The 84,139-nt window shown below is 43.7% G+C and carries 64 protein-coding genes, 2 tRNA genes and 2 pseudogenes; 40 read left to right on the plus strand and 28 right to left on the minus strand.

The features are described 5' to 3' along the window. Positions 1-92: 92 nt before the first annotated feature. Positions 93-809, minus strand: a complete 717-nt coding sequence (locus tag MmiAt1_RS00470) for a uracil-DNA glycosylase (protein WP_318784951.1) — start codon at positions 807-809, stop codon at positions 93-95. Positions 810-1,098: 289 nt separating this feature from the next. Between MmiAt1_RS00470 and trkA the strand changes: the two genes are divergently transcribed. Further along, positions 1,099-2,439: a Trk system potassium transporter TrkA gene (gene trkA / locus MmiAt1_RS00475; protein WP_318784952.1), complete on the plus strand. Its 1,341-nt coding sequence runs from the start codon at positions 1,099-1,101 to the stop codon at positions 2,437-2,439. A 24-nt stretch (positions 2,440-2,463) separates the two neighbouring features. Next, positions 2,464-3,912 carry a TrkH family potassium uptake protein gene (locus MmiAt1_RS00480; RefSeq protein ID WP_318784953.1) on the plus strand — a complete coding sequence of 483 codons (1,449 nt, stop codon included), beginning with the start codon at positions 2,464-2,466 and terminating at the stop codon, positions 3,910-3,912. A gap of 131 nt (positions 3,913-4,043) precedes the next feature. On the opposite strand, the gene MmiAt1_RS00485 is transcribed toward MmiAt1_RS00480, so the two are convergent. The 8 genes from MmiAt1_RS00485 to MmiAt1_RS00520 form a co-directional block, all read right to left on the minus strand. Beyond that, positions 4,044-4,424: a hypothetical protein gene (locus MmiAt1_RS00485; protein ID WP_318784954.1), complete on the minus strand. Its 381-nt coding sequence runs from the start codon at positions 4,422-4,424 to the stop codon at positions 4,044-4,046. Between the two features lie 432 nt (positions 4,425-4,856). After that, complete coding sequence (locus MmiAt1_RS00490) at positions 4,857-5,504, minus strand: hypothetical protein (protein ID WP_318784955.1); 648 nt, start codon at positions 5,502-5,504, stop codon at positions 4,857-4,859. A gap of 112 nt (positions 5,505-5,616) precedes the next feature. Further along, positions 5,617-6,987, minus strand: a complete 1,371-nt coding sequence (locus MmiAt1_RS00495) for an FAD-dependent monooxygenase (RefSeq protein WP_318784956.1) — start codon at positions 6,985-6,987, stop codon at positions 5,617-5,619. Positions 6,988-7,097: 110 nt separating this feature from the next. Continuing rightward, on the minus strand, positions 7,098-8,291 hold the full coding sequence (locus MmiAt1_RS00500) for an NAD(P)/FAD-dependent oxidoreductase (protein WP_318784957.1): 1,194 nt from the start codon (positions 8,289-8,291) through the stop codon (positions 7,098-7,100). Further along, on the minus strand, positions 8,288-8,464 hold the full coding sequence (locus MmiAt1_RS00505) for an indolepyruvate ferredoxin oxidoreductase subunit alpha (protein ID WP_318784958.1): 177 nt from the start codon (positions 8,462-8,464) through the stop codon (positions 8,288-8,290). Before MmiAt1_RS00505 ends, MmiAt1_RS00500 begins: the two co-directional genes overlap by 4 nt. 594 nt (positions 8,465-9,058) lie before the next feature. After that, entirely contained in the window at positions 9,059-9,535 is a 477-nt protein-coding gene (locus MmiAt1_RS00510; protein WP_318784959.1) for a glycosyltransferase family protein, read from the minus strand. A 69-nt stretch (positions 9,536-9,604) separates the two neighbouring features. Then, positions 9,605-9,847: a glycosyltransferase family protein gene (locus tag MmiAt1_RS00515; RefSeq protein ID WP_318784960.1), complete on the minus strand. Its 243-nt coding sequence runs from the start codon at positions 9,845-9,847 to the stop codon at positions 9,605-9,607. A gap of 464 nt (positions 9,848-10,311) precedes the next feature. Next, positions 10,312-10,776 carry a metal-dependent transcriptional regulator gene (locus MmiAt1_RS00520; RefSeq protein ID WP_318784961.1) on the minus strand — a complete coding sequence of 155 codons (465 nt, stop codon included), beginning with the start codon at positions 10,774-10,776 and terminating at the stop codon, positions 10,312-10,314. 320 nt (positions 10,777-11,096) lie between these two features. On the opposite strand from MmiAt1_RS00520, the gene cfbA reads away from it, so the two are divergent. Then, a complete protein-coding gene (gene cfbA, locus MmiAt1_RS00525; RefSeq protein ID WP_318784962.1) occupies positions 11,097-11,618 on the plus strand; it encodes a sirohydrochlorin nickelochelatase in 522 nt (173 codons plus the stop codon). 16 nt (positions 11,619-11,634) lie between these two features. On the opposite strand, the gene MmiAt1_RS00530 is transcribed toward cfbA, so the two are convergent. Then, entirely contained in the window at positions 11,635-11,784 is a 150-nt protein-coding gene (locus MmiAt1_RS00530) for a hypothetical protein (protein WP_318784963.1), read from the minus strand. A gap of 264 nt (positions 11,785-12,048) precedes the next feature. Here MmiAt1_RS00530 and MmiAt1_RS00535 point away from each other — a divergent pair, with 264 nt between their 5' ends. The 11 genes from MmiAt1_RS00535 (at position 12,049) to MmiAt1_RS00585 (ending at position 22,873) form a co-directional block, all read left to right on the plus strand. Next, positions 12,049-13,575 carry a DUF4261 domain-containing protein gene (locus MmiAt1_RS00535; protein WP_318784964.1) on the plus strand — a complete coding sequence of 509 codons (1,527 nt, stop codon included), beginning with the start codon at positions 12,049-12,051 and terminating at the stop codon, positions 13,573-13,575. Between the two features lie 189 nt (positions 13,576-13,764). Continuing rightward, the gene (locus MmiAt1_RS00540; protein ID WP_318784965.1) at positions 13,765-14,295 is read left to right on the plus strand and encodes a hypothetical protein; all 531 of its coding nucleotides are present in this window, start codon (positions 13,765-13,767) and stop codon (positions 14,293-14,295) included. Positions 14,296-14,297: 2 nt separating this feature from the next. Further along, positions 14,298-15,878, plus strand: a complete 1,581-nt coding sequence (locus MmiAt1_RS00545; protein WP_318784966.1) for an ankyrin repeat domain-containing protein — start codon at positions 14,298-14,300, stop codon at positions 15,876-15,878. Between the two features lie 26 nt (positions 15,879-15,904). Continuing rightward, positions 15,905-17,491 carry an ankyrin repeat domain-containing protein gene (locus MmiAt1_RS00550; protein WP_318784967.1) on the plus strand — a complete coding sequence of 529 codons (1,587 nt, stop codon included), beginning with the start codon at positions 15,905-15,907 and terminating at the stop codon, positions 17,489-17,491. A gap of 159 nt (positions 17,492-17,650) precedes the next feature. After that, positions 17,651-18,034, plus strand: a complete 384-nt coding sequence (locus MmiAt1_RS00555; RefSeq protein WP_318784968.1) for a hypothetical protein — start codon at positions 17,651-17,653, stop codon at positions 18,032-18,034. Between the two features lie 165 nt (positions 18,035-18,199). Next, complete coding sequence (locus tag MmiAt1_RS00560; protein WP_318784969.1) at positions 18,200-19,192, plus strand: ankyrin repeat domain-containing protein; 993 nt, start codon at positions 18,200-18,202, stop codon at positions 19,190-19,192. Positions 19,193-19,668: 476 nt separating this feature from the next. Continuing rightward, the gene (locus MmiAt1_RS00565) at positions 19,669-19,896 is read left to right on the plus strand and encodes a helix-turn-helix transcriptional regulator (protein ID WP_318784970.1); all 228 of its coding nucleotides are present in this window, start codon (positions 19,669-19,671) and stop codon (positions 19,894-19,896) included. Beyond that, positions 19,893-20,213 (plus strand): HipA N-terminal domain-containing protein, encoded by a 321-nt coding sequence (locus MmiAt1_RS00570; protein ID WP_318784971.1) that lies wholly within the window; start codon positions 19,893-19,895, stop codon positions 20,211-20,213. Before MmiAt1_RS00565 ends, MmiAt1_RS00570 begins: the two co-directional genes overlap by 4 nt. Before the next feature lie 23 nt (positions 20,214-20,236). Next, on the plus strand, positions 20,237-21,196 hold the full coding sequence (locus MmiAt1_RS00575; RefSeq protein WP_318784972.1) for a HipA domain-containing protein: 960 nt from the start codon (positions 20,237-20,239) through the stop codon (positions 21,194-21,196). Between the two features lie 236 nt (positions 21,197-21,432). After that, complete coding sequence (locus MmiAt1_RS00580; protein WP_318784973.1) at positions 21,433-22,368, plus strand: hypothetical protein; 936 nt, start codon at positions 21,433-21,435, stop codon at positions 22,366-22,368. 103 nt (positions 22,369-22,471) lie between these two features. Next, positions 22,472-22,873 (plus strand): hypothetical protein, encoded by a 402-nt coding sequence (locus tag MmiAt1_RS00585; protein WP_318784974.1) that lies wholly within the window; start codon positions 22,472-22,474, stop codon positions 22,871-22,873. 20 nt (positions 22,874-22,893) lie between these two features. Here MmiAt1_RS00585 and purF read toward each other — a convergent pair whose 3' ends face one another. Further along, positions 22,894-24,339 carry an amidophosphoribosyltransferase gene (purF, locus tag MmiAt1_RS00590; RefSeq protein ID WP_318784975.1) on the minus strand — a complete coding sequence of 482 codons (1,446 nt, stop codon included), beginning with the start codon at positions 24,337-24,339 and terminating at the stop codon, positions 22,894-22,896. 131 nt (positions 24,340-24,470) lie between these two features. Between purF and MmiAt1_RS00595 the strand changes: the two genes are divergently transcribed. Further along, complete coding sequence (locus tag MmiAt1_RS00595) at positions 24,471-24,725, plus strand: hypothetical protein (protein WP_318784976.1); 255 nt, start codon at positions 24,471-24,473, stop codon at positions 24,723-24,725. Positions 24,726-25,273: 548 nt separating this feature from the next. On the opposite strand, the gene MmiAt1_RS00600 is transcribed toward MmiAt1_RS00595, so the two are convergent. Both MmiAt1_RS00600 and MmiAt1_RS00605 read right to left on the minus strand, forming a co-directional pair. Beyond that, complete coding sequence (locus MmiAt1_RS00600) at positions 25,274-25,453, minus strand: 50S ribosomal protein L37e (RefSeq protein WP_318784977.1); 180 nt, start codon at positions 25,451-25,453, stop codon at positions 25,274-25,276. Between the two features lie 201 nt (positions 25,454-25,654). Then, complete coding sequence (locus MmiAt1_RS00605; protein WP_316560135.1) at positions 25,655-25,873, minus strand: LSm family protein; 219 nt, start codon at positions 25,871-25,873, stop codon at positions 25,655-25,657. A gap of 256 nt (positions 25,874-26,129) precedes the next feature. Between MmiAt1_RS00605 and thiD the strand changes: the two genes are divergently transcribed. Next, on the plus strand, positions 26,130-27,779 hold the full coding sequence (thiD, locus tag MmiAt1_RS00610) for a bifunctional hydroxymethylpyrimidine kinase/phosphomethylpyrimidine kinase (protein ID WP_318784978.1): 1,650 nt from the start codon (positions 26,130-26,132) through the stop codon (positions 27,777-27,779). Between the two features lie 189 nt (positions 27,780-27,968). On the opposite strand, the gene MmiAt1_RS00615 is transcribed toward thiD, so the two are convergent. Both MmiAt1_RS00615 and MmiAt1_RS00620 read right to left on the minus strand, forming a co-directional pair. Continuing rightward, a complete protein-coding gene (locus tag MmiAt1_RS00615) occupies positions 27,969-28,094 on the minus strand; it encodes a hypothetical protein (protein WP_318784979.1) in 126 nt (41 codons plus the stop codon). Between the two features lie 95 nt (positions 28,095-28,189). Continuing rightward, positions 28,190-29,905, minus strand: coding sequence for a tRNA uridine(34) 5-carboxymethylaminomethyl modification radical SAM/GNAT enzyme Elp3 (locus MmiAt1_RS00620; protein ID WP_318784980.1), 1,716 nt, complete (start codon positions 29,903-29,905; stop codon positions 28,190-28,192). Positions 29,906-30,172: 267 nt separating this feature from the next. On the opposite strand from MmiAt1_RS00620, the gene mer reads away from it, so the two are divergent. From mer to MmiAt1_RS00635, 3 genes are all read left to right on the plus strand, one after another. After that, entirely contained in the window at positions 30,173-31,186 is a 1,014-nt protein-coding gene (gene mer / locus MmiAt1_RS00625) for a 5,10-methylenetetrahydromethanopterin reductase (protein WP_318784981.1), read from the plus strand. Positions 31,187-31,265: 79 nt separating this feature from the next. After that, positions 31,266-31,781, plus strand: a complete 516-nt coding sequence (locus MmiAt1_RS00630; RefSeq protein ID WP_318784982.1) for a nicotinamide-nucleotide adenylyltransferase — start codon at positions 31,266-31,268, stop codon at positions 31,779-31,781. A 243-nt stretch (positions 31,782-32,024) separates the two neighbouring features. After that, a complete protein-coding gene (locus MmiAt1_RS00635) occupies positions 32,025-32,366 on the plus strand; it encodes a hypothetical protein (RefSeq protein ID WP_318784983.1) in 342 nt (113 codons plus the stop codon). 199 nt (positions 32,367-32,565) lie between these two features. Here MmiAt1_RS00635 and MmiAt1_RS00640 read toward each other — a convergent pair whose 3' ends face one another. The 5 genes and pseudogenes from MmiAt1_RS00640 to MmiAt1_RS00660 all read right to left on the minus strand — a co-directional run bounded on the left by MmiAt1_RS00640 (position 32,566) and on the right by MmiAt1_RS00660 (position 41,579). Continuing rightward, positions 32,566-33,381 (minus strand): adenylate kinase family protein, encoded by an 816-nt coding sequence (locus tag MmiAt1_RS00640; protein WP_318784984.1) that lies wholly within the window; start codon positions 33,379-33,381, stop codon positions 32,566-32,568. Between the two features lie 482 nt (positions 33,382-33,863). Beyond that, on the minus strand, positions 33,864-36,779 hold the full coding sequence (locus tag MmiAt1_RS00645) for a M1 family metallopeptidase (protein WP_318784985.1): 2,916 nt from the start codon (positions 36,777-36,779) through the stop codon (positions 33,864-33,866). 89 nt (positions 36,780-36,868) lie between these two features. Beyond that, complete coding sequence (locus MmiAt1_RS00650) at positions 36,869-37,456, minus strand: hypothetical protein (protein WP_318784986.1); 588 nt, start codon at positions 37,454-37,456, stop codon at positions 36,869-36,871. A 455-nt stretch (positions 37,457-37,911) separates the two neighbouring features. After that, positions 37,912-38,664: pseudogene (locus tag MmiAt1_RS00655) on the minus strand (4-phosphopantoate--beta-alanine ligase); the annotation flags it as partial. 920 nt (positions 38,665-39,584) lie between these two features. Then, positions 39,585-41,579: a hydantoinase/oxoprolinase family protein gene (locus MmiAt1_RS00660; RefSeq protein WP_318784987.1), complete on the minus strand. Its 1,995-nt coding sequence runs from the start codon at positions 41,577-41,579 to the stop codon at positions 39,585-39,587. A 462-nt stretch (positions 41,580-42,041) separates the two neighbouring features. Between MmiAt1_RS00660 and MmiAt1_RS00665 the strand changes: the two genes are divergently transcribed. From MmiAt1_RS00665 to cofG, 5 genes are all read left to right on the plus strand, one after another. Then, positions 42,042-43,217: a nucleotidyltransferase family protein gene (locus MmiAt1_RS00665; RefSeq protein ID WP_318784988.1), complete on the plus strand. Its 1,176-nt coding sequence runs from the start codon at positions 42,042-42,044 to the stop codon at positions 43,215-43,217. Positions 43,218-43,557: 340 nt separating this feature from the next. Beyond that, the gene (locus tag MmiAt1_RS00670; RefSeq protein ID WP_318784989.1) at positions 43,558-44,643 is read left to right on the plus strand and encodes a lysylphosphatidylglycerol synthase transmembrane domain-containing protein; all 1,086 of its coding nucleotides are present in this window, start codon (positions 43,558-43,560) and stop codon (positions 44,641-44,643) included. Between the two features lie 265 nt (positions 44,644-44,908). Then, positions 44,909-45,076, plus strand: a complete 168-nt coding sequence (locus MmiAt1_RS00675) for a 4Fe-4S binding protein (protein WP_318784990.1) — start codon at positions 44,909-44,911, stop codon at positions 45,074-45,076. Position 45,077: 1 nt separating this feature from the next. Continuing rightward, a complete protein-coding gene (locus tag MmiAt1_RS00680) occupies positions 45,078-46,484 on the plus strand; it encodes a phytoene desaturase family protein (protein WP_318784991.1) in 1,407 nt (468 codons plus the stop codon). A gap of 101 nt (positions 46,485-46,585) precedes the next feature. Continuing rightward, a complete protein-coding gene (cofG, locus tag MmiAt1_RS00685; RefSeq protein ID WP_318784992.1) occupies positions 46,586-47,599 on the plus strand; it encodes a 7,8-didemethyl-8-hydroxy-5-deazariboflavin synthase subunit CofG in 1,014 nt (337 codons plus the stop codon). A gap of 250 nt (positions 47,600-47,849) precedes the next feature. On the opposite strand, the gene MmiAt1_RS00690 is transcribed toward cofG, so the two are convergent. Then, complete coding sequence (locus MmiAt1_RS00690) at positions 47,850-48,227, minus strand: DUF488 domain-containing protein (RefSeq protein ID WP_318784993.1); 378 nt, start codon at positions 48,225-48,227, stop codon at positions 47,850-47,852. Between the two features lie 165 nt (positions 48,228-48,392). On the opposite strand from MmiAt1_RS00690, the gene MmiAt1_RS00695 reads away from it, so the two are divergent. Then, the gene (locus MmiAt1_RS00695; RefSeq protein ID WP_318784994.1) at positions 48,393-49,787 is read left to right on the plus strand and encodes a DNA recombination protein RmuC; all 1,395 of its coding nucleotides are present in this window, start codon (positions 48,393-48,395) and stop codon (positions 49,785-49,787) included. A 250-nt stretch (positions 49,788-50,037) separates the two neighbouring features. Further along, complete coding sequence (locus MmiAt1_RS00700) at positions 50,038-50,565, plus strand: hypothetical protein (RefSeq protein ID WP_318784995.1); 528 nt, start codon at positions 50,038-50,040, stop codon at positions 50,563-50,565. A gap of 142 nt (positions 50,566-50,707) precedes the next feature. Here MmiAt1_RS00700 and gltA read toward each other — a convergent pair whose 3' ends face one another. Both gltA and MmiAt1_RS00710 read right to left on the minus strand, forming a co-directional pair. Beyond that, positions 50,708-52,171 (minus strand): NADPH-dependent glutamate synthase, encoded by a 1,464-nt coding sequence (gene gltA, locus MmiAt1_RS00705; protein ID WP_318784996.1) that lies wholly within the window; start codon positions 52,169-52,171, stop codon positions 50,708-50,710. Positions 52,172-52,245: 74 nt separating this feature from the next. Continuing rightward, entirely contained in the window at positions 52,246-53,124 is an 879-nt protein-coding gene (locus MmiAt1_RS00710) for a sulfide/dihydroorotate dehydrogenase-like FAD/NAD-binding protein (RefSeq protein WP_318784997.1), read from the minus strand. 523 nt (positions 53,125-53,647) lie between these two features. Here MmiAt1_RS00710 and MmiAt1_RS00715 point away from each other — a divergent pair. The 6 genes and pseudogenes from MmiAt1_RS00715 to rpoA2 form a co-directional block, all read left to right on the plus strand. Continuing rightward, positions 53,648-53,724: transfer RNA gene (locus MmiAt1_RS00715), tRNA-Lys, on the plus strand. A gap of 213 nt (positions 53,725-53,937) precedes the next feature. Next, positions 53,938-54,180, plus strand: coding sequence for a DNA-directed RNA polymerase subunit H (locus tag MmiAt1_RS00720; RefSeq protein ID WP_318784998.1), 243 nt, complete (start codon positions 53,938-53,940; stop codon positions 54,178-54,180). A gap of 583 nt (positions 54,181-54,763) precedes the next feature. Further along, positions 54,764-56,473: a DNA-directed RNA polymerase subunit B'' gene (locus tag MmiAt1_RS00725; RefSeq protein ID WP_318785012.1), complete on the plus strand. Its 1,710-nt coding sequence runs from the start codon at positions 54,764-54,766 to the stop codon at positions 56,471-56,473. Then, positions 56,473-58,308: a DNA-directed RNA polymerase subunit B gene (rpoB, locus tag MmiAt1_RS00730; protein WP_318785013.1), complete on the plus strand. Its 1,836-nt coding sequence runs from the start codon at positions 56,473-56,475 to the stop codon at positions 58,306-58,308. Before MmiAt1_RS00725 ends, rpoB begins: the two co-directional genes overlap by 1 nt. A 2-nt stretch (positions 58,309-58,310) precedes the next feature. Beyond that, on the plus strand, positions 58,311-60,959 hold the full coding sequence (locus MmiAt1_RS00735) for a DNA-directed RNA polymerase subunit A' (RefSeq protein ID WP_318784999.1): 2,649 nt from the start codon (positions 58,311-58,313) through the stop codon (positions 60,957-60,959). Between the two features lie 2 nt (positions 60,960-60,961). Beyond that, positions 60,962-62,143 (plus strand): annotated as a pseudogene (gene rpoA2, locus MmiAt1_RS00740) (DNA-directed RNA polymerase subunit A''); the annotation flags it as partial. A 419-nt stretch (positions 62,144-62,562) separates the two neighbouring features. On the opposite strand, the gene MmiAt1_RS00745 reads toward rpoA2, so the two are convergent. After that, positions 62,563-62,868: a hypothetical protein gene (locus MmiAt1_RS00745; RefSeq protein ID WP_318785000.1), complete on the minus strand. Its 306-nt coding sequence runs from the start codon at positions 62,866-62,868 to the stop codon at positions 62,563-62,565. A gap of 554 nt (positions 62,869-63,422) precedes the next feature. Here MmiAt1_RS00745 and MmiAt1_RS00750 point away from each other — a divergent pair. Next, on the plus strand, positions 63,423-63,809 hold the full coding sequence (locus tag MmiAt1_RS00750; protein WP_318785001.1) for a hypothetical protein: 387 nt from the start codon (positions 63,423-63,425) through the stop codon (positions 63,807-63,809). Positions 63,810-63,928: 119 nt separating this feature from the next. Here the strand turns inward: MmiAt1_RS00750 and MmiAt1_RS00755 are convergent, their stop codons facing one another. Together MmiAt1_RS00755 and MmiAt1_RS00760 are read right to left on the minus strand one after the other, a co-directional pair. Continuing rightward, positions 63,929-64,438 carry a nitroreductase family protein gene (locus MmiAt1_RS00755; RefSeq protein ID WP_318785002.1) on the minus strand — a complete coding sequence of 170 codons (510 nt, stop codon included), beginning with the start codon at positions 64,436-64,438 and terminating at the stop codon, positions 63,929-63,931. A gap of 124 nt (positions 64,439-64,562) precedes the next feature. Then, positions 64,563-64,688 (minus strand): hypothetical protein, encoded by a 126-nt coding sequence (locus MmiAt1_RS00760; protein WP_318785003.1) that lies wholly within the window; start codon positions 64,686-64,688, stop codon positions 64,563-64,565. Between the two features lie 252 nt (positions 64,689-64,940). Here MmiAt1_RS00760 and MmiAt1_RS00765 point away from each other — a divergent pair. Continuing rightward, positions 64,941-65,023 (plus strand) — tRNA-Leu (locus MmiAt1_RS00765). 301 nt (positions 65,024-65,324) lie between these two features. Continuing rightward, positions 65,325-65,843, plus strand: a complete 519-nt coding sequence (locus tag MmiAt1_RS00770) for an HdeD family acid-resistance protein (protein WP_318785004.1) — start codon at positions 65,325-65,327, stop codon at positions 65,841-65,843. 154 nt (positions 65,844-65,997) lie between these two features. On the opposite strand, the gene MmiAt1_RS00775 is transcribed toward MmiAt1_RS00770, so the two are convergent. Together MmiAt1_RS00775 and MmiAt1_RS00780 are read right to left on the minus strand one after the other, a co-directional pair. Continuing rightward, complete coding sequence (locus tag MmiAt1_RS00775; RefSeq protein ID WP_318785005.1) at positions 65,998-67,092, minus strand: mannitol dehydrogenase family protein; 1,095 nt, start codon at positions 67,090-67,092, stop codon at positions 65,998-66,000. A 40-nt stretch (positions 67,093-67,132) separates the two neighbouring features. After that, positions 67,133-67,825, minus strand: coding sequence for a TetR/AcrR family transcriptional regulator (locus MmiAt1_RS00780; protein ID WP_318785006.1), 693 nt, complete (start codon positions 67,823-67,825; stop codon positions 67,133-67,135). 320 nt (positions 67,826-68,145) lie between these two features. Between MmiAt1_RS00780 and MmiAt1_RS00785 the strand changes: the two genes are divergently transcribed. The 5 genes from MmiAt1_RS00785 to MmiAt1_RS00805 all read left to right on the plus strand — a co-directional run bounded on the left by MmiAt1_RS00785 (position 68,146) and on the right by MmiAt1_RS00805 (position 83,728). Beyond that, positions 68,146-68,703: a 5-formyltetrahydrofolate cyclo-ligase gene (locus MmiAt1_RS00785; protein ID WP_318785007.1), complete on the plus strand. Its 558-nt coding sequence runs from the start codon at positions 68,146-68,148 to the stop codon at positions 68,701-68,703. Positions 68,704-69,224: 521 nt separating this feature from the next. Beyond that, a complete protein-coding gene (gene ftsZ / locus MmiAt1_RS00790; RefSeq protein WP_318785008.1) occupies positions 69,225-70,337 on the plus strand; it encodes a cell division protein FtsZ in 1,113 nt (370 codons plus the stop codon). Between the two features lie 188 nt (positions 70,338-70,525). Then, the gene (locus tag MmiAt1_RS00795) at positions 70,526-72,463 is read left to right on the plus strand and encodes a DUF4346 domain-containing protein (protein WP_318785009.1); all 1,938 of its coding nucleotides are present in this window, start codon (positions 70,526-70,528) and stop codon (positions 72,461-72,463) included. A 510-nt stretch (positions 72,464-72,973) separates the two neighbouring features. Continuing rightward, positions 72,974-77,875, plus strand: coding sequence for an SdrD B-like domain-containing protein (locus MmiAt1_RS00800; RefSeq protein WP_318785010.1), 4,902 nt, complete (start codon positions 72,974-72,976; stop codon positions 77,873-77,875). A 951-nt stretch (positions 77,876-78,826) separates the two neighbouring features. Beyond that, complete coding sequence (locus MmiAt1_RS00805) at positions 78,827-83,728, plus strand: SdrD B-like domain-containing protein (protein WP_318785011.1); 4,902 nt, start codon at positions 78,827-78,829, stop codon at positions 83,726-83,728. The last annotated feature ends 411 nt before the right edge of the window (positions 83,729-84,139 follow it).

Consider the following 84,139-nt stretch of genomic DNA (forward strand, 5'->3'; position numbering starts at 1 on the left):
TTTTTTTTTTTTTTTTTTTTTTTTTTTTTTTTTTTTTTTTTTTTTTTTTTTTTTTTTTTTTTTTTTTTTTTTTTGGCTTTTTTTAGCTTTTTTTAGCTTTCTTCTTCCCACAGATAGCGGTATTTGTCCAAATACGCGTATTGTTCCGCTTCCCGCGATCTTTGATAAATCAAAGCGGCCGGATGGAATATTTTGACAATGTGCGTTCCGCTTTCATCTATTTTTGATTCGCCCCACTCCAATTTTTCCCCGTATGCTTTTTCGGCGGTGTTTCCGAGAAGAATGATAATTTTGGGCTTCATCAGCTCAAGCTGTGTTTCCATGAATGGGCGGCATGTTTCAATTTCTTTTTTTGTCGGCGTCCGGTTGGCGGGCGGGCGGCATTTCAGCGTGTTGATGACAGCCCATTCGTCGTCTTTTAATCCCATGTACTCGATGAATTTGTCCAGCAGTTTTCCGGCGCGTCCGCAGAACGGGATGCCTGTCTCATCCTCATTTTTGCCGGGCGCTTCGCCGATGAAAACCACTTTCGGGCTGTTTGATCCTTTTGAAATGACTTTGTTCGTCACGGTCTCGGAAAGCGCGCAGTTTCTGCATTCCCGTATTTTCTGTTCCAAATACGGAAAACCGCCGCGGACAAGATCGGCGGTAATTTCGGAATTCTCACCGATTTTTTTTTCAATCTTTTCCTGATTCTTTTCCTGATTCTTTTCCTGATTCTTTTCCTGATTCTTTTCCTGATTCTTTTCCTGATTCTTTTCCTGATTCTTTTCCGCCTCTTTTTCCGGATTCGATTTTTTGATTTCCACTTTTATCCCTCTCTTTATTTAAAAAATCTCTCTCGATCTTGTTTTTTGAATTTTGTCTGTTTCTCCGTCAGGTTTTGCTTGAAATGACAAAAGGGTTTAAATTATATATATTAACACATTCTTGTTTTATTATTGGTTTATTCAATTATCCGATTTCGTTCTTGAAATCCTTCTCCGTCATCTCGGCAGCGGGAAATGGAATCGATTGTTGGTTCAATTTATAAAATTAGAAGTTTTATTCTAATGCTCATAATTTATTATAAAATTTTAAAATACGGAATGAATTTCCATGAAAGTGGTTGTTATCGGGGCCGGCGAAGTGGGGTACAACATCGCCAAAGTCATGTCGGATAAAAATGATGTCATTGTCATTGACAAAGACACCGACCGCGCTGCCCGCGCCAACGAATTAGACGTTCAGGTCATGGTCGGAAACGGCGCGAATGTCGATCTTTTAAAAGAGCTGCCGGCTTTTGATCTTTTTGTTGCGGTTTCCAGCAACGATGAAGTCAATATTCTGTCCTGTCTTGCGGCAAAGACAATTTCTCAGGGCAAAGTCAAAACAATTGCTCGTGTCAGCAATCCCGATTACATCAAAAAACCCGTTTCTCAAAAACCCGAAGTCGGCGTCGATGTGATGGTTTGTCCCGAATTGTCTTTGGCATCCGAAATTGCCGAACTTCTCTATATCCGCGGGGCCGTCGACGTCGAAGTTTTCGCCGAAGGCAAAGTCGAAATGATTGAGTTTATCATTTCCGAATCCAATCCGCTCATCGGCAAATCCTTTAAAGATCTTCACCTGAATCAAGTGTGTACGGTCGGCGCGATTCTGCGCGGCAGCGACGTCATCATCCCAAACGGCGACAGTTATCTTGTGCCCGACGATCACGTTATTGTTATCATTAAAACAGACGACATTGAGAAAGTCGAAGCGCTTTTTTCGCCCGAAACCGAAACCGCGAAAAAAAGAAAGAAAAGAATTCTGTTAATCGGCTGCGGCGATGTCGGCTTTTATTTGGCCAATCTGATTGATAAAGACCCGCATATTGATCTCAAAATTATCGAACAAAATGAAGAGCGCTGCCTGGAAGTCGTTGACTTGCTGCCGCATTCTTTAATCTTAAAAGGCGATGCGACCGATATTGACCTTCTGAAAGAAGAAGGCGCCGGCAATTCCGATGTGGTTGTTTCCGTGACCGACAGCGATGAAAAAAATCTGCTGTGCGGTTTGATGGCCAAACACTTCGGCGCGAAAAAAATCATCGGCCGGACGACGCATCCCGATTACATTCCTGTCTTTGAAATGGTCGGAATCGACATTGCACTCAGCACAAGAAATGCAACCATCAATGAAGTGCTGCGCCTGACGCTTGCAACCAGCGTTGAGACACTGCGCGCGCTTCCGCAGGCTCAGTCTGAAATCCTGGAATATTTGGTCACGGACAAATCAGGAATCGTCGGAAAGCCCGTCAAAGAATTGCGTTTTCCGGCTGATGCGATTATCAGCATGGTTGTCCGAAACGGCGATCCGATAATCCCAAACGGCAGCCTGGTTATTCTTCCCGGCGACCGCGTGATTGTTTTCTCAAAGCCCGAAGCTTATTCCAAATTGAATAAACTGTTTAAGTAATCGCAGAGATCGGCAGGTTGAGTTATGGCAAGGGGCATCAGTTTAAAAAATATTCTTTCAATTGTCGGCAAAATTCTTTTTTTGCTGGCGCTTGTTCAGATTATTCCTCTGATTCTGGCTTATTATTATCATGAGCCGATGTTGCCGTTTGCGGTTTCGATTCTTGTTTCGGGGGTTTTCGGTCTCATTTTCGGCTATTACACAAAAGACAATGAAAGCGAATGGACCGTTCGCGAAAGTTATGCGATTGTCGCGCTCAGCTGGCTGTTTTCCGCTGTTTTTTGCGCGATTCCGTTTCTGCTTTCCGGTTTGTCGCCGTTTGACGCTTTTTTTGAAGCGATGTCGGGCGTGACGACAACGGGCGCCACCATTTTGACGGAAATCGACATCTGGCCGAAAAGTCTTCTGTTTTGGAGAAGTCTGACACAGTGGCTCGGCGGTCTCGGAGTCGTGGCTCTTTTCCTGGCCGTCATCCCGAAAGTCAACATGAGAGGGCGCCAGCTTTACAAAATGGAATTTTCGGGGCCGACGGAAGGCAAAATCAGTCCCAAAATCAGCAGCACGGCCAAAATTCTCTGGTATTTCTATATCGGGGCAACCATTTTGCTGGCCGTCATTTTGTTTGTCTTCGAGTTTCCCGTTTACGACGCCGCCATTTTTGCTTTGTCGACCATGTCCAGCGGCGGATTTGCGCCTTATGATACAAGCATTCTGCCGTTCATGAATTTCAAAACCGAAATCATCATTATCATTTTCATGCTGATTGCCGGAACCAATTTCGCGCTGATTTACAAAGCCGCAACGAAAGGCATCCGGTACCTGACAAAAGACGAAGAATTCCGGACATACATTTTCTTCTTTCTGATTGTTTCGGCCGTTTTGACCGTCATCCTGATTCGGGATATGGGCTACGACCCGCTGACATCAATCCGCTACGCTTTTTTCCAAATCAGCAGCATCATGACGACAACCGGCTTTGTCATCGTTGATTACAACTTATGGAGCGACGCCGCCAAAATCATCTTACTTCTCGCGATGTTCTCGGGCGGCTGTTCCGGCTCAACCGCCGGCGGTCCGACATTTGTCCGCTGGATTATTCTGCTGCGCCACGCCCGCCGCGACGTTTTCAAATTCCTGCACCCCAACGCCGTCAAGCCGATCAAATACAACGGCAGAAGCCTGAATGAAGAAGTTGTCAATTCAACCATCTCCTTCATGATTCTGTACCTCCTGGCTTTCGTCATCAGCACCGTTCTTTTAGGAATCCTGGAGTTAGACCTAATCACCGCTGCCACAACTTCAATCGGCACGCTCGGCAACATCGGCCCGATTTTCGGCATGATCAGCCCGTTTGACAGCTTCACCGAGTTCCCCGTACTCGCCCGCGTCATCATGATTGCCAACATGTGGATCGGCAGACTTGAAATTTACACCGTCATTTTGCTCTTCACAAGAGAATTCTGGAAACGGTAACAAAACCACGAAACGTTTTTCCTTTCATTTTTGAAAACCCGAGGGTGGATTTTGTATTTTTTTTGAAAAACGGAGCGGCTCGCGCGAAGGCAGCGGCAGCAGCAAGCAGGCCGGCAAGTCTGCAACTGTATTTACAAATGCAGGCAGCAGTGCAAACGCAAACCCGGGACAGCAACGGCAAACGGAAACCTGAAGGTAGCAGCGCAAACGGAAACAGTAAGGTAGCAGCGCAAACGCAAACAGTAAGGTAGCTGTGCAAACGGAATCGGCAGGGTAGCTGTGCAAACGCAAACAGTAAGGTAGCAGCGCAGACGCAAACAGTAAGGTAGCTGTACAAACGGAATCGGCAGGGTAGCTGTGCAAACGCAAACAGTAAGGTAATCTGTGCCCACGCTCGCGTAGCGAGCGGATGTGCTAAAAATGAGATGATGCATATGGCCAATGCCCGCTGCCGGATACGCCCGCCGCTGCCAGTCCGCTGCCGGATACGCCCGCCACTGCCAACCCGCCACTGTTGGTCTGTTTCTGTTAGTATGTCGCCTGTAGTGCATTCTAATAATTAATGCAACAATTAATGCAATACGCCGGCTTCTGAACTTTCTTTAATTCACGGGAACGAATCTCCAATCATTCCTTTTATTCACAATGCTCGTAAAACTCGCGATTGGAGGCGGTTACTTTGTTTTTTCGTTTATTTTTCTGAAATGAAACATCGTGTTTTTTCATTTTTCAAAAAATTTGAACTCCGTTTTTTGCTTGAGCTTCCTTTCGCCTTTTTGTTTTTTCGGGTTTTATCGGGAGTTCGGGTTTGATAATTTTGAAAAACGGATGTTTGGTTTTAATCAATCTGAAAAAACAAAAATAGAATAAATGAAAAACAAAAACGAAAATGAGAAACAAAAACGAAAATAAATGAGAAATAAAAAGTGAAAAGAAAATCCGGTTCATTTCTTTTCAATTCTTTTCCAATAAAAATAGATAATCAAAACGCTGCCAATCAAAATAATTGCCAGAATTGCAATCGACACCCATGTGCTGCCCGGTAAAAATGCTGCGTTTTCATCACTTGTTTGAATGATTTCTCCTGTATTGATATCGAATGTGTAGCGGATTCCGTCATTTGTTAATATCGACAGCGTACTGTTTTTTTCGTCATAAACGCGTTCATTATACTGTTCCCAATTATAATGACTCACCGAATATTTTCGGGCATCCAAATCTTTCATCAAATCCGTTACTCGAACAGGATTCATTGTTCCGCTGATACAAAAAACAATACCTCTGTCTTCATTTGTTTCCTGCCAGGTCATTGCGGCAAAACTCATCCTGTCCGCTGAGAAGTAAAGCTCCTGATAAAAGTATTCACTGACAGTGTAGATTTTCTCTCCGGTCGATTTCACATACAAGCCGGATTCCTCAGGAATACTTTGATTCCAGTTGTAATTATCTGACGGAACCATCCGAAAAACAAGATCCTGCCCTTCAAAATCAATTTCATAAGGCATCGGCGCAATCATTGAATCGGCGTGAGCCGGAATTGCTGATACGAAGAAAAGCATGACGATTAAAATGAAAGTTTCAATTTTTTTCATGTTTTTTAATAGGCTCAATTTTATTAATAAGTTCGGAATCGGATGAAAACGTTCAATTACAGATTTGTTAAACACGGATTTGCCCAATCGTGAATGACAAATCATGAATTTGTTAAATCACGGATTTCAAAAGATCAAAATAAACGCCTTTCATTTTCCACATTAATTTTTTATCCGATTTCAAAACCGCGATAATCGCTTCTTTCAATTCAAAATCTTCAAGCGGCAAACCCGCAGCCATTTGAGCGATATGATTCATATCCTCATCCGTCCACGAAATATATGCCTCTTTTATTTTGTAATTGCGGCGAATTGTTTTCCCGAGCGTTTGATCCCATTCATCTTGATACTTTTTCAGAAATCTGTCGCTGCAGTCTCCCGCGGCAACGGCGGCCGCAGCTGTTCGGCCCGCCATCTCGCCGGCATATGTCGCATACCTGATGCCTGCGCCCGTAATCGGATCTGTCTGATGCGCGGCATCGCCGGCCAGCATGAGTCCGTCTGCCGTTATCTTTCTCAAGCCGCCGGAAGACGGAATCCCGCCGAAAAATGTTCCGAGAATCTGCGCGTTCGGAAATTTTTCGGCGACAAATTCTTCCAAATAATCAATTGCCTGCCTTTTTCCTTCACTGTTTCCCGCAATTCCGATGCCGACGTTTGCGGTTTTGTTTCCTTTCGGAAAGATCCAAACATAGCCGCCCGGCGCAATTTCTTTTCCGATGAATATTTCGCATTTGGTTTGGTCAAAAGAGTCGTCATAAAGCAAAAACTGAGCGCCTGATTCGATATCTTTTAATTTCAAAGTCGTGTCAATGCCCGCCCGCCTCGCAATTTTTGATTCGATTCCGTCCGCAGCGATAACGATTTTTGAACGAATTCTTTTTTCTTCCCCGAGATGATTGAGAACAACACCGCAAACAGCTCCGTTTGTTTCATCGGTTTTGTTCGTTTCATCGGTTTTGTTTGTTTCATCGGTTTTGTTTGTTTCATCGGTTTTGTTTGTTTCATCGGTTTTGTTTGTTTCATCGGTATTGTTTGTTTCATCGGTTTTGTTTGTTTCATCGGTTTTGTTTGTTTCGACCGTTTCGTTTTCAAAAATCAAATCTGCTGCCGGCGTTTTGACATAAACATCTGCGCCTGCGTCAGCTGCCGATTTTACCAAATGTCTGTCAAAAATCTTCCGGTCCAAAATGATTCCGGCCTCGCCGTCAATGCCCGACATCTTTGTCGTAATCGAAAAGGAAGTGCCGTCGGGCGCGTGAACAACGGCCGTATGCAGTTCGGCGCAGACAAAAGCAGGGTCAATCTCCACAAATTTCATTAATTCGGTTTTGGAAGTTCCTTCGGCACAACGAACCGGAACTCCGATTTCCTGTCGTTTTTCAATTAAAAGAGTGCTGCATCCTTTTTCTGCCGCCGTTTTTGCGGCAACGGATCCGGCAGGACCTGCGCCGATGACAATGACATCGTATTCCGTTTTCATTTTTAACACCGGAATTAAGTGTATTCATAAATTTTTATAATACAATTTGTTTTAATTGTTTTTAAAAAAGAACGAAAATAATAATAAAAAGAAAAGGGAAATCAACCGGCTTATAAGCCGATCTGATTCGCGCCCAATTTCAATAATAATTTTTTGTCGACTTTTGCGAGGATCTTAACAAGCTGGCCGACTTCTAAAACGCCCGTAAAGTCAACGTCTTTTAAAGATTTGACAAGTTCGTTTGCTTCTTCGTCAGACATGTTAATGTAATATTCCTTCAAAATCAAATCGCGGCTCAAGAGTTTTCCGCATTTGTCTTCCCAGTTTTTCTGATATTTTTTAAGGAATTTTTCTGTGAAATCACCGGCTTTAACAGCTTCCGCCGCCACAGTTCCTGCAATCTCTCCCGACCAAAGACCGTGTTTGATGCCGCCGCCTGTAATCGGGTCTGACAATTGTCCTGCATCGCCGACAAGCATAATGCCTGCGCCGTAGATTTTATCAATGCCGCCTGAAACCGGAACACCGCCGTAATCCATTTCAATGATTTTGCCGTTCGGGAACCGTTCTTCAACGAATTTGTTCAGGTAATCCACCGGCCGGCCGCCGTCTTTGATTTTGCTGCCGAGAAGGCCGATGCCGACATTTGCGCGTCCGGGACCTTTGGGGAAAATCCAAACATAACCGCCGGGGGCGAATTGGTTGCCCATGAAGAATTCAACATTATCCTGATCAATTTCAATATTCGCCATTAAATACTGAACGCCGGTTTCAATATCGGACGGTTTCAATGTTGTGTTAATGCCCGCCCATCTGCCGACTTTGGATTCAACGCCGTCGGCGCCGATGACGATATTTGCAGAAATTTCTTTTTCAACACCCAAACGCTTGACTTTAACGCCCGCAACTCTGCCGTCTTTCATAACTAAACCGGTTGCAGATGTTTTTGTATAAACTTCGGCACCTGCTTTTGCGGCTCTTTCGGCAAGCGCGCGGTCAAAGATTTTGCGTTCCAAGATGTAGCCGTAAATTTGGTCTTCGTCTTTAGCACGCATTTTAATGGATGTTCCGTCCGGGACGTAAATGGTTGCGCCTTTAATCGGTGATGCAATCAGCCGTTCTTCAATATCAATAAATTTGTCCAGATCATAAATTCCGACACCTTCCGCACAGCGGATCGGGTCTCCGATTTCCTGGCGTTTTTCAATCAAAAGAACTGATGCGCCGCCTTCCGCGGCATATCTTGCGGCAACCGATCCCGCCGGCCCCGCACCGACGACAATGACATCGTACGCGTCTTTCATTTCTGCACCTCAATTGCGCCGACCGGGCATACTTTTTTGCATGTTGAACAGCTGTTGCAAAGGCTGTCGTCAACATCAATCCAAACTTCCTTGAGATCTAAGGCCATCGTCGGGCAAACTGCCACACACGCGCCGCAATAACCGCATTTGTTTCGATTTACGATAACTGTCACTTTAATGTCACCTGAATGGGGATTGGAAATAGTGTAAAAAGTTTTGTTTTAAAATAATAAACAACGTAGTCAATGACTGTTAAATTAATTCTTTTATAAATGCCTTATCCTGCCGATTCATCCTTCCCGGCATTCGACCGCATCTTTTCATTCATTTTGAAAAATAACGCAGATGTTATTTAATATTTTCGAAAATATATATTCGATTTTACCTTACGTTTTAGCCGACCGGTGTCAGAACGGTGTTATGCCAATTATTTAAAAAGTGATAACTTTCATACTTTTTATAATTTCTCGGCGCATTCGATTCTGTTTTTATCTGCCGTGATGAATCGCATATCTTTTCAATTCTTTTATTTTTTAATGAATATCGTATTTAGATATTTTTTTAATAGACACACGTTCTTTAACAGACATGTGTCTATTAACTACTACATATTGTTTAACTTATATAACATTTCCGTTTTTTATTTTTTAACGGTAATAATCATTTTAAGCGTCAACCATGGAATAAAAGACAATGCCGAATCATAAAAACTCAGAAAGTCATTAAAAATGTATCTTTAAAATTTGATTTATCGGCGGATCTTAAATTCAGTCGACTTGAGTTGTTTTATTCCGATTAAGAATCATACTGATAAATTCATGAATCGGACCATTTTCAAAAATTAAAATGTCTTTCAAATCTTCCGGCTCATCCATGTCCGCCGCCGCAAAAAAAGATTCGTGAATTTCGCAGACCAAATTCTTTTTTTCGGCTTCTTCTTTGTGTTTTTTAAAACTTTCGCCGTAATAATTCACTTCAAAAACATCGGGCGCTCCGATAAACATCATATTTGTGCCGCCGTCTTTTCCCGGCGCAATGCGAATCAATTTTTCGTTTCGGCCTTCATCCGAATTTTCATCTCGGTTTCCATTCAGGCCTTCATTCGTTTTTTCATTCGGATTTTCATTTATTTTTTCATTTGAATTTTCATTCAAATTTCCAGACCTTTTATTTGAATTCACATTTGAAAGCGGCGCCGTCATTGCTTCAATGTCTTCTTTTCTTAAAAGCGCTAAATCCGCCATGACAATCAATACCGGGAGATCGGATCCTTTCAAGTACGCGTTAACAGCGGTGCTTAAATCCCGTTCATCCTATGTCACGGAGACGCAAAAACTTTCGTCCGCCATCGAATCAAAAAGCATTTCATCTTCGGGATTCAGTTCTCCCTTTGATAAAATTTCAATCTGCCGGATGCCGGATTCTTTCAGAACCGATAAAACATTTTCAAGAGACAGCCTGACAAATTGCTTCCGCTCATCTTCTGAAAACACGGAAGACAACCGCGATTTCGGATTGTCGGGTTTAAACGGGATGACGGTTTTTATCGGTTTCATTGTTTTCTGTTAATAAGTGAAACGGATATAACATTATCGGAAAGAATGATTGCTGTATTAAAAATAAATGCGGAAATGAATGAAAAATAAAAGAGAAATTAAAAATGAATGAAAAATAAAAAAAATCAAAAGTGAATGAAAAATAAAGAGAAATCAAAAGCGAATGAAAAATAAAGAGAAATCAAAAATGAATGAAAAATAAAGAGAAATCAAAAATGAATGAAAAATAAAGAGAAATCAAAAATGAATGAAAAATAAAGAGAAATCAAAAATGAATGAAAAATAAAGAGAAATCAAAAATGAATGAAAAATAAAAAGAAATTAAAAGAATAGAAATATGCTCAACAATAGCCTGCGGAAGTGTTTGAATTTCATGACCTGCGCGGTCATGAAATTATGCACTTCTTGATTGAAGATTGGAAATAAATGAAAATTAAACAAAAAATGGAATGTCGAGGCGAAATTTATAATTTTTGAGTTCTGACGGCACCGCATGTGCATTTTTCAACTTCGCCGGTTTCACAGTATTTCTTGAAGTGTTCCATTTGGTTCGTGCCTTTTTCCGTCATTGAAAATTCGCAGAAACGCAGGAAAATGTCGTACGTGTCGGGTGTAATAATGTGTTCCATTTTACAGGCATCGTCTTCGGCAACGTGTTCGGAAACGCCGAGCGCAATCAAGAAATCTTTAATCGTCGTGTATTTCTTTTGCGTGCTGTTGGCGGTTTCTTTGCCTTTCTGCGTTAAAGTGACGCCGCCGTATTTTTCATAATTGATGTATCCGTCATCTGTCAGCTTTTTCAGCATTCCTGTGACGCTTGACGGTCCGACGTCTAATTCGCGGGATATATCTTTTACTTGGGCATATCCTTTCTCGGTAACGATTTTGTCAATTGTTTTCAAATAATCTTCTTTTCGTTCAGATGTCATAGTTTATTCCCTCTTTGCTCGTTTTTAAATCCCTGAGATCGTTTTTTCGAACTGTTGTTCGGGTTTTGTTAATTCGGATTATGTTAAATTAGTATTGTCAAACGAATATTTTTCTCTCTGTAGAAAATTATTTCATAATCTGAGTTCTAATTATTTAAACGTTTTTCATAAATCTGAATCTGCGGTCTATCTGTCATTTATTCATTTTATGGTGTTATTATCCGTTCCGAATTTCATACTTTATGCGAATTCACAATACTTATATAACATAGAAACCTCTTGAGATGCATTCATTCGTTGAAATAAATGGTTGAGTTATCATGACAAAAGAAACTTTATTATTGGTCGGCCACGGCAGCAAACTCCCGTATTCCAAACAATTGGTCCTGGATGTCGCCGAAAAAGTGAAAGCCAGAAATGAATTCGAAAACGTTGAAATCGGTTTGATGGAATTTAACGAACCTTCCATTCCCGACGCGCTGAAGAAAATCATCGAAGGCGGCTCTAAAAGAATTATCGTCGTTCCCGTCTTTTTGGCGCCCGGAACACACACAGAAAAAGACATCCCGAGAATTCTCGGTCTTTTGAAAGAAGACGAAGGCGGCTGTCACGGTCATCACGGCCACGACCACCCCGAACACGGCGGCCATCACCACGACCACCATGAACATGATCACCACGAACATGAGCACGGTCACCACCACGGGCACGGTCATCACCACGGTCACCACCACGGCGACCCCGTTGACATTCCCGACGACGTTGAAATCGTTTACAAAAAGCCGCTCGGCGCCGACGACAGAATTGTCGATATCGTCATGGAGCGCGCTTTAAACCCTTAAATTGAAAGTTTTCCTTTCAATTTTTATTTCTTTTTATTTGTTTTTTGTTGTTGTTTTTTTGTTTTTTGTTTTTTGCTTTTTGTTTGTTTTTGTTTTTTGCTTTTTGTTTGTTTTTTGTTGTTTTTGTTTGTTTTTGTTTTTTGTTTGTTTTTGCTTTCTTCTTCATTTGTTTTTACTTTTTTATTTGCTCTGCTTCTGATTCTGTTTATCCCGCTTTTGTTTTTATTCTGTCAAAACCGGCATGCGTTTTGGTTTGTTTCATATCCGCACCTTTCACGCGCGAAGCGGACCTCGGATAAAATCCGACCTTTTTTATTGAAGGAATTTGATATCTCAATCATTATTTTTTTCAAATGACGGATAGAGTTATGTATCATTTTTAGCATTTATTTTCAATAAGAAATATGCGGAAAATAGAGGATATCGGCAGATGACAGCAGAAATTGAAAAAATATCGGAGCAAATTGAAAATTTGCATGACAATGACGCGCATGATGAAATTATCGAACTGATTCTCAACCTTCCCGAGGAAGAGCGCGGATATGAGATGATCTGCCTTTTGGCGCGCGCTTACAACAACATAGACGAGTATGAAAAAGCGCTGCTCCTTCTTTTATCGGTCAAAGATGAAGGCAAATATGACATCCTGTGGCATTTCCGAATCGGTTTTGCTTATTATTATCTGGATTATCTGGAACCGGCCGAAAAAGCATTTGAGCGTGTTTTGGAATCCGATCCCGGAGACAATAACGCTCAAGAGTTCCTGAAATGGATTCGGGAAGAACTCAAAGAAGCGGCGGAAATCAAACCCGAGCAGGAAAAAGCCGCTTTGGCACAAATGATTGATTGGCTTTCTCATGAAAACAAACTCGGAAAAGAATCGGCTGAAGTTGAACCGGCCGAAATTGAACCGGCTGAAATTAAGCCGGCCGGCGAATTTGACCTTCACGGGTATCATTATTACATTTTCAAATACAAAAAAACAGCCGAAGAGCCGTGGCTGCTCGGAGTCTGCGGCGGTTACCGACGGCGCGATTTGGAACATTGCGGTCATGTTTTCAGCGAATCGGAAGAATATGATCCCGAAACGGCGGAAGAAAAAGCAATTTCGATTGTCGACATGCTTCTTGAAGCCCGGATGAATGAAGCCTTGAAACAGCAGGAAGAGGCCGGATTAAGCACCTCCGGAAGCGCGGAAAATCTGCCGCAGACCGGGCCGTTTGCCGGTTTTGTTCTTTTGAATTCTTTTGATTTTGATGTCGAAGAAATTAAATCTCATCTGAAAAATGACTGGGACATTTTGATTCGGGAAGACTCGGAAGAAAACCCCGACGTTTCCGATGACAAATCTTTGGTTTTCGAGTCCGGCGGAATGACTGTTGCCGTCAGTTTTCTTGAAGGTCCCGTTCCGAAAGGCGAAGCCGAGCATTATGCGGAAACCAATTATCTTTGGCCGAACGCGGCGGAAGTCACAAAAACGCACGTGGCTCAAGTGCTGCTGGCCGTTCTTGACCGCGGACAGCCGGCGGTGGATGCGGGCATATTGTTTACGAAAGTTGCGGCAAGCTGCCTGAAGCTGACAAACGCGGTCGGCATTTATACGTCGGGCACGGTTCTGCAGCCGGAATTTTACATCGATGTGGCCGATCTGATCAATGAAGGCGATTTGCCGATTTTGAATTGGATTTATTTCGGCGTTTACACTTCCGATAAAGGAACCGGCGGCTACACTTACGGCCTTCGGATGTTCGGCAAAGAAGAAATTGAAATTGTCGGCAGCGCGGAAATGCCGGAATCCGTTCATGATTTTTTGATTGACATTTCTTATTATGTTTTGTCCAATGACATCACGCTGCAGGACGGCGAAACCATCGGTTTTACGGATTTCCAAAAACTGAAAATTTCAAAAACCAAAGGGATTGCATTGGAAGGGTACACCTTAAAAATTGATTATTAAAGACTATTAATTAAAAATTGTAAAAATTTTAAAAATTGTTAAAGATTTTAAAAATTGCTAAAGATTTTAAAAATTATTAAAGATTTTAAAAATTGTTAGAGATTTCAAAAATTATTAAAAATTTTTAAGATTATTAAAGATTTTAAAAATTATTAAAAAGAGTTCAGGAGAGCTCGGGGGAGTTAAAAGATGCTCGGAGACAGCAGACCGAATGTCGGAAACACGGAAAATCCGGCCGGCATTTTTGATGCCGGAATGACATTGATGCAAAACGGCGCTTACGCAGATGCTTTTTTGCTCTTTTCAAAATTAACGTCGGATGAAAATCAAATTGCGGCGCAATATAATCTGGCGCTTTGTTTTTATTTTGCCGGCGAGAAGCAGCAGGCGTTTGAAAAACTTGAAAAAGCATCGGCGGCCTTAAAGAAAAAAGCGCCGGTTCCGAAAAACCCGCTGACGGCGCAGAACACGTTTACAATTTTGGCGCAGTCGGAAGCCGGACAAACGGATTATTTGAAACCGATGCCGCAAAAACTGCCCGAACTGCTGCCGGAGTCTGCCAAAAGAAATGTTCTCCGATTGCTGATTGATGTCTGCGCCGCGCTTGAAAATTGGGATGGCGTGATGAATTACGCCGCCGTTTTGCAGCCCGCCGATAAGAATTACGGAAATGTCAAAAAAGCGGTGGGAGAAGCGCAGAAAAACAAAGGCGTGATCTGAGAATGGCGTGCAATGAGATTTTCAATTATTATTTTAACAGGGGCAGCCTGTCCCGCGAAGCGCTGGTCGCATTCTGTCAAACGGCCGACGTTAACGAAAGAGACTCAAGCGGCAACACGCCGCTTCATGTCGCAGTCAGCTTTGCCGATGTCGAACTGATTGAAATCTTTCTTGCAAACGGCGCCGATCCGAATGCGGCAGACCGTTACGGCGGAACGCCTTTAGATTCTCTCGGAAAAACAGCTCGTGTGACACAGCGGCCGCCGCCCGGAAATATGTACAAAGCAACTGTTTTGCTTTTGGATGCCAAGGCGAATCCGCACAAAAAAGATGAGACGGCCAAAACTTGCTACCTGCACGCCGCGCGCGACGGCAATTGGGAATTGGTGCAGGCGTTTTGCGATAAGGGAACGCGTTTGAAAGGAACGGATGACGACGGCGAAAACGGTCTTCACATTGCCGCTTACAGTGCCCGCCGCGCGGTTGATAAAATCAAAACGGCGCAGAAATTTATCGATCAAAAGAAAGCGGAAATTGCCGAATCCAAGAATACAAGCCCGCGAAGCATGGAAGAGCTGGAGCGGGAAATGGAAAACGCGCAGAATTTTTTGGAAGATTTCTTCAAAACCGTTAAAGCATTTATGGACGCCGGTGTTGATCCCGAGGACATCAATAACAACGGCCAAAAGCCGATTGAAATTGCCAAAAGCAGCGGGGCGAATAAAATTGCGGCGCTTTTGGACGGTTCTTACACAGAAGGCGGCGAAGATTCCGGCGATGCCGAGCTGAAAGCCAAAGCCGGCGGTATGTCCCTTCATGAAGCGGTGATTAACAAAGATCTTGAAGCGGTTCGTTCCGTTATTGCGCTCGGCGCGGATGTCAATGAAATCAGCGATGAAGCGCGGTTTAAAGGCATGACGCCGCTTGCGGTTGCCGCGCGCGTGATTCATACGGAATGCATGGAAATTTTGCTGGCGGCAGGCGCGGATCCAAATTTTAAGGACGGCAACGGCATGACGGCGGTGGCTTACATGTTTTCGTACATCACAATGATTAATGTTCATCAGGATGTTTTTATTGAAAATAAAGCGCCGAAAGCCGTTCAAATGCTGGTTGACGCGGGCTGGGACATTAATGATACGGCTGACGATAATCTCAACACGGTTTTAACGGCGGCATGCCTGTCACCGAATCGGTCGCCGGGATACAATCATTTGGTTTTAAGAAATATTTTGGTTGATGAATTGCTTCGCCGCGGCGCTGATGTTAACGCGGCGAACAAAGACGGGCAGACGGCTCTGATGGGTGTCTGTCTTTTAGAATTTAATGAAATCGAACCGGTTTTATTGTCGCTGCTTGAAGCCGGCGCGCGGACGGATGCGGCCGACAGGGGCGGAAACACGCCTCTGATGTATGCTGCCTGCAATTCCAATAAATTGGATGCGAAGCGGATTGCCGACATCCTGTTTGACTTCGGCGGCACGCGGCCGGAGGCGGTAAACAATGACGGCAAAACGGCTTTGGACTACGCAGCCGAAAGGGACAATGAAATGCTGGTCAAATTCCTGCTTTCAAAAATGTAATGTGTTAAAAGCAAAAAGGTGCTCAAATGCAAATATCTGATCTGACTCGACTGTATACAGGAAAAGAATCGATGCGCGAAGAAATTATGAATTTTTACAAATCAGCGGAAGATGTTGATTTTGCGGATGATTACAGCGGCAATTCGCTGCTTCATATCGCGGCGAAGTATTCTGATTTTGAAGCGGTTGATTATTTATTGAAAAGCGGCGCAAAGCCGACTGTTTTCAACCGTTACAATGAAACGCCGCTTCATTTGCTGGCAAAGGGGGACCGCCGCGATTTTCAGCCGGCGCCGGATGCTGTTTATAAGACGGCCGGTCTGCTGCTGGACGGAAAGGTCAGTGTGCTTCGAAAGGATGATAACGGCAATGCCTGCTATCATGCCGCGGGAGAAGCAGGCAATTATGAATTTGTCAGGGCGCTGCATGATAAAGGCGCGAAGCTGACGGGTCTCGGCAAGCACGGGTATACGGGCGTTCATTTTGCGGCTGAACAGGTCCGGCATGAGATTACATCGCTCGGATATGCCAAGCGTGATTATGACCGGAAAGCGGAAAAAGAGAAAGAAAAGCCTTCGGAATCGTATGAGAAGCAGCTTTCGGATTATGAAGCGGATTATTTGAAGCAGAAGCAGGTTGTTGAAAATTATTTCCTGACGGCTGAGGCGTTTTTGGAGGCCGGCGTCGATCCGACGGAAAAGAATGAATACGGCAAAACGGCGCTTGATTTCGCGATTGAAAGCGAGGATAAGAAAATGGCGGCGCTTCTTTCGGGAACGTATTCAAAAGACGCCGGCGATGAAGAGCAGGAACTGATTCTTCAGTCGGGGTCGATGACGCTTCATAAAGCGGTTGAGAAGAAAGATTATGAGGCTGTTCGCGCAATTTTAAAGCTCGGCGCGGATCCGAATGAAATTGCCGGCGATGAAGAGTTTAAGCTTAAAGGGAAAACCGCGCTTGCCGTTGCGGTTGAAAATTTTGACGCGGAAGCGGTTTCCATTTTGCTTGAAGGCGGCGCCGATCCGAATTTCAAGGACACGGAAGAAAGAGCGGCCGTTGCTCATTTCTTTACGACGGATGCGAGTCTCCGAACGAATTTCAAGGTTTTTGAAGAGAAACGTCCGACAAAAATTCTGAAAAGCTTGGTTGACGCGGGTTTTGATATCAACGGCATTGTCACAAACAAAGGGGAAACGCTTTTGAATTTGGCTTCCCGGGCGGCCGCCGGAACCGGCTACAACGGCTTCCGTTTAAAAAGTCACATGATTGACATTGTTATGGATTACAGCCCCGACATCAATTTGCCGAATCTGAACGGCACGACGCCGCTGATGAACATCTGCGCTTCGGATTTCGATGTCATTGAAAATCAGCAGATTGCGCTCCTGGAAGCCGGCGCCGATGTCGGCGCCATTGACAAATTCGGAAAGACGGCGCTCATTTATGCCGCAAACAACCGCAGCACAACGGGTGCAAAACAAATGGCGGAATACATGTTTGACGTCGGCGATCCGCGGCCGGACCACACCGACAACGACGGAAAAACAGCGCTGGATTACGCGACGGAAAAGAACAACGAACCGCTGGTGAAGTTTTTGCTGTCAAAAATGTGAGAATCATTATCAACTAATATCAAAAACGTGTGTCGGTTTTTCAATTCATTTTGAAAAATTGATGCGGCTCGCGCGCGGCGGCAGACGGCAGCAAGCGGCAGCAGCAACAACCGGCGGCAGCAACAACCGGCGGCAGCAACAACCGGTGACAGCAGACAGTTGCAGACGCAGCGGACAGTTGCAGGCAGCAGTGGAACCGGGTCAGCAGGCGGCAACTGTATTAACGAAATCGGTAAGGTAAAGGCGAAACGGAGACCGCCAACAAGTGCCCCCGTTCGCGAAGCGAACGGATGTGATAAAAAAGAGCAGATGCAAGCGGAAATGCAAACTGCAGGCCCGAGTGCAAATGCAAACCGCCCTCCGCTCGGAACGGCAACCGCCCTCCGCTCGGAACGGCAACCGCCCTCCACCCGGAACGGCAACCGCCCTCCACCCGGAACGGCAACCGCCCTCCGCTCGGAACGGCAACCGCCCTCCACCCGGACCGGCAACCGCCCTCCGATCGGAAACGCAAACTGCCGTGCAGGCACAAACGGAAAATAACACAAACAAAAAAATCGGCACCAACCAATTCATTACATGTTTATACTTCCTGATTATAAAGAATTTAAATCAAAATAGATTCAACAAATTAAAGCAAATTAAGCAATGAGCGCAATTAAAACAATCAAAATAAATCAAAATAAATCAAAAATAAAAGGTGAAATAATGGGAACAAATATGGATAATATTTTTTTAAACGCCTGTAAAAACGGGCAGAAAGGCGTTGTTGAAACGTTTGTCAAAAAAGGCGGCATCAATTACAACAAACGCGATGCCAACGGCAACACGCCGCTTTATTACGCCGCGCAGAAAGGCGCGCGCGACATTGTCAAGCTTCTGGTTGAAAACGGCGCCGACACAGGTCTTGCCAACAATCAAAGCGCAACACCGCTTCATGCCGCTTCGAAAACCGGCAATAAAGAAATCATCACAATTTTAACGGAAAACGGCGCGGATGTCAACGCTACCGACACGGACGGAAAAACACCGTTGATCTACGCGGTTGCCGCCGGCAAGTCCGAAATCACGCGCCAGCTGCTTTTGCTCGGCGTCGATAAATCAATTAAAGACAACAACAATCACAACGCTTTGGATTATGCCACATCGGCGGGCCTTCGCGATATCATTGCGCTTTTGGCGGATGATGACGCCGGTCTGTCTCAAAAAGACAATTACGGAAACACGCCGCTTCATCAGGCGGTTGCCGCGGGCCAGAGTGAAGTTGTGATTGCGCTTTTGAGCAAAAGCAAAGACAGCGTCAATGAATTAAATGACAGCGGCGAATCCCCGCTCATTCTTGCCGCGATGAATGCCAACATTCATTTGGTGGATCTGCTTCTTGAAAACGGCGCCGACGCTAATTTAAAACTTCTTGACGGCAGTTCCCCCCTTCATTATGCGGCGGCAATGGGGAACCAATTTATCGGAAAATCTTTAATCAAAGGCGGCGCCAATGTCAATTTCAGAAACGAAAGTTCGGAAACGCCTTTGATTATCGCGGCATCGCGCGGCAACAACGATTTTGTTTCGCTGTTGATTGAGAATGAAGCCGATGTCAATGCGGTTGATAACGCGCAGCAGAGTGCATTGTATTATGCGAGCGAATCCGGATTTACCGAGATTGTGGAAATGCTGATTATGGCAGGGGCTGAGAATTGATTGGGGTTAGAAATAATCTCAATTTTTCTCTTTTTTTCAATTTTCTTTTTTCATTTTTTCATTTTTCTTTTTAATTCAAACCTCTTTTTTAATTACATTGACACCCGGGTGTGTTTTTATTTTTAATGGGTTAATGAATTTAAGTTTTTAACATATTTTTATCCGATTAAATCTCTAAAATTAAATTTAAAACTGAATCGATATTTTATACCCGTTTTGTATTAATTTGATGTAGTCTTTAGAATAACGTCCCTTTGGGGTATAATTTTTATACGAATACTTCTTAAAGGGTATAATCTTTAAACACATAATTCATATCGGGTATAAATTTTAAACAAATAGTTCTTAATGGGTATAATCATTAAACACATAATTCCTAACGGGTATAAATTACTCTATACTATAGAATAAACATCATATCGGGTATAAAATAAAAAATCGAGTCATATATATAGAGGAAAAAAGCAGGTGATTGTATGGAAAATCAGAACATTTCTCTTTCAGCATATTTGAAAGAGGAGAGGCGAAAAACGGGTTTGACACAAGTAGAACTTGCAAAAAAAGCAGGTGTCGGTCTTCGTTTTGTTCGAGAAATGGAACAAGGAAAAAAAACATTGCGTATGGATAAAGTGAATCAAGTTTTGGTTCTGTTCGGCAGTCAACTCGGTGTTGTTCCGATGAATCGTGAGGAATGGTTTGAATGAGACAAGCAAAAATTTACATGAAGGATAAATTTGCCGGCATATTAACTGAAAGCGGAACGGAAAATTATATTTTTCAATATAATGAGGAATACTTAAATCAAAAAGATACTGAAGCCGTCAGTCTGACAATTCCGCTTCAAAAAGCGCCTCATGAAAGCCAAATATTGTTTCCGTTTTTCGATGGTTTGATTCCGGAGGGCTGGCTTTTGGACATCGCCGAAACCAATTGGAAAATTTCAAAAAAAGACCGGATGGGATTGCTTTTAACATGCTGTAAAGATTGTATCGGCGCAGTCAGTGTGCGGCCGATGGAATAAAAAGAAAAATTGAGGCGGAAAAAATGTCAAAGAAATGCCTTTTCTGTTATGAAAAATTCACAGAAAAAGAGATTGAAGAAGGAATCAGAGATTTCCATCCGGTCTGCTCCAAAAAAATCTTCGGGACAAAAACGCAGCCGCTTTTGCCGTATACACAAGATAAAATCGCAGAATTAGCATTAAATGTCATACAGTCACAAACGGCAGTTACAGGCGCACAGCCGAAATTATCTTTAGATCTTGAGAAAGTGAAAAACACACCGAAAAAATTTACAATCGTCGGCCTTTGGGGAAGATATATTTTAAAACCGCAGACGCAGGCATACAAAAATTTACCGGAATTTGAAGATTTGACAATGCATTTAGCGGAATTATCCGGAATCAAAGTGGTCCCGCATTCATTGATTCGGTTTGAAGACGGAAATCTTTGCTACATTACAAAAAGAATAGATCGAGATGAAACCGGAAACAAGATACATATGGAAGATATGTGCCAGCTGACGGGAAGACTGACAGAAGACAAATATAAAGGATCCTATGAACAAATTTCGAAGAAAATTCAGCAGCATTCCAAAATACCCGGGCTTGATTTGATTATTTTTGCAGAACAGTTGATCTTTTGTTTTTTGACAGGAAATTCGGATATGCATTTAAAAAATTTCTCATTGATTAAATACGAAAACGAATACCAATTGTCAGCTGCTTATGATATGCTTCCGACAAATTTAATTTTGCCCGAAGATACAGAGGAAACCGCACTTTTTTTAAACGGATCTAAAAAGAGAATCAGTAAAAGTGACTTCTGCAAATCATTTGAAGTAATGAAAATCAATCCGGTGAGCATAGAGAATATTTTCAAAAATTTCAAAGAAACAGTCCCGCTTTGGTTCGATTTCATCGACAAAAGTTTCCTCCCCGATGAAATGAAAGAAAAATATAAAGCGCTCGTTCATGAAAGAGCCGAGAAATTGGAATTGATGTAATCATCATTAAAATTTGTTCTTGACATTTGCGCGTTGCCCACGCAGCAACAGCGATTTTGTTTCATTGCTGATTGAAAACGGAGGCCGATGTAAACACGGTTGACAACGCTCAGCAGATACACGAGCGAACCCAGATTTACTGAAATTGTTGATATGTTGATTATAGCAGGGGCTGAAAATTAAAGATTAATTGATTGAAATTTTAATTTATATATTATGAAAATAATACCTAATTTATGCGCTTTTATTGTTTACATTACTCAGTAAGAAAAAACAACACATTAGATGATTATTTTGAGATATTTCCAGAAAATCAAATAATATCCAATGAATCATTACAACTTTCACCCCCCGATGATAAAAAACCATCCAAAAAAATAGAAAAAAAAGAAGTTGTAGAACTGGTTGAGAAAATACTCATTGAACATAGAAAATATGTGCCAGATCGAAAAAATGAAAATACACTCCTATTTGGAAATTTAATTATAAATGATGAAACGGGAGAATTAAGAGCAGGAAGAATTGGAAAAGAAAAAACAGAAGAAGTTCCTTCATATGATGAAAAAGATAGTATTTTTGAAGAAGATGTACAATTACAATATCCAAATGTAATATTTGTTTGGGACAGAAAAAGACAAATGATTGCCATAGAACGAGATAAAAGAAAATTTCCAACAGAAGAAAATTTGTATAAAGCAATTGAAAAACATATAAACAGATATTTAATAAAGATAGGTTGGTCAGCAAAAATAAATCCAATATACACTGAAGAAACATTTTGGGAAATTGTCGATTCAAAAAAGAAAATAAAACAAATTGAATTCGTCATTGATATGCCGAACTTATTTGGTTTGACAAATCTTCCTCTAAAAAAATACATGGATAAATTGAATCAAACGACAAATGCAATTAGTCTCAAATCAGCAATCGTAAACGAGATTGGCGGACTAAAAATCAGTAAAGAAAATAAAGAAATAGTAGAAGCTGTCGAATGGGTTAATACCGCAGAAGGATCATGGAAAATTGAAACTGATGATGACTCATACACAAGTAATCAAACAATAATTTACGTTCCAATCAAAAAACAACGAAAAGATGTAAAAAACAAAGAAGATATTGAAGAGATAATTGAAATTGTTGGAAAAAAATATGACCAAGAAACTAGAAAATAATGAAATTTTAGTAATATTGAGAAATATATTCACAATTACAGTCTTATTAGTAATAGTAAGTTGGATTGTTTGGTATTCCATCAAACAAAATTAGAACGGATACTTGGATTTATTAAGATATACATCAGAAATAATTGGAATATTGTTTGCCGGGGTTTTAACAGCTTTAGCTATAATATTTGGTTTTTTACGTTATGAAGAATTTGAATATGGAGATGAAGGTTTAGAAAATATTAAAAAATACTTTAATAATTTGAAAAAAGATTTTCAATGCATTTTCGTATGTTTTATAATAGCTATTTTTATTTACATTGCAAATCCACTATTATTTATAGATTCAATATTAGAATTTGAAAATATAAATGAAATTCATTTATTTATTCAAACGTTTTTTGAATTATTTTTAATTACTGTATCATTGTCATCAACTTATGATGTAGTAACTGGCTTATTTGAAATAAATGATATAAAATATAAAAATTTTGAGAAGAAAAAGAAGGAGTAATCCTTTTCGTGATGAAAGGATTACTCAACCTTTTTTTCTTCCTCAGGCACGAAATCATTCATTTTGCTCTGCTTGTCACAGTAGCATTTTTCGCCCGGAATCGGGACGGGATAGAGTTCGTTGATGCAGCCGAGACAAAGTCTGCTTTTGTCAATGCCGATGGCTTTGACAAGTCCCTCTGCGCTGAGGTAGCCGATTGTGTCGGCGTTCACGGCGGCGCAGATGCCTTCGATTGTTTTGTGCGTTGCAATCAGCTCGGCACGGGTCGGCATGTCAATGCCGAGGTAGCAGGGCGCGATAATCGGCGGACTTGCGACGCGCAGGTGCACTTCTTTGGCGCCGGCATCTTTAATCATGTCAACAATTCTGCGCGATGTCGTGCCGCGGACAACGCTGTCATCAACGAGAACAACGCTTTTGTCTTTGAGATTTTCGCCGATTGTGTTCATTTTCAGACGGACGGCCATTTCACGCATTTCTTGGTGCGGGAGAATGAAAGTTCGGCCGATGTATCTGTTTTTCATCAGGCCTTCCAAATATTTAATTTCAGATTCGCGGGAATACCCGATGGCGGCCGCAATTCCGGAGTCGGGGACGGGTGATACGATGTCTGCGGCAGCGGGGTGTTCGCGCGCGAGTTCGTTTCCGATTCTTTCGCGGGCGGAATAAACAAGCTTGCCGTCAATGATTGAGTCGGGGCGGGCGAGATAAATATATTCAAAAACACAATGGGCGGCAAAACTGTCGTCCGTTGTCATGATGCTTTCGACTTCACCGGTTTTCTTGAAAATCATAATTTCCCCGGGTTTGAGGTCGCGGACGAGTTTTCCTTTAATCGTGTCAAGCGCAACGCTTTCAGAAACCGCCGCATAACCGCCTTCAATTTCGCCGTAGCAGATCGGTTTGTTGCCGATCGGGTCGCGCACGGCATAAAGGTCGCCGTTGATCATAATTGTGAGCGCGTAAGAGCCGAGAATGCGTTTCATGACGGATTTTAATGCGTCAACGGGTTCGGATTTGAGTAATTCTTTAACCAAAAGAAGGCCGATGATTTCGGCGTCGAGAGCTGTTGTAAAAATGCGTCCCTCAGATTCAAGCTCATCTCTGAGTTCTTCGCTGTTCACCAAATTACCGTTATGAGAAATCGCGATTGTGCCGCCTTTGAAATTTAAAACGAAAGGCTGGCAGTTTTCAATATTTTGAGTGCCGTATGTTGCGTTTCGGACATGGCCGACACCGACATAACCGACGATATCTTGAAGCGTGTCACGGGAATAAGCTTCGGAAACAAGCCCCATACGTTTGATAGATCTCGGTTTTGTACCGTCAAAAACAACAATGCCGGTTGAATCCTGACCGCGGTGCTGCAGCGCGTAAAGCGCATAATAGAGTTTAAAAGCAACAATATTTGTCGGCGGCGCAGGGTCATGAATAATAACACCGGCAACGCCACATTCTTCCTTCAAATTTATCACCCATTTATAAATTCAAACTTAAAATTCAAACTTAAAGTTTTATTATTTTCATTCAAGCTTTATGAAATAATTAGCGGTTAAAAACAATACTTATTTTTTTGTTTTTTGTTTGTATTGTTTTTTTGTTTGTGCTGTTTTTTATTTTTGCAGCTATCGCGCTGTTTTTACAGCCGTCGCGCTGTTTTTACAGCCGTCGCGCTGTTTTTACAGCTGTTGTGCTGTTTTTACAGCTGTTGCGCTGTTTTTACAGCTGTTGTGTTGTTTTTACAGCTGTTGTGTTGTTTTTGCAGCTGTTGTGTTGTTTTTACAGCCGTTGCGTTGTTTTTAAAGATGCTGCGTTGATGTTTGAAAGCCGCGGACCAGACAGCCGCCGCTAAAGTCCGGTTCCGAAGAAAAACAGACAAGCGACTGCTGTATAAATGCGGATGAATAATGTAAACAAAAAAGAATAATTCGTAGTTATATTTTAAGTTATTTTTCATTAATGTTCATATTAAAAAACGGATAAATGAGACGGAATTTGTCATGATTTTCAAAAATTATTCAAAAATTAACACAAAAAAATTCAAAAAAGCGAAACTGTAAAGATTGAAAATAAAACAAGAATAAAATGACAAATCGGAATTATTCAACGAAAACCAATCTCTTTTTGACCGCAATCAATCCAAAAATATTTCTGCAATTCTGCATGAAAGTTAAAAAATCAATAAAAGAAATTAGGAGGTGATAAAACACCTCTGTTTTAAAATCCTCACTTTCGGGATAAATCCCTTGGTAGAGTACACCACTTTTTCCATTCTCACTTTCGGAATGAATTCCTTGGTAGAGTACACCATGATAGAGACATAAATCTCTACTTAATCAAAAATAGGAAACGAAATTAAATATATGTTTCGATTTTTTCAAAACCGAAAAAAAGGTGAACTTAATCACCGTTTAATTTGGACTTTCTGACCCATTTGTAGTCTCTCATTTTTGCGGATTTTCCGAAACCGCATGCAACACACTGTTTGGTGTGGATGTTAAAAGATGTGCTGCCGCATCTTCTGCATTTCATATGTGTGCGTTTTTGTCTCTGGCCCATTGAGGGCGTACCTTTAACCATTGCTTCTTCACCTTTCTAAATATGTCAATTAAATAATGTATGATTTGAATGAATTTGATAAACACAGGATTAATGATATAAAATCATCGGCTGAAATCAGCGCGCCTCCTCAAATTATTCGGGAAACGACTGCGTCTGTTTCAGCGAAAAAATTGAATAAAAAAGATCGGCTGAGCCGATACTTTAAATCAATCGGAATAATCAGGGTGACACGTAAACGATGTTGTCCCCTCTGACAACAAGACTGGAATATTTTCTGACGCTGACGCCATCTTTTAATTCTTCCGCATTGTCGAGGACGAGATTCATGTGAATGTCGTAGCCTTTCAATTCTCCTCTGAATTCACGACCGCCTTTCAGGCGCGCAATAACCGGCTTGTTCAAAGCCTCATTTAAAATGTCAAGAGGTCTGTTCGTCATAAGTATTACCTGTTTTGTTGCATCGGGCGCAATTGCGCCGCGTTAAATTTTGAGCCGCCGATAAAACCGGTGAGGCTGCCACCATTTAAGATCCGCTTCATCTTTAAAGACGGCGGACTGTAATTTGTTTAAGAACAAAATTAAGATATTTAAACATATTGTTTCAAGATGTTTTTTTCAAGAAGAACACAAACATCTTTTATCATTATCACCTATTACAGATAAAAATATTGTCTTTTTTACGGGAGTGACTTTTTTGCAGACACATTCAAAAACAAATGAAAATATCAAAAACGGCATCAATCAAAATAATCTCACAGCAAATACCAAACCAAACGGAAATACCAAATCAAACGGAAATCTCAAATCAAGCGGAAATCTCAAACCAAACGGGAATACCAAACCAAACGGAAATCTCAAATCAAGCGGAAATATCAAAATGAAAAAGAAATGCGTGATGACAATTGCCGGAAGCGACTCCGGCGGCGGCGCGGGCATTGAAGCGGACCTGAAAACATTTTCCGCGCTCGGCGTTCACGGAACCTGCGTGATTGCTTCTGTCACGTCTCAAAACACAACCGGCGTCCAGGCCGTTTTTGATATTCCGATTGCGCATATCGGCAGTCAAATTGATTCCGTCTGTTCCGACATGGAGATTGCTTTTGCCAAATCCGGAATGCTGTCCTCTCCCGAAATCGTTGAGTTTGTTTCTCAAAAAGTCAAAGAATACAATTTATCACTCGTTGTCGATCCCGTGATGGCGGCCGAAGCCGGCGGCGAGCTTCTCAGAAAAGATGCCGTCAAGATGATGGCTGACGCGCTCCTTCCGGTTTCTTACGCCGTAACGCCCAACATTTTTGAAGCGGAAATCCTCTCCGGCATGAAAATCAAAAATGCCGACGATGCAAAAGCGGCCGCCGTTAAAATCGCCGAAACCGGCGTGAAATACGTGATCGTCACCGGCGGTCATTTGGATGCCGAAGACATTGTTTATGATTCCGAAAACAAAGAATTTACATTTTTGTCGGGAACGTTTGTTGAAGGCGGAACGCACGGGACGGGATGCACTTATTCTTCCGCGCTCGTTTCTTACCTGGCGCGCGGGTATTCGTTTGATCAGGCCTGCATGTTTGCCAAAAAATTCGTTGTCGATGCGATTCTTTATTCCGAAAGCATCGGCTCGGGCGTTGCGCCCGTCAATCCCGGCCGCGCGTCCGTCCTTCTCGCAGAACGCGCCGCAGTGATTGAAAACATATTGGCGGCGTGGGAACTCTTAAAAGAAGATGACATTTTCCCGCAGCTGATTCCGGAAGTCGGAACAAACATTGCCATGACGCTGCCCGACATTTTCAAAGCGTCTGTTCATCCGGACGATTACGCTTCGGGAATCCAGCCGCACCGTCAAATGACATCCGCCGACAAAGCGGACAAAATCATCGGCGCCGACGGCTTCGGTTCTTTTTCTTCAGCCGCGGCCGCGTTTCCCGGCCGAATTCATAAAGTGAAAGATTTGACGGGCACAAAATTATCCGCCGAAAATCTCGGCTATCCCGTATTCGGTTCCGGCTCGAATTTGGCCAAAGTCATCAAATCCGCCCAGGATTTTGACGAAACAATCCGCGCCTGCATCAATTTAAAATACGCCGAAAAAACCGTCAAACACTGCGCGCAAACAGGATTTTCCGCAGGCGTTTTCAGCCGCGCCGACGAGCCCTGCAATTGCGACGAAAGCAAAGAATGGGGAACACTGTCAGTCATATTTGAAAACGGCGAAATCGTTCCCGACATTATTTATGAAAACGGCGGCATCGGTAAAGAAGGTGTCATTCGTGTTTTCGGAACGGACGCGGTAGATGCGGCAAACAAAGTTCTGATGATTTGCAGCGAAATCCGAAAGCAGAAGTGAATCATTATTGGAAATATTATTGGAAATATTATTGAAAATATTAGGTAATTATTCGAAATAATATTTGAAATAATATTCAAAATATTATTCGGAATTTAAAAATCAGAAAAACCGAAGTCGGTTTTTCAATTCTTTTTTTAATGTGTGCGGCTCGCGCGCGGACGGCGGCAATGCGAAAAGCAGCAGAAGCTAAGTCTGCAAACAGGCAACTGTATTTACAGAGTCGGTAAGGCAGCGGCAGCAAACAGAAACAGTAAGGTAATCTGTGCCCACGCTCGCGTAGCGAGCGGATGTGCTAAAAATAAGATGATACATATGAAGACGCTGCCGGCGTTGCGTACTGACGGTACTGTGCGCCGGTATGCGGCAGCCGCAAACACAATGCAATTCAATCAAAAGTTGAAAATTTATCACAATTTTTTCGTCATGTAAGTGCCGTCGAATTCATACCCGTATTTTCGATAATATTCGCGGACGCCGATGCCGCTGATCACTGAAATCTTTTCATAGCCGCCGTCTGCGGCAATTTCTTCCGCTTTTTGAATCAATTCTTTGCCGTAACCGCGGTGCTGCCAGGAGCGGTTGTTGTCGGCCAGCGGGGCGGACAATGTGCCGGCGGTCTCGCCGAGCGGCGTTAAAGAGCCGTAAACGTGAAGTTCTCTGATGAGTGCCGTGTTCTGAAGTTCGGGGCGGTGCGGCGCGTTCGGGAAGCGCAGGCGAACGAAGCCGATGAGAACGTCGGCTTTCAAATCTTCGAAAGAAATGAAATGTTCTGTGCCGCCGCAGCATTCGTAGGATTCGACAAGAAGCCGGATGTTTTCGGGGCTCGGGGGATTGTTCTTTAAAATGTTGTGGCCGACTTCGCGGCAGCGGATGCATTTGCACTTTCCGCCGCGGGCGTGAAGCAGATGTTCTGCAAGTTGCCGGACATTGCTTTTTTGGATGCCTGCTAAAATTTGGTCTGCGGGAATGTCGCGCTGGATTCTTTGAAGGCGCGTCCATTTCGGCAGCATTTCTTTGATTTTGGAAACCAATTCGGGACCGTTTTCATCGTTGAGCGGAGAATATTCACCGTCTTGCCACATTTCGCAAAGCTTTGTTCCTTCCGTTACCAATGTCGGGTAAATTTTCAAATAATCGGGTTTGAAATCGGGATTTTCAAAAAGTTCTTTGAAACCTTCAACGTCGCGGTCAAAATCCGTGTCGAAAAGGCCGGGCATCATGTGAAAGCCGACTTTAAACGCGCTGTCGCGCAGGCGGCGGTTGGCATCGGCCGTTTCTTTAACCGTATGCCCGCGATTCATTCTTAGAAGTACGTCTTCAAAAACACTTTGAACGCCGAGCTCCACTTTCGTTCCGCCGAGCTTTAAAAATTCGTCAATATGTTCCTCTTTCGCCCAATCGGGACGCGTCTCAAGCGTCATTCCGACATTTCGAACATATGCCGTTTCATTCGCTTTTTGAACATCTTCGAGCAATAAAAACGGATAAACGGTTTCGGATGAATTATAATTCGGGATTTGGGTTCGCCACAGCGGAATTCCGGCTTCGTTCACGGGCGCGTCATGATCGTTCATCGCTTCCAGACAGCGTTTGACAAACCATTCTTGATAATCAACAGGCCTTGCCGAAATCGTTCCGCCCATGACAATCAATTCCGCTTTTGAAACGTCGTGCCCGATTGTGTTCAGCTGCTTCAGCCGGGAGCTGACCTGCGCGTACGGATCAAATTGGAATTCGAATGCGCGCATGGCTGCCGGCTCGCGTCCCATGTAGCTTTGCGGCGACGCGAATGAAGAGTCGGGGCCGCCCGGGCAGGGCAGGCATTTGCCGTGCGGGCAGGGCGCAGGCGATGTCATTGCCGCAATCACGGCAACGCCGGAAATGGTCCGGACCGGTTTTCGCTGGAGCACGTCGCGGACGGCTTTTTGCTCGTCCGGATTTCCGCGAAGAATAATATCGCCGTTGCTCGGAAGCGTTGAAAGTTTGTATTTTTTGCACACTTTTTTCTTCATTTTGGCGAGATCTTTTTCCGTTTCAAATTCACCCGCAACGGCCGAGAGAAGAATCTCGCGGCAGGCGGCATTGAATTTTTCATCGGCGTCATTAAATTCCTGATAACTCATTTTTTCACCAAAATCAAAAAAACGGCGCAAAAAAGCGCAATCGTTTAATAATTAAGAAACGGAATTATTGTCATTCATATAAAAGATATATAAGTTCTGTCGCTAATTAGCCGTTGACAGATTTAAATGATGGTAATTTTTCAGAAATCATTTCAGAAATCATTTCAGAAATCATTTCAGATTATTATTTCAGATTATTATTTCAGATTATTATTTCATATTAATTATTTCAGATTATTTTAAAATGAATCTTTCAAAGGGAACAAAATGAAATTCGGCATTGAACTCGTCCCGAACGAACCTGTCTTTAAGATTGCCGCCTACACGAAATTGGCGGAAGAGCAGAGTTTTGAATATGCGTGGATTACCGACCACTACAACAACCGCGAGGTTTATTCAACGCTTTCCGTGCTGGCGCTGGCGACAAACAAGATTAAAATCGGCGCGGGCGTGACAAATCCGTATACCCGAAGTCCTGTGATGACGGCGGCAAGCATTGCGTCCGTCAATGAAATCGCGGGCGGCCGCGCGGTTCTCGGAATCGGTCCGGGCGACAAGATGACGTTTGAAGCACTCGGTCTTGCGGGGGAAAAACCGCTGACGGCGGTTAAGGAAACGGCAGAGGCTGTCCGCGAACTTCTGACGGGGAAAAAAGTCACGTACGAAGGCAGCACGGTCAAGCTGAAAAATGCGAAACTGGATTTTGCCGACCCGAAGAAAACGGGCGTTGACATGAACATTCCGATTTACATCGGCGCACAGGGACCGAAGATGCTTGAGACGGCCGCCGCTGTCGGCGACGGTATTTTAATCAACGGATCGCATCCGGATGATTTCAAAGCCGCCGCAGTCCAAATCCAAAAAGGCGCGGATGCCGTCGGCAAAAAGGCTGAAGAGATTGATGTTGCCGCATATACGTGTTTTTCAATCGACGATGATTTGGACAAAGCGTACGCGTCGGCCAAACCTGTGACCGCGTTTATTATTGCAGGCGCTTCAGATGTTCTTTTAGAACGCCACGGCATTTCCAAAGAAAGCAAAACGGAAATTGCGGAAGCGATTTCAAAGGGCGATTTCAAAGGTCTTCAGACAATGATTACCGATTCAATGGCGGACCGCTTTGCGGTTGTCGGCGATTTTGACGAATGCATGAAAAAAGTCAAAGAATTGGAAAAAGCGGGCGTGACGCAAATTGCCGCGGGATCGCCGCTCGGCCCGAACAAAGAAAAATCAATTAAGCTCATCGGCAAAATGATTGCGGAATTTAAAAATCAGGCATGAAGTCAAAATAAGTAAGAATAAGCAAGAATAAACAAAATAAACAGAATTTTAAAATAAACCAAAATCAGAGGAGACAATAATGATTCGCGCATTTTATGTCGGCCGTTTTCAGCCTTTCCATTACGGTCATGAAAAAATTTTAAACACGATTGCCGAAGAAGTCGACGAAGTTGTCATCGGAATCGGAAGTGCTCAAAAAAGTCATTCGACGCATGACCCGTTTACGGCAGGCGAGCGCATTGAAATGGTTTTGAAATCGCTTGAGAATTTCCCGATCCGTCATTACATTATTCCGCTTCAGGATGTCGAATACAATGCGCTTTGGGTGTCGCACGTCAAATCCATGTCTCCGAAATTTGACGTGGCTTATTCCAACAATCCGCTTGTCATTCAGCTTTTTACGGAGGCAGGCATCGAAGTCCGCCGCACGGCAATGCACGAGCGCAGCATTTATTCCGGAACCGCTGTCCGCAAATGCATGGTTGAAAGCAAAAACAGAGAGTGGGCAGAATTTGTGCCGTCGACCGTTGCCGAAGTGATTGATGATGTCAGCGGAATCTGTCGAATTAAAAGACTTGCCGGAAACGATGACTGAAACACTGATTCTAAAACGATGACTGAAAACGATGGCTGAAACGATTTCAGACATCTTTTCTTTTTCTTTTTCTTTTTTATTTTTATTTCGATTTTTATTTTTATTTCAATTTCTATTTCGATTATTTTTATTTTATTTCCTTTGATGCTGTTTTTATAACTCATTTCGTTGTCTGCCAACGATTGTTCGTGCAGTAACTGCCTGTTCTGCAGCTGTTGCCGGCAGCATAGATTGCGTTTCCATTTGCATCATCTTATTTTTAGCACATCCGCTCGCTACGCGAGCGTGGGCACAGATTACCTTACCGTTTCCGGTTGGCACTGCTGCCTTCAGTTTTCCGTTTGGTACGGCTACCTTCAGTTTCCGTTTGGCACTGCTGCCTTCAGGTTTCCGTTTGGCACGGCTACCTCCAGGTTTCCGTTTGGCACAGATTACCTTACCGTTTCCGTTTGGCACGGCTACCTTCAGATTTCCGTTTGGCACTGCTGCCTTCAGGTTTCCGTTTGGCACTGCTGCCTTCTGGTTTCCGTTTGGCACTGCTGCCTTCAGGTTTCCGTTTGCCGCCGCTATCTGCTGATCTTGTAAATACAGTTGCCGACTTGCCGGCCTGTCTGCTGCTTGCCGCCGCCTGCCGCCGCCTTCCCGCGCGCGGCTCGCCGACTTTTAAAAATGATTGATAATCCGATCCCGTTTTTTGATATTTTTGATGTTATTCACTCACCGGAAAAAAGAAAATAGAAAAAGAAGAACCCTGAGGATGAAAAATTAAAATGAAGTTGTCAAATCAATCGACTAATTCGCTCCAATCGTTCTGGCCGGGGACGTATTTCATTAAGATCGGATTTTTTTCTTCCATGTAATCTCCGACATCGTCGTCGCCGTCTTCGTAAACAACGGCGCCGTCGTCTTCGAGGGTGTCAAGGACGTCGGAAATCGGGAAACAGCCTGAAAATGTGCGGACGGCGATGCTTTCGGCGGTCACGTTCATTTTTTCCATGAGGGCGCTGTAAATGTTGAATTCGTCGTCGTAGAGGGCGTGAATCAATTCTTTTAAACAGCCGGCGGTTTTTTCGATATCCATCTCGGTTGTGTTGATTTCATAAATGCGGCGGCAGTAATCAAAGCAGTCGCAGAGGACGACGTCAATGGATTCGGCCAGGATGTTTTCCATGATTTTTTTGTCGGAATAGCCGCGCTCGTTCAGTCTTTCTTTGAGCGTGTTCGGGTGCGTCCGCAGAACAACCGACAAATCGCATAAATAATGCGCCAGATGACTTTCCACCAGCAGGACCGGCAGAAATTCCGGAGATTTGTGCAAATCTTCAAGCTTTAAATTTTCCAAAAAAACTTTTTGATTGAATTCGCGGCGAATCTGCTGCTGATATTCAAAAACCGCTTCTTCCAAAGCATCCATGTCAACGACATCGCAGTCTCTTTCATCGTCGCGTTCGGACGGGATGTTGTACCGGCGGATAAATTCCGTGATGTGAAGAATACGGTACCCTTCGGATTCGAGCTGTTTGGACACTTCCGTTTTTCCTGTGCCGGGAGTGCCTGTCAATGCGATTGTCAGGAAGGGAGGAAATAAAATATCAGTCATATTATACCACTTTAATGAACCCATTTTACGTTTTGGACGTTTTTACCAACCGTTTTTGCGAAACAAACATTCCGCGTTTTTTGGCGGAAATTTTGAATCATTTTGTGAAATAAACAATAATTGTTTTTATGAAATAAAGTTAATTGTTCTTTGAAACAATTTTTGAATGTGTGAAACATTTCGAAAACATTTCGGAACAGTTCGAAAACATTTTGAAATAATCCAAAAACATTTCGGAACAGTTCGAAAATTTCGAAATAATCCAAGAACATTTTGAAACAATCCGAAAAATTTCGGGATAATCCAAAAGCATTTTGAAACAATCCGAAAATTTCAGATAATCCAGAAATATTTTGAAACAATCCGAAAATTCGGGATAATCCGAAGTATTTTGAAACAATCTGAAATATTCGGAAACAGTCAATAAATTTAATCAGAATAATGAAATTGACATTATTCCTTTATTTCTTTTTTGCCGAATGTTAACCTTTGTCCGGGAGAACATTTCCGACTTCTTTTTCATATAATCTGACGGCTTTCGGAGCGCCGGCAAGCAGTTTCATAATTCTGTTGTAAACGCTCGGCGATTTGTCGGCGTCAATGGATTCTGTGATTGTTTTGAGTGCGCCGACCAAGGGAATATAATATTCCTCGCTCATGAAATCAATGATTGAAAACGCATTCAAAAGGCCGACCGTGCTGTATTCGTTAACGGCCGACAATCGAATAATCGTTTGCGTCAGGAATTCCAGGCCGTCGGGCGTCTGCAGCGAATATTTTCTGTTGCGGGCAAAGGCGCCGTAGAGCGCGCGCTGATCATTGGCCTGCTCAATGCGAAACATCGGGTCATTCTCAACCATTTTGACCAGTTCCAAACAGTCGGACGCGTCCGTGCTCGCAACGGCGGACAGGAAAGCTTCCCAGGCGACGAGATCTTTTTTGCATTCTTCCATGTAAATCTGCGTCAAATCCCGCTTTTCCGGCGCCGAGCTGTTGAGCCATGCGGCAAAAGCGGCGGCACGGTCTGTCGCGTTGACAGCCGTCAAAAATTGGCGCTTAATCAGCGCGTGAATTTCGGGCGTGTCCAAAACCGCCAGCAGTTTTAAAGCATTGTTTTTCACCTGGCGCTGTTTAATTTGGCCGGCTTTCAGGCGCAAAGAACCGCGGACGGAAAAGAGTTTCTCATCTTCGGGGTCATGCGTTTCGGAATAATCGTCGTAAATGATCTTAATCGAATTCTCATGCGCTTTGACAATGGCTGTCTGAAGTCTTTTCCGGACATCATAGAGCTCTTTGTAACGGCAGGCGTAAGCTTCATCGTCGACGGATTCAAAAAGCGCCAGGAAAAGACTGCCCGTCATTTCCAAAAGCTTTTGGTCGCACAGCAATTCATGATACAAATCCAAATATTCCGGAGACGGCACCGCATCTTCTTGATGCAGCATTTTCATTTTTTCAATGTCCGTCAACGTGTAAAACGCCAGCCAGCGGCCGACAATGTCTTTGTCTTTTTTCGCCTGAATAAACAGCTCTTTAAGCAGTTCTTTGACGTCCCCGTCCATTTCGATTTTGCCGTAGAAAGATCCGCCGCGGTTCAAAGAAACGAACGCGGGCTGATCAACATCTTTTAACACAATTTCTTCGTCGCGGCGCTGAACGAAAAAGATGTCTTCGTGAATGATTTTGCCTTTTCGGTCGCAGAGCGCGTATGAAAACGGAAATTGCCAAGGCTGTTTCGTGTACGGAACTTTCTGCGTCAGCTGCATTTTGAATTCGCCCGACGCGGCGTCGTAGGATTTGGAAACGGCCAGCGCCGGATAGCCGGTCTGATGCAGCCAACTGTTGGACATGCGCATCAGCGGCATGCCCGAGACGACTTCCATTTCATGAATCCAGTCGAATGTGCGGGCGTTTTTGTGACTGTATTTGCGGTGATACGCGTCCAGGCCGCGCGCAAAAGCGCCTTCCCCGATTAAGGTTTCAACCATCCGGACAAATTCGGGCGCTTTGACATATGTGACGGATGTAATCAAATCGTTGGGATCGTTGAATCCGTCGGGCAGAACCGGCATGGATGACGCGCTCGCGTCCAGCGCAAATGTTCCGGAAACCGGCGCATAAAGGTCCAGAATTGTTTGAAGGCGCGTGTATTCGTCGCCGAAGAAATAAGCGTGGAATTCGTTTTCGATGAGAACGGTCACGGCTTCGTTGAGCCAGATTTCAAACGGGCTGCTGCCGGTGACTTCAGATCCGTTGATGTTGTGATAATATTCGTGGGCTTTGACGTCGGCCATGTATTCGAAGGCGCCGTCGAGCATGTTTTTGGACGGCATAATGCGGTTGGTTGTGATGGTCGTGTTGCCGACGTTTTCCATGCCGCCGAAGTCGGAATTCTGCATGCCGATTTCGCGGTAGACGGTGCCGGTGTATTTGTAGCCGAAGGCAAGGCCTTTTGAAAGTTCGGCGATTTTGTCGCGGACGGCGGACAGATTGTCCATCGTTTTGTTGAGATTATCGGGATTGATGGACGCGGAATTGAGGTTGTGCTTCAAGTGGTCACGCAATTTTGTGAGGTCAAAAATCTGCTTTTTGATGTCCACGTCTTTGTGACTTTCGGGACCTGTAAAGAGGTAAACCCACATGACCGCATCCTGCAGAATGTCAATGGATTGTTCGGCATAATTTTTATCCGAACCCGGCGGGATGAGGAGTTCCAGATCAAAGCAGTGGTCGTCGGGATATTCAAATTCCCGGACATATGTATCGTAAGTGCCGACGCCGAGGAAAAAGAGGTATGTTGCCATCGGCGTTTTCATATTTTCGTAAACGATTTCGTCGCGCGAAAGTCCGGTTCCGGAATCCGCGGAAACGATTTTTCGGGGAACGGCGATGTCTCCGTTTGTGATGATGTTTGTGTAGCGTGAATCGGCGCGAACGGTTGTTCTGTAAGTGCATTTGGCGGCCATGTCGTCAATGCAGGGCACGAGTCTTTGGAATCCCCACTGCTGGCACTGCGTAATTTGCTGCGGCGGCGCTCCTGCCGGTGTTTCGTCGTAATACAAGCCTTCCAGGAGATTTTTCGTCGGGCGGCAGACGGTTTTGGTCACGATTTCAACATTTTCATTTCTTTGAATCGGCGGATTGAAGTAAATATCCAAATAAGCATCCTTTTGCCGATATTCGTATTTTTCCAAGTTCGGCGCCGCAACGTCCAAAATTTCCAAATCGCGGCAGTTCAGCGAAACCTTGTCCGCCGGAGAATCCGTATTTTTCAAAAATAAATGAGAAGTGACAACCGTGTGATCGTCAAAGACACCAAAATCCAAATCCATGTGAAGGACACGGAAATTGAGTCGGCCGAAATCTTCGGGATAATATCTGTAAAGTCTTTCTTTCATGACAGTGATGAATGTTTTACGGGTATTAAAATTTCACTTAAACGTTTGGAAATGATTTAAAAAAACAAGGGGTCATTTTGGGATCTTTTTCAAAAAATCGGGTTCGGATTTTGATTTGTTTTAAAATTTGTGCGGTTCGCGCGCGGCAGCGGGGATGCGAGCGGCAGCAGCAAACAGGCCGGCAAGTCGGCAACTGTATTTACAGAATCGGCAAGGTGACAGCGGCAAACGGAAATCTGAAGGTAGCAACGGCAAACGGAAATCTGAAGGTAGCAGCGGCAAATGGAAACCTGAAGGTAGCCGTGCCAAACGGAAATCTGAAGGTAGCAACGGCAAACGGAAACCTGAAGGTAGCAACGGCAAACGGAAACCTGAAGGTAGCAACAGCAAACGGAAACCTGAAGGTAGCAACGGCAAACGGAAACCTGTAGGTAGCAACGGCAAACGGAAACCTGAAGGTAGCAACGGCAAACGGAAACCTGGAGGTAGCAACGGCAAACGGAAACCTGTAGGTAGCAACGGCAAACGGAAACCTGAAGGTAGCAACGGCAAACGGAAACCTGGAGGTAGCAACGGCAAACGGAAACCTGGAGGTAGCTGTGCCAAACGGAAACGGTAAGGTAATCTGTGCCCACGCTCGCGTAGCGAGCGGATGTGCTAAAAATGAGATGATGCAAATGGAAACGCAGTCCATGATGCCGGTGGCAATCGGCAGCAGCAGTCGGCAGTAATCAACAATGCAAACCAACTGAATTTAAATACAAACCGTGAAAAAACAGCATGGGTATTAATTGCATAGCTTAAAAAAAGAAGTTTGTAAAAAAGAAGTTTGTAAAAAAGAAATCTGTAAAAAAGAAATCTGTAAAAAAGAAATTTGTAAAAAAAGAAATTTGTAAAAAAAGAAATTTGTAAAAAAAGAAATTTGTAAAAAAGAAATTTGTAAAAAAGAAATTTGTAAAAAAAGAAAAAGAGATTGACGGAATAATCAAAATTATTCCATCATCAAATCGGCGCCGCGAAGCATAACTTTTTTCGCGATTTCCGGATCTCTTTGAATTCTTCCTCTCTTTCTCTGCTCGGTTTTTCTTTCCTTTTTATCGCCGTCATCGGAATCATCTTTTTCAATTCCGAGGACTTCGTTCTGCTTGGCGGTCAGGTTTTCTTTGATCGTTTCAATCGCGTCAACCAAAACGACTTTGTTGTCGTAGGCTTCCACAATTTCCCATAAATCCGCTTCATTCATGTTTTTGAACTCGGGAATCATGTCAATCATGTTCGGAAGCGCGCGCTTCAAGTTGTCAACAATACTGACATGCGCCGACTGCGCGGTTCTTGAAAGCGGATTTAAGTCAACCGCGATGACCAGTTTTTTCATGTCTCCCAAAACCTGACAGCGGTCGCCGTCTTCGAGCGGCACGAAAATAACGTCGGCATCATAAATTCCTTCGCGTTCGACTTTGGCGCGTTCATGTTCGAGCGGGAGCAAAGGTTCGGCGTTTTCACCGAGAACAACATCCGCGCCGTTTTCTTTAAGCTCGGCGATGATTTTTTGAATGCGTTCTTCAGTTCTGTGGAACAAATTGACTTCCAGTTTGGCGCCCGTCAGCTGCGAAAGCGTGACAAGCTCCGCCGGCGCCAATGCCGCCGCGTTGCCGTTGACGGAAATCACCGGATTTTCCGCCAAAAGAAGCAAACAAACGGCGACAGCCTCGGCATAATTTGCGCTTTCAATCGTCTGTTCGCCGATTAAATAATCAAAAGCTTCGCCGCGGCCCTGCGCCAAAAGTCCCTGGCGGCTTGTCATTCCTTTGTCGACGCCGGCATTAATTTGTTCGCGCGTCATCAAAGATTCATAACGGGGATGGTTTTTCGGAATTTCAGTCATAATGTCACTTTTTTGATTTTGAATTTGAAAATTTGAAATTTTAATTTGAAAATTTGAAATTTTAATTTGAAAATTTGAAATTTTAATTTGAAAATTAAATTAAGATATTTTGGATATCTGATTGAGAGTAAAACCGTTTCACCTTTTAAAATGATTCGTTTGTAAAATTGAAAGTTCAAGATTCAAAATTGGGGAATTGAAACTTTAAGATAAAATAAATATCGTTTTTCTTCAAATTTTATAAAGCCCGAACTCCGTTTTTTAATATTTTTATTTAATGGAAGGGGGAGTTCGGGTTTGAGTTTTTTAAAACCGATATTTATTTTCTCTTTATTTTAAAGAAAAGTCCATGTACGACCGCAATTCAAGATTTTGTGAACGAAGTGAGCAAAATCGAAGAATTGCGGGTTATACCAAATGTTTCTATTAAATTTTTACAGTTGTTTTTCTGTTGTTTTGTTTTAACTGGCGGTTTTTCGTTTTAATTGAAGTCATTGGGGAAATCTCCAATTCTCATTTCATTCGCTACGCTCATGAAACTTGAAACTTCGTTTCAAGTCCGGTTCGCCGCTTCGCGCCGCCCGGAACTCGAATTGGAGGTGGTTGTTTTGGTTTTTCTGTAATAATTTCAGAATCGAAACATCAAGTTTTTTCAATTTCACAAAAATTGAACTCCGTTTTTTGATTGATTTTCTCTCCGGTTTTTGTTTTTTCGGGTTTATCGGGAGTTCGGGTTTGTATAATTTTCAAAAACCGATGTTTCGGTTTGGAAGATTTTGAAAAAGTTAAATCAAAAATAGCAAACGAATCAAAAATAATAAACGAACCCAAAATAACAAACGAATCAAAAATAAGAGAAATGAATCACAGAAAATATCAAAATAACTAAAAATAAAAAAGAAATAAAATCTGACAACTCGTCAGACTTTATTCTCGGCGAACCCTTCGATCAAAACTTCAATCTGCACCGGCGGTTTTTGCGGGTCGTAGATCATTTCTTTGGTTTTGACATGGATTTCAACATCGTTTTCTTTGATGTCGTTTTCTGCCATGTATTTGTAAATGTCTTTTTTGGCGTACGTTTCAGCATACTGAACGGCGCCGTTTTTGTTTGAGAAGGAGCGCTGGCCGTCGTTGGTGTACACGGTGTAGCGGATTGTCCAGTCGCCGTTTTCTTCTTCTTTGGATTCGACGTCAATCCGGGTTTCAATGCGCCTTGCCAGTTTTCCTGCGAGACAGCCGACTGCGTTTCCGACCGCGTAATGTTCGGGCGCAATAATCTCTGCGTCTAAAAATTCTTCCAGCTCGGGAATGAAACAGCGGACCGGCGCGCCGATTAAAATGATCGGAATGTCGATTTTAAATCTCATGTAAGAATCGCCGGCCGAACTGCTGCCGTATCCTTTGCCGAATTTGTCCATAAATGCATTCAATTCCTCGCGCGAAAACGTATCGTTTAAGAACAAAACCGTTTCAACCGCCATAATCTTTGCAAACTTGCGCTTCATGAAACGGCAGAAATCTTCTTTGGCCATGCTGAAAATTTCGGCCAGCTTGCGGGCGCCGAGCTGCGCGGCATCCGCGTCCCACTCCTCAAATTCGCCCGTCACGTGAAGCACATCCGTCGGCGTAAAGCCGATTAACTGAATCAAACGCTTGTTGACAAGCGCTTCAATGATTTCAAACTGAATTTCCCCGCCGAAATCCTTCCAATCCAAATCGTCGGCAAAAACCGGGACGCTCGGAATTTTCTGATACACTTTTATCTCTTCCGGCGACAAATTCACGGCTTCATAACCGCTTTTCAGCAAAAGCGTCGTCTTTTGGAAAAACTCGTTCAAAGACATGTTGTGCGGCGTCCAATGATTTTTAATCGTTTCCGAAAGTTCGGGATACATTATCGCCGCGCGGCACAGCGGAATCACACGTCTCGGGCCGATTTTGACAGACGGCGCGCGGGCTTCCAAAATATTTCCCGCGTCCACCCAAATATGACTGTCACCGCCGGCAGCAATCGTTTCCATCTTAATCGCACGCACTTTTGTTTTCCAGCCGCCGACCGTTGCCCCGAGATCCGAAATCTGAGGAATGCCGTCCTCAATCATCGAAACATCCGTACTCGTGCCGCCGACATCAATGGCCAGACACGTTTCTTTTCCCGATAAAAACGAAGCTCCGAGAACACTGGCCGCAGGTCCCGAAAAAATTGTTTCGACCGGCCGTTCCATGACTTCCGAAAACATCGCAACAGCGCCGTTGCATTTAAGCATCGTTGTTTTCACATTCATTCCGCGGCGTTTGGTCTCTTCCGCCACGGCCTCCAAAAACATGCGCGCAACCGGCAAAAGCGAAGCGTTCAAATACGCCGTCACACCGCGCTCATAAGCCCCGAGCGCGTGCGCAAGCTCATAGCCGCAGACAACCGGATATCCCGTCAATTCATGAATCAAACTGCGCGCCGCTTTTTCATGATCCGGATTTAAAATACTGTAAAAAGAAGAAACCGCAAAAGCCGACACCTTATCCTTGACGGAAAGAACATATTCGCGGATGCCGTCCAAATCCAGTTCCTCGTTTTCGACGCCGCGGTAATTGTGGCCGCCCTTGACGACAACACAATTGTCCCTCAAATGTTCGGGCACTTTCTGCGTGCCGATTAAAATGAGCGCAACCGGCGCGCCGTTCTTTTCCAGAATCGTGTTGGTCGCAAACGTCGTTGAGACGGACAGCAATCTTGTCTGCTTCAAAATCTCGGGATCCAGCTTGTCCAAAACATCCTGAATGCCGCCGAGCGGATTCGGGTAAGTGGTCAGAGCTTTTTCAGACTGCAGGATTCGGTGATCATCCATATTTACCAAAGCCGCGTCCGTATATGTGCCGCCCGCATCAATTCCTAATGAAATATTGTTTGACAATAAAATCAACCTCCGAAAATATTGTTTGACGGCAAACGTTTTCATGTTCAATTCCCCCGAAATGAACAAATTGCCGTTTTTCTTTTCAGATTCTTTTCAAAATGAAATTCAATTTGATACTTTTGGATACTTCTGAAATCATTTTTGAAAACGTATCTCTGAAAATATAATCTAAATGGCGTTTCACCGAATTAAACCTTTTTCAGAAAATTTCCGTTCTTTTACAAAAAGCAAAAATAAAAAACAAAAACAAAAAGCAAAAACAAAAATAAAAAACAAAAAACAAAAATAAAAAGCAAAAACAAAAAACAAAAATAAAAAGCAAAAACAAAAATAAAAAGCAAAAACAAAAAATAAAAAACAAAAACAAAAAATAAAAAACAAAAAACTCGGCTTCATTTTTTAATAAAAAAGATTATCGCAGAGCGAATTTATATAATATAACGGTTGGTATATACTTTTATGAAAGCGTGCATCATGTGCGGCGGGACGGGAACGCGTCTTCGCCCGTTGACATTCAAGCGGCCCAAGCCGATGATTCCGATCTCCAACAAACCGTCCGTGCTTCATCTCATTGAGCATTTGTCCAAGGAGGGTTTCAATGAAATCGTCATCACACTCGGTTATAAAGGTGAAGATGTCGAACAGGAACTCGGCGACGGCAGCGTTTACGGCGTTCACATTGATTACGTTTATGAAAAAGAAAAGCTCGGGACGGCCGGCAGCGTTAAGAACGCTCAGGAACTGCTCGGCAACGAACCGTTCATTGTGGTCGGCGGCGATCACGTGATGACTTTGAATCTTCGGGAAATGTTTCGCTTCCATCAGAATAATGACGCGGACATTACAATCGGTCTTCTCTCAATTGATGATCCGAGGGAATTCGGTATCGCTGACATGGACATTGACAACAGGATTCTGCGCTTCTTTGAAAAGCCCAAGGCCGGGGAGATTTTCAGCAATTTGGCAAGCACCGGCATTTATGTCTGCAATCCTTCCGTTTTTGATAAAATCCCGTCGGGCGAGAAATTCGATTTTGCCAAAGATCTGTTCCCCGCAATGCTGAACAGCGGCGAGCGCATCAACGGCGTTTTGGTCCGCGGCAAGTGGACGGATGTCGGAAGCGCGGCCGCTTACCGCGACGCTCAAAAGTGGATGCTGGACGATATGAACGAAACGGTTTTGGAAGGCAATTTTATTTCGAACGGCAAAATCCAGGGACCGCTTCATGTCGGAACCGGCGTTTCAATCGGCGGTAACTCTTCGCTTGTCGGTCCGCTCGTCATCGGCGAAAACACGACAATCGGGGAACGTGTTTTGATCGGCCCGTATTCCATCATCGGCCCCAACTGCGTCATCGAAGACGACGTCAAGATTCTTTCATCCTACGTTTTTGACGGCACGAAAATCGGCAAAAAAACAACCTTGTCCGGCGCAATTGTCGACAGCGATTCCGCCGTCGGCGCCGAATGCAGCCTTGAAAACGGAACAATCATCGGCCCGAATTCCAAATTGGAAGACGGCGCAACCATTCATTCCGGCGTCAAGCTCTGGCCCGAGACAGCCGTTTCAAAAGGCGAAAATGTCAAAAATGACATCCTAAACGAAAAGTACGGGACGGATGTCAGCGGATCATAATCGGTCCGCTCTTAACAATCATAAACAATCATTAATGAAAACTTATAAAAACGGAAACAAAACTTTAAAGGCATAAAAATAAAAAAAATAAAACATAAAATAAAAAAGAAACAAGATTAAAACAAAAAACGAACCAAAATAAAAACAAAAAAAGAATCAAAATAAAAACAAAAAAAGAATCAATAATAGAAACAAAAAAACAGCATAAAAATCAACTAAAAACAATACAAAAACAACACAAAACGTTTAAACAAATATAAAACGTGTAAAACAAACACAAAACAACACAAAACAAAAACAGCAAAAACGGGAGAAAAAAATTCAAGGCGGCAGCAGGAAAATGGTCAATTATAAAAAATTATTTTTAATCAGTCTGGCAATCAGCGTGATTTCAGCGGTCGCCATCATTTTCCTGACAACCGACGCGCAGACGATTGAGACTCTCAAGCAAATCCGCCCCGAATTTATTGCTCTGGCATTGCTTTTTCAAATTGTTTCCTATGTGCTGACCGCCCGCAAAACCAAGTTTTTGCTGCGCTCTCTCGGCTATCAGATTCGAACGCGTCAGGCGCTTGAAAATGTGCTGACCGGCATTTTGCTGGCCTCATTGACGCCGTCTTCTGTCGGCGGCGAGCCTGTCCGAATTCTTTTGCTCCGGAAAAATGCGAAAGTCCCGGTCGGGAAAGCCACGGCCGTCATTTTCATGGAACGCTTTCTGGATGCGTTTTTCATCTTCTTATGTTTGATTCCGTCCATGTTTATTCTCCGGTCATTTCTTTTAAGCGGAGAAGGCAAAAGCCTTTGGGGCGTTGACACGCTTTTAATTATCGGCATCGCCTGTTTGTTTGTTCTTTTGGCCGTTTTAATTTATTCTATCATCAAACCGGAATTCGCCAAAAAAATCGTCCGCAAAATCCTGATTTTTGCGGAACGCAAGGCACCGGAAAAATACAAACCCAAAATCAACAAACTGATTATTTCGTCCGAAAATGAAATCGATTTGTTCCAATCCAGTTTCAAACGGTTTGTTTCCGTCGGAAAACTGAATCTGATTGTTGCGGTTTTTTACACCGTTCTTTACTGGACGGTTCATTTCTCGGTTCTCTGGCTGATTCTTCTCGGTTTAAATGTTCAGCCGGATTTGAAACTGCTGTTTGCAACACAGATTGTGCTTTCCATCATCATGATTATTCCCGCAACGCCCGGCGCCAGCGGCATTGCTGAAATTGCGGCTTATACGCTTTATTCTCTCTTCATTCCGTCATCGCTTGTCGGCGTTTCTGTTTTGGCCTGGCGCTCGATTACTTATTACGTGAACATTATTGCCGGCGCTTTGGCTTCTTTAAAAGTGATCCGGAAATACGGCATCAACGCGTTCGGTTCAACGGAAACCGAAATGGAAATCCTGGATTCAGACAGCCGTTAAAGTTTCGGCGGCCGGCAGAAGGTAATGTTAAATTAAATCCAAGTTAAATTCTAAATTAAAATCTAAAATTTAAAATCCGAATAAATTTCAAATCAAAATGTGAAATTAACGGAAAAGGACGGCGGAACCTGTCATTTCGGTGATACCTTTTTATACAAAGTCAAAATAAATATGGCGACATCACACTTTTTCATATTTTTAATTTTCATGTTTTTATTATTCCTGCGTGGTCAGCAGGCAAAAAATTATTGGTGGATCTAAAAAAATGTACGTTAACAGCAATTGTGTCGGCTGCAGTCAGTGTGTTGCGTTCTGCAAACACGGCGCCATTATTGCCAAAGGAAGGGCAACGATTACGGACAAATGCAAGGAATGCGGGGTTTGCAATTCTTACTGCCCGATGAAAGCGATTCAGCCCGGACAGGTGGTTTAAGATGACGGAAGAAATTCAAAACCGACAAGATGAGCAAAATCAACAAAATCAGCAGAGTCAACAACAAAACCGGCAAAAGAAAGCAATTGTAATCGGCTCCGGCCTCGGCGGTCTTTTGACGGCGGCGCAGCTCGGGAAAGACGGCTGGTCTGTTGATGTTTATGAAAGACTCTCTCTCATCGGCGGCCGTTTCGCAAACATTGAATACGACGGCTGCCAATTGTCAACCGGTGCGCTTCATATGGTTCCGCACGGCGTTAAAGGGCCGCTTGCCACAATGCTCCGCGAGCTCGGGGCGGATTTTGAAATTGTTCAGTCCGATCCGATGGCAATTGTCCGCATGCCGAAGAATCCGGAAGATGCGGACTACAAAAATGGCTATGAAGATATTTCTTATTTGGATTTCAAAAAGCATCTGACATCTAAAAACAAGCTGATGATGGTTTTGCTGACATTCGGCTTTAAAATCGGATTGATCCGCCCGAAAAAAACAGGCTTTAAAACCTGGTATTCCGAATACATTCAGGATGATCGGATTGACCGCTGCGCCGACTCTTTTGCCGGCTGGGCGCTCAGCACGACGGCCGATGAGGTCACAACCCGCGAGATGTTTGAAATTTTCCACAATGTTTACAGATACGGCGGACCGGGTATTTTGGTCGGCGGCTGTCAGACGGTGATTGACGAGCTGGTCCGGATTGTTTCTTTGTACGGCGGCAAAATCTGCACCGAAACGGAAGTCACAAAGATTATCGTCAAAGACGGAAAAGCAGCGGGCGTGATTGCCGGCGGCAAAGAGATGGCGGCTGATTTGGTTATCAGCGACATCGGTCACAAAGAAGCTTGGGAAATCTGTGAAATTGACGGCGTCGAAGGCGAATCCGCGTCTCACGTTCTTGCGCTTTCCTCTCCCGTTTTTAAAGAGTATGAAGACAAACTTGCCGAAATGAAGCCTTCGGCGGGCTTAAAGATTTGTTTTGTCTCGGACGAACAGATTCTGCCCGACGGCTGCAGCCTGATGCTGACGCCGTACACGCGCAGAATAAACGGCCTGAACGAAGTGACCAACGCCGATTCCGGCCTTGCGCCGCCCGGCAAGCATTTGGTGATGTGTCACCAGCGAACGGCGCTTGACAGATTGAGCGCGATTGATGAAGAAATCGAACTCGGTCTCGAAGATGTCAGGGATTTGTTCCCCGACAGAAACATTGACATTTTAATGGTTCAGGTTCACCACGGCAGATGGCCGGTCAACCGCGCCTTTTCGGGAACGGATTTCGGAAACAAAACACCGATCTCGAATTTGATTGTTGTCGGCGACGGCGCAAAAGGCGAAGGCGGCATTGAAATCGAAGGCATTACGCTCGGCGTCCGCGACGCTTTGAAAATCATCCGGTCTCAATTTTGAAATCGAAATTTCAGAATGAAGGGCCGGAATTGAAACAAATTCGAAACAAACAATTCGAAATTGAAATAATTTAAAAATGAAAAGAATCGGAGTACCCGAATATGAAACGCCGTCCGATTACTTATTCCAAAAATATTTTTATTCCCGTTACGAATGTCTGCCGCAACAAATGCGCTTACTGTGGTTTCCGGCGCCCTGCCGAGCACAAAGACGCGTTTCTGATGACGGAAGATGAAGTCATTTCCATTCTGAAGCGGGGCGCTGAGGCGGGATGCACGGAAGCGATGTTCGCTTTCGGGGAATCTCCTCAAGATAATCCCGAATTTGAGAAGCGTTTTGGAAAACAGCTCAAAGAGGCCGGTTTTGAAAACACGATTGAATATACGGCGCATTTGTGCCGCCTGGCTTTGGATTGCGGGCTTCTGCCGCATGTGAACGGCGGCGTTCTTTCTTTTGACGAACTTCAAATGCTTGCGCCGCTGAACGCGAGCATGGGGCTGATGCTGGAGACGACGGCCAATGTTCCCGCGCACAAGGACTGTCCGGGAAAAGTGCCGGCGGCGCGCCTGGAAATGATTGAAAATGCGGGACAATTGGGAATGCCGTTTACGACCGGGATTTTGATCGGCATCGGGGAAACGCGCAATGATTGGATTCAATCTCTTTTGGAAATTCAAAAGCTGCATGACAAGTACGGTCATATCCAGGAAATTATTCTGCAGAATTACACGCCGAATTCAGGCCAGGCCAATCCGATTTTTGATTTGAGGCCGCCGTCAAAAGAAGATATGGTCGACTTGATTGTTCTGACAAAAAATACGCTGACGCCGGACATTTCAATACAGGTCGCGCCGAATTTAATGTCGCCGCTTGAACTGATTCAATACGGTGTGACGGATTTGGGCGGCATCTCGCCGGTAACGATCGATTACATCAATCCCGAATCGGCCTGGCCGGAAATTGAAGGGCTGACAAATCTGTTGAATTCAAAAGGATATGAATTCAAAGAGCGGCTCCCCGTTCATCCGCAGTTTGTGAAAAAGGGACGGTACGGCAGCGAAACGAAAGAGCTGATCGAGAAGCTGGCGGATGCCGACGGTTATCGGAAAATTTGAAACAACGGTTGAATTTTTCAGTTCATTTTTAAAAAATGAGGCGGCTCGCGCGTGAACGCGGCATCGTCAAATTCAAAAAAAAGCAGAAAAACCGAAAAAACAAAAAAACCGAAAAAACAAAAAGACCGAAAAAACAAAAAATATAAAAAATACAAAAAACAAAAAATACAAAAAAACAATACAAAAAAACAATACAAAAAAACAAAAAATACCGGAAAAACAAAAAATACGAAGTGAAATAATGAATAATTCACTTCTTCGGCATATGTTTTTCAACATAATCTTTTAAAATCACGACGTGGTTGTACACGGGATCTTTGGCGGCGTAAACAAACGTCACGTTTCCTTTTTTGAGATGATCGGCGACGGTTTGAATAAAGTCGGGAACTTTCGGATTTGCTTTCAGCTCTGTGAGATATTCTTCTTTGAAATGCGGGAACAATTTCGGGTCGTGGTGGAATTCTTCGCGGATGTCTGTTGTCGGGGTGATGTCTTTGGCCCAAAGGTCAATTTGAGCGCGTTCTTTGGCAACGCCGCGCGGCCACAATCTGTCAACAAGAATTCTGTATCCGTCGTCGTCCGATACGTCGTCATAAGCACGTTTCAATTGTATTTCATGAGTTGTCATTTTTTAAACTCCGTTTTTATATAATTGCTTTGAATAATTAATACACTCAATTATATAAATTTGTACTTTCACCCCGCACGGCAATACCGCTTATATTTTGTTTTCTTAAATTTTCTCACAATTGTTCAGCTATTTTGCTATTTTATTAATTACGGAGTTTTAAGAATGGAATATGAATTTATTATTTTGATATTGCTTGGCGCCGCCGTTTTTCTTCTCATTTTAAACTTGGCTTTAACATTATTCAAACGGGGCGGCGGGACAAATGACAGGTCCGGCGGCGGTTCCGACGGCGGTTCCGGCGGATCAAATTCAGATTTTGATTTCAGCGCTTTTTCAAAAAAAACGGATGAACAAACGGCTTTTCTCCGCGGTGAATTTGACCGGGAAATTTCCCGATTGGATTTGAATCTGAGAAATGAAATTGCTCAAAACCGGGAAGAACTCGGCGTTTCTCTCAATCAGAACCGGAAGGAAATGACGGCGGCGCTTTCCAATTTCCAGGTGTCTCAGGAAAACAAATTCCAAATGTTTGAAAAACGGCAGGCGGAATTGAATCAAATCACGGAAATCAAGCTTGAAAAAATTCGGGAAACGACGGAAACGCGGATTGTTCAGATGCAGGAATCCAATGTTCAAAAATTGGATGAAATGAAGAATATTGTGGATGAAAAGCTTCAGGAAAGCGTTGAAAAACGTTTCAGCGAATCTTTTAAAGGCATCAGCCAGCGTTTGGATGACGTTTTTAAGGGTCTCGGAGAAATGCAGACGCTTGCAAACGGTGTCGGCGATTTGAAAAAGGTTCTGACAAATGTGAAAACGCGCGGCAATCTCGGGGAAATCCAGCTCGGGGCGATTTTGGAAGAAGTTTTGGCGCCGGATCAGTTTGACAAAAACGCGGCTGTTCAGCCGAACACGGCGGAGCGCGTGGAATATGCGGTCCGGCTTCCGGGAAAAGACGATGCCGGTCCGATCTTTTTGGCAATCGATTCCAAGTTTCCGATCGAAGATTATCAGCGGCTTCTTGATGCTTATGAAAACAATCCCGACGACATTGAAACGTGTTCCAAACAGCTGGAAATGGCCGTCAAAAGAAATGCGAAAACGATTCAGGAAAAATACATTTGTCTGCCGTACACGACGGATTTTGCCATCATGTTTATCCCGACGGAAGGATTGTATGCCGAAATCCTGCGCCGCCCCGGCCTTTTTGAATTTGTTCAGCGCGAATACCGCGTTGCGATCGTCGGTCCGACGACGCTGGTTGCCTTTTTAAACAGTCTTCGGATGGGCTTTCAGACACTTGCCGTTGAGAAGCGGACCGGCGAAATTCAAAAATTGCTCGGCGCCGTCAAAACCGAATTCATCAAGTTCGGCGACCTTCTTGAAAAAACGCGCAAAAAACTGGATGAAGCGGCAAGCGTTTTGGATTCGGTGGATTCCAAAACCCGAAATATCAATCGAAAACTCAAACAAGTTCACGAGCTGCCGGAAGCGGAATCCGTCAAACTGCTCGGCGGCAGTTCTGAAAACGAAGATTTTGAATTGTTTGAGTTGTAAATGAAAACGAAAATGAAAATGAAAATGAAAATGAAAATGAAACAAAGTTAAATCGTAAGTTAAATTGAAAATTAAAATAAAATCGAAAATTTAAATGGGACAAAAATCAAAAACGAAACATCGTTTTTTGATTTTTTTCAAACTCGAACCCGCGATAAAACCATGAAAAAAAGAACCGCGAGAAATTCATTCAAAAAACGCGGTTCGTTTTTCTTTAACATTAACAAAAAACGATGTTTCAGGTTTAAAATTGAAGAAAACCCGAATCAACCACCTCCAATCCGAGTTTTGTGAGCGCAGCGAACAAAATGAGGATTGGAGAGAAATCAATGATTCTCAATTAAACCGAAAAACAGCTTCAAATTACTTTCTAATACCATTCCTTTATCTGAAAGTGGTGCCGACAGAGTACAATGCTGACAAAGCGCAATGCTGGCCGGGCACAATACTGACAGAGTACAATACTAACAGAGCACACTGCTGGCAGAGCGCAATGCTGACAGAGCGCAATGCCGGAAGTGTTTCCATATGCATCATCTCATTTTTAGCACATCCGCTCGCTACGCGAGCGTGGGCACAGATTACCTTACCGTTTCCGTTTGCCGCTGTTACCTTACCGTTTCCGTTTGCCGCTGTTACCTTACCGTTTCCGTTTTGCACAGATTACCTTGCCGATTTCGTAAATACAGTTGCTGATTTGCCGGCCCATTTACTGTCGTCTGCTGCCGCCGTCGTCGTCTCTTGCGCTGCCGCCCGCGCGCGAGCCGCACACATTTAAAAACAAATCAAAATCCAATCCCGATTTGTTGATTGAATTATGAAAAATGTTGAAGAAAAGATAATGAAAAAGATAAAAAAAGGATGATGAAAAAAGAGAAAAAAGAGAAAAGATGAAAAAAGAGAAAAGATGAAAAAACGAATTATTTTTTCATCAAATATTCATCAATGGCTGCCGCTGCTTTTTTGCCGGCGCCCATTGCCGAAATGACGGTTGCGGCGCCCGTGACGACGTCGCCGCCCGCGAATATGTTTTCTTTTGTGGATCTTAAGTCGTCGTCGACGACAATTGTGCCGCGCTTTGTTTTCTCAATGTCGGGTGCGCCGATGTAAATGAGGGGATTCGGGGATGTGCCGATGGCAATGATGACGACATCCGCGTCAATCAAAAATTCCGATCCGGGGATTTCTTTCGGGCTTCTTCTGCCGGAATCGTCGGGCTCGCCGAGTTCCATTTTGATGCATTCGACGGCTTTCACATCGAATTTTCTGCCCTGGGGTGTTCCGTCGCCGTAGTCGCCGATAATTCTTGTCGGGTTTGCCAGCAGACAGAATTGAATGCCTTCATGTTTGGCGTGCTCGATTTCTTCACGGCGCGCGGGCAGTTCGGCATCGCTTCTGCGGTACACGATTGTCACGTCATCCGCGCCGAGACGAAGCGCCGAGCGGGCAGCGTCCATCGCCACGTTGCCGCCGCCGACAACAACGACTTTTTTGCCTTTGCGGATCATCGTGTTGGAATCAGGTTCGTACGCTTTCATCAAATTGACGCGCGTTAAAAATTCATTGGCGGAGTAAACGCCGTTTAAATTCTCACCCTCAATTCCCATGAAATTGGGAAGACCGGCGCCCGTTCCTAAAAAGACGGCGTCGTATTCTTCGGCGATTTCATCCAAAGTTTTGATCCGGCCGATGACATAATCCGTTTTCAGCTCGACGCCGAGCGCGAGAACATCGTCAATTTCCGCTTTCACAACATCTTTGGGTAATCTGAAGCTCGGAATGCCGTAGGTCAAGACGCCGCCCGGTGCGTGAAGCGCTTCAAAAAGCGTCACTTTGTGTCCGGCTTTGGCCAGATCCGCGGCAGCCGTCAGACTTGCAGGGCCCGAGCCGATGGCGGCAACCGTTTTTCCGGTCGGCGCGCGGAGGCAGCCTGCGCCCGGCTCCCCGTCTTCCATTTCCGTTCCGTCTCCGATCTTGCAGCTTCGGCCGCCCACAGAGCGCAGTTCGTCTGCCGCATATCTTTCCAAACGGCCGATTGCAATCGGATCGCCTTTCTTTCCGAGAATGCACAATTCTTCGCACTGCGTTTCCTGCGGGCAGACACGGCCGCAGATTGCCGGAAGCATGTTGGTCTCAAAAATCTTTTCGGCGGCGCCTTCGGGATTGCCGTCGGCGATGAACTTGATAAATTTGGGAATATTCACATTCACAGGGCAGCCTTCCACACAGCGCGGCACACGGCACTGAATGCAGCGCGCGGCTTCTGCGGTCGCTTCGGCCGCCGTATAGCCGAGCGCAACTTCATTGAAATTGTGTTTCCTGACTTCTGCCGGCTGCTCGGGCATCGAAATGCGTCCGGTTCTTTCTTTTTTCATTGCAGTCATAACTTTCCAATCCTTTTCAAAAACATGAATTACCTGATTTACACGATTTATCTGATTTACTTGATTTACCTGATTTAATCCAATTGCGCGCAGATTCCCGCGCATTCTTCGTCGTATTTCTGAGATGCTGCAAGTTCATCTTTCTTGTAAATCATCAGGCGGTTCATGACCGTGTCAAAATCCACCAGTCTGCCGTCAAATTCCGGGCCGTCGACGCAGGCAAACTTCACCTCGCCGCCGACAATCACACGGCAGCCGCCGCACATTCCCGTTCCGTCCACCATCATCGAATTGATGCTGACAACAATTTCAACATCGGGATAATCTTTCATCATGTCAGTTGCCACTTTCATTAAAATCGGCGGGCCGATGACAACGACGCGGCCGATTCTTTCGCCCTCGTATTCGCCGGCTTTTTGTTTGTCCAGAAGTTCCTTGACGACTTCGGTCACAAAACCGTGACGGCCTTTGGATCCGTCATCCGTCGTCACATAATGTTCGTCGCTTGCCGCTTCAAATTCTTCTTCCATCATCAGCAAACTTTCATTGCGCGCGCCAATCACCGTCACCACGCGGTTTCCGGCCTCTTTGTACGCTTTAATCTGCGGATAAATCGGCGCGATTCCGACGCCGCCGCCGACCAAAATGACCGTTCCGATCTTTTTGACATCGGCCGGTGTTCCCAGAGGCCCGACAAAATCTGCCAAGCTCTCGCCGACTTCCATCTTGGTAATCTGCTTCGTTCCCTTTCCAAGCGCCTGCACCGACATCATAATCGTTCCCTTCTCTTTGTCGATGTCGGCAATTGTCAGCGGAATTCTTTCACTGTCATTGTAAGCGCGGACAATCACGAATTGGCCGGCTTTGGCCGCTTTGGCGACATCAGGCGCGTCAATCACCATTTTCCAGACGCCTGCTGCCATTTCTTCCTTTTCTAATATTTCAAAAGACATTTTCAATCACAAAAACTAATTTTCCGTTACGGTTTTATTAAGGTTTCCGTAACGATTTTTCATTTATATTTCATAAATTCTAAGAATAAATTCTAAGATTCCCATTCTGATATCTGAATCTAATAACTCGAATCTAATAATCCAAATCTAATAACCCGAATCTAATAATCCGAATCTAATAACCCGAATCTAATAAATCTGAATCTAATAAATCTGAATCTAATTATCCGAATCTAATAATCCGAGTCTAATAATCTGAATCTAATAATCCTAAATCTGAATCTAATATCTGAATCTAATAATCCGAATCTGATTTTAAAACAGAAAAAAATCAAATGATTCTTTTTGCTTTTAAAATTTTACATTTTTCAACGAATGAATTCTTAAATTCGAATTCTTTATTATATACATTACTCTTTTTACAGACTTAAAACACAGAAAACAACCCCGTAAGGCAAAACATATAAATACAACAAATATGTTTGTAGGTTCTGCTTCAGATACGACAACAATTAATTCGCGGGGGCCCATAGCTCAGTCAGGCAGAGCGACTGGCTTTTAACCAGTCGGCCTAGGGTTCAAATCCCTATGGGCCCGCCATTTTTTTCATATTTGACAGTTTATGATGGAAATCATTTTGTCATTTTGTTTCAAATTGATGTTTGACGGTACCGTTTCGCATTGATTTTGAAAATAAAGTGAAAAATATAAAAATGAAATATTTCCAAAAAAATTGTCGGTTACCGCAATGCTCGCGCATTTCGGCTGCAGCCTGCCAAATATGATGAATATCTTTCTCACGGAGGAAAAGATTTGACATTTAAACTTCTTGATCATGAATCGGTCCCGTATCATGAGATTATCGCAGGAGAGGAAGTCAGCGTATTGCTTGAAAAATACGCGATTGACAAGGAACAGCTCCCGAAAATCAGATTCGATGACCCGATTGTCCTTGAAATCGGCGCAAAAATCGGTGATGTCGTGAAAATCACGCGCAAAAGCCAAACCGCCGACGAAGCTTTTTACTACCGGCTCGTCATCGACGCCGTTGTTTAAAAACGGTTCAATCGCCAATCGCTTAACAATCGTTTATTTTGCTATTGTTTAAAAATAAAAAGGGAAACCATTTCTATCATTAATCGCCTGCAAGTCCCGCTCAACCGATCCGCCAAAAAACCACGACATTCTGCATATCATATTTGTCTGCAAAAAATACCGCTGAAGCACGGTATCAGATACAGCAGGGGCTGCAAACTTTTTTTTCATTTGTCGTATGCGCCCGACTCATCATGCTGATTCTTTTTTTTGCAAACGGTATGTCAAACAGAATCACGGAAAATGTTCAAAAAATCAGAAATATTTGAAATATTCAGAAATATCCGCAACCGTTCAAAAAATACGGCCTGAAAACACATTGAGGGTCTGTTTTTAAAAATATGTTCGGGAAATGTTTCAGAAAATCCTTCTGAAAACATTTCAGAAAATACCTCGGAAAACATTTCAGAAAAGATTTCGGAAATTTTGAAAAGTATATCGGAAACAGCGTCAATGCGGCAGTGTTTACTCACATTTATTTACTCACAATAAAAATCGAACAGACAGATGAATAAAAATTTACTCAATTAAGAGGGTGCTAACTATTACATTAGATACACGCGTCCTGACGAAATATTATTTCACACAAGATAAAATTGTACAGCATCATATTGATTCTTTCAATAAATTCTTGGACACAGGACTTCAAAAAATTATAGACGAACAGCAAATCATTGAGACGGACATCGAAGGAACCTATCTGAAGCTCGGGAAAATCCGCGTCGAGAGTCCGGTCGTCAAAGAAGCTGACGGAGCCATTGAAAGACTTTATCCCAATGAGGGCCGCCTTCGCAACCTTTCCTATTCTGCGCCGTTATTCCTTGAAATGACGGTCGTTAAAGAAGGCCAGGACACACGGGAAGAGCCGATCGAGGCCAATATCGGACAGCTTCCGATTATGCTCAAATCAAAGGTCTGCAACTTAATCGGCATGACCGATGAAGAAAAAATCTTAAACGGCGAAGACCCGCTCGACTGCGGCGGCTACTTTATCGTCGGCGGCACCGAACGTGTCGTCATGACTTTAGAAGACCTCGCCCCGAACAAGATTTTGACCGAATACGGCGAACGCTACGGCGACAAAATCGAAGTGGCCAAAGTCTTCTCTCAGAAGAAAGGCTACCGCGCACTCGTTGTCGTTGAGCGCGGCCGCAAGTCTTTGCTTGAAGTGTCCTTCCTGTCCATTACCGGAAGACTCAACTTTATCACACTCATCCGCGCGCTCGGCATTGTGACCGACCAGGATATTGTGACGGCCGTTTCAACCGATCCGGAAATCGTGAAGTTCATGCTTGAAAACTTGGACGAAGCCGAAGTTGACACCATGCAGGACGCGATTGAAAAAATCGGTATGCGCGTTGCAGCCGGCCAGGCCCGCGAATATCAGATCAAGCGCGCCAACTATGTTTTGGACAGATACTTATTGCCGCACCTCGGCGACAAACCCGAAGACCGCATTTCCAAAGCCAACTTCCTCGCCAGAATGGCCGAGTCCTGCTTTGAACTCGCGCTCGGAAAACGCAATGAAGATGACAAAGACCACTACTCCAACAAACGCCTGAAACTTGCGGGCGACTTGATGGAAGACTTGTTCCGCGTCTCTTTCAACAAACTTTCCCGCGACATTAAGTATCAGCTGGAACGCGCCAGCATGAGAAACAGAGAACTCAACGTCGCGACAATCGTTCGTGCCGACGTTTTGACCGACCGCCTGCAGCACCCGCTTGCAACCGGCAACTGGGTCGGCGGCAGAACCGGCGTTTCTCAGCTTTTGGACAGAAACGACCACATCTCAACACTTTCCCACCTTCGCCGTGTGATTTCACCGCTTTCCCGTGCCCAGCCGCACTTCGAAGCCCGTGACCTGCACCCGACACAGTGGGGACGCCTCTGCCCCTCGGAAACCCCTGAAGGTCCGAACTGCGGTCTCGTAAAGAACTTTGCCGAAATGGTGGAACTCTCAACAGGCGTTGACGACACAGACCCCATCAAACAGGCGCTTTACAATTTAGGCGTTGAGAAATTCCAGTTTATCCAGCCCGAAATCATTGAAGTCGAATACGACAGCGCCGAAAAGGAAGAATTCGAAAGCGAATTCGAAGAAAAAGCCATCGGTATTAAGAAGACTGAAGGCGAATTCAGCGAAGACGAAGACGCGCTTCCGGAAGCCGAAACACCTGCCGAAAAGGAACAGGACGACATGGATGACGATTTCTTAGGCGGCATCGACTACGACGGGGGAATTGAAGAATGATGAACAGATCTAAAATTTTCTTGGACGGCGAACTCATCGGAACGCACGACGATCCGGTGACGCTTGTTTCCAACATCCGTGAAATGCGCAGAAAAGGATACTTCTCAAAGCAGGTCAATGTGGCCTTTTTGGAACACACCGGCGAAGTGATTATTTCAGCCGACATCGGCCGCGCCAGAAGACCGCTTTTGATCGTTGAAAACGGTCAGATTCTCGTCACGGAAGAACACCTTGAAAAATTAAAAACCGGCGAATTGAGCTTTGAAGATTTGGTCGACCTCGGCCTGATTGAATATCTCGACGCCGAAGAAGAAGAAAATGCTTATGTCGCGCTTCGCGAAAGAGAATTAAACGAGCGCCACACCCACATGGAACTCTCGCCCGACTTAATCCTGGGTATCTGCTCCGGTATGATTCCGTATCCGGAACACAATGCAGCCCCGCGTTGTACAATGGGCGCGGCCATGATTAAGCAGTGTATCGGCGTCTCAACAGCGAATCACAAGCTCAGACCCGACACGCGCGCAAACATTCTGCACTACCCGCAGCGTGCCATGACCTACACACAGACCTGCGAGTCCATCGGTTTCGATGACAGACCCGCCGGCCAGAACTTCGTTGTCGCCATTCTCTCTTACGAAGGCTACAACATTGAAGACGCGCTCGTTTTCAACAGAGGTTCTATTGAAAGAGGTCTCGGGCGCAGTCACTTCGTTCGTACGTTCGAAGGCGAAGAACGCCGCTACCCCGGCGGTCAGGAAGACAAATTCGAAATTCCCGACTCCGAATACCGCGGTGCCAGAAGCCCCGAAGCGTATGCCGAACTCGACGAAGACGGTTTGGTCAACCCCGAAACATATGCCGCGCCGAATGCGGTTCTCATCGGTAAAACCAGCCCGCCCCGTTTCCTTGAAGAAAACACAGGCGGTCTTGATTCCGGTTTCAGCCAGCAGAGACGTGAAAGTTCCGTTACCATGCGCTCCAACGAAAAAGGTATCGTTGACAACGTTATTTTAACGGAATCCATTAACGGCACAAGACTGGCCAAAGTCAAAGTCAGAGACGAGCGTATCCCCGACATCGGTGACAAGTTCGCTTCCAGACACGGTCAGAAAGGCGTTATCGGCCTCAAAGTCAACATCGCCGACATGCCGTTCTCCGAATCCGGTTTATCACCCGACTTGATGATTAATCCGCACGCGATTCCTTCCCGTATGACGGTGGGACACGTTCTCGAAATGATCGGCGGAAAAGTCGGTTCCATGGAAGGACGCCGCATTGACTCGACAGCTTTCTCCGCCGCCGAAGAAAACGGTGACGATGAAGACAAGCTCAGAGCAACGCTTCAGACCTACGGCTTTGCCCACACCGGCAAAGAAGTGTTCTATGACGGCGTGACCGGCAAAATGATTCCGGCAGACGTTTTCGTCGGCGTCATTCTCTACCAGAAACTCCACCACATGGTCACTTCAAAAATGCACGCCAGATCCCGCGGTCCCGTTCAGGTGCTTACCAGACAGCCGACGGAAGGACGTGCCCGCGAAGGCGGTCTGCGTTTCGGTGAAATGGAGCGTGACGTTTTGGTCGGCCACGGCGCTGCGATGTGTCTCAAAGAAAGATTATTGGAAGAGTCCGACAAGGATGAAGAGTATGTCTGCAGCAGCTGCGGTATGATTGCCACATTTGACAGACAGCGCAACATGGCGGTCTGCCCCAACTGCGGTGCCGACACCGACATTTACCTTGTTGAAATGAGTTATTCCTTCAAGCTCCTGCTTGATGAAATTAAATCCCTCGGCGTTGCGCCGAGAATGGAACTTGAGGATGCGGTGTAATCATGATATCAAGAAGAGTTCAGCAGATCCCGAAAAGAATTTCGGCCATTAAATTCGGTTTACTTTCTCCGAAAGAAATCAGAAACATGAGCGCAACCAACGTCATCACCGCAGACACTTACGACGAAGACGGTTTTCCGATTGAAATGGGTCTCATGGACACCCGTCTCGGTGTGATTGACCCGGGATTGAAATGTAAAACCTGCCACTCCAAGGCAGGCGAATGTCCCGGCCACTTTGGCCACATCGAATTGGTCGTTCCGGTCATTCACGTCGGTTTTAACAAAACCATCCGCAAGCTGCTTCGTTCCATTTGCTGCAACTGCAGCCGTTTGCTTTTAAACGACGCGCAGAAAGACGATTATTTGGCGCAGCTTGCCGCGGTCATTGATATCGGTCACATGCCCGATGATTTGATCAACGAAGTCTACAAAGAAGCCGCCAAAGTCAAAAAATGTCCGTACTGTGACGCCGATCAGAATGATATTAAATTCGAAAAGCCGACCGAATACATCGAAAACGGCGAGCGTTTAACGCCGACCGAAATCCGCGACCGCTTTGAGAATGTTCCGGACGAAGACATCCGCGTCATCGGCATGGATCCCGAAAACGCGCGTCCCGAATGGATGATTTTAACCGTTCTGCCGGTGCCGCCGGTAACGGTTCGACCGTCCATCACACTCGAATCCGGTCAGCGCAGTGAAGATGACTTGACGCACAAGCTTGTCGATATTATCAGAATCAATCAGAGATTCCAGGAAAACAGAGACGCAGGCGCTCCTCAGCTCATTATCGAGGACTTGTGGGAACTCTTGCAGTACCACGTGACCACGTTCTTTGACAACTCCGTCTCAGGCATTCCGCCGGCCAGACACAGATCCGGCCGCCCGCTCAAGACGCTTTCCCAGCGTTTGAAAGGAAAGGAAGGCCGTTTCAGAGGCAGTTTGTCAGGCAAGCGTGTCAACTTCTCCGCCCGTACCGTTATTTCTCCGGATCCGGATTTGAGCATCAACGAAGTCGGCGTGCCGCTTCCGATCGCGCTTATTTTAACCATTCCGGAACACGTGACCGAACGCAACATCGACTTCCTCAAAGAACACATCCGCCGCGGTCCGGTCAACTATCCGGGCGCGAACTACGTCATTCGTTCCGACGGCGGCCGTATCAAAATTACGGACATCAATGTGGAAGATTTGTGTGAGAAACTCGAATACGGTTGGATTGTCGAAAGACATCTCCGCGACGGCGATGTCGTTCTCTTCAACCGTCAGCCGTCTTTGCACAAGATGAGTATTATGGCGCACAGCGTCAAGGTTCTCGACGGCAAAACTTTCCGTATGAATCCGGCGGTATGCCCGCCTTATAACGCTGACTTCGACGGTGACGAAATGAATATGCACGTGCTGCAGACTGAAGAAGCCCGCGCCGAAGCAAAAATCTTGCTTCAGGTTCAGGAAAACATCCTGTCCCCGCGTTTCGGCGGTCCGATTGTCGGCGGTATTCACGACCACATTTCCGGTATGTTCCTTTTGACAAGAAAAGACAATCCTGTCACGAGCCGCATCAACAAAGACGATGCGCTCGACTTGCTCAGAAAGACGGACATCCGTGAATTGCCGGCGCCCGCAGGCATTGACAGCAACGGCGAAGAATACTGGACCGGAAAACAGATTTTCAGTCAGATTCTGCCCGAAGGCCTGAACATTTCATTCTCCTCCAATGTCGGTACAAAAGTCATGGAAGAAGACTTGAAGAACGACGCTTATGTCGTCATCGAAGACGGTGAGCTGATTGCCGGAACAATCGATGAAACAGCTATGGGCGCGTTTAAGGCTCAGATTTTGGACACGATTATTAAAGAATACGGCACAACCCGCGGCGCGCAGTTCGTTGACGATGTCACGAAACTTGCGATTCGCGCGGTCATGAGAACGGGTCTGTCATTCGGTATTGCCGATGAAGACATCCCCGAAGAAGCCAAGATTCAGATTGATATGGTTTTGACAACCGCCGAAGAAGAAGTTCAGAAGCTCATTCAGGCTTACAAAGACGAAGAGCTCGAACCTTTGCCCGGAAGAACGCTTGACGAAACCATTGAAATGCGTATCATGCAGGAACTCGGCCGCGCCCGTGACAAGTCCGGTAAGATTGCCGACGCGCACATGGGTCTTGAAAATCCTGCCGCGATGATGGCCCGCTCCGGTGCGAGAGGTTCGATTTTGAACATCACGCAGATGGCGGCTTGTGTCGGTCAGCAGGCTGTTCGTGGTGCCCGTATCAACAGAGGCTACCGCGGCAGAACTTTGCCGCACTTTGAGCGCGGCGATTTGGGTGCCGATGCGCACGGTTTCGTGAAGTCCAGCTACAAGAGCGGGTTGAACCCGACGGAATACTTCTTCCACTCCATCGGCGGCCGCGAAGGTTTGGTCGACACGGCTGTTCGTACGTCTCAGTCCGGTTATCTCCAGCGCCGTTTGGTCAGTGCTTTGCAAGACTTGGAAGTTCAGCCCGACTACACGGTCCGTGACACGCGCGGCGTGATTGTGCAGTTCATTTACGGTGAAGACGGTATTGACCCGACGAAGAGTGACTTCGCAAAGCCCGAGGCTGTTCACCGTATTTTCAGAAACGTTACCGGAAAGGAGGTCTGATTATGGCGAAATTAAAAGAAGCTGAAATTCAGGCAATGATTCAGGATTTACCGCTTCCGAAAAACATCTTGAAGACAATTCATGAAGATGCGATTGAAACGGGTGTGACGGAAAAGGAAATGCAGGAAGTCATTGATCGTGTGATGGTCGGCTACAAACTCTCTCAAATCGAAGCGTGCGACGCGGCCGGTGTGGTTGCGGCGCAGTCGATCGGGGAACCGGGTACGCAGATGACCATGAGAACTTTCCACTACGCCGGTGTGGCTGAAATTAACGTTACGCTCGGTTTGCCGCGTTTGATTGAAATTGTGGACGCGCGTAAGATTCCGAGTACGCCGACGATGACGATTTATTTGAGAAACAATAAAGAACTGGTTGACGAAGACGGGAAAGCCGATTATGCTTTTGATCGTGACAAAGCTCAGGCGGTTGCCTGGGAAATTGAAGCGACCAAGATTGACCATATCGCGTCTGTCACAACCGACTTGGCGCAGATGAAAATCGTCATTAATGTGAATGAAAAGGCGATGAACAAAAGAAATATGGTCTTTATGGAAATCGCCGAGAAGTTCAAGGATAAGATTCCGGACGCAACGGTTGAAGTCAGCGAGGAAAACTTCCAGATTGACTTAACACCCAAGGATCAGCGCTACCGCGACTTGCTCCAGCTGACGAAGAAAATCAATGACATCACGTTAAAAGGCATTGAAGACATCAAGCGCGTCGTTCTCAGAAAAGGCAGCGACATGGACGAATATGTTTTGTACACTGAAGGTTCGGCTTTAAAGGATATCATTCCGATTCCCGGCGTTGATATGTCAAGAACAACGACAAACAATGTCAGTGAAATTTTCTCCGTTTTCGGTATTGAAGCGGCGAGAAACGCAATTATCACGGAAGCAACAAACACGCTGCGTGAGCAGGGTTTGAATGTCGATATCCGCCACATTATGCTTGTGGCTGATTTGATGACGAGCGACGGTGAAGTGAAACAGATCGGCCGTCACGGTATTTCAGGCGAGAAGGCCAGTGTTTTTGCAAGAGCGGCTTTCGAAGTGACTGTCAATCACTTGCTTGACGCGGGTATGCGCGGCAATGTTGACGATCTTCAGGGTGTCACTGAAAACGTTATTGTCGGCCAGCCGATTAAAATGGGTACCGGCGACATTCGTTTGATTGCCAAAACCATCGACCCCAACGACCCGAACCTTGCCAAACCTCCCGAAAAAGTGGCTGCAAGAACCCGGTCCCAAAAGAACGCCGCCGACAAAGCGGAACTTGCGGGCGCGGGATCCGCCGTTAAAGTTTCTTCGGAGGATTTGCTTGAAGCCGAAACCGCTTCATCCGATGATTATGAAGAAGTCGAAGGCGATTACGATAAAAACGACATTCCCGACGCCGAAGAAATCGTAACGGAACCGGCCGTCGAAGGTGAAGAAGAACCCAAGAAAAGAAGAGGAAGACCGCCGAAAGCAAAAGCGGAAAGTGAAGAGTAATCCTCTTCATTTATTTTCTTTCTTTCATTCTTTTTTCTTTTTCATTTTTTTTGTTTTTTTACTTTTACTTTTTTATTTTTCGATTAAAAACGGATTCGGGTTTTGATTTATTTTTTAAATGTGTGCGGCTCGCGCGCGGACGCAGCTGTGAATGCTGACAGTACAAACGGCGGCGGCAGCAAACAGGCCGGCAAGTCTGCAACTGTCTTATGAAATCGGCAAGGTAGCTGTGCAAACGGAAACAGTAAGGTAGCAGCGGCAAACGGAAACAGTAAGGTAGCAACGGCAAACGGAAACAGTAAGGTAGCAGCGGCAAACGGAAACGGCAAGGTAACAACGGAAACGGAAACGGCAAGGTAATCTGTGCCCACGCTCGCGTAGCGAGCGGATGTGCTAAAAATGAGATGATGCATATGGAAACGCTGACCTGTCGGCGCACAATCATTTTTGAACGCTGGCTGCCGGCACACAATCATTTTTGAATGTTGACCTGTCGGCACACAATCATTTTTGAATGTTGACCTGCCGGCACACAATCATTTTTGAACGCTGACCTGCCGGCACACAATCATTTTTGAACGCTGACCTGTCGACACCCAATCATTTTTGAACGCTGACCTGCCGGCACACAATCATTTTTGAATGTTGACCTGCCGACACCCAATCATTTTAGAACGCTGACCTGCCGACACCCAATCATTTTAGAACGCTGACCTGCCGACACCCAATCATTTTAGAATGCTGACCTGTCGTACGCAATCATTTTTGAACACAGTCGGATTGTGCAAAAACAATTCTTTTCAAATGTCATTTTTTATTTTGTGAATTTTAAATCTGTTCTGTCATAATAAAAATTATATATTTCTAAAATTATTTATTTTTAGCATTTTTTACACACAATAAAATGCAGCAAAAACTAAAATCAAAAACTAAAACAAAAAACCAAAAACAAACAGGAAAAATAATTATGGGACAAGATCTTGACAGAACTTTTGACAAAGAATGTGTTTTTACCAAATCTGCAGATGAAAACAAAGTGACCGGCATTTTAAGCGTTTCTGTGGATATTGATAACGAAACCGCCGTTTCGATGAACGGCGCCCGCGTGGTTTCGCCTTTCATTCCCGGCATTCAGTACATTCATTTGGAGCGGAACAAAGGAATCATTTACGATTACAAAATTCATGTTTACGGTGCCTGCCCGAACGAACACAAAAGCATGGATCTTTTTTTCAAAGACGGGGAAGGCAAAGTTCACAAAATGAACATTTGGTCCGAGTCCGATAAATGGCACACGGAAAGATACAACAGCGACAAACCCGAAATTACGGAAATTACTTGGGAATTCAAGTAATTTTAGAAATCAAAAAATGAATCAACAATTCAAACATTCGTTATTTCAAAAACGGCAAACAGAAAAATATCTGCCGTTTTTGTTCTTTACTTCTTTTTTCATTTTAGTTCAAAATATTTTTACCATTTATTGTATCTGATTCTCTCAGGCTTGAACCGGTCAACCGTTTCGGGTTCTTTTTCGGGCCAGCCGATAATTGTAAATGAATACGGAATCACGTTTTCGGGCAAACCGCACATTTTGACAAATCCTGCCATCCTGTCTTCGCGCGGGTAAACGCCCGTCCAAACGGCGCCGAGGCCGGCCGCATGAAGCGCAAGCAGCAAATTTTCTGTCGCCGCGCCCAAATCCTGCGGGAAAAATCCTTCCGCGACATCGTAATCTTTGTTGTAACAAATCAAAACTCCGGCGGGCGCGCCTTTTGCCATTCCCGCATGCGGGCTGAACGACGGAATTTCATTCATCAATTCCGTTTTGTCGACAATAATAAATTCCCACGGCTGCTGATTCCGGGCAGACGGCGCAAACATCGCCGCTTTGACCGCTTCTTCAATCAATTCCCTCGGAACCGGTTTGTTTTGATATTTCCGAACGCTTCGGCGTGTTAAGAGTGCTTCCATTGTGTCCATTTCTTTTTCTCCTTGTAAATTATTAAACGTATATTGTTTTTGAGATTTTAATTGTTATTGTTATTGTTGTTGTTACCGCCGTTTTCATTTCATTGAATTAAAATCCGGGTCAGGGTCTTTGATGTTATTTTAATTTGTGCAGCTCGCGCGCGGGCGGCGGCAGGCGGCGGCAGCGGCAAACGGAAACCTGTAGGTAATCTGTGCCCACGCTCGCGCAGCGAGCGGATGTGATAAGAATAAGATGATACATACGGCAGCACAGTCTGTAATCAAGTCGTTGGTGAAGACGGCCGGTAAAACAAAATAAAACAAAATAAAACAAAATAAAACAAAATAAAACAAAATAAAGAAAATAAAGAAAATAAAAGAAAATAATATTTCAATTTTTGAAACAAAATTTCATTTTTTCAACAATAAGGTTTAAAAAGAATCCGTCTCTTTATGAGATGCTGTTTTTCAAAATACAGAAAAATAATAAAAATAATAGTTTCTTTTTCAATATGCGAAGGTTGCCGAGTGGTCAAAGGCGGCAGGTTCAGGGCCTGTTCGTGTAGACGTTCGTGGGTTCAACTCCCATCCTTCGCACTTTTCTCAATTTTTGAATGTTGATTTTGTTTCAATTTTGTTTTAATTTTGATTTCAATTCTGATTTCAATTCTGATTTCAATTCTGATTCAATTCTGATTTCCGCTTTATTCTTTTTACTTTTCAGCGGTCATATTTAATAAAAACATTTTTATTTTAAAGAATTAATTTAATAATTGCAGTTCTCTTTGAACTTCTTAATTGTTAAATTTTAAAAACAAAAATAAAATTAAAATCAAAAATAAAATCATAATTTAAATCATAATTTAAATCTAAATTAAAAAACAAAAAAGGTGTTTTTATGAGCACAAATTCCCGTAAATTTGACTGGCTTTCGTTTCTGATCGGTATTCTCTTAATCCTGGCAGCACTCATCGCTTTTTCCGATACGGCCGGAAGCTTGGCCGGAATTGCCATTTTTATCGGTATTCTGGCGGTTGTCGGCGGCGTCATCGAACTTTATTCCGGCTGGCAATTGCATAAATTGGAACTCGGCGGCACATGGACGATGGTTTTAGGCATTATTAACGTTTTAATCGGTTTGTTTATTTTATTCAATATCAAATCCAGCGTCATTGCGCTGCCTTACGTCTTTGCGGTCTGGTTTATTATTGATTCCGTCTTAAGCCTGCTGAATCTCGATTTGGCCAAAGCCGTCAGCAAATCCTATTACTGGTTAAAAATCATTATCAGTGTTTTCGGTATCGCAATCGGTATCCTTTTGATCTTCAATCCGGTCGTTTCGGCCTTTACGCTTGCGTTTTTGGTCGGATTCTATTTCCTGATCTTCGGTATCCTGTATATTGTCAAAGCTTTCTGATAAATTGAGCCGAATCTTTAACTGAATAATAATCCGAATGCAAAAAGAATATTTGAAAATTTTAAAAATTTTAAAAATTTTATTTTCAATAAAAATGTATAACTTCATGATTTCGCAGTCATGAAGTTCAAACACTTTTTCATTTTTCACACGTTTAATCAAAAACAGAGTGCTTTAATCCGGATAATATTCTGTCATTCATTTCGGGATTTTTCAAGCCGATTTTTGAAAACACATGCGATAATTTTTGCTTTTTTGAAGCGGAAAGTGCTGCCGGATCTTCGGAAAATTCCGAATCGTAAGCATACATCACTGCTCCGGCAATACCGACTGAGATATTTTTAAAATCAATGTTTGCCGAATCACATAATTCGGCTGCGCCAATCAGCCTTCCGCCGGGCTGCAGTTTTCTGTAAGGCTCTCTCGCGACTCTTGATATCGGATCGCACAGCAATTGATCGGAGAAGCGTTCGATTTCTTTTGCGGCATACCATTCTAAAAATGCGGGATTGTTTTTGTTTTCGCTTTTTAAAGCATTCAGCATTTCATTCATCGAACCGATGACGATTTCACGTAATTCCGGATGTTCCATTACTTCATGCAGATATTTCAGTCCGCGCACGGCGCCCAAATAGGCGGCGATGCAATGCGGCGTGTTGTGTAAAAATAATTTCGCTTTCCATTCTTTGTTTAACAGTTCGTCGGCGCTGATGTATTCAATGTCGCCGTCAAGTTTTTCCGCTCTCTCATCAACGAAGAAGAGGCCGTCTTCGGTGTGCACTGCAAGCGGGTCACGCAGTAAATTTTCATCCGAGGCCGTATTTGAAGCAATTACATCGGGAATTGCAAAATAAATCTGATCGCTGCCGATTTCTGCGCGCAGTATTTCAACGGCTGCAGGATCGTTTTCACATAATATGATTGGACAGGAAGCACCTTTTACGGCGTTTGCAGTCTTTTTCACATTGTCCGGGCCGACGGCGATGAAAATTGCGGAAAGAGTGTTGTAATCTGCGGCTTTGAACTCGGAAATTAAATTAGCCCCGTGTGCGCGTACAAATTTTTCTTCCAATTTGCCGTTGTGCGATTTAAAAGCCAAAAAACCGCCGTTTTTGTTCATGCCGTCAATGATTTTCGGATTACTGTCAATAAAAATGAAATCGTATTTTTCCGTGTTTATTTTCCACGGCAGAAATCCGCGTCCGATTGCGCCTGCGCCGATGACGGCAATCATTTCTTTATTGCTCATATGAATCCTCTTTTCATATCGGTGATTCAAAATGTCAAAGTTATTGATGGATCGGCTCGTAAGTATATTTTCTTGAAAATCCGGACAGCATGCTGACGCTTTCGATTAAATCATCGCAATAAGTTTCGTAATCGGGACGGTCCGATATGTTTGAATCCATTGTGTACCCGCGGACGGCGCCGTTAATGATAATTGCCAGGGATTTCGGATTCATTCCGGGAAAACCGCCTTTTCTTTGAACGGCTTCCAATATTTTTTCCAAAAGTTCCGTTTCGTCGTTTCCGAAAAGTTTGTAGTAAGGAATTCCGTTTTCATTGCGCGCGTTGTAAATGATTTCCATCAGTGCTTCGTTTTCCTGCCGGCGTTCTTCGGAGTAGGCCAGGCAGGCGCGAATGTAAATATAAAGCATTTCTAAAGGCGTTTCGGCTTTGGCGACTTTTTCGTGGACGTAATTTTCCTGTTTTTGAAGCAGCGAAACACGCAATGTTTCAATGAGCTCTTTTTTTGTCGGGAAATAATATGAAATCAAAGCGGTGCTGATGTCGGCGCGGCGGGCAATTTCTGCAAGACTTGTTCCGGTGTATCCGGTTTCAATCAAGGTCAGAGCGGCGGCATCTAATATTTGTTCTCTTCGAAGGCCGGCAATAATTGAATTTTGGGAGGATCCTTTTCGGTCCGTTATTTTTCCCGTTTCTCCGATTTCTTCGAAGTTTTCCGAATTTTCGCTGTTCATTTTATCTTTTCCTTTAAATTTCCGATTTTATTTCTCTTTGTTTTTACCGATATCGTTTTTGTTGATTTTGATTTATTGTTCAACATTTTGAATGAATAGTAAATTTATTAAATGATTGTTTAATTATTTAAATTTACGTTCAAAAATTGATTCATTTTGATTTTTCGGAAAAATTAATATGAACAAAATTCCTTTAGAATTGTGTTTTGATTTCGGATTTATTTCGAAAAAACAGATTCAATCTTGAATTATTCTTGAATTATTATTGAATTTATTATTGCCATTCCTATTATTTTCAAGTCTCTCGGTTGTGAAAATTCATGAAGCATCATTTCCGCCAATTTCTCCGCGCGCACCGCGACAGTTTAACACGAGAAGAAGTTGCCGAAAAAAGCGCGCGGATTACGGAGGCGCTGATCTCTTCGGATCTGTTTGAAAAAAGCGGCTCTTTATTTGTTTATCTCGATGTCGGAAATGAAGTCTGCACGCGTCCGCTGATTGAACATTGTTTCCGAATCGGAAAGCCTGTTTTTGTTCCGGTGACAAAAGACGGCGGCATGTTCTTTTCGGAAATTCGGGATTTTTCTAATTTCGTTCCGGCCGCTTTCGGTATTCCGGAGCCGGCAAATCCGATTTTGGCGGAACCGGATGAAAATTCTTTGTTTGTGATTCCGGGCGTCGGTTTTGATAAAAACGGTAACCGTGTCGGATACGGGGCGGGCTTTTACGACAAATACTTACATTGCCGCAGCTTCATGCATTTGGTCGGCGTCTGTTTTGAAATTCAAATAGCGGATGAGCTTCCAGCGGAAGAAACGGATGTCTCCATGGACTCGGTATTGACGGAAACGGAATGGATTATTGTCGAAAAAGAGTGACGGTCATCGGACTTTAAAACTTTTAAAAATCGATTGCGTGTCATACATTATATTCGGTGTATTATTCTTTTTTTTCTGTCTTTTTATTTGTTTTGAGTTATTCGAAACACCTATGTTTCGCGTCGAAAATCTATCAAAAATATCGTGCTGTTCGGTTGCATTTTTTTGCAATAGTTTTATATACTATTATGGATTTATATAGCTTTACGCATAGTAACGTTTAGCATATCATAGATGTTTGGATTTCAAGAAAATTTTGATATTTTTAACATTTTTTATATGCTAGGTTTTGCTTAATTTCGGCTGCCATTGTTGTTATTCGCATTAATTGATGCCGCAGCCAAAAACGCCACACTTTCAATTATCTACGCCACACCTATCAAATCTTATCTGTCGGAAATTTCAAAAGGGATGTTTAAAACTCACTTTAATTTTTTTGACAGCCGATTGGAAGGTACCAAGTTTCAAGAAAACGATGTATAAATTTCACACATATACACAATTCAAAGAGGTTTTCGTACATGCAGTCTATCATTCAAGAAGCATTAAAATACTCCGAACAGGAAAAATCAGTTGCACAAGCAGACGGCGATTCCGGTTTTGACGAATTCGGCCAGCCCCGTATCGTCATTGTCGGTTGCGGCGGTGCAGGAAACAACACAATTAAGCGTCTTTACAACATGGGTGTTGAAAACGCTGAAACCATTTGTATTAATACTGACAAGCAGGATCTTGACAGAACCCGCGCTGACAAAAAAATCTTGATTGGTAAGACTCTCACAAGAGGCCTCGGAGCAGGCGGTTACCCCGAAATCGGCAGAAAAGCAGCCGAACTTGCCCGCGGAACTCTTGAATCTGTTTTAAAAGACGCTGACCTCGTTTTCGTCACAGCCGGTATGGGCGGCGGAACAGGTACAGGTGTCGCGCCTGTCGTGGCCGAAGTTGCCAAAGAACAGGGCGCAATCGTTATTGGTATGGTTTCCAGTCCCTTTAAAGTGGAAGGATCCCGTTCCCAGAAAGCACAGGACGGTATTGAAGCTTTAAGAAAGGCTGCCGACACTGTCGTTATTTTGGACAACCAGAGACTTTTGTCTCACGTCCCCAACCTCCCGATTGACCAGGCACTTTCCGTTATGGATCAGATTATCGCTGAAACCGTTAAAGGTCTCACCGAAACAATCACGGAATATTCTCTCATCAACCTCGACTACGCCGATGTCCGCGCCACAATGGGCTGCGGCGGAATTGCGGTTATGATGGTCGGCGAATCCAAGAACCAGAACAAGAGCCAGGAAGTCGTCAAAGCGGCGCTCAACCACCCGCTTCTCGACGTTGACTACCGCGGCGCAACCGGATGTCTCATCCACATTACCGGCGGTCCCGACATGAGTCTCCAGGAAGCCATGGAAATCGGCGAACAGTTAACTTACGAAATCTCAAATGAAGCAAAAGTCACAATCGGTGCCCGTGTTCTTGAAGAATACGAAGGCCGTGTCAGAGTGATGGCAATTATGACAGGCGTTCAGCAGAAAGCCGGCGGTTTTTCCGCCACGCCTTCCGTGAACACTGCCTCCGTCAGAAACAAGGATGTCAATCTGTCTGCTTCCAGAGGCGACATCATTGATTTCATCTAAAAACAAAAAAACAGTCAAAGATGTGTAAATGCTTGTGTCATTTACATTTCTTTCCTTCTATCTCTGTGTTTAATTTTTTTCATTTTTTATTTTTTTCATTTTTTTTAACCTCTTTTTTTCGGACTTTGAACCGTGAATTTATTTTTTCTTTTGAAAGGTTTATTTATGCCTTTAATCATTACTGAATTATGAAAATCCTTGTTGTTACCGGCCGGCTGGCGGAGGCTGCCGTCAGGAAAGCGTCTCTTGATTCGGCGGATGTTTTGGTTTTGCCGATTCCGGTTGCGGCATTGATTACGCCTCAGAAATTGATAACGGGTTTTTCGGCTTCGGAATTTTCCGAAAACACGTATGATGCGGTTTTGGTCTCGGGTTTTTCCAAGTTTAATTTCTCAAAAGCGGAAGATGCCGTCGGAAGCCCGATTTATTTGGGGCCGAAACACGCGGCCGACTTAAAAGAAGCTTTATCCGCCCAAGTTTTTTCAAAAACCGTTCCGGCCTGTGAATTGATCCGAAGTCAAAAAAGCGAGAAAGCCGGCGAAATTTTAAGAAAATGCGAAGCGGATGAAATTCCTTCGTTTCATATCGGTTCGATTGGTTCAATTGATTCAACCGGTTATGTTTCAATCGATTCAACCGGTCCGCTCGGTTTTGTTTCAATTAATTCAACCGGCCCGCTCGGTTCTGTTTCAATCGGCGGCAATGCGCGGATGAAAGTTCTGGCCGAAATTGTTGCGGCCGAATCTTTGTCGGAAGAGGCGCTGCGCTCTCAAGTCTTATATTTGATTTCCGAAGGCGCCGACATGATTGATCTCGGCTTTTCGCCGGACGCGGAAGAGTCGGCGGTTTCGTCTGTTTTTTCTTTTGTCAAATCTTTTTGTCCGATTCCGATCAGCGTTGATGCGGGAGAGTTTTTTCAGCTGCGGGCCGGCATTGCAAACGGCGCGGATTTGGTTTTAAGCGTCGACAGCCGGATTTTAAATGAATATGCCGCGCTTCTGTCTTTGAAAGACTACGTGTCGTATCCGATTTTTGACCGGACAGCTTTTGTCGTCATTCCCGACTTGTTTTCCGACGCGAATCGGCTTGAAACGTTGGAGCAAAACATTTCCGCGGCTCGGGCGCTCGGGATCAAAAAGATTATCGCGGATCCGATTTTGTCGCCGCCGGGAAAAGATTTGTTTTCGTCTTTGGTTGATTATTATGAATTTCACCGGCGCCATCCGGATATTCCCGTCCTTTTCGGCGCGGGAAACGTGACCGAATTATTTGACGCGGATTCTGTCGGCATGAACGCGCTTTTGGCGGAACTGGCCGGCGAATGCGGAGCAGCCGTTTTGTTTACGCCGAACGCGAGCGATAAGGGCAAAGGATCTGTCCGCGAATTGAAAACGGCGTCTGAAATGGCGGTTTTAGCAAAGGTCCGCGCCTCGTCGCCGAAAGATTTAGGCGTTGATTTGCTGATCTTAAAAGAAAAACGCAGGCGCCCGGATTTTAATTTGAAATTAATTTCGGAAAGCGGGGCGTTTGACCGGCTTCATCTGCGGGATGCGGAAATCGAAAACCTGCAAAATCAAAGCCGGACCTCGGGAATTGAAAACAAACCCGAAAATAAATCCGAAAACGAATCGACGGAATCAATCAAATCAATCAAACTGAATGAATCGATCGAATCGATTGAATTGGCTGAGTCGGCCGAGACGGCCGAGTCATTCGAATCCGATTTTTTGTCGGGCAAAACTTTGTTTTTGGCGGGCGCGTTAAATCCGGCTTTTTCGGCCGGCACGAAATGGGGCTGGAAATCAGATCCGTCGGGCAATTTTTTAATCGGCGTTCTGTCGGCGGATGTTTTGGCGGATTATTTGATTCAAAACGGGAAACTGCCTGAAAACGGCGCCGAAATTCAAAAATTGAAAACAGTTGAAACGCCCGGGCGCCGCCTGATTCTTGCCGTTCATCAAAAAGCGTTTATTGTCGGGACGGATTCGGCTTTCATGCTCGAGACAATCTTAAACGAAGGATTGATTTCCGAGCTCAGCCACGCCGGTTATTTGGGCCGCGAGCTTCAGAAAGCGGAAATTGCGGTTCTGTTCGGCCGAAGTTATTCGCAGGATGACGTTTTTTAAAATTTCAAACTGTTCTTATTTTTTAGATTTGTTCACCTTGTTCGCCTTGTTCAGCCTTGTTCAACCTCATTCAACTGTCTGAATTTTTGAAGTCTGCCGATTCTTAAAACGATTAAATCTTTTTTAGTATTCTTACTTTTTTCATTTTTATTGTAAGTGGCGCAAGATTTTAATAAGGTAAAATCTATTTTATGGTAATGATTATTATTATCGAATGATTGCTTTTATTATTTTTAGCTCTCTTCTTGCTTTTTTTAATATTATCTTTCCTAAAAATTTTATTTTTAGTAAACTATATATCCTATCAAATCTTTTATTATCTGTATATCAATCTTTGATTGAAAAAACGGTTTATTGACGGCATTGATTATTAACATTGATTATTGGTTATCGAAATCGATTACAATTCAATTACAATGTTAATGATTGTGCCCGCCCAAGGAGTTGAATTAAATGGGTACACATATATGGCTAAAGAAATTTCTAATTTTATTGAGCGCAGCGGCTGTATTGCTGCTGCTCGCAGGATCGGCGGCAGCCGCAAATGACGATTACACAATTGAAGCAACGTGGTCTTCAGGAACATCTGTAGACGCGACTGAAATGCTTCAGCCAAAAAACACAAGCACATTAACATATAAAATTACGCAAACGAATGCGCAATCGGTGCTTTATCTTGTTGTGGATATTAAAGATATTGGAGACGGTACATTTGCCGGCGAAAACTCTCCGGGATTTACAATTTCCGATTATCCTAAAAAAGACCTCAAAAGCGGCAATACTGTAATTGCTAAAATTTCGGGGACATCCTATTCTGCAAACAAAGATAAATTAATCATTCCGATTTCAGACCCGTCAAGTGTTTTTTCGATTGACTTAGTCTTTGAATCAAATGTGTCAAGAGTTTATCATAACGAAACAAATACAATAACGGCACAATTGTACAAAACAGTTGAAGACGGTGTCTATTCAGATCCTGTTTCGAATGAAATGACTGCAACCGTTCAGAACCAATACCCTTACTTGTCTTCCCGCGGCAATTTTATTCTTATGGATCCTTCGGCAATGCCTTCCGGCGCATCTGATATCAATGCCCGTTATGTCTTTTATACAACAACTGAAGGAGATGCAACGCCTGCCGGAAGAAACGGCTCTATTTGGAACGGTTTGGGTGCTCGGGTTATATTTGAAAAATTCACACTTGATTTTTCGAATGTTGAAATTAAAGCAGGTGACATAACTCAAACCTATTCTGAGTGGGATGGTTCATCCCCTGTGAGTTTTTCAGTTCCGAGTCCGGCAATTTCCGGATATAAAACTGAAGTGATTGACAATTCCATCGTTTATACACCAATCAATAAAAATGGTGAAAGTATAACTGACCGTTTTATATGGTGTAAGTATTTCAATTTTTCAATTAATACGACGGGTGCTTTTGTAAGCGGCACATCCGAAAATACACTTCAGAAAAATGCGCCTTATATTGATTTTGAAGGTTTGGAAGTTTCTGCCGTCATGAAAATAAACGGACGCGGTCCGAGTGTAGAATTTACAAATGTTGGTTCTGACCCTGAATCCGTTTCATCAATAGCCGGGGCAACTGACCTTATTACACATTATACGCGCGGTAAATATACAGGTTCTACCACCGAACATACGCTTCGTGCGAATATTATCCGAGCTACGGCATCCTATTCTAATTATACTATGCTTAATTCTGAACAGTATAAAGATGATCCTAATAAAAAACATCTTTACTACCAGGAATTGTTTAAAACAACTTTTACCAATACTTTGGCCGGAGGATCCAACGAACGTGTCAAATTCGCCATTCCTGACGGTATAACTGTTACACATATTCGTCTTCCTTCAAGTGAAACAACGGATCAAATTCAATTTTCTGCTATTTCAATTTATGACTATGAAATTGAAGATTTTGTTCTCATTGATACAACTGTTTCTAAAACTCACAATTTAAGTGATATTGATGTAGAATTCAAACCCGGAGAGGATGTCATTTTAAAAATTGACGGTTTGGTTCGAATATTTTCAAATCCGCAAGGTTCTGTCAGTTATAACCCTGACTATACAATTTCTTTCGTCGGAACAACGAATGAAACAGCAGGCCAAAATGGGGCTCCTTTACGTTTTGAAGTTTTTAAAATCAATGATATAGATGATACCGAAATTCCATTGACAAATTCTACTGTTTATGCAAATGACGACTATATCGTTATGCCTTACGTGACTACTTCAAACTTTTTGAGTTCTGATTTAAAAGGTTCATCTGTTCCGACAATGCTGAGCCGCGGGGATGAATTCTATATGTATACAAACCTTGCAACTTCTCGTTATCCTTATTACTCGACACTTCGAAGTGATCCGGAAACTTACAATGGAATCTTTTCAAATCCTGTTGTTTATTTCAGCGTTCCCGCCGGTTTAGAGGACCTTACTCCGATGCTTGTCGATAACAACGGAAACGAAATTACCGATCTTACTGATGTCCGAGGTCATCCTGTTAGTTTTACCAAAATTGTTCATGAAAATGCAGGTTTGTACAAAAACGGCAAATTAATTGAAGTTAAATTCCATCTGGATGAAAATGCAGAGCTTGATGATGAACTTAAAAAGCTTAAATTAAGCAAAGATGATCAATTCTGGATTACCAATGTCAATCCTACAGATTATGATGGGCGCAGAGTCATTTTGCCGGTTAAAGTTCCTGAATTCTCCGATAAAACACAGTTTGAATTTGGTGCTCAAAGTGTTTTGGTTTCCACTTGGGAAGATGTACGGGCTTTAACAAGTTCGTCCGGTGGTCGTAATTACGCATTCACTGAAGCTTTCCTCATTTCGGAGAAATATTATACTTCCGGTATGTCCGGTGTCTATCATAACGGCGTTGTATCTCGAACTGTTTCAGTTCAAACAGAAACATCAGCGATAGCTTCTGTCGGTGTTAAGACCGGAACAGATCAATATTCTTATTACAACCCTCAAATTGAAGATTCATACCCGACTTTAAAAGCAGGCAGCAGTAATGAAGAATTTAAGCTTTACTTCTACAACGGTCTTGGCGAGTCTATTGCGGATTCCGTTCTTTACTTTATCTTGCCGAATTACATTGATGAAGACGGAGACAAAATCTGGGGTACCGCATTGAATTCATTTTCATCTTTCGGCGACTTGATTGACAATTCAAAATACATGGAGTATTCAGATTTAGATTATACAATCTATTATACGACGCATGATTTTGGTTCAAACATCGGAAGTTATGATTTGGAAGATATGGAAGACAATGTTGCCTGGATTGTGATTACTGAAGGTGAGTTTTCATTAATTGAATGGGACAAAATTACAGCAATAAAATGTGAATTTGATGACATTAAAGAAAACGGTAAGTTCACTTTAAAACTGCCTTTCAATTTGCCGGCTGTTTCCGGTAAGGTCAAATACGATCAAGAGGCTGTCGGCCAGACACTTTATAGTATTAATAATGACATCTCTTCAAAGTCCGGATTGACGGCAGCTGTTAAGTTATCCGAATCTGATAAACCGATTATTCGTACATACGAAGGCGATGAAATCAAAGAGTTCAGCAATAATTATGCTGTCGATTACTTGGACAATGCTGCAATCCCTGCATGGTATCAGGTTGTAGCTTTGGATGATTTCACTTCGGGTATAGAATTATCAGAGGTTTCTGTTAAATTTAAAGACGGAGATGTCGGTGTTGATCTTGATTTCTTCGAGAAAAACACTTATGCGCACAGTGGTTATGCAGACGGAACTAAATACACATATGCTGTGAGCGAAGACCCGCTTGATTATATTAATGCAAGCAACATCGGAACATACACTGTTAAATATACAACAAAAACAGACGGTGACCAAAAATCCGATTCAGTCTCATTTACCATTACGGTTAAAAAAGACAGTTCAACAGTTGTGATAGATACTCCTTCCACTCAAGAAATTTACATGAATATGCCTGTTCCGGATCAAGGATGGGTTAATTATTTCAGTTCTGCTCTTGACGGAATCGGAACAGATATTGGCAACCCTATTTTGCCCGAATCATATTCCGGTGACGGAGACAGCACCACCTTTACATCATCTTCCGTTACTCCTGATACATATTACATGGGTTATTCCTATGCTGATGTTGCAGGAAATGTGAAATATGTGAAAGTTCCGGTTGTTGTCAAATACAAAGATAATTTGAGTATTAATGCAACCGGAGGAAATTCACCGATCAGCGGTTTGGCTGTTAATGTTCTGAGTGTCGGAACAACAGAAGCAGAAGTTTCTGCAGAGTATATCAATGAAAAATATGTTGCTCCTGTTTATGCATCAAAAACAACACCGGATACAATTAAATACAAAATTACTTATTCCGGCATTCCGGTAGGTTTGATTGACGCAAACAACGGTGTCATCGAATCATTGGAAGCTTACAGTTCCACTTCTCCGATTAATTATGATCTGGCGTTGGAACCTGTCAAGATGACGGTTGATTTGAACGATGCTGCAAAATCGGGTGTTAAATACATTTCACTCTATAAAGTTCAGGACGGCGGCGATTCTCTTGTTGAGACAATTGAAATTCAGGGCACTGAAGATCAGATTGTTTTCGATAAAGAGTCCGGCTGGTTTGACGATGAAAAGTATTACATGACAGCCGAATTATATCCGGGATACATTGTTTCCAGCGGGTGTCATTTTGTTGCGGATTCTTCAATCTTGCAGCTGAACACAGACGAGTTTGAGCTTGACAATGATCATGTTGAGTATAAGCTGGATGCAGAGCAATCAACTCTCATTTCAGGAACCGTTTGGAATGATGCAAATAAAGACAGTTTCAAAGACGACCCTGAAATTGAATTCGGAATTGCAGGCGTTACTGTTCAGCTTCTGAAAGAAGGAGATGAACCGAAAGAAACGGTGACCGGCTTGAACGGTGAATACTATTTCATCGGCTTGGATGAAGGCGACTACATTATTCAGGTCTTGGCTCCCAGCGGCTACCAGGCTTCGGATTTCATTGAAGACAGCGACCAGTCTGTTGACAAAGACAACGAACTGAGATCAGAGCTTATCACCTTAGACAGTACCGGACTTTGGGCAGAAAACATCGACGCCGGTTTCTATAAGATTGTCCGCACAAATGAAGGCGGTCCCGGCTACGGCCAGGCACGTGTTGTCAGCGGATCCTCTTCCGGCGGCACACAAGTCATTGAACCCAACGAACCGGAATCCGGTTTCACCAGCCCGATTGATCCGACTGTCATTGTCGAATCAGTCAAAAAGATGCCTTTGTTTGTGATCGGTTTGATTATCCTGGCCATCCTTCTCTTTATCGGATTTTTGGCCTGGAATCAAAAAGAAAAGTTAATTCAGAAGTGATGATTTTTTTCATCTCTTCTTCTTTTTTTATTTTTTTCTTCGGTTTTTTTCCGTTTCTCTCCGTTTTTTCTCCCGCTTTTCCTTTGTTTTTCAAACCAGCTTTTTACAGCAAATCCTTTTTTTCATTATTTGAAAATTCATTTCAAATCGTAAAATTTATTACAAAGTTTTGAATATTAAATAATTTATTAAGTGAATTGATTTCATTCGGATTTTTGGTGGTTTTGTGTGTCGGGAAGCGGTTTTCTTTGACTTTTAAAACTTTTAAAAATTCGTCGTTAAGTATATATATTCTGAAATCTTTTACTGATACAATGATTATTTATTAATCATATAATAAAATGTATTCAATATTGCTGCACTGTTGCAGCACGTTTATTGAATTTTCGGGGATAAAGTTTATGTATGATGTAGTGACCATTCGCTTCGCGCTTCGCGCTTCGCGCGCAGTAAGCAGCAACAGCAACCACTGTGCATAAGCTTCGCTCATCTTCAAATTAATGAAAAAAGTCCTCGACGAAACGTTTACTTTTCTGCTCTGAACTTTTCAAAGTATTTGAAAAACTGTCTTTTTTCCGGACTTCGGTCTGTTTTCAACCTTTGGAAGACTTTCTCAAATGTTTTCAATTCGCATGTTCCCGTTTCGGGCATTTCCGGGCTGAAAGCGTTTGATTTGAACAGAAATTTCACTCCTTTCAACACTCACGTTTTTGTTTTGCAGCCTTTGACCGTTTCCGATAGAGGATTCTATGCCGTTTTCAGCGGTGTCAACTGTTTGCAATTCAAAATAAAAAACGTAACCCAAAAACGATTCAACTCCGCGTCGGCGCAAATCGCGCCGGCGTTTTCCTTAAACTTATCAGCCGTGAGCGACGCGGCTTGAATTTTGGTGCTTATAATGCAAATGAAAATGCAAATTCTTCAAAAATTCGACTGATGTGAGGGAATTTTATGACAAAATTGGTAGAGAAAATTTCTTTTAGAAATATAATGGTTTTAATGAGCGCGGCAATGATATTGCTGATGCTTGCAGGGTCGGCGATGGCCGCCGGATCTTTGACTTCAAAGTGGAGCGACAACAACAACGCTGACTTTGAGTTAAACGAGTCCCGTTCGTTGATTTATACGATCGGATCGCTGCCCGCCGGCACATATGAACTTGAAATTACATTGGCAAACACAGACGGCAGTTATTCTGACTCCGGATTTGAAATCCTCGGTTATACCGGTTCGGATGAAATTCCCGAATCCTATGCCAACATTTTGAAAAAAGAGAATATTGAAATCAGCACGGATAAAATGAAACTGAAATATACGCTTGAAAATCCGGGTTTAATGTCTTTAGATGTTTTAATCTATGCAAACGGCAAACTTATTTATCCCGATGAAGAAGTCCGAATTACCGCCGTTTTGAAGGAAAAAGGCGGCGCTGAAAAAGGCACTGTTGTTCAGTCAATCGCATGCAAATTGCCGACATTCGGTTACTCTTCCGCGTTTTTCCTTTTGAATCCTGCCGAAATGCCGATTTGGTCAGTTGTAACAAATTTAATAAACGTCAGTTACAGACCTGCCACAGACGCTACGGGTAATCTTTATACGACACGCGGTATGACCGTTCCTGTTAAAGATTTAACCTTGGACCTTTCAAATGTTAAAGTCAAATATTACGATTCTGTTGCAGATGTTATGGTGACGGATACATATGCGAATTTAATCGCTGCTTCCAGACGGGCTGTTGACCCCGTTGAGTCACCCGTTGAATTTTTGGATAAAGCCGGGAATCCTCTCGGTGATGATAATAAACTTGTTTTAGGAGATATGGTTAATTTTCATGCCAATTCATTTCATTATTTCTCTTTTAAAATAAATGAGAATTTTACAAATAACGGAGATACAGCACCGGAAATTATCTTTGTTGAAACTGTAAACGGTAAAAGAATTGATTATATACAAGTCAGCGGCGATCTTTCCGTCAACCGCGGAAAAGGAATCTACCAATTCGGAAGTACATTATTCAATCCTGTCACTTCACCGGCAAACTTGAAAGGATCGACTGATACAAAAGTTTGGGTTCGCCCGTTAGCAGGCATTTTGTCAAACTCCGTTCAGTACGGCGTTACTCCTGATGACCCGAGAGCTCATCTTTATACTCAGGATTTGTTTAAAGTACAAATTACCGACAGTACACGAGACGGAAGTGATATGGTCGTTACAGTCACATTGCCCGACGGCGTCAACATTACCCATATGAGACTCCCTCGCGAGACTGTTAGAAATAATGATGTACAATACGACTCCATAAAAATTTACGATAACGTTTCAGGCAGTTTCAAACCTATGAGTAACTATATTTCTTCATCTCACAGTTCCGACACAGCTTATTTAGTCAATTTTACGGAATACGGATTCGATCCTGTCTTTACAGATAACGGAGAACGTGTTATTCAGTTCGAATTCGAAAAATTCTTAAAAACACGGCTGGCATTGTCTTCAGCGGATGCCTTCACTGCAACAAACGGTCTGACTTTCATCGGAACAACAACGAATGTAAAGACGGATGGAAGTGCAAAAGTTAAAGTTGAAACCAGCACAGGCGCTTCAAATGAGTCCGCTCTTTCTATGGTGACGACACCTGATAAATATCCTTTGACAAGTTACATCGGCGGAAAAGGCCGGGAACTTTTGGTTAACAATGATGCCGCTCGTTCAGCCATCACTTCTCCGATGCTCAAAGGAGAAACATATATTCTTCGTACAAACTTTTCCACATCAAGTTATCCGTATTATTCGGCCCACAGAACGGATCCGTTATCCCCTTCACCGACAAATACGCTTTCCAACCCTGTCGTTTATTTCAGTTTGCCGAAAGGTTTTGCTGCAGGAACGCCGACGATTACATACAATGGGGTAAGCACAGATCTGAAAGATATTCAAAATCCAAACCGCAGCTTGACTTTTGAAACAAAGGAATGGAGCAATGCCGGCGTTTACGGCGAAGGCGGTTCATTGGTTGAAGTTAAACTTGTTCTGGACGGAACATACAGTGACGAAAACTTTTGGGTGAAAACCGGAACATATGTTGTTGAACTGCCGGTTACCCTTTCCCCGTTGATGACGGACGAATCTGTTTCGATCAAAAACACAACAATTTTGGTCGGAACATGGGATCCGAAAGCGCTCTCCGTCGGTGTCGCCGGCAGTAACGGCAACACCGTTAAACTCACAGACGCCGGTTTGGATTTCAGTGCTGTTTCGGCAACGACCGATAACGGAATGTATGCACAGCATATGATTGATCGTTCCTTTTCAATAAATACTGAAAAAATGACGGACGTTTCTGTTTATGTTGAAACGGCTACCGGATATGTTTCATACAACCCGAGCAATCCGAATTCTTATTTGAAATTGCATGCGGGAAGCAAAAATGAAGTTTTCCATATGGTCATGAAAGGCGGCAGTGACGAAGGTCCGGTCACAAATAATGCTGCTTACTTTGTTATTCCTCAAGGAGAATGGAACACCGTTTTGAATGACGATTTCGTTTTAAATACAGATATGGATAAAGCTTCCGTTGAAGTTTATTATGCAACTGTTGAAATCAATCCGAAATTCATCGGCGACACGGATGAGTATAACCTTTCTTTTTTCGAAAGCATTGCCGATGAAAAATGGACTAAAATTGACTTTACAGATGTTGTTGCCGGCCGGGAATACAAATCCAACTTGGATACAACGACTTTGAATTCCATCACGATTGTAAAGTGCAAGTTCTTTTTGGCCGATTCCGACGAGACATTCGATTTAAGCATGCCGTTTATGGTTCCGCGCGCTACTGAAGGCGCCACATACGGAACGGAAGAAGCTTTGATTCGCGGACATACGGCATTTTCATTCGGTGTTCCAATCAGTATATCCAAAGACAATTCAAACACACCGGCGATTGAACGTATTAAATCAACGGCCCCTGTTGTAAAATTCGTAACGGCGAAAAATACGGGAGAGTTGACTCTTTCAGAGATCGGAACAAGTTTCTCCGAGATTGCTGTTGAAACAGGATCAATCCCGAACTGGTGGGACATTGCCGTATCGGATGATGTTTCGGATGTGACTTTAAATGAAATTGCAATTCGTTTCAGTCCGGCCAGGCCGGGAGACGAAGGTCGGGAAAAGACAATCACGTCTTTTGTTGGCGACAATACCGTTTATTCAGAATACGGTGTCACAGGCGGTCTTGACTGGAAGTACTTGACAGTTTCGGACTCTGACAAATCTTTTGTCACATTGGTGCCGGGAACCTATTCATTTACTTACAAGACAAGTCTCGACGATGATTTGCAAATCGATTCCAAAACAATCGAACTTGTAATTACAAAAGAAAATAAGATTTCATTAACAAATCAGAACTTTGAAGATTTCCAAGATTCTTCAAAAGCAGATAACCCTGTGAATGAATTCAAAAAACTTATCCTTGCGTCTGCAACTGACGGCGGTTCATCGATCTCCGGTTCTGATTTGATCCATATCTTAACAACGGGAGATGAAGATGAATTCGGATGGAATATTCCGGGGAAATACATTTTCACCTATTCATACACAGATGTTGGAAATAACATGATGACAGCGACTGTTGATGTCACCATCAAATACAAAGGCACGTTAACTTTGAAACCTGTTCTTCAAACAGGCAGCGCAGATTTAATCGAGTCAATTGTGTTTGATGTCAATGACGGAACTGCTGATCTTCCGGTTACTTTCGTCGACGGCAAATACACAGCTGAATTAAAAGCAACGGCGGCTAAACCAAAACAGGTCGATTATACGGTTTCATTGACCTCTTATCCGACAGGTCTTGTTAAACCGGATACATTGCCGAGCGGAACCGCAGGAACCGTTTCCGGCAGCAGTATGGTGCCTTCCCCGTCAGAAGAAGTCATCTTTACACCGGCGCAGTTTACCGTTGAAACAGACGGCGCAGGCGTTGAAACATTGACTTTAATGAAAGTCGGCGCCGGCGGCGATCCGGATGAAGAGATTGAAACAAAATCAATCTACGGTACGGCTGCCGATACAATTGTCTTTGCTCCCGAAGACGGCGAATGGTTTGAAGACGGCGATTACTACATGATTGCCACTTTCCTTCCGGGCTACGGTATCGGAGCAAGCAGTGATTTCTCCGAATCCGGCGGTGTGTTTGAAACGACTGCCGTCACTTTGAACTCTGCTGATGTCGAATGGAACTGCAATATCGAAAAAACACCGCTTGTTTCGGGAATTGCCTGGAACGACACCAATAAAAACAGCTTGATGGACGACGGCGAAGGTGTCTTGTCCGATGTTGAAGTCGAACTTTGGTATAACGACGGCACTGATTGGACGATTGTCGGCACAACCGCAACAAACGACACAGGCTACTACCGTTTCTATGAAGATTTGGAAGAAGGCGCTTACTACATCAAAGTGAACGTTTTGAGCGGCTACCAGCTGTCTGAATTTGTTGTCGGCGGCGCTCAGGTCATTCACAAAGACAGTGACAACTGCTCTGAAGAGTTTAATCTGGATGGTAATGACGGTATGTGGAACAAGGACATGCACATCGGCCTTTACAAGACTGAAAACAACGGAAACGGCAACGGTTACGGCCAAGCTTATGTTGTTTATTCAACAAGCGGCGGTACCGTTCTCGTGGAAGGCCCTGAAGGCGATGTCATCGAACCCGGTTTCGAAAGACCGGTCGACGCAGCCGAAGATGAAGAAAATGACTTCCCATGGCTTTTCATTGTTTTGGTCATCGGCGGCATTCTTGTCTTCCTCGCTGTCTTTTACAGTGAATTCATTAAAAAGGAAAAGAATTAATTGAATAATTAATTCTCTTCTTTCCTTTTTTTTATTTTTTTCTTCGGTTTTTTTCTCCGTTTTTCTCTGTTTTTCTTCGGTTTTTTTCTTCGTTTTTTCTCCCGCTTTTCTTCTGTTTTTCAAACAGCTTTACATCAAATCCTTTTTTTCAATATTTGAAAATTCATTTCAAATCGTAAAATTTATTACAAAGTTTTGAATATTAAATAATTTATTAAGTGAATTGATTTCATTCGGATTTTTGATGGTTTTGTGTGTCGGGAGGCGGTTTTCTTTGACTTTTCAAACTTTTAAAAATTCGTCGTTAAGTATATATATTCTGAAATCTTTTACTGATACAATGATTATTTATTAATCATATAATAAAATGTATTCAATATTGCTGCACTGTTGCAGCACGTTTATTGAATT

This window comes from Methanimicrococcus hacksteinii (assembly GCF_032714515.1).
Taxonomy (GTDB): Archaea; Halobacteriota; Methanosarcinia; order Methanosarcinales; family Methanosarcinaceae; genus Methanimicrococcus; species Methanimicrococcus hacksteinii.

Bases quoted from the DNA above. Each gene is read 5' to 3' on its own strand.
- MmiAt1_RS00805 (WP_318785011.1), top strand. From the start codon at position 78,827: ATGACAAAATTGGTAGAGAAAATTTCTTTTAGAAATATAATGGTTTTA.
- MmiAt1_RS00760 (WP_318785003.1), bottom strand. From the start codon at position 64,688: ATGTATCATCTTATTCTTATCACATCCGCTCGCTGCGCGAGCGTGGGC.
- MmiAt1_RS00620 (WP_318784980.1), bottom strand. From the start codon at position 29,905: ATGAGTTATCAGGAATTTAATGACGCCGATGAAAAATTCAATGCCGCC.
- MmiAt1_RS00545 (WP_318784966.1), top strand. From the start codon at position 14,298: ATGGCGTGCAATGAGATTTTCAATTATTATTTTAACAGGGGCAGCCTG.
- MmiAt1_RS00640 (WP_318784984.1), bottom strand. From the start codon at position 33,381: ATGACTGATATTTTATTTCCTCCCTTCCTGACAATCGCATTGACAGGC.
- MmiAt1_RS00510 (WP_318784959.1), bottom strand. From the start codon at position 9,535: ATGGCGGATTTAGCGCTTTTAAGAAAAGAAGACATTGAAGCAATGACG.
- MmiAt1_RS00575 (WP_318784972.1), top strand. From the start codon at position 20,237: ATGTCAAAGAAATGCCTTTTCTGTTATGAAAAATTCACAGAAAAAGAG.
- MmiAt1_RS00665 (WP_318784988.1), top strand. From the start codon at position 42,042: ATGAAAGCGTGCATCATGTGCGGCGGGACGGGAACGCGTCTTCGCCCG.
- mer (WP_318784981.1), top strand. From the start codon at position 30,173: ATGAAATTCGGCATTGAACTCGTCCCGAACGAACCTGTCTTTAAGATT.
- MmiAt1_RS00695 (WP_318784994.1), top strand. From the start codon at position 48,393: ATGGAATATGAATTTATTATTTTGATATTGCTTGGCGCCGCCGTTTTT.
- rpoB (WP_318785013.1), top strand. From the start codon at position 56,473: ATGAACAGATCTAAAATTTTCTTGGACGGCGAACTCATCGGAACGCAC.
- MmiAt1_RS00690 (WP_318784993.1), bottom strand. From the start codon at position 48,227: ATGACAACTCATGAAATACAATTGAAACGTGCTTATGACGACGTATCG.
- cofG (WP_318784992.1), top strand. From the start codon at position 46,586: ATGAAACGCCGTCCGATTACTTATTCCAAAAATATTTTTATTCCCGTT.
- MmiAt1_RS00565 (WP_318784970.1), top strand. From the start codon at position 19,669: ATGGAAAATCAGAACATTTCTCTTTCAGCATATTTGAAAGAGGAGAGG.
- ftsZ (WP_318785008.1), top strand. From the start codon at position 69,225: ATGCAGTCTATCATTCAAGAAGCATTAAAATACTCCGAACAGGAAAAA.
- MmiAt1_RS00615 (WP_318784979.1), bottom strand. From the start codon at position 28,094: ATGTATCATCTTATTTTTAGCACATCCGCTCGCTACGCGAGCGTGGGC.
- trkA (WP_318784952.1), top strand. From the start codon at position 1,099: ATGAAAGTGGTTGTTATCGGGGCCGGCGAAGTGGGGTACAACATCGCC.
- MmiAt1_RS00515 (WP_318784960.1), bottom strand. From the start codon at position 9,847: ATGAAACCGATAAAAACCGTCATCCCGTTTAAACCCGACAATCCGAAA.
- MmiAt1_RS00645 (WP_318784985.1), bottom strand. From the start codon at position 36,779: ATGAAAGAAAGACTTTACAGATATTATCCCGAAGATTTCGGCCGACTC.
- MmiAt1_RS00785 (WP_318785007.1), top strand. From the start codon at position 68,146: ATGAAGCATCATTTCCGCCAATTTCTCCGCGCGCACCGCGACAGTTTA.
- MmiAt1_RS00530 (WP_318784963.1), bottom strand. From the start codon at position 11,784: ATGAAGAAGAAAGCAAAAACAAACAAAAAACAAAAACAAACAAAAACA.
- MmiAt1_RS00735 (WP_318784999.1), top strand. From the start codon at position 58,311: ATGATATCAAGAAGAGTTCAGCAGATCCCGAAAAGAATTTCGGCCATT.
- MmiAt1_RS00495 (WP_318784956.1), bottom strand. From the start codon at position 6,987: ATGAAAACGGAATACGATGTCATTGTCATCGGCGCAGGTCCTGCCGGA.
- MmiAt1_RS00570 (WP_318784971.1), top strand. From the start codon at position 19,893: ATGAGACAAGCAAAAATTTACATGAAGGATAAATTTGCCGGCATATTA.
- MmiAt1_RS00630 (WP_318784982.1), top strand. From the start codon at position 31,266: ATGATTCGCGCATTTTATGTCGGCCGTTTTCAGCCTTTCCATTACGGT.
- MmiAt1_RS00500 (WP_318784957.1), bottom strand. From the start codon at position 8,291: ATGAAAGACGCGTACGATGTCATTGTCGTCGGTGCGGGGCCGGCGGGA.
- MmiAt1_RS00755 (WP_318785002.1), bottom strand. From the start codon at position 64,438: ATGGACACAATGGAAGCACTCTTAACACGCCGAAGCGTTCGGAAATAT.
- MmiAt1_RS00580 (WP_318784973.1), top strand. From the start codon at position 21,433: ATGCGCTTTTATTGTTTACATTACTCAGTAAGAAAAAACAACACATTA.
- MmiAt1_RS00605 (WP_316560135.1), bottom strand. From the start codon at position 25,873: ATGACGAACAGACCTCTTGACATTTTAAATGAGGCTTTGAACAAGCCG.
- MmiAt1_RS00775 (WP_318785005.1), bottom strand. From the start codon at position 67,092: ATGAGCAATAAAGAAATGATTGCCGTCATCGGCGCAGGCGCAATCGGA.
- MmiAt1_RS00770 (WP_318785004.1), top strand. From the start codon at position 65,325: ATGAGCACAAATTCCCGTAAATTTGACTGGCTTTCGTTTCTGATCGGT.
- MmiAt1_RS00710 (WP_318784997.1), bottom strand. From the start codon at position 53,124: ATGTCTTTTGAAATATTAGAAAAGGAAGAAATGGCAGCAGGCGTCTGG.
- MmiAt1_RS00480 (WP_318784953.1), top strand. From the start codon at position 2,464: ATGGCAAGGGGCATCAGTTTAAAAAATATTCTTTCAATTGTCGGCAAA.
- gltA (WP_318784996.1), bottom strand. From the start codon at position 52,171: ATGACTGCAATGAAAAAAGAAAGAACCGGACGCATTTCGATGCCCGAG.
- MmiAt1_RS00600 (WP_318784977.1), bottom strand. From the start codon at position 25,453: ATGGTTAAAGGTACGCCCTCAATGGGCCAGAGACAAAAACGCACACAT.
- MmiAt1_RS00520 (WP_318784961.1), bottom strand. From the start codon at position 10,776: ATGACATCTGAACGAAAAGAAGATTATTTGAAAACAATTGACAAAATC.
- MmiAt1_RS00745 (WP_318785000.1), bottom strand. From the start codon at position 62,868: ATGCATCATCTCATTTTTAGCACATCCGCTCGCTACGCGAGCGTGGGC.
- MmiAt1_RS00540 (WP_318784965.1), top strand. From the start codon at position 13,765: ATGCTCGGAGACAGCAGACCGAATGTCGGAAACACGGAAAATCCGGCC.
- MmiAt1_RS00795 (WP_318785009.1), top strand. From the start codon at position 70,526: ATGAAAATCCTTGTTGTTACCGGCCGGCTGGCGGAGGCTGCCGTCAGG.
- MmiAt1_RS00535 (WP_318784964.1), top strand. From the start codon at position 12,049: ATGACAGCAGAAATTGAAAAAATATCGGAGCAAATTGAAAATTTGCAT.
- MmiAt1_RS00490 (WP_318784955.1), bottom strand. From the start codon at position 5,504: ATGAAAAAAATTGAAACTTTCATTTTAATCGTCATGCTTTTCTTCGTA.
- MmiAt1_RS00675 (WP_318784990.1), top strand. From the start codon at position 44,909: ATGTACGTTAACAGCAATTGTGTCGGCTGCAGTCAGTGTGTTGCGTTC.
- MmiAt1_RS00680 (WP_318784991.1), top strand. From the start codon at position 45,078: ATGACGGAAGAAATTCAAAACCGACAAGATGAGCAAAATCAACAAAAT.
- MmiAt1_RS00780 (WP_318785006.1), bottom strand. From the start codon at position 67,825: ATGAACAGCGAAAATTCGGAAAACTTCGAAGAAATCGGAGAAACGGGA.
- cfbA (WP_318784962.1), top strand. From the start codon at position 11,097: ATGACAAAAGAAACTTTATTATTGGTCGGCCACGGCAGCAAACTCCCG.
- MmiAt1_RS00560 (WP_318784969.1), top strand. From the start codon at position 18,200: ATGGGAACAAATATGGATAATATTTTTTTAAACGCCTGTAAAAACGGG.
- MmiAt1_RS00750 (WP_318785001.1), top strand. From the start codon at position 63,423: ATGGGACAAGATCTTGACAGAACTTTTGACAAAGAATGTGTTTTTACC.
- MmiAt1_RS00550 (WP_318784967.1), top strand. From the start codon at position 15,905: ATGCAAATATCTGATCTGACTCGACTGTATACAGGAAAAGAATCGATG.
- MmiAt1_RS00670 (WP_318784989.1), top strand. From the start codon at position 43,558: ATGGTCAATTATAAAAAATTATTTTTAATCAGTCTGGCAATCAGCGTG.